Consider the following 114,049-nt stretch of genomic DNA (forward strand, 5'->3'; position numbering starts at 1 on the left):
TTGCCACTGCTTGGCATTTTGACCTATCTCTTACCGACAGATCAGAAATTGAAGGAATGGGAAGCGAAAGCGTAGAATTAAAATCGGTCGATTCGGCCGATTTTTTTGTTAGTTTGAGGAGGTTTTTCGAATGAAGAAGCGATGGAAATATGGTGGAATTGCGCTGCTTGTGCTATTCGCCTTGAATGTGTTCGTTTTTTTCGTCTACAACAGGCCGCCCGATCGGGCTTTGTTTCTAGATCCGATCACACATTTTGAGACGGACGAGAAGGTGGTGGCACTGACCTTCGACGACGGGCCGACCAAAGAGTGGACCCTGCCGCTGTTGGATTTGTTAGCCAAACAGGATGTGAAAGCGACGTTTTTTATGACAGGGGATCAAATTGTGGAGAACAGGGAAGTTGCGCAGCGCTTGGTGGAGGTAGGGCATCAGGCCGGGAACCATACGTTGCACCATGACCGGATGATCTATAAATCGCCACAGTATATCAAAGATGATCTGCGCGAGATGGACGGGTTGTTTAACGAGTTGGGCGTGGAAGATACGAGCCTGTTCCGTCCGCCTTACGGAGACAAAATGGTCGTGCTACCGCTGATCCTAAAGCGTCAGGAGCGCAAGTTGGTCACATGGGATATCGACCCGCAGGAGCAGTATGCGCCAAGTTATAAGGGAGAGTTGATCGTGGAGCAGATCATGGCAGATGCTCATCCAGGCGGAATCATTCTGCTACACGATGGCAGGCGCAGCGATCCGAGTACATTTTTGAAGGTGGTCGATGAGGTGATCACGAAGCTGAAGGAACAGGGCTATCGATTTGTGACCGTGTCGGAAGGTCTGCAGCTCGGGTCGGCTCGCTGAGGGAAGACAGAGGATGCAGGAGTTGCATTGCAGGGGTTGCAGGCTCAAACCGACTGCGGTGTATCTGCCGAAACACACGTCGTGTGCCGACAAGACCGCTTGCTGGAACGAGGCACCGCATCCTTTTCAGATCGGACATACTTTTAAGCGAACGCAGAGAGCGCATTGAATTCGAATTCGTATTAACTGGCGGCGTCCAGATGAAATTTATGAGCTAGGTCAAAAGGTGGAATGAAGATGAGTGAGCAGAAGCAACAGCTACGCGTTATTTTTAATGAATTGGCCAAGGAGTATTTGGTCAACGATCTGGTCACGGAGCAGGCGCAATTTCTATTTTTGTTAGAGAGCCCGCATGTGCAGGAGTTGAAATTCGGCGCGCCTGTGTCCGGTTCGTCAGGCGCTTCGATGACGAAACATCTCTACGGTGATCAGTATGAGAAGTATCCTCTGGGCGTGCTGATCAAAAAGAACCACGATGAGCAGTTGAACCGCCCTTCGCTAAACAAGGTCGGGTTGATGAACGTCTGTCCAATTCCGATGCAGGGAGCGGCTTATCAGAGCGCTGCTGTCCGTGCGCGTTATGGTGAGTTTTTTCAGGTGTTGGAGGGAGTGCGTTCTGGGAACAACAAAGTGGTATACAGCAATCCGGCGTGGAATGCTGTGCAGGAGATCCTGGTCAACAGCCTGCGCAAAAAGCTGGTCAAGCTACAAGAGCGATCTTTGGTCATCGTGCCGTGCGGGCGATTTGCGCAGAAATTTTTCCGGCTTGCTGCTGTGCAAAGCACGATGTGGCAGGTGATCGAAGGCGTGCCGCATCCCTCATATAACGGGTGGAGCAAAAGCGAGTATGCGGGGGCGGTCGATCGCTTAAAGAAAGAATTTTTCAATCGAGAATAGCTTTAATCTTCGCAACGCTTGGTGTGAGGTGTATACTTTCTCTAAAGTGTGACAGCTTGAGAGAGGATGCATGGCATGAATGCGCGGGTAAGAGGGTTTTCGATGGTGTTGATTGGAGCGATGTTGTGGGGCCTGTCTGGGACGGCCGCCCAAAAGCTCTTTGAGGATTATGGCTTTACGACAGGTTATCTGGTCACGATGCGGCTGTTGATCGCAGGTTCGTTGCTGCTTGGCTTCGCTTGGATTCGTGGGAAACGCGTGGCATTGCTCGGGGTGTGGAAGGATCGCCGGGACCGGATCGGGCTGATCGTCTTCGGTCTGCTCGGGTTACTTGGGGCACAGTATACCTATTTTATCGCCATCGAGACGGGAAATGCGGCGACGGCGACCTTGCTTCAATATTTAGCGCCGCTTTTGGTCACGATGTACGTCGCTGTTCAAGCGCGCAAGATGCCGCGGGCGATTGAAATGGGAGCGGTGCTGCTCGCGCTGTTGGGAACTGCGCTCTTGGTGACCAACGGGCGCTGGGACGCCTTGTCGGTGCCTGGCATTGCGGTGTTCTGGGGCGTGATCTCGGCAGTGCCTTTGGCGTTTAACACGCTCTATCCGGGTGGACTTCTCTCGCGCTATGGGGCAGAAGTTATCGTCGGGTGGGGGATGTTGATCGGCGGCTTGGGGCTATTGTTCATCGAACGACCGTGGCTTTCGATCGGCCACGTTTGGACGGGCATGAGCTTGTCGCTTGTACTGTTTGTCATTTTCTTCGGCACTTTGATCGCATTTCTGCTGTATTTGGGCTCGCTGCGGTATAACACGCCGACGGAGACCAGTCTGCTCGCTTGCCTTGAGCCGCTGGTTGCGGTCATCGCATCGGTGGTATGGTTACACGTGCAGTTTGGGATCTATCAAGCGATCGGTGGACTCTGTATCATGGGAACGGTGGCGATATTATCGCTTCCGAAGAAGGAAGACAGATCTAACCGCTAATTTTGACCCATTTTGATTGTTTGGTGAGATTGAGATTGAGAAGAGGCCATGATAAGATAACTCTTGTCACCGCGATACACAAGCGGTTGTCACAAAAACGTGCCGGTGTAGCTCAGATGGTAGAGCAACTGACTTGTAATCAGTGGGTCGAGGGTTCGATTCCTTTCGCCGGCACCACTTTATCAATCGAATACGCGGTCATGGCGGAATTGGCAGACGCGCAAGATTCAGGTTCTTGTGGGGGCAACCCTGTGGAGGTTCAAGTCCTCTTGACCGCACCATCAATTTTTATATCTAGTGATAATGTCGTAGAGGTCACACCTGTTCCCATCCCGAACACAGAAGTTAAGCTCTACAGAGCCAATGGTACTTGGACCGCAGGGTCCTGGGAGAGTAGGACGTCGCTAGGTAATAAGAGAAAGGACCCGATCTTCTTAGATCGGGTCTTTTTTGTTGTTTAACAAGTACATAGAAACAGTGCCACGTTCGAAGCGGAGCGAAGAACCACCGGAGCGAAAGCGGAGGTATGGTACTTGGACCGCAGGGTCCTGGGAGAGTAGGACGTCGCTAGGCGAGTGAAAGACTCAATTCATAGAATTGAGTCTTTTTTTGTGTCGATTATTAGGTTCCTCGAATATACTGAACATGGATTTGAGGTGATTTTATGAAACCAGATTGGCGTCCTTGGCTCGATCCTTTTGTTAACGGCATGCGACAAACGCTCGATCTAGCAGTCGCAGCTTTGTTATTAAGCGGTCAGATCACGGTGCGATCGCTCATATTGTCAACCTCATCAGAATTTCGTCTCAACCTCACTGGCCCCATTTTTGGCGGACCACGCACTATAGCGAAAGGGAAGTCAAAGAGCGGGGCGCTGATCTTGGATGCTGTCGATGTGATGATAGCTTTTTTGCTCATCTTGAATCAGCTCAATGTGTCAGGAGTTTTTTTACAAAGCCAACGTTTCAGTTTGACGGTTAGCGGCCCGGCATTTGGCGGGTCAAGGGAGGGGTAACATGGGGCTGACAGATTTGCCAACGATTAAATTCTCGCCGGAGACGAGGTTTTTTATCGCTGTATTTATCGGTTTTTTCTTGTACTTTTTCACAACAGAAGAAAAGACCCAATCGAAATGATCGGGTCTCTTTTTTACATTCCTATGTATTTGGCGTACAGGCTGCGAGCGACGCTCACATCGTCGGTGCCTTGGACAAGTACACGCCCATCAGCGAAGATGACGAGGCGCAGATCGTCAGTTACATAGAAGCGCACAAGGAATTTGTTATGCTCCACCTTTCCGCTTTGCAAAAGGCGGTCTGCGATCGCCTGCAAATCGACATTCCAAGGCTCTGAAGGGGAAATTTGGATCGAGTTGCGCCCACAGAGCGAGACAACTTCATCGCCTGTGCTGGGATTTAGATACTCAAATACGCGTTGCCCACAGCAGATGCAGTTGGGACGCTTCGCTTTCGAGATGTCGATCGACGAAGTGGACGAGTCCCAGATCCCGATGTTGAGCATGGTGCGGCGTACTTTGTCTTGGGCGCCGACCAACAGTTTCATCGCTTCGACCGCTTGATAGGAAGCGACGATATGAATGATTGGGCCGAGCACACCCGCCGTATCACAGGTTGCAGTCGTGCCCGGTGCGGGTGCCGATTCGAACAGGCAGCGCAGGCAAGGCGTCTCGCCCGGCAGGATCGGCACCGTCATCCCATTGGCGCTGACACCGCCACCGTAAACCCAAGGAATCTCGTGTTGCACACAGACATCATTGACCAAAAAGCGCACCTGAAAATTGTCGCTGCCATCAAGCACCAGATCGACGTCTGTGAGCAACTCTTCCGCATTTTTCCACGTCAGATCGGCGACGATAGGCTCGATCTCAACCTGCGAATTGACTTCGCGAAGCATTTCGGCGGCTGCGATCGCTTTGGGCAGTCCATCGGCCGCATGTCGCTCTGTGTAGAGCATCTGCCGTTGTAAATTAGATGCTTCTACAAAATCGCGGTCGATCAGGCGGACGAATCCGACTCCGGCCCGTACCATGTGATTGGCGAGCACAGTACCGAGCGCCCCCATCCCAACGACCGCCACACGGCTGTTCAGCAACTTGCGCTGACCGTCTTCACCGATTCCGGCAAATAATATCTGTCTCGAATAACGCGTCAGATCCATTCTTCAACCCTCCCTCTCTGTTCCTGCACGTAGCGGGTCCCATGGCCCTTGCTGATGGCCGATCCACTCCGTGCCGTCCTCCCAAATTTCCTTTTTCCATATCGGAACGATCTCTTTCAAGCGTTCAATCGCATAGCGACCTGCCTCATATGAGGCGGCCCGGTGCGGGGTCGCGACGGCGATCACCACCGCAGCATCTTCAATCTCCAGCTTGCCGATCCGATGCGACATCGCGACGAGGGTTCCAGGCCATCTTTCGGCGATCTCGCGGTCGATCTGTTCCATCATTTTCACGGCCATCGGCGCATAGGCTTCATATTCCAAATGCACGGTGCGCTTGCCTTGTGTCAGTTCGCGCACAGTGCCGACAAACAGGTTGATCGCTCCGCAAAGCGGGTTGCGCACTTTGGCAAGCACTGCATCGACCGAGATGGGACGTTCGGTGATTTCAAAGCGCTGCTCGGTCTTTGAAGCGTCCTGCCCGCCTGACACGGGTGGCAAGATGGCGATCTCGTCCGCTTCGCTAAGCTCGGTGTCAGGTGGGGAAAACTGCTGGTTGACCGAAGCGAAGGAGATGCGCAGCACCGGCCCAGCAGCAGGGTGTTGTCTGATCAGTTCTGCAAATAAATCGGCAACGCGCGCGCCATCGGGGAGCTCGCCTTCCCAAACTCGGGAGCCGAGCGCTTCGGCGACACCTGCGAATAGTTGTACCGTCAATTTCATAGAGGGAACTCCTTTATCATCATGGGGTCATCCTATATGATATAATAGTTGTCACGAGTTTTCTAGGAAAGGGGGCATTCCCCATGCTGATCGATCAATTCCAGCGGGTCCACGATTATTTGCGCATTTCGGTCACCGACCGTTGCAATTTGCGCTGTCGCTACTGCATGCCGGAGGAAGGGTTGGCCTTTCTCGAACCGAACCGCTACTTGAGCTTTGAGCAGATTACCGAAGTGGTGACCGTGGCGGCCAAACTAGGTGTGCGCCGTCTGCGCATCACCGGAGGGGAACCTTTGGTAAGACCCCACCTTGAACAACTGATTCAACGTTTGTCGGCTATTCCCGGCATTGATGATATCGCGCTGACCACCAATGGGATCTACTTGGCCCAGCGGGCCCAAGCGCTAAAAGAGGCGGGGATCACTCGCGTCAACATTTCCCTCGATTCGCTCCGCCCGGAGCGTTTTGCCAAGATCACCCGCGGCGGCGACCTGTCGCGAGTGCTGGAGGCAATCGAAACCTCTTATGAAGTTGGCTTTGACCCGGTCAAGCTCAACGTCGTGCTGATGAAAGGGTTCAACGACGATGAAATCGACGACTTCTTGCGCCTGTCAATCGAACGCAATGTGACGGTGCGCTTTATCGAATATATGCCGATCGGCCATGAGGGCGAGGACTGGAAAGCGACATACCTGCCGTTGGAGACCGTCTTGGAGCGCTGTCGGGTCAACGGTTGGGAACCTGTCATGCTCGAGCGTGGCATCAAAGGCAACGGCCCAGCGCAGAACTATCAGCTTCCAGGCGCCAAGGGCGCATTCGGGCTGATCCACCCAGTCAGCGACCATTTTTGTCAGAGTTGCAACCGACTTCGACTGACTGCAGACGGCAATCTCAAGCCCTGTTTGTATTGGGAAGATGAGTTCAACGTGAAACAGGCTCTCGGAGATGAACAAAAGCTGGCCGACCTGTTCCAGCGTGCGCTTGAGGCCAAGCCGGAGACACATGAGATGGCAAAAGCGTTGCACGGTGAAGAAAAATCACACAATCCGACACTGCGGCGCATGTCGCAGATCGGTGGCTGATAAGAAGAGGTGGAACGGTGGACGAGAAAAAGCTGACCCATTTTAATGAGCAAGGCCGTGCGCAGATGGTCGATGTCACGCAAAAAGAGGTCACCAAGCGCACTGCGACCGCTTCTGCCCGCATCGAGATGCAGCCGGAGACGTTGACCCTGATTCGCGAAGGCAAAATGAAAAAGGGCGATGTGCTGGCCGTGGCTCAAGTCGCAGGGATCATGGCGGCGAAAAAGACGTCCGACCTCATTCCGATGTGCCATCCGCTGCCCTTGACCAAAGTGGACATCTCCTTTGCGGAGGATGGCGAGCGCGCCTTGCTCGTTCATGCCACCGTCGCAACGACTTATGTGACCGGGGTGGAGATGGAGGCGTTGACCGCTGTGACCACCGCGGCGCTGACCGTCTATGACATGTGCAAAGCGGTCGATAAAGGGATGCTGATTCAAAATGTCGCCCTCGTTGCCAAGACAGGCGGCAAAAACGGCGATTTTCTTCGAGAGGAGGCGGCGCTATGAAGTGGAAAGTGGGCATTCTCACCTCGAGTGACAAAGGAGCGCGAGGCGAACGCGAAGACTTGAGTGGACAGGTGATCCGCGAGATGATGCTCGACATCGCGGGTGACGTCGTTGTCTATCAGATTGTTCCTGATGAATTTGACATTTTGCGCAATTCTATGGTAACCTACTGTGACGAGTTAAATCTGGATATCCTGATCACCACAGGTGGAACGGGTCTCGCTAAGCGCGATGTGACGCCAGAAGCAACGCTTGCGGTGATCGACAGGGAAGTGCCAGGCATGGCGGAAGCGATGCGCGCCGCCTCGATGGAGAAAACCAAGTTCGCCATGCTTTCCCGCGCCGTGGTCGGCACGCGAGGCACTACCTTGATCATCAACTTGCCGGGCAGTCCGAAAGGCGTCCGTGAGTGTTTAGAAGTGCTTCTGCCCGTTTTGCCGCACGCTTTGGAGATTTTACAGGGGCAGGTCGGCGAACATAAGTAATGATTAGTGACAATCGTAAAAACTTTTTTTCTTGGTGAAACTTTTTCACCTCGAAAATCATCTTACATATATGTAAGACCCACAAGCACGGCTCCGCTCTGTTTGCGAAATGGCTAGCGCAGAAGAGTGCAAGTTCCCCAACAACAGACGTTCTGTTTGTGCAGAATGTGGGGACGGTTCGAGCTTATAGGAAAGAGAGACCCTGATTTCGAGCCAAGGGTCTTTTTTTCTTATCTGCATGTTCGAAACTCCAATTTTCCATTTGAGGGATTATCTGACGGATGCCTGTTCCATACTAGGGGTATCCGTTTTTTTGTGTCCAGAAAGGTGGGCGTTCGAGATGCGGTTTGCGTTGGAGAAAAAGGGAACTGGGGTCAGACTGCACGGTGTCGCGCGCAAAGACCGCAAGACGAAACAACTCGTCAAACGCATACAGCCAAACGAAATTGCGGTGATTCAGCATGTGGACCTCGACGAGGTGGCGGCCGATGCGCTGATCGCTACGAAAGTGCAAGCGGTGATCAACACAGCCCCTTCCATTTCGGGACGCTATCCGAACCTTGGACCTTTAAAACTGGTGCGGGCCGGCGTTTTCCTGCTCGATGAAGCGCCTGCCGAACTGATGCAGAAGCTGACAGACGGACAGATCGTCTCGGTGATCGACAACCTGATCGTCTTGGAAGATGCGGTCGTCGGCAAAGCACAGGTGCTAGATGAAGAACTGATCCTCGCCCGCATGGCAAAGGCGCTGGTCAATGTCAGGAGCGAACTGCGCGCCTTTGTGGAAAATACGCTGACCTATGCGCAGCAGGAAAAAAACTTTTTTCTCGGCGATCTGCCGAAGTTGGATATGAAAACAAAAATGAGCGGGCGGCACGTGCTGGTCGTGGTGCGCGGGCCGACGTATAAAGAAGATTTGCGTGCAATCGCCACTTACATCCGGGATGTCAAACCGGTGCTGATCGGCGTGGATGGCGGTGCGGATGCTCTGGTGGAAGCGGGATTTCGACCCGACTTGATCGTCGGCGACATGGACTCGGTCAGCGACGCGGGCCTGCGTTCAGGGGCGGAGCTGATCGTTCACGCGTATGCGGATGGTCGTGCGCCAGGGCTTGTGCGGATCGAGACGTTGAAACTGCAAGCACATGTCTATCCTGCACCGGGGACGAGCGAAGATGTGGCGATGTTGCTCGCTCACGAATACGGAGCGGAGCTGATCGTGGCGCTGGGCACACATTCGAACATGATCGATTTTTTGGAAAAAGGACGGCGGGGCATGGCGAGTACAGTGTTGACGCGAATGCGCATCGGCAACAAACTGGTCGATGCGAAAGGGGTTTCACAGCTGTATTGCCCGACGATCGACTGGCGGGCGGCCTGCCTGATCGTTGGCGCTGCGAGCGTGCCGCTCGGCGTGGCCGCTTGGTTGAATCCGCTGACCCGCTCCTTTTTGAAGATGGTGTACTTGAACGTGAGGCTGTTTGTGACCTAAGTTTTGCACGTCCTGGGGGTGAACAGGCTGTACGGCATTCGATATCACATCATGACCTTGATCGCAGTCTTCCTCTCGCTAGGGCTGGGACTTTTGCTTGGTGGAACGCTTGGCGATGAGGTGATCGTCAAAGAGCAGGTGCAACTGCTGGAGCAGTTGGAAGAGCGCTATACGCAGACCAAAGCGGACAACGCAAAGTTGAAGAAGCAAAATGGTGAACTGACCCGTGGCCAGTCGCTGTTGGAACAGGTGGTCGCGCAAGTTGGCGGACACTATGTCAAAGACCGCCTCGCAGGCAAAAAAGTGGCCGTGTTGCAACTGGAGACGCTCGATCTTTCCGGTCTGCTCACCGAGTTGCATGCGGCAGGTGCAAATGTGACCAGCACGGTGGCGCTGACTAATGTAGTGCCGTTGCTAGACACGCGTCAGGAACGGTTGGTGCAAGCGCTGGGGATTCAGACGACCGGCGATGTAAAACTGGTGCACACTGCCTTCGCTGAAAATCTGGTGCGGGACTTGTACCTGCAAAAGGGCGGAGCGGCGCTCAACTACCTGCAAGACAGCGATGCACTGACCGCAAGCGGCGACCTCGGGGTGCGCCCCGATGCTGTGATCCTGGTCGGCGGAGCGGGCAATGCGAGCAAATCGCGCCTGCAAGCTGTCGATCTGCCGCTGCTCAAAGCGTTGCAAACGCAGGAATTGAACGCCGCCTGTGTCGAGCGTTCCGATGTGGCCCATTCGGGAGTGAGTCACTACCGCGAGCTTGGGTTCTCCACGGTGGATAACATCGACCAAGTGACCGGGCTGGTCGCACTGATCGACATCTTAGGCGGGGCCAACGGGCATTTTGGAGTGAAAAAGACGGCCGAGGCATTGCTCCCGAAAGTCACAACTGCGAAGGAGGTCAGCGCCCAGTGAAAGTGTGTGTGCTCATCCCAGCTTGGAATGAAGCGGATCGGATCGACCAGACGATTCTTGCTGTGCGGACCTTGGACATCGTTGATGAAATTTGGGTGATCGATGACGGCTCGACCGACGATACGTATCGCGTGTCGATGGAAGCGGGCGCGCGCGTGATCCGACACTCCACCAACTACGGAAAAGGGGCTGCTCTGTACTCGGGCATGTTGGTCGCAGATGCGGACATCGTGGTGTTTCTGGATGCGGATCTGTGTGAGACGGCAGTGGAATGTGAGAAGCTGATCCGACCCTTGCTAGAAGATCGCTGTGACATGACGATCGGACAGTTGCCCAAGCCGTTAAAAGGTGGGTTTGGCCTCGTCAAAAACTTTGCGCGGGGTGGCATTCGCAAACTTGGCGGTATCGAGGTGCAGGCACCGCTCTCTGGGCAGCGGGCGTTAAATCGCCGCGTTCTTGATGCGATCGGCAATCTCGGCAGCGGCTATGGGGTCGAAGTGGGGATGACGATCGATGCGGCGCGCAAAGGGATGAGGTTGTTAGAGGTGGAGGTAAATATGAAAAATCGTGAGTACGGACGCGATCTGCGTGGATTTGTACACCGTGGCAAGCAGTTGATCCAGATCGCGCGCGTGCTGTTGAGTAGGTGGCAGATGAGATGAATCCTTATTGGGCAGGAACGGCTGTAGGGCTGTTAATGGCGTTTTGGGGCGGTTATCTGCTCACGACTTTGATGGTCCCCCCTTTGCAAACCGCATTTCAAAAAGCGGGTCTGATGCGTCCCAACTTTGCAGGGAAGCAGGTGCCAGTCGGGATGGGGAGCGCGTTGTGGCTCGGGATGTTTTTGACGGTGGTCCCGTTTTTTCTGCTGAGCGACCTGTTGCCGATCCCATGGGCGATGGTGCAGGATCTGATCGGATTGCTGATTGTCGGGACAGGTTTTTTTGTGATCGGCCTGCTCGACGATGTAGCGGGCAATCGAGAAGTGACCGGCATTCGTGGGCATTTGAGAAAATTGCTGTGGGGGCGGGAGCTGACCACAGGGTTGATCAAAGCGCTGGCGGGTCTGTTCACTGGCATCGTCGGCGCGTGGATGATCGGAGCAGAAGGGATGGAACTGGCGGTGAACAGTGCGGTGATCGCACTGTCGGCCAATCTGGTCAACCTGCTCGATCTCCGTCCTGGCCGAGCTTGCAAGGGGGTGCTGCTCATCCTGCTACTCGTGGCCGTCTGCTCACTGCGCGCGATCAACTCTCCTGTTTTTTGGTTGGTGCTCGGCGTGGTGCTGGCCTACTTCCCCGGTGATGTGAAAGCGCGGATGATGATGGGCGACGCAGGCTCCAATTTGCTTGGCGGTAGCATCGGGCTGTTGGTCGTCGCGACCTGCTCCCCGACTGTGACGGTCGGTTGGCTCATCGTCCTGCTGATTCTGCATGTATATGCGGAAAAATATTCGCTCTCCGATACGATCGAAAACAACAGATTGTTACGCTGGCTGGATGTGCTGGGGCGGTCCGCATAAGTCATCTGTAGCTCGTAGAGAAGGCCGAGGTGCACACTGTCGCATCGGCCTTTTGGATGGTTGTCAGATAGTACCGCTATCTCTTTCCCGGCGATTCTACTACCCTATAAAGTAGACCGAACGCTACTTATGAAGGTGGGGAATCGTATGAAAAGAAGAGCCATATGGGGCATTGCTGCGGTTCTCGTTCTGTTTTTTGCGGTGCTGGTGTGGGTGTTTCTCAGGACAGAACCCAACACCGAAACCGAGCCAGCACCACAAGGGGCGGTGCCGTCAACGCCGCCGATCGTGGAGCAGCAAGCGCCTGTGCCAGATACGTCGGAGCCCGCTAAGTCGGTGCTCGGCTATTATACGCAATACGCAGCGGAGGACAAGAACTCCTATCGGTCGCTAGCCACGCACAGCGACTATCTTGATCAAGTGACCATGATGACGTTTCATGTGACAGCCACAGGCGATATTGCGGGCACTCCTGCTACGGAGGGCATCGACTTGGCCGCTTCGAAACGAGTGCCGTTATATGCGTCGCTGACCAATGAGTCTGATGCAGGGTTTGATAAAAAATTGGCGCATACGGTGCTGTCCAATCCGGACTTGCGACAGAAGACGGTGAGCCGTGCGCTCGATTTAGTAAAGCAAAATCGATTCGGTGGATTGAATCTCGATTTTGAAAATATGTACCCGACCGATCGAGCTGCGTACACTTCGTTTGTGCAGGAGCTGGCCGAGGCGATGCACAACCACAGTTATCGCTTGATCGTCTCGGCAGCCGCCAAACAAGCGGATGCTCCACAGTCTAACTGGTTTGGCGCTTTCGACTATGCAGCACTCGGGCAGGCGGCCGATCAGGTACAGCTCATGACCTATGATGAAAACGGACCATGGGGCGATCCTGGCTCAGTGGCAGGTTATCCATGGGTGGAGAGCGTCATAAGCTATGCGGTGTCAGTAATCCCGTCCCACAAAATTTTGATCGGTCTGCCTTCTTACGGATATGATTGGAACATGACGGCTGGTACTGGCAAAGCGGTGACCTGGAAAGGCATTCCCAACCTTTTGGCGAAGACGGGTGCGAAGCCGCAATGGGATGTCGGTAAGCGCTCTCCGTATTTTTCCTATACAGCGGAGGACGGCTCAGCGCACATCGTCTGGTATGAAGACGAGCGGTCGATCACAGCCAAAGTGCAGTTGGTACATGGCTATGAGCTTGGAGGCGTCTCCGTCTGGCGCATGGGGCTCGAAGACGAGTCGTTTTGGCAGGCTGTGCAAAGCGGACTTGCTGAATAAAAGAAACCGCCGCTTCTCTTTTCTGGAAGCAGGCGGTTTCTTTTCGAACGAGGCTACGTCATTGCTTGATTCGACGCTCCAACTCCTCTTGGATCAATGTCAGCACGGCGCCATCGAGCACGCCGTTGTTCGCGATGACCTGTTGCTGAATGATGCCGATGACCACATCATAGCCGAGCTCGTTGATCGCTTGTTGCGTGGTCGGGTTTTTCATCACTTCGCCTAAAAATCGGTTGATTTCAGTTTGGCCGACATGGGCCGCATCCATCAATTTTTGCGTGAGCTGCGTATCTTCTTTTAACTGTTTCAGCGTGTCTTGTGCCTGCTGTTTCAGTTCGTTCGCTTTTTCGGTCAGTGTATCTTGGTCCACGGAAATCGAGCATCCGCTGAAGAGCAGGATTGCAGCGAGCGCTGTCAGAGCCCATTTCTTTTTCATCAAGAATGCCTCCTTTGTCTCGAACCGCGTTATTTCGTTTTCCAAGCCGGGGGTTTGACTTTGCCCCTCTTGCGGTCGCGGTAGAAGACCAAGCCGCCGAGAAATGCGATGCCGCCAGTTGTAAGGATGACGCCTAGCACGATCCGCCACCAGATGACCGCATCCGGGTGCGCCATCTTGTCAACGATCGCGATCCGAATCAGATTTAAGCCGTAGCCCGATACGAGAAAGACGCCAACTAAGATCGCCCAGACGATCAATTTTGCTAACATAGAGGTCTCGTCCTTTCAAACTTGCCGATAGATTCATGTCCACTATACCGCACTGAGCAGGTGTTTCACAAGAATGCGAAGCAGTCCTTGCTGGCCACTGTGGGGAGAGCCATGCAGGGTGGCAGGATTTCCTATTGGGATGTCGAAAGCGTTTTGGATGTGCAATTTTTTTCATGCCTGCAATTCTTTGCAAACATTTTTTTGCAGACGATTCGATAGATCAATGAGTGGGGATGGTAGGGTTGATAAAAATCTTAATCGTAGGGGCGGGCCGCGGGGGATCGGCGATGCTTCGCGCCTTTGAAGATTTGGCCAAAGTGCGAGTGGTCGGGATTGTCGATATCGATACGAACGCACCCGGATTAGCGTTGGCGCGTGAGATGGGAATTGCGACCGGCGTGTATTTCGAAGACTTTTTGAATGAAAGCGTCGATGTGGTGATCGAAGCGACAGGAGACCCGCGAGTCAATCGGAAGATCAGTGAACTGAAATCGCCGCAGACGACGCTGGTGCCTGGGGCGATCGCCTCTTTGATGATGCATCTCTTGCTGGAAAAAGAGGAGTTGATTCGCCAGCTCACCGTTTCGCGGCAAGAATTGAACATCGTGTTGAACTCAACGCATGATGCGATGATTGCGATCAATGCGGAAGGTATTCTCACGCTGTACAACACCTCGGCGGAACGACTGACCGGGATTCCTGCCGAGGAGATGATCGGACTGTTGGCAAGCGAGGTGGTGCCCAACTCGCGCCTGCATGTTGTGTTGCAGACGGGGGAGTCGGAACTCAATCAATTGCAACTGTTCGGCAACACGCGGATCATCACCAACCGTGTGCCGGTGCGGGATGAGTCGGGCGATGTGGTCGGCGCGGTCGCGGTGTTTCGGGACATCACAGAAGTGCAGCAACTGGCTGAAGAGGTGACCAACCTCAAAGAGATCCAGGAACTGTTGCAGGCGATCATCAACTCGACGCAAGACGCGATCTCCGTCGTTGATACGGAGGGTCGGGGCATCTTGATCAATCCGGCTTATACGCGTTTGACGGGACTTACGGAAGGGGACATCATCGGCAAACCGGCTGAAGCGGATATCGCAGAAGGGGAATCGATGCATATGAAAGTGCTGACCACGCGCAAACCGGTGCGTGGTGTCGGCTTGAAAGTCGGCCCGGCGAAAAAAGAAGTGCTGGTCAATGTAGCACCGATCGAAGTGGACGGCATTTTAAAAGGTTCGGTCGGCATCATCCACGACATTTCGGAGATCAAAAAGCTGACCGATGAACTAAATCAGGCCAAGCAACTCATAAGAAAGCTGGAAGCGAAATATACCTTTGATGATATCATCGGTACCTCAAACGAGATGGTCGCGGCGATCGAACAAGCTCACAAAGCGGCGCAGACCCCGGCTACCGTGTTGCTGCGCGGCGAATCGGGGACGGGGAAGGAACTGTTTGCCCACGCCATCCACAACGACGGCGAGCGCAAATACAATCAGTTTATCCGCGTCAACTGTGCGGCGATCTCCGAAAGCTTGCTCGAATCGGAGTTGTTTGGCTATGAGGAAGGCGCCTTCACCGGGGCTAAACGCGGCGGCAAAAAGGGCCTGTTTGAAGAGGCGTCGGGCGGCACGATCTTCCTCGATGAGATCGGGGAGCTGTCGATGAGCATGCAGGCCAAAATTTTGCGCGTGCTGCAGGAAAAAGAGATCCTGCGCGTCGGCGGCGCTAAGGCGACGACCGTAAACGTGCGCGTGATTGCGGCGACCAACGTCAATTTAGAGCGGGCGATGCAGCAAGGAGCATTTCGTGAAGATCTGTACTACCGCCTGAACGTCTTGCCGATCATCATTCCGCCACTGCGTTTTCGGAAAGTGGATTTAGCAGCGATCGCCTCGCGTTTGATTCAAAAATACAACCAAGAGTATGGGCGTAGCGTAGAACGAATCGCTTCGGACACGCTGATAAAAATGCAAAACTACGCCTGGCCGGGTAACGTGCGGGAATTGGAGAATTCGATCGGACGGGCTATGATCAACATGAAGTTTACGGAGACGGTGATCGAACCGTATCACCTGATCCTGCCGGGAGAAGTGCCAGAACAAAATGGAGTTGGCGGCACTGCGACAGAACGGGGAGCGGTGTCTGCGGAGGCGGCGAACTCGGTTTCGGGCGAGGTGCGTCCGCTCGACGAGGTGGTCGGTGAGGCCGAGCGCCAGCACATCGAGCGGGCCTTAGAGCAGACCAAAGGCAACAAGACCGAAGCGGCCAAACGATTGGGCATCGCTGTGCGCAGTCTGTATTACAAGTTGGACAAATATGGATTGCAGTAATCCGGAAGCGGCTTTCAGTTGAAATGCGCAAGTTTTTGCAAGCAACAACTTGCGCATTTTCTGCAAAAACTTGCACGACACATGAAGGGCTCTTCCCTTTGAAAATGATTTCGCAGGGGCAAGATGCCCTTTTTGCGCCAACTTTGAAAGCGATTGCGAAAAAGTTGGCACGAACCTTGCATATATATAATTGGCGTGAACGGTTTTCAGACCAATGTGCATTTGGTAAGACTGGACATAGTTAGCGTAATGGTAGCAGATGCTATCCATAACTGCCTTTTGCTACCACTCCAGCCTAGACTTATGGTATTCTGTTTTTTGAGTGTGGGGTACTGTTAAGCTCTTGTATTATCATTCCGAAAAACGATTCACAACAATCAAAGGGGGAACTATCGTGAAAATTTTTGAATATATGGAGAAATACGACTACGAACAGCTGGTGTTCTGTCATGACGAAGCATCCGGACTGAAGGCAATCATCGCGATTCACGATACCACTTTGGGCCCGGCACTCGGCGGCACCCGCATGTGGACCTACGATACCGAAGAAGCTGCGATCGAAGACGCACTGCGCCTCGCTCGCGGCATGACCTATAAGGCAGCAGCAGCCGGCCTCAACCTCGGCGGTGGCAAGACCGTTCTGATCGGCAACCCGAAAACGGACAAATCGGAAGCGCTGTTCCGCGCGCTCGGCCGTTATGTCGAGTCCCTGAACGGCCGTTACATCACTGCAGAGGACGTCGGCACCTCCGAAACGGACATGAACTACATCCATATGGAAACCAAATACGTGACCGGCGTCTCGGTCGAATACGGATCTTCCGGCAACCCGTCTCCGATGACCGCTCTCGGCTGCTTCCGCGGTCTGCAAGCGGCAGCGAAAGCAGCGTTTGGCACGGATGATGTATCCGGCAAGACGGTCGCTGTTCAAGGCGTTGGCAATGTCGGCTACTACCTGTGCAAACAACTGCATGAAGCGGGCGCGAAGCTGATCGTCACCGATATCAACCAAGATTCGCTCGACCGCGTCGTTCGCGAGTTTGGCGCAGAAGTGGTAGCACCCAACGATATTTTCGGCGTGGAATGCGACATCTTCGCACCTTGCGCTTTGGGTGCGATCATCAACGATGAGACGATTCCGAAGTTCAAATGCAAAGTGATCGCAGGCTCTGCGAACAACCAGCTGAGAGAAGAACGTCATGGTGATACGATCCATGAGATGGGCATCTTCTACGCACCGGACTACGTGATCAACTCTGGCGGCCTGATCAACGTGGCTGTCGAGTTGGAAGGCTACAATGAAAACTTGGCGCGCAAAAAGGTTGAGAACATCTACAACATCATTTCGACCATCTTTGACATCTCCAAGCGCGACAACATTCCGACCTACCAAGCGGCAGATCGCATGGCGGAAGACCGCATCAACCAACTGAAAAACACTCGTTCGAACTTCCTGAGCACCGAGCGTTCCCTGCTGTCGAAATAACTCTTCGTCGTAGGACTACTTGAATCAGTGGAAGGAGCCAAGGAAATCAATGTCTGATCAATATGATGTTGTTGTCCTGGGCGGGGGCACGGGCGGCTATGTAGCCGCCATTCGTGCTGCCCAGCTCGGACTGAAAGTGGCTGTAGTAGAAAAAGAGAAGGTCGGCGGTACTTGTCTGCATCGTGGTTGCATGCCCTCCAAGGCGCTGCTCAAAAGCGCTGACATCATGGCGACCTTGCAAAAGTCCAAGGAGTTTGGCGTTGCGGTCGAGGGATCTGTGTCGCTCGATTTTGGCAATGTCATGGCGCGCAAAGAAAAGATCATCAACAACTTGTACAAAGGCGTGCAAGGTTTGCTCAAAAAGAACAACGTCGAGGTCATCGAAGGTCTTGGCCGCGTCATGGGTCCGTCGATCTTCTCCCCGATTGCAGGTGCTGTCTCTGTGGAACGCGCGAACGGCGAAGCGGAAATCATCGCGCCGCGCAACGTGGTCATCGCGACCGGGTCCCGCCCGCGTTCGTTGCCTGGCCTTGAGATCGATGGCAAGTATGTGATCACCTCCGACGAAGCGCTGGAGATGGAAGAGCTGCCTAAGTCGGTGATCATCGTAGGTGCTGGTGTCATCGGTTGCGAGTGGGCCTCGATGCTGTCCGACTTCGGAGTTGAAGTGACGATGATCGAGTACGCGCCGCGCATCTTGCCGCTCGAAGATGAAGATGTGTCGGCAGAACTTGCCAAACTGTTCGGCCGCCGCAAGTCGAAGATCAAGATTCATACGTCTACCGGCGTGCTTGCTGACACCGTCAAGGTGGAAGGGGAACAGGTATCGATCTCAGCGACCGTCAATGTGGGTACTGAGAAAGAAGCGGTGCAAACGTTTACCGCCGACAAGATTCTGGTCTCCGTCGGCCGTGCCGCGAACGTGGAGAACATTGGCCTTGAAGCGACCGAGATCGTCGTGGAGAAAGGCACGATCCAAGTGGATGAGCATTATCGCACGAAAGAAAAGAACATCTTTGCGATCGGTGATGTGATCAACACGCCGCAATTGGCGCACATTGCCGCGCATGAAGGGATTCATGCGATGGAAGTGATCGCAGGCGAGCACCCGCATCCGATCGACTACAAGATGATTCCGCGTTGTACATATACCCGTCCGGAAATCGCTTCCCTCGGCTATACGGAAGCAGAGCTTCGCGCGGAAGGCCGTGAGATCAAAGTGGGCAAATTCCCGTTCCGTGGCATCGGCAAGGCGATGATCAACGGCGAATTTGACGGCTTTGTGAAAATGATCGCGGATGCGAAGACGAACGACCTGCTTGGCGTGCACATCATCGGTCAAAACGCGACCGACATGATCTCGGAAGCAAGTCTGGCGCATCTGCTCGATGCGACTCCGTGGGAGATCGGCACGGCGATTCATCCGCATCCGACCCTTTCGGAAGCGATCGGCGAAGCAGCGCTCGCCGTCGACGGCAAAGCGATTCATTTCTAGGGAGGTTTTCCTTCATGTCCAAGTACGATTACAAAGAACTGGGCCTGTCTGAAGAACAGGTTCTTGATCTCTATTATTTCATGCTGCTCGCCCGCAAGTTGGACGAGCGTTTCTGGTTGCTCAACCGTGCCGGCAAAATTCCGTTCGTCATCTCCTGCCAAGGTCAGGAAGCGGCGCAAGTTGGCGCTGCCTATGCGCTGGACAAAGAGATCGACTATCTCGCTCCGTACTACCGTGACCTCGGCTGTGTGCTCGTGTTTGGTCAAACGCCGACAGAGGTCATGATGTCTGCGTTTGCAAAGCCAGGTGACGTCAACTCCCACGGTCGCCAGATGCCAGGTCACTTCGGCGGGCGCAAATACCGCACTCTGTCCGGTTCCTCACCTGTTACCACCCAATTCCCGCATGCGGTTGGCGCTGCGCTCGCAGCGAAGATGCGCGGCGAGAAGAGCGTTGCCTACACCTCGACAGGTGAAGGCTCCTCTAACCAAGGCGATTTCCATGAGGCGTGCAACTTTGCGGCGGTACATAAGTTGCCGTGCATCTTTTACATTGAGAACAACGGCTATGCGATCTCCGTTCCGCTTTCCAAACAGCTCGGCAATCACAACACGGCGGACCGCGCGATCGGCTATGGCATGCCAGGTTATCAGATCGACGGCAACGATGTACTCGAAGTGTACAAGTATGTGAAGGAAGCGGCAGAACGCGGTCGCAACGGTGAAGGACCAACCATGATTGAAGCGCGTACCTACCGCCTCGTTCCGCACTCCTCGGACGATGATGACAGAGCCTACAGAAGCCGTGAAGAAGTTGAAGCGGCGAAGAAGCAGGACCCGCTGATCACGTTTGCGCAGTATCTCCGCGACAAGGGCGTTCTGACCGAAGAGAAGGAAAAAGAGATGAACGACCGCGTAATGCGTGAAGTCAACGAAGGCACTGAAACGGCAGAAAAAGAGCCGTTCTATGCGCCGGAAGACGCGCTTACGCACGTCTACGAAGAACAATAGGAGGTATTCGCAGACATGGCGATTAAATCATATATCGAAGCAGTAACCGAAGCGCTCGATCAGGAGATGGAGCGCGACTCCTCGATTTTTATTCTCGGTGAGGACGTTGGCGTTCGTGGCGGCGTTTTTCGCGCCACCACAGGATTGATCGAAAAATATGGCGAAGATCGCGTGATCGACTCCCCGCTCTCCGAGTCGGCGATCGTCGGCGTATCGATCGGTGCCGCGATGGTAGGTATGCGCCCGGTGGCGGAGATCCAATTCGCAGACTTCATCTTCCCGGCCTATAACCAAATCGTGTCCGAAGCGGCACGTATCCGCTATCGTACCAAGTCGGACTGGTTTGTTCCGATGACGATCCGCGCACCATATGGCGGTGGCGTTCACGGCGCACTCTACCACTCGCAGTCGGTAGAAGCACTGTTCCACCACGTACCGGGTCTGAAAATCGTCATGCCGTCCACTCCGTATGATGTGAAAGGTCTGTTGACCGCTGCGATCCGCGACAATGACCCGGTGCTGTTCTTCGAGCACAAGCGTTGCTACCGCTTGATCAAGGGTGAAGTGCCGTCCGAACAATACACGATCGAAATCGGCAAGGCGGACGTCAAGCGTGAAGGAGATGACGTCACCGTCATCACGTACGGCCTGATGGTTCACTACGCGCTGGAAGCGGCTGAAACGCTGGCACAAGAGGGCATCTCCACGCATATCCTCGACCTGCGTACGATCAAGCCGATCGATCGTGAAGCGATTTTGGAAGCGACGAAAAAGACGGGCAAAGTCCTGATCGTCCACGAAGACAGCAAATTTGGCGGTGTCGGTGGTGAAATTTCTGCAATCATTGCAGAAGAAGCTTTGTTCGACCTCGACGCGCCGATTCAACGACTTGCAGGTCCGGATGTCCCAGCGATGCCATACTCCCCGCCGCAAGAGAAGTTTTTCATGCTGAGCCCTGCTAAAATTGCAGATGCGATCCGCGAACTGGCCAAATTCTAATTCGTACGAAGGAGGACTTCACCATGGCAACGATCCTCATGCCGCAGCTTGGCGAGTCTGTCACGGAAGGCACAATTGCCAAGTGGCTCAAACAACCTGGCGACACAATCAACAAGTATGACTCGATCGCTGAGGTCATCACCGATAAAGTAAACGCTGAAGTTCCGTCCGAGTTTGTCGGCACTTTGACCGAAATCCTCGTTCCGGAGGGTGCGACCGTCTCGGTGGGCACGCCTATCGCAGTGATCGCAGAAGAAGGTGAAGCTTCGGCTCCGGCAACAGCGCCTAAAGCTGAGGTTGCATCGACTCCGACAGCTCCTGCAGCAGCCGTTTCTGCAACCGCTCAGGTTCCGTCCGCTCCGCAGCGCGGGGAAGGCGGCGCTCGTTTCTCTCCGGCCGTTCTGCGCTTGATCCAAGAGCACAACCTTGATGCAAGCCAAATCAGTGGTACTGGTGCTGGCGGACGCATCACCCGCAAAGACGTGCTGGCCTTTGTCGAAGGCGGTGGTGCAACAGCACCGCAAGCGACCAAGACCGAAGCAGAACTGTCCACTGTGGCAGCTCCGACCAAGCCTGCGACCGGTCTGACCGAAATCGGCGCACAGGGAGCGGCAGCAGCACCTGTGGCGGCACCGGTTTCTACTCCGTCTGTCAAACCGTCGTACCAAGCGGCTGAAGGTGACACGGTGATCGAGGCTTCGGGTGTTCGCAAGACGATCGCCCGCAGAATGCTGGAATCGAAACATAACGCGCCGCACGCTTGGACGATGATGGAGGCGGATGTGACTTCGCTTTCCAAGTTCCGCGACAAGAGCAAAGATGCGTTCAAAGCAAAAGAAGGCGTGTCCTTAACCTTCTTGCCGTTCTTCATCAAAGCGGTTGTCGAGTCGCTCAAAGAGTTCCCGATCATCAACTCGACATGGCAAGATGATAAGATTATTATTAAAAAAGATATCAACATTTCGATTGCAGTGGCGACAGAAGACGCACTGTTCGTTCCGGTCATCAAAAATGCTGACCGTCTGAGCATTCTGGGTCTGTCCCATGCGATCAATGATCTGGCAAAACGCGCACGTGCAGGCAAGTTGACACCGGACGATATGTCTGGCGGCACGTTCACCGTCAACAACACCGGATCGTTCGGCTCGATTCAGTCGATGCCGATCATCAATGCACCGCAAGCGGCAATTCTGTCGATGGAAGCGATCGTCAAGCGCCCGGTCGTGACACCGGATGATTCGTTTGCGATTCGTTCGATGATGAACATGTGCATGTCGCTTGACCACCGAGTTCTCGATGGACTGGTTTGCGGTCGCTTCCTGCAAGCGGTCAAGAAGCGCATCGAGTCCTATGTGGAGCCGAACCTGTACTAAGATTTGAGGAAAGTAGGTGTGTCAGCGTGGAAGAACTGAACGTTCTGAACAATTCCCCGGAGGCAGCAGAGGAGGAGCGTCCGCTGCGTCGGCCGGACTGGCTGAAGATTCAATTGCGCACGGGTCCGAACTTCACGGAACTGAAAGATCTGTTGCGGGGAAATACGCTCCACACCGTCTGTGAAGAAGCTCGTTGCCCGAACATCTACGAATGTTGGGAGAACCGTACAGCGACCTTTATGATTCTCGGAGACATCTGTACCCGTGCTTGTGGATTCTGCGCGGTGAAGACGGGCCTGCCGTCCGAATTGGATTTGCAGGAGCCGGAACGCGTGGCCGATTCGGCTGAGATCATGAAACTGCGGCATGCTGTGGTCACTGCGGTTGCCCGCGATGATTTGAAAGATCACGGTGCTTCCGTGTTTGCGGAGACGGTACGCGCGATTCGCCGCCGAATGCCACTGTGCACGGTCGAGGTATTGCCATCCGATATGGGTGGTCAATACGAAGCGCTGAAGGTGTTGCTCGATGCTGAGCCTGACATCTTTAATCACAACATCGAGACGGTTCGCCGCCTGACGCCGAAAGTGCGCGCCAAGGCGACCTATGACCGGACGCTCGACGTGTTGCGCTTCGCGAAAGAGTACAAGCCGCAGATCCCGACCAAATCATCGCTGATGCTCGGCCACGGGGAAACGTGGGAAGAGATCATTCAGGTGATGGATGACTTGCGGGCTGTCGATGTGGATATCATGACGATGGGACAATACTTGCAACCGACGAAAAAGCATCTTCCAGTCAAGAAGTATTGGACGCCGGAAGAGTTTGCCGCTTTGAAAGAAGAGGGGCTGAAACGCGGTTTCAAGCACGTCGAGTCGGGTCCGCTGGTGCGCAGTTCCTATCATGCGCACGAACAAGCCCAATCGACCGATCAAAAGTTCAGAGAAAACGCATAATGCACAGGGTCACAGCGTCTGCTGTGGCCCTTTTGTAAGGAGGCGTAGCACCATGAAACCGCATTGTCAGATCTATGACCTGGGAAAGATCGAATATGGCCCTGCGTTTGACTTGCAGAAACAAGCGGTGAGGGCGATGCTGGAAGGGAAGTTGGAAAATACGATCCTGCTCTTGGAGCACCCGCCCGTCTTTACCATCGGGCGTTCAGGGGGGGCTGAGAACGTGCTGGTGTCCCCAGAGCAGCGCGAACGGCTAGGGATCACGATATTTGATGTCGATCGCGGCGGGGACATCACCTATCACGGGCCAGGGCAATTGGTCGGCTATCCGATCCTGCAATTAGCTCCTTGGAAAAACGATGTGCGTCACTATGTGCGGATGTTAGAAGAGGTGATTATCCGCGTGCTGGCCGATTTTGGTCTGAGCGGAAGTCGCAAAGAGGGGATGACTGGGGCGTGGGTTGGTGATGAAAAAATTTGCGCGATCGGGGTGAAAGCGAACCGCGATACCGCACACAAAGGATTTATCACCTCACATGGTTTTGCTTTCAACATCCAGCCAGACTTGAGTCATTTCGGCTATATCGTGCCATGTGGCATCACCGACTATGGAGTGACCTCTCTGTACCAACTGCTCGGTCATGCACCGGACATGTTGGAGATGAAGCTCCGCTGGGTCAAAGCATTTCAGGAAGTGTTCGATTGCACCGTCGAGTGGCCCACAGATGACATCATTAAGACTCTGCAAGGTGAAGTGCAACATGACAACCACGCCTTTCGCACAGATCGCATGTATTGATGCGCTCCATATTGAGGAAGAAAAAGCAACTGTGCAAGAGCATGAAAAAAGCAACCGAGCCAAGTGGTCGGTTGCTTTTTTAGTAGGGGCTTGAGCCCAGGTCTTACTTCGTTTTGTCGCCTTCTTCGTCATCGGTGCGGATCAGTTGGCTAGCGAGGCGGTTTGCTTGTTCTTGCAGTGCTTGGTTCGAGTCATTGAGCGAGTAGATCGACTTCAACTGCTCGGTAAAGTTTTGTTGGATCAGTTCGACCGATGCAGCCGTTTGTTCCGACATCGAGGATACCGATTCGACGGTGGAGAGCAGCGATTCCTTGCTTTGTTCAACCACTTGGATCGTCTGGGTAACTTTTTGTACGGAAGAAGCAACCGCTTGTACATTATTGCGGATGTGGTAGAAGCTTTGGATCGTGTCTTCAACCTGCGTGGTTTGTTCACGCAGCGAGTCTTCTGCGATCCGCATTTCTTGACCGGTTGAGACGATGTCGCGAGAGATGTCGCTCAACAGCTCGTCGATCTCCTGTGAAGCTTGTTTGGTGTTCGCAGACAGTTTGCGAATCTCATCGGCAACGACAGAGAAACCACGGCCATGTTCGCCTGCGCGTGCTGCTTCAATCGATGCGTTCAGCGACAGCAAGCCCGTTTGTTCCGCAACGTCCTGAATGCTGGACAGGAGGGAGTTGATGCGGCGCGTACGTTCTTCGAGCGAGTAAATCTTTTGTCCCAAACCGAGGGTGATCGCTTCCGTCTGCGAAGACTTTTGCTTGAGTCCTTCGACGATGTCGATCCCTTGTACCGACTCGTCCACACATTTGGCGATCGAGCTGTGCGCTTCGGAGGTGTGGGTGAGAATTTCTCCGATCTTGGCATTGATGTCCCAGAGCTGGCTGTTGCCGCGCTCCGCTTCGGACGCCAAGTATTCGGTGGTGGTGGAGATTTCTTGCAGGGAGCGCAGAACGTGCTCCGCTTGGCCTTTCGAGTTGTCAGAAACGGCTGCAACTTGCGTAAAGGTGGTTACCAGTTGACCAGTGGCCGATTCGATCTCTTTCATCATATTGCGAATCTTTTTCACCATCTCGTTGAAACCGGTGACAACGACGCCGATCTCATCTTGGCTGTTCACTTTCATTTCCACATTCAGGTTGCCCGATCCGACTTGATCCACAGCGTTGGAAAGTTCTTTGATCGGAGACAGCATGCGCTTGAGGTAGAAGTATTGGACTGCGAAGATGATCAGGAACAGCACAACCAGCGCAACACCTAGACCTTTAACCATACTAATTTGTGATTCATGAATGATGTTTGCGCTCATGTCGATCGAGAACATTGCGACCACGTTGCCGCTCGAATCGAGCACCGGCGTGATGACGGTGAACCAGCTGCCAAATTGGTCTTCATAAATGTTGGTGGTGGCAGGTTCTTTTGTTGCTTTTGCTTTTTCCACGGCTGCTACGTATGCCGGGAAAGGTTCCATTTCAGCACCTGGAACGGCTCCCACTTCGATCAGCGAGGACGGGTTGGAGATCGATTTGAACATGCCGTTGGTGTTCAGTTCACCTTCGAAAAGATAGGCTTGTGCAACGTTGGTGTTATATTTCGAAATCTTGTCCAACTGTGCGACCAGTTCTTTTTGCGAAGCAGCATTGACATCCAGTTCTGATTCAGCCTTTTTGACCAGATTGGGGTCAAAGCTGTTTGCAATCAGGTTGCCCAATCCTTTACCTTGTTGGGAAAGTGTCTCGGTGATGACCTTTCCTTCAAAATAGTAGCTGGCAGCGATCATTGTAATACCAACTAAGAAGGTAAAGATGGCTGAGAGCAAAAGATTTTTCTGAAAAAAGGAAAATCTTTTAAACATGCACATGCACCGCCTTAATATGATAAATATTTCGATTGTACTGAATAGTTCTACGTCAAGAGCATTTTATCCTTCCTTGAAATATTCTTCTAATCATGTAAGTTCAAGATTTTACTAATAGTAGTATATTACCTGATAAATATCAAAACTTCAAAACTTATTTTTAGTTCAAACAAGCAGGAAAAATAGTTTTTAGGTAATAGAATGGTGCGCATTGAGTTTTTGTTCGGTTCAAGTGAACAGTTTATAAAAAAAACCGAAACAACCCGGGAAAAAAACCGGGTGTTTCGGTTACAAATGTTCTGCCTTACACAAACTGCAGCTGTTTTTCCGCTTTTTTTGCGGCTTTGGCTTGCGTGTATGCGGCGGCTTGCTTTTTCGCTTCGAGCGTCTCCAACAGGGCCCAATGCTTGGAAGCTGGCAGATAGCCTATGTTGATCGCGTGTTTGAGAATGGCATAGATCAGCTCGCGATCCGGTTCGGGGCAAACGATGTTCGATCCAGCAAGCAATTTTTTCGTGGCTTTGCAGGAGATCTTCATCACCGGGTCTTCGGTATTCAGCTCGTTAAAGTGAGCGAAGATCAGTTGCAGCGCCTCATGATGTTTGGGAGAATCATTGTCTTGGAACAGCCACCACATGTAATCTTGCGAATCCATGGTCAGGATGCTATAGCCAAGCCCTTGCACGATCGAGATGAATTTCTCCGTTTTGATTTGCTTTGGATTGCATAGATGCAGGGTCTGAGAGATCGTATCCTTACGCATGACCGAATGAACGAGCGCTTTCGAGCAGTAGTTGACAGGAGTCATATCGACATAATTCGGGTCTTCCGGCGTCGTTTCCAGCATCAAGGTCGCTTTCATCCATTGATAGAAAGCGTTGCTTTCGATATTGCGCTGGAAGCGTCCTGTCACCGAATGGCCGACGAGGTTGCCGACGCGGTAAACGGTGCACAGCACCCCTTGCTTGATCGCTTCGCGCACAAGCTTTTCTGCGCGGAATTTGGTCTCGCAGTAGAGGTTGTGGAACGTTTGACCACGGTCAAAGTCGCCTTCGGTCACGACGTACTCTTCCTCGTCCGTTTCGTTTGGACCCATGATGCTCAGCGTCGATACGTAGTGGAAGCGAACGCCTTCACGTCGGCGCGCGATGTCGAGCAACTGCTCGGTCGAGCGGACGTTGACCTGTTGGAAATGCTCTTCATCTCCGTAGTAGCGGACATCGGCGCCACAGTGGATGACAGCATCCGATTGGGAGTAGACGATCTCGCGCTCTTCCTCGGAGAGGCCAAGCCCTTCTTGGGTCAGGTCGCCTGAAAGCGCGGTGACGCGCTCTTTCGCTTCCTCTGCCATCGCATGTCCGAAGTAGTAATCGACCGTTTCGAGCAGACGCTCTTGCGGGGTTACGTCTTTGGAAGGGCGAATCAGGCAGTAGATGTGAGCATCGGTGTCTTTCAGCAGATCGTGCAGGATGTGCGAGCCGAGGTAGCCAGTCGCTCCGGTCAGGAAAACGACGTTTGGCTTTTGCAGCTTCAAGCGGCAGACCGCTTCTTTTTTCCCGGCTGCTGCGCCTTCGGCCGTTTGCACGATAAACTGCTCAAACTGGGTCAGCGCGATTTCGCACGCGGCATCTTGGGCGATGCGAAGTTCAAGTTCGGCGACGGTCGGATGTTTGTAAAAATCTTGAATCGTCAGCGTCGGATAGTAAGGTTTTAATTTTACAAGGCACGGCAGAATGTTCAGCGAGTGGCCACCCATGGCGAAAAAGTTATCATGGATGCCAACTTGCTTCACGCCGAGGATCTCTTGCCAGACTTCTGCAATCAGGCGTTGTACATCATTTTGCGGCGCTACATAAACCTCGTCTCCGCCCGAGTTGACATCTTCGGGAGACGGAAGCGCTCGGTGATCGATCTTTCCGTTGATTGTAACCGGAATCGACGGAATGTTGATCACATAGGCCGGAACCATATAGTCGGATAAAGATTCCGCCAGGAAGGCTTGAATTTCTGCCGGGCGGACAGGTTGTTCGGTCACGACATACGCAACGAGACGCTTTTGTCCAATCGGGTCTACGCTTGCGATGACGATTCCTTCTTTGATCTGCGGATGCTGCAAAAGCGCCGCTTCGATCTCGCCGAGTTCGATGCGGTATCCACGGATTTTGACTTGGTTGTCGATGCGTCCTTGGAACTCGATGTTTCCATCGGGCAACATCCGGCCCAAGTCGCCAGTTTTGTACATCTTTTCACCCGGACGGAAAGGGTTGCTGATGAACTTTTCTGCGGTCAGTTCCGGACGGCGGAAATAGCCGCGCGCTACGCCGGCACCACCGATGTAAAGTTCACCGCATGCTCCGATCGGTACGAGGTTCAAATGGCTATCTAGCAGATAGACTTCGGTATTCTGCAGAGCGCGGCCAATCGGCAATGGATTGGGCAGGCTTTGCTTACCGCGGGAAGACCAGCCGGTGGCACTGACAGTTGTTTCGGTCGGACCGTAGTTGTTGATGTAATGTACGCGCTGGGACCAAAGTTCAGCGAGCGGAACGGGACAAGCGTCACCTCCGGTGACGATCACTTCCAAGTTTGGGCCTGCTTCAAGCGGCAATTGGCTGAGCATCGACGGCGTGGTCACGAAGAATGTGATCGCTTCGCGCTCCAGCAAGTCGGTCAAAGCCTCAGCGTTTTTCAACTCGTGAGAAGGAGCCATGATCAGCGTGGCACCGCGCGTCAAAGTAAAGAAGACCTCCATGACGGACGGGTCGAACGCCAGCGAGATGAACTGCAGTACACGGCTCTTTTCATGAAGTTCAAAAAATTCGCCTTGTGCCACCGCAAGATTGCACAGGCCGCGGTGATGAAGCATCGTCCCTTTCGGCTTACCGGTCGAACCGGATGTGTAGATGACGTACGCCAAATCTTCCGGGGCGGTTTCCGAAGCAACCGCGGTTGTCGGATACGTGCCAACGACCGGCATTTCTGAGTCCAGAGAGAAGACTTCGCCGTTAAAGCCGATCAGCTTATCGAGCAGGAAGTCCTTCGTGATGATGAGCAACGCGTTCGAGTCTTCGAGCAAGTAGTCAATGCGCGCCTGCGGTGCATCGGGGTCGATCGGCAAATAGGCGCCGCCGGCCTTCAGTACACCCAAGACGCTAATGATCATCTCCATCGAGCGGTTGACCATGATCGCGATAATGGAGTCGCGGTCGCAGCCGCACGCACGAAGCGCATGGGCTAACTGGTTTGCCTTCTCGTTCAGCTGGACGTAGGTTAATTCCTCGTCCTGGTAGCGAACGGCGATGTTATCAGGCGTGCGCAGAACTTGTTCTTCGAAGACGTCGATGATCGTTTTGTCAGACGGGAAAAAGGCTTCCGTTTCGTTGAAGGAAGCGAGCAGTTGCATCTCAACTTCGGACAGCATGTGCAGCTCGGAAACCAAAGTTTTTGGCGCTTCGGTGATCGAGTGCAGCAGCGTTTGGAAGTTTTGCAACATCCGTTTGATCGTGCTCGATTCGTACAGCCCGCCATCATAAGTGAAGGACACGCGCAGATCGGTCTTCGTGTTTTTGAGCGTAAGTCCAATCTCGACGCCAACTTGTTTCAAAGCGCGGATATGCCCTTGGCGTTTGCCGTTTTCCATCGCAAAACAAGCAGGAAACGCTGCATGTTGAAATTCGGCGTTCTGTGCCGAATGATCGGCGATCAGTTGCTCCATTTCGCAGGTTTGCGCAACGAGTGCGGCGATGTTGATCTCGGCCAGCACTTCCGAGAAATCGGAGTTTTGCGAAAAATCAAGGCGAAGCGGCAAAAGGAAATTCCGTGCTTCACTCGTCTCCGTCAAGGCGGAGTTGTGCACGCCGATCATCATTTCGTCGGCACGGCTGTAGCGGTGCAAAAGCACTGAAAACGCAGCTAGCACGACAGAGGAGAGCGAGGTTTGCGTCGAGTTGCTCAGGTTGCGAAGCTTCTCCGTCAATTCTGCAGACAAGGTGATTTCGCTTTCACGCAGTTCTGTCGCTTTCTTTTGAGCGCGAGAGAAATCGGTCGACATTTCCAAGACCGGCAGTGGAGACTGCCAGTGATTGGCAAAGAAGTTTTTCAAGCTGTCAGATGCTTGCGTCGGCCCCGTAGACGCAAGTGAGTTATCGGCGGTCTCTTTCCCAGAGAGACCTTTGCCTTGATCATCATTTAGCATAACTACACCCATCCCCCAATGGTTATTTTATCTTCAATCCCCATTAAAATTATACTTCTCTATCATTCCGTCGTCAACTTAATAGACCGTTAATTTTAATGCCCTTTTATCTTCTAGTATAATCAGTGAACCAGAAATGAACTTCAAAGGCAAAATTTAGGAAATTTTATGCGGTTTTTTCTGTATCCAACTTATGCTAAAATGCAGAGTAGAAGAGTAAGAGAGGGGCCGTTTGGTTTGAAAAGAGTTTTTTCAGGTGTACAACCGTCAGGCAATCTGACGATCGGTAACTATTTAGGTGCACTCAAGCAGTTTGTAGAGTTGCAAAACGAGTCGGAAGCCCTCTATTGCGTCGTCGATTTGCACGCGATCACCGTTCCACAAGACCCGGATGATCTGCGCAGACGCTCGCGGGAGATCGCCAAGCTGTATTTGGCGTGCGGTGTGGACCCGAATAAAGCGACCGTGTTCATTCAATCTCATGTCAAGGAGCACGCAGAACTGGGGTGGCTTTTGCAATGCTCATCCTACATGGGAGAGTTGAACCGCATGACGCAGTTCAAAGATAAGTCGGAAGGGAAGCAGTCGGTGCAGGTCGGTCTGTATACATACCCGGTGCTGATGGCGGCCGACATCCTGCTTTACGACGCTACGCATGTGCCGGTCGGCGACGACCAGAAACAGCACATCGAGCTGACCCGTGACATCGCTGCACGCTTCAACGGGCGTTTTGGCGAGACGTTTGTCATTCCGGAACCGCAAATTCAGGAATTTGGCGCCCGCATCATGGCGCTGGATGAACCGACGAAAAAAATGTCCAAATCGGCGGAGAACGAAGGGGCGCGCATCGCGATTCTCGAAGATCCGTCCGTGTTCAAGAAAAAGATCATGCGCGCTGTGACCGACACCGAGAATGAAATTCGTTTTGACGAAGAGAACAAGCCGGGCGTATCGAACTTGCTGACGATCTACTCCCTGTTTGCAGGCGAGTCGGTGGACACGTTGGTCGCTCGCTACCAAGGGCAAGGTTATGGCAACCTCAAAAAGGATCTCGTCGAAGTGATGACCGACAAGCTCGGAGCGATTCAACAGCGGTATAACGAACTGAGCGACACAGACGAGCTCGACAAAATTTTGGCGGCCAGCGCCGAGCGAGCGCGCACAATCGCTGAGCGGACGGTCAATCGCGTGAAAGACGCGATGGGTCTGGTTCGTTTGTAAAGCATCGCGATTGTAAAGGGTACAAAGTTGGAGTGTTTGTAAAACTTCCTAATAAAACTGACAGGTTTCCGCTAGGGATTTGTCAGTTTTTTCCATGTGGAATAGAGGATTCATTCACTGATTTACCCTTTATGAAAGCGGTTGTGTGGTATAATAAGCCGTATGTGCCATTCTTTTTACTCGTGGTGACAGCATATATCCAACACATAGAAGCACTTGGGTAGGAGGTTTTTGATTCATGTCAGACTTCAAGACAAAACTGCAAGACTGGCTGGCAAAGGCAGATAAAGCAGCAGCCCGTTTTCCAGAGCGTCGCGAAACGTTCACTACGTCTTCAGACACCCTCGAGGTAAAGCGTCTCTACACGCCAGAAGACGCGCAGGGCGACTATCTCGAGAAACTAGGCTTCCCAGGTGAATATCCGTATACCCGCGGGGTCCAGCCGACGATGTACCGCTCTCGTTTTTGGACGATGCGTCAATACTCTGGCTTCGGTTCCGCAGAGGAGACGAACCTGCGATTTAAATATTTGCTCGAAAACGGTCAGACCGGTCTGTCCACCGCGTTCGACCTGCCGACGCAGATCGGCTACGATTCTGATGATATGATGGCCAAAGGTGAGGTGGGGAAGGTCGGTGTTGCGATCGCCTCGCTCAAAGACATGGAGACGTTGCTTAGCGGCATCGCACTGGACAAGGTCTCGACGTCGATGACGATCAACGCGCCAGCTTCCGTGTTGCTTGCGATGTATATCGCAGTCGCTGAAAAGCAAGGTGTTGCTTCCACTGAAGTATCGGGCACGATCCAAAATGACATTTTGAAAGAGTATGTCGCTCGCGGCACGTACATCTACCCGCCGGAAGCGTCGATGCGCTTGATCACCGATATTTTCGGCTACTGTGCTGAGCATGTGCCGAACTGGAACACCATCTCCATCTCCGGGTATCACATCCGTGAAGCAGGCTCCACCGCAGTGCAGGAAGTGGCGTTCACTTTATCGAACGCGATCGCCTATGTCGAAGCGGCGGTGAAAGCAGGTCTGGACGTGGACCGCTTTGCCCCACGCCTGTCATTCTTTTTCAACGCACATAACAACTTTCTTGAAGAGATCGCCAAATTCCGTGCGGCTCGCCGAATCTGGTCGCGCATCATGAAGGAGCGCTTTGCTGCGAAAGATCCGAAATCGTGGCAACTTCGTTTCCATACGCAGACGGGCGGCTCGACACTGACCGCTCAGCAGCCGGATAACAACATCGTTCGCGTGACCATGCAAGCCCTGTCTGCCGTGCTCGGCGGCACCCAATCTTTACATACTAACTCCAAGGACGAAGCGTTGGCACTTCCGACCGAAGAATCGGCGCGCATCGCGCTGCGCACGCAGCAGATCATCGCCTATGAAAGCGGTGTCGCTGACACGGTCGATCCGCTCGCAGGTTCGTTTTATATCGAGTCTCTGACCGATGAGATCGAATCCCAAGCGCTCGAGTATATTGCGAAGATCGACGAGATGGGCGGCGCGGTCAAAGCGATCGAGCAAGGATACATGCAGCGCGAGATCCAAAACGCTGCCTACCAATCGCAAATGGATATTGAAAGCGGCTCCGCGGTCGTCGTTGGCGTCAACAAGTTCCGTCTGGAGAACGAGCCGAAGCCGGATTTGCAAAAGATCAACCCAGAGCTTGAACGCATTCAGAACGAGAGCCTTGCCGAACTGCGTAAGACTCGTGACAATGAGTTGGTGCAAGCGAAACTGGCCGCTTTGCGTCAAGCGGCACAAGGCACCGACAACCTGATGCCGTTCATCGTGGACGCGGTCAAGGCGTACGCAACGCTTGGCGAAATCTGCAACGTCATGCGCGACGTGTTTGGCGAATACCAGCCAGCACAGTGGTAAGAGGAGGAACACATCATGTCTGAAACAAAAATCCGTGTACTTGTTGCCAAGCCCGGTCTCGACGGTCATGACCGCGGGGCGCTTGTCGTCGCCAAAGCGCTGCGCGATGCGGGGATGGAAGTGATCTACACCGGCCTGCGTCAGACCCCGCAGCAGATCGTAGCTTCGGCGATCCAAGAGGACGTCGATGTGATCGGCCTCTCCTCACTGTCCGGAGCGCACATGCATCTGTTCCCGGAGGTGGTGCGCCTGATGAAGGAACAAGGTTCGGACGACGTGCTGATCATCGGTGGAGGTGTCATTCCGGATGAGGACATCCCGGCGCTGAAAGCAGCGGGCATCTCCGAAGTGTTCACGCCGGGCACTCCGCTGACCGCTATGTCCGATTACATCCATGCCAACGTCAAAGACCGGGGGTAAGCATGATGACGTTTGTTCCTTACAAAATTGATCATCTGGGTTTGGCTGTCTCTTCCATCGAAGAGACGCTCCCCTTGTATGCGAACGTGATCGGTCTAAAGGTGATTCATGAGGAGATCATCGACGACCAGATGGTGCGTGCGGTCTTCTTGGAGGTTGGAGAGAGTTGTGTGGAACTACTCGAACCGACTTCCCCCGAGTCGCCGATCGCCAAATACATCGAGAAAAAAGGACCGGGGATTCACCATGTCGCCTATGCGGTCGAGGATGTGCAAGCCGCGCTCGACCATGCGCAAGCGCAAGGGTTACGCCTGATCGACAAACAGCCGCGGCGGGGTGGCCACGGCAAATTGATCGGTTTCGTGCACCCGAAAGATACGCACGGTGTTTTGACCGAGTTCTGCCAGAAGATCGAGGAGACGGAGGAGAAGTAAGTGGAGAAGAAGTTGATGGAACTGCATGATCGCCGCCGCAAGATTGAATTGGGCGGAGGTGACAAGCGGATTGCGGCCCAGCACGACAAGGGCAAGCTGACCGCCCGCGAGCGTTTGGAGATTCTGCTTGATGAAGGATCGTTTCGCGAACTGAATCCTTTTATCGAACACCGTGCCACCCACTTTGGCATGGCTGATGCGGAAGGTCCGGGCGAAGGTGTCGTCACCGGTTGGGGCAAGATCAATGGCCGGATCGTCTATGTTTTTGCGCAAGACTTTACCGTTTTTGGCGGTGCGCTCGGTGAGATGCATGCGCTGAAAATTGCCAAGGTCATGGATCTGGCAGCCAAAAATGGTGCTCCGGTGATCGGCTTGAACGATTCGGGCGGCGCACGAATTCAAGAAGGTGTCGCCTCGCTCGATGGGTATGGACATATCTTCTACCGCAACTCGATCTACTCCGGTGTCATCCCGCAGATCTCCGTGATCATGGGGCCGTGCGCAGGCGGCGCCGTCTATTCGCCTGCGATCACCGACTTCATTTTCATGGTCGAAGGCACCTCGCAGATGTTCATCACTGGGCCGAAAGTCATCGAGACGGTGACTGGTGAAAACATCTCCGCAGATAACCTCGGCGGCGCGCGCGTGCAGTCCAGCGTCTCTGGTGTCGCACATTTTACAGCCAAGACGGAAGAGGAAGTGTTGAACGAAGTTCGCCGCCTCTTGTCCTTCCTGCCGCAGAACAACATGGAAGAGCCGCCGCGAATCTTCTCCAAGCCGGATGACGGCTACTGCGAAGAACTGCTGGAAGTGGTTCCGGTCGAAGCGACGAAAGCGTACGATGTGCGCGACGTGATCACCCGCATCGTTGACGACGGCGACTTCCTGGAAGTGCAGCCGAACTTTGCGAAAAACGCGGTGATCGGCCTGGCGCGCATCGAGGGCCATCCAGTCGGACTGATCGCCAACCAGCCCAAGTATATGGCGGGCGGTCTGGATATCGATTCGTCAGACAAAATCTCCCGCTTCATCCGTTTCTGCGACTGTTTCAACATCCCGCTGATCACGTTTGAAGATGTGACCGGCTTCATCCCAGGTGTCATGCAGGAGCACCGCGGCATCATTCGCCACGGCGCGAAGATCCTCTATGCGTATTCGGAGGCGACTGTGCCAAAGATCACCATCATCTTGCGCAAAGCGTTTGGCGGTGCGTATGTGGCACTCAATTCCAAAGCGATCGGGGCAGACCTCGTCTACTCGTGGCCGACCGGAGAAGTAGCCGTCATGGGTGCAGAAGGTGCGGCGAACATCGTGTTTGCCAAGGAGATCGCAGACAGCGAGAACCCGACCGAAACGCGTGCCCAAAAGATCGCAGAGTACAAAGACAAGTTCTCCAACCCCTATGTGGCAGCTTCTCTTGGCATGGTTGACGATGTGATCGACCCGCGCGAGACCCGTCAGAAGCTGAAAGAGGCGCTGGAAATCTTGCGCAACAAGCGTGAGACTCGCCCGCCGAAGAAGCATGGGAACATCCCGCTCTAAGGAGGATGTCATGTCACAGGACCAATTTGAAGTGACCTTCATCCGTGGACCGCGCGACGTTTCACCTTGGAAGCGCGCCGCCCGTGAGCTGGCGATGGCAACTGAGCGCTTGCAAACCGCAGAGACAGCGCTGCAGGCTCGCAACAGGTACGTGGAGAAGCGTCACGAGATCGCATGTGAGAAATATCCGAATGCCATTTATACGCTGAAAGGCAGGAACACAAAATGATCCAAGTAAATCGGGAACGACTGATCCAAGAGTTTATGGAACTGGTACAAATCGACTCCCTGTCTCGCGATGAGCGGAACATGGCCGATGCTGTCATCGCGAAGCTGAAAGCGCACGGCGTCGAAGTGGTAGAGGACAACGCGGGGGAAAAGATTGACGGCAACACAGGCAACCTGATCTGCACGATCAAAGGCGACCCGTCGAAAAAGACGATCCTGTTCACCTGCCACCTCGATACGGTTGCTCCAGGCAGAGGCATCAAGCCCCAACTGCTCGATGACCGCATCACCTCGGACGGCACTACCATTTTGGGAGCGGATGACAAAGCGGGTATCGCCGGGATTTTGGAAATGGTGCGCGTACTCAAGGAGCAAAACTTGAACCACGGCAACATCGTGCTCTTCCTGACCGTCTCCGAAGAGACCGGACTGCTCGGTTCCCGTCATGCCGACTGGAGCAAACTGCCACATGTTGATATGGGCTTCGCGTTCGACTCCAACGGCCCGATCGGCAAAGTGGTCACCAAATCTCCGTCTCAGGCGCGTCTTGACATCATGATCAACGGCCGACTGGCACATGCGGGTGTTAATCCAGAAGCGGGCATCTCGGCGATCAAAGTGGCTTCTGCTGCGATCTCTCGCATGAAGCTCGGTCGCATCAACGAAAACACGACAGCGAACATCGGCTCGTTCCACGGCGGCGAAGCGACCAACATCGTTTGCGACCGTGTTGAAATCAAAGCGGAAGCGCGTTCGTTAGACCCGGCTGAATTGGACGTGCAGATTGCACACATGAAGGAAACGTTCGAGGCGACTGCAAGGGACTTTGATACCACAGCGGAAGTCACTGTGAACAAGCTGTATCACAATCTGCGTCATGAAGAAAGCGCAGAAGTGGTGCAAACGGCGTTCAAGGCGATCAAATTGCTGGGCATCGAGCCGAGCACGATGTCGTCGGGCGGCGGCTCTGATGCAAACGTTTTGAACGGTCAAAACATCCCGACTGTCAACCTGGCGATTGGCTATCAAAAAATTCACACTGTTGAAGAGTTCATCATGCTAGACGACCTGGAAACGGCTGCTAAGCTGTTCATTGCCGTGACCCAAGCGGTCTAACGAACTTACATGCAATCGGCACCGCCTCTCTGCTTTTAAGAGGCGGTGTTTTTTTTGTGAATTAAACAGGTAAACTGTCATTCTTCGTCAAAGTATTACAAACGAACATCAGTGTGAAAGGGATGGAAGCCTTTGAAATTGAGAACGAAGACATTTGGCATGCTGCTTTGCATGGCACTGATTCCGATGATTATTATGGGCAGCGTCAATAACTTCGTCTCCTCGCAGGCACTGAACTCGCTCCAAGAGTCGGCAGTGTTGGCGGCGGAAGAGACGACGATCGAATTGATCGAGTCGCAAAAACGCATGGCGGTGATCGTGGCTGAGCAAGCTTCGATGAACCAACAGCTGCTCGGTGCGGTGATGTCTGGCGATCGTGGGCAGATTGCCAAGGAGATGGATACGCTGTTTCAAACATTGAAACAGAAGGGGCTCACGGTGTTAGAAGCTGGTAATGCGATGGGCAACGTGCTCTATCGTGGGCACAACCCAGAAAAATATGGAGATAACAAATATGCCGATCCGATCGTCTCACTTGCGCTTACCAGAGGACAGGTTGTGGCCTCCGCTGAGGAAGGAGAGTCTGGAATTGCGATGCGCGGTGTTGCTCCACTCAAACAGGGCAATACCATCCAAGGCACGATCCTAACCGGATTTAGCACCGATCTCGATTTTGCCGAACAACTGAAGAAGATGGTTGACGGTGAAGTGGGGATTTATAGCGCCGAGAAGCAAGCGATGCTCGTTTCCACGATTCAAGGCGAGCAAGACAATATGACCGATCAAACATTGATCGACACAGTGCTCAATCATCAGCAGATGTACCGCACGCAAGGGGAAGTAAACGGAGTGCCTTACGATTTTTTATACGTGCCGTTGACCGATTATGATCAATTTAAAACGCTCGGAGTGCTGCGCATCGCCAAGTCACGGGAAGCGATCGTCGCGGTACAACTGGAAAACCAACTTTACAGCATCGGACTCGCACTGGTCGTGATCCTGCTCGCTGTGTTGATCGCATCGTTTAGCACCAACTCGATCGTTCGACCAATGACGGTGGTGATGAACGGGTTGCGACGTGCGTCGGATGGTCATCTAACGTTGGCCGAACCGGTCAGGGCAACTGGCGAACTGTCTCAGTTGCGCGAACATTACAACTTGATGATAAAAAATATTGGTGATCTGCTTACGATAGCTAAAGGTACGGCCTCGCGGGTTGCTGGACTAACCGAATCGCTGTCACAAGGCACCGAGGAGGCATCGGCTGCGGCCGATCAGGTCACACAGTCGGTCGATGCGGTGGCGATGGGGAGCGATTCACAAAATGATGCCTTGCAACGCGCCAACCAACGTCTGGGCACGGCCCTACATTCGCTAGAGGAAATCCAAAAGCGCTCAGCCGAATTAAGCCAGCATGCTAAAGATGTGGACGCAGCGACCCTGCTTGGACGACGTACGATGAGCCAAACTCGAACCGAGATGAATTCGATTCACACGCAGGTGGAACAAACGGCGGAGACGATGAATCGTTTGGGGGAACGGTCGCAACAAATCGGCCACATCGTCGATCTGATCGGTGGGATCGCCGCCCAGACCAATCTCTTGGCACTGAACGCGGCCATCGAAGCGGCACGCGCTGGTGAGCAAGGCAAAGGGTTTGCTGTCGTTGCTGACGAAGTGCGCAAACTTGCCGAGCAATCGGGGAAAGCGGCCGAAGAAATCGGCCTGTTAATCGGGGAGATACGCAAACAGGTCGAAGTGAGCATCGCTGATATGCAGCAAGGTCTGACTGTTGTTGCAGCAGGCAACCGCGCAGTCGAGGAGTCGGAACAGGCGTTTGAAATTGTTAGCAAGGGGCTGACCGAGGTGACCCGGGAAATTGCGAACGTTCACCGCCTGACCGACGATGCGACAACAGAAACAAGCGGTGTCGAAGCGGAATTTCGTTCGATTGCGGCTGTCTCGGAACAGACGGCAGCTTCAAGCGAAGAGGTCGCGGCCGCCATTGAGGAGCAGGGGGCTTCGATGACCACGCTCGCCGAATCGATGCACGAACTCGCACAGTTGGCGGAAGAGTTGAACCGTGCCGTCAACAGATTTAAATTTGAATAAGCGCATGCAAAAAGCACCTGTCGAAAGACGGGTGCTTTTGGTTTGGATCAATTGCTTTGTGACGTTTGTAGACTGGCAAGGATCTTATGAAGGAGCTGTTCGGCAGAAATTGCTTCGATCAACACGCCATCGATGAGGGCGACGTAACAGAGGAAACAACCGGCGCAGCGGTTCAGACAGGCATAGGCGACAATGTCTGCATCGTGAAAAGTGATGCGCAACTGATTGATCAGCTTGGCAGTCTCATTGGTCTCACAAATCTCAATGACCATCCGTTCGATCGCCTCCTCCCGAGCCTATTTTCGCGCATCCTGATCTTGTCCGTCAACGCTGACCATGCCTGAACCCTGACAAAAAGACGGGATGCTTAGGTCAGCACCCCGTCTGCATTTATACTTTAAAATTGTCTGGTTCGAGCTCAGTAAAAACTGGATGGTCGATGACGGCACCGTTCAGCTCATAGACGAGCACCGTATCGGCCGCAGGTACAGTTTCTTCTACATAGTGCTGGTTTGGGCAGAGCCGATAGCGGCTGCCAAATCCCGTTTCGGACGGTGCTGTCAGCAGTTTGTCACTGCAATAGGGACAGCGGCCGGTCAGCGGTTTCCAAAACCTTTGCCAAGCGTTCATCTTTATCACCATATCCCTATCTTTATACTTGGTATTATAAAGGGTGGTCTCCCGGCTGACAAGTGAAAGTGCAAGCGTACAGACAATTTCCACTTGTGCTACACTACATGTAAGAGTTGCGGTTTAGTAAGGAGATTCCAGATTGACCGATGTGGATGTGACAGTATACGTGCTGATCGGCTTGATCGGTTCCTTTTCTCGGGCATCGGAGGGATGATCGGCAAGATCAGCTCTGGGAGCCTGCACGACGGATTCGCCTGGCTGTTCGTGGTTGCCTCCAGACTCGGTTCGGTACTCGGCCTGCGCAACGGACAAAAGATAAATGTGCGCTTGCTACGCTAATTTTTGAGCGGGGTGAATCTTTTCTTTGCGCTAAATAGCTGGGGCGAATTGATCTGGAATGGGTGGAAGTGGTGAAAAGATGGAGGAAGAAAACATGGCAACGTTTGACGATTTTCAAAAATTGGATCTGCGCATCGGTACGGTGATTCGAGCGGAACCGTTTCCGGAGGCGCGGGTGCCGGCGATCAAGATGGAGATCGATTTTGGCACAGAGATCGGAATCAAGCGCTCCAGCGCGCAGATTACCGTTCATTATTCGCCAGAGCAGATGGTCGGTCGGCAGGTGACAGCCGTCGTCAATTTCCCGCCGCGGCGCATCGCTGGCTATGTTTCGGAAGTGTTGGTGTTAGGCGCTGTGCTGCCCGAAGGTGACGTTGTGCTGATGAACCTGGACCATCAGGTGCCAAACGGCACGAAGATCGGTTGAGATGCAGAAGCTATTTGGAGCGGTTTGCCTCGCTGCCGCAGCTGCGATCTGGGGCGGTACATACGTCGTTTCAAAATATGTGTTGGCCTATGTGCCAGCACTGACCTTGGTGGTCGTGCGCTTTGCGATCGCCGCGATCGTTTTGGGGCTGGTCCTGCGTCTTTTAGGCGGTGACAAGGTACATAGAGGGGATTGGGGCAAACTGGCTCGCTACGGTTTGGTCGGTTACACGATCTCAATCTCCACCCAATTTATTGGCACTCATCTCTCCACCGCCCACATGGGCGCAGTGATCACTTCAGCTTCTCCGGTCTGCATCGCCCTGTTCGCATGGCTGTTGCTCAAAGAGCGACTGAGCGGGAAAAAAATCGGTGCGCTGCTCGTCGCGACGCTTGGTGTGCTGATCGTCATCGGCTACGATCATGGGTCGGGAGATGGCAGCAATCTGCTCGGCAACCTTTTTCTCGTCATCGCGGCGGTGACGTGGGGGCTCTATTCGGTGCTTGGCAAAGCGCTGACGGAGCGCTATACGCCGCTTACCGTCACGTTCTGGGCGACCGTATTTGGGGTGTTGTTCACCTTGCCATTGTCACTGTGGGAGATTTCGGTGGAAGGCTTTACCTTGCCGCTAGATGATCCGTTGATCGTCTGGGGGATTTTGTTCCTCGCCATCATCTCAACTGCCGTCGCGTTTTTCCTCTGGGCGAAAGGTTTTGAGCTGCTGGATGCGGGCACGGCCGCCCTGTTTTTCTTTGTACAGCCGATCTTTGGCTCCTTTCTTGGCTGGTTGATGCTCGGGGAGCAGTTGACTGCTTCGTTCATCATTGGCAGTGTCTTGATTTTCGTCTCTGTAGGAATTTCCATGTTGGGTGACGAAAAGAAGAAGGAGGCGGTTGCGACCTGACACTTGGGGTATGTGCAATCGCAATCGTTGGGCAGACTGAAGGAATGATCGAAAGGAAGGTGTTTGATCGACATGACAATGAACGTACTCAAGGTATTCACTCAAAATATTGAGGTCTTCTCCGACCTGTACCATTTACTTGAGAACTTGTCCCTTACCGAAGGCCAAGAGACCGAAGTCGAAGGTGTAAAGGTAAGTGGCGGTGGTCAGGTGGATGAAGAATATTTGGATACGATGCGCGTCAAATTGGACGTTGCGGTGCTGAAAGTGAAGCCTGGCAACGTTACGATCCTCCAGCACAGCGGTATGTTCGAAGTGCTGTTCCCGGAGTAACTTGATCTACGTTATAGAAAAACAACTCGAGAGCTGCTCGAGTTGTTTTTCTTTTTGTCCTATTCTTCTGAGTTGCGCAGTGATTCTAAGATGACCTGCACCTCGTAGCCTGCTTGGAAGTCGTACAGTTGCGCAGACTCGCCTTGCAGCGCGCGCACCAGATTGTGCACGACATTTGTAGAGTCTATATCGTCCGTTTGGAGTGGGAGGATCGGCTCGCCCAATTTGCCGCCCTCAAGTGTTTGCCAATCGGTCAGGCGCAGGGTGCCTGCCGATCCGTATGCGGTGAAGGAGACGCGTTCCGAACCGGCCAGTTGCGCGAGTCCGTCGTAGAGAACCGGCGTTCCGTCTTCCAGTTCTAACTGGGCGAGGATGCCCGTTTCGGAGCGGGTCGAGTCGGCTGGGAACTCTAGCGTTTTGGAGAGTACGTTGAGCGGCCCGAACACAGTTTGGAGCAAGTGGACAAAGTGCGCGCCCGTTTCCATCACGAACCCGCCTTGTTCACGACCGCCGACCCAATCGTTTTGTTGCCAAGCACGAGGCCACTGTGGAAAATGGGTGTGCACCTCCAAGCGGCGCAGCGTACCGAGGTAGCCCTCTGCGAGCAAGGTGCGAAATTTGTTGCATCCTTGCGTGTAAGGCAAGGGGAAATTGATGGCATGTAACACGCCTGCCGTCGTTGCCGCTTCCATCATCTCCTTGGCTTCTTGCAACGAGTTGGCCAGCGGTTTTTCACAGAACAGATTTTTGTTGGCAGCCAGAACATCGAGGGCGATGCGGTGGTGGTACTTCGGAGGGACGGCCAGGTAGACGAGATCCAACTCCGCTTCTTGCAACATCGCTTTGTGATCGGTAAACCACGGGATGCCGCCCAGTTCATTCGATTTTTGCATGGCGAGGTCTGCCAGCACGTCGGTGACCGCCACCACCGTGGTTGCAGGGTGCATGGTGAAGCTTTTGATCAAGCGTTCACCGATCGCGCCAAGTCCGATAATGCCAACTCGAAAAGGTGTAGTGCTCATGAGCTATTCCCCCACTCGATATGAAATCTGTTGCTTTTGTTCAATACTACCATTTTTCGAAGATCCCGATAAGCGTGGTCACTTGTCTTTGCGGCTGAGCCGCTTATCCCTGTCAAATTCAGGTCATACTAGGTGCTGAAAGGGGGGCTTTGCATGCAATTGAATCAACAGCAGGTGGTCGATCGCTTTTTAGAACTCGTCAAAATCGACACACCATCGCATGAGGAGCGGCTGATGGCCGATTATTTGCTGAAGGCGCTAAAGGAATTGGGTCTTGAGGTGCATGAGGATAGCGCTGGTGCATTAGCCAGTCATGGAGTGGGGAACGGGACGCTCGAGAGTCTCGGGAAACGGACGCAGACGGGCAACCTGATCGCCAGTTTGAAAGGCGATCTGGAGGGCGTTCCGCCGCTGATGTTCACCGCCCACATGGACACGGTCGTTTCCAATCGAGGGATCAAGACGGAGATCGACAATGGGGTGATCCACACGGATGGCAAAACGATCCTTGGGGCGGACGACCGGGCGGGGATTTGTGCGATTTTGGAAGCGATTCGTTTTTTGAAAGACAATGATGTGAAGCATGGAGATTTGCAGTTTGTGTTTACGATTGCAGAGGAGACCGGGCTGTATGGGTCGCTCTATTTGGAAGAAAAGGAGATCAAATCGCAATACGCTTTTGTGATGGATTCGGGCGGTCCACCCGATACGATCATCACGATGGCACCGACCGAAGTTGATTTTACAGTGCGCATCTATGGAAAAGCGGCGCACAGCGGTGTCAATCCGGAGGACGGTTTAAACGCGATTTCCGTCGCAGCCGATGCGATCTCCAAGTTAAAGTTGGGGCGAATCGATGACGAGACCACGATCAACATCGGCATCATCCAAGGCGGTGAACGCACGAACATCGTCTGTGATCGCTGTGAAATACAAGGGGAGGTCAGAAGCCGAGATGACCAAAAGCTGAGCGAACAGTTGGCAAAGGTGCGGACCGCCTTTGACTTGGCCGTTCAGAAGTGGGGGGCGAGGATGGATTTTGAAGAGCAGAAAATTTACCTCGGCTTCAATCTGACAGAAGAGGACGAAGTGGTTCGCCTCGCCATGGAAGGCGTGCGCAGCGCGGGGCTCGAACCGAAATTGGCACCGCGCGGGGGTGGAAGTGATACCAACAATTTTAACGCCAAAGGCATTCCGGCCGTCAACTTGGGCGTTGGTGCGAATAAGGACCACACGGTCGAGGAAAATCTCAAGGTGCAAGACTTGATCGACGCGACCCGCCTGGTGATCGGCATCATCCAGACGGCTGCAGAGCGGACGGAGGTAAAATCCTCATGAAGCGAAGATTCGAGCGAGGCACTGTCAGGGCGGTGATCGGCGAAATGGGAGGTGGCCGGGAATTGCTCGTGGACCTCAACGGCAAGAGCGAGCGTGCCTTTGAAGAACAGGACGTGTGTGTGCGGGCTGAAGTTGGCGATACCGTTTTGCTCAACACGACAGGTGTCCGGCTTGGTCTTGGCACAGGAGGAGTGCATTTTGTCGTCAGCGCATGGGAAAAAGCGGGCTTGGGCAACCACGATGCAACCGAGTTGCCCGGCCACATCATGAAACTGCGCTATACACCATTGCAGCGGGCGGTGCATGCGGTCGAGGAGCAGGATCATCCACTGCATGAACACATTGTTGCGCACGAGTCGCTGGATCATGTCCCTGTAGTGATTTGCGAACTGCACTCGATGGTACCGGCAGTCGCCATGTCGCTGCAATATGAGTTGAAGCAGAGCGGTCAGGCGCCATGCAGGATCGCGTATGTGATGACAGACGGAGCGGCGTTGCCGATCGCTTTTTCCAAGACGGTGCGCGCCTTGAAAGAACTCGGGTTGCTCAGCGGCACCGTCACCGTAGGACATGCATATGGCGGCGATCTGGAAGCGGTCAACCTCTACTCAGGACTGCTGGCAGCGAAACACGCGATGGAAGCGGACGTGATCATCGTCGCGATGGGGCCGGGCATCGTCGGCACCGCCACCAAATACGGTCACACCGGGATCGAAGTCGGGCAGGTGGTCAATGCGGTGCATACGCTCGGGGGTGATCCGATCGTCGTGCCGCGCCTTTCGTTTGCCGATCCGCGACCACGCCATCAAGGTATCTCACACCACACCCTGACCGCGTTAGGACAGGTCGCGCTCGCCAAAGCCACCGTTCCGCTCCCCAATCTGACAGACGAAGAGACGGCTCAGATCTTCAAGCAGATCAGGAGCGCCAATCTGCATGACAAGCACCAACTTGTCGGGGTCAGCGGAAGGTCGATACTGGACGCGGCCAACCATTTTCAAGTACCATTGAGGACGATGGGGCGCACGCTGCAAGAAGATCCTGCCTTTTTCTTTGCGGCGGGGGCAGCGGGCGAATGGACGTCCCGCCTCATCAAAAAACCGCTCCGGCATCATGCCGTGCGGTCTTCTGCAGGTGCGTTGTTGGCCGATAAAAACTGACTGAGCGTCGCGTTGCTGTTGCTTGCGATCGTGCGGAGGACAGCGCGAATCTCCCATGCTCTGCCAACCAGACGCAACCTGTTTTCTGTCATGTACGTTTTGACCATAAGGGTTGTCCCTCCCGAACTGACTATGATGTTCTCAGTCTATTCCGGGAGTAGAAGCGATATACCAAGCGGAGGAGGAGAAAAGTTGTCTCACGATCATTTGATAGAAAAGACGCTGTCTTCGAAGACGATTTACGAAGGCAAGGTCATCGATCTCACCGTGCAGACGGTGCAGTTGCCAAACGGAAAAGAAGCGCTGCGCGAAGTGGTGCTGCATCCGGGCGCGGTGACGGTGCTGGCGATTACCGACGAGGACAAAATTCTGCTGGTCAGCCAATTTCGCAAACCGACAGAGCGCGTGCTGATCGAAACTCCAGCCGGGAAACTGGAGCGCGGCGAGAATCCGCTGGAGTCGGCGAAGCGTGAATTGGAAGAAGAGACGGGGTATGTTGCGAAGGAATGGAAACATCTCGCCTCTTTTTACACGTCGCCAGGTTTTGCCGATGAACTGATGCACGCCTATGTGGCGACCGGTCTTACGCTGACGAAGCAAAACCTCGATGATGACGAATTTTTAGACGTGCTCGCAGTGACGGCAGATGAGGTCCAGCAGATGATCGCTGACGGGCAGATCTACGACGCCAAAACGCTGGCTTGTGTCTACTGGTGGCTTCGTGAGCGGGCGTTGCAGGGGAAAGCGTAAGCGATGACCACGGAGCTTCGCGAATACTTCTTAGACCTACATATCCACATCGGGCGCACGAAAGACGGGCGTCCTGTGAAAATAACAGCGGGGAAAGACCTGACTTTTTTTGAAATCATCCGCGAGGCGGCCGACCGCAAAGGTGTAGGGATCATCGGGATCATCGACGCGGTATCGCCGCCCGTATTAGATGAGATCGAAGCGTTTGTTCGCGAGGGGATCATGACGGAGTTGCCGGGAGGTGGCTACGACTATCAGGGTCGGACGACGCTGTTGCTCGGTGCGGAAGTGGAGACATCGGGACCGCATGGTGGGGCCGCACATTTCGGGATCTGGATGCGGGACATCACCGCGATGCGCGAGTTTTCTGACTGGTTGGGCGAGCGGGTCACCAATCGAGTGCTGTCCTCACAGCGCGCGCGCTGTACCTCGTTCGAACTGCAAGCAAAGTGCACGGAGCTAGGTGGCCTGTTTATCATCAACCATGCCTTCACGCCGCACAAAAGCGTACTCGGCAACTGCGTACCTCGCCTGTCGGAGATGGTGGAACTGGAACAGGTGACCGCTTTGGAACTTGGACTTTCAGCCGACTCTGCGATGGCCGACCTGTTTTCGGAGCTGTCAGACATCACGTTCGTCTCCAACTCCGATGCGCATTCCCTGGCCAAGATTGGGCGAGAGTACAACAAAGTCAGACTGGCCGCCCCTACTTTTTCAGAAGTGAAAAAAGCGCTCTTGCGGCAGGAGGGGCGCGAGGTGGTCGCCAACTATGGACTCGATCCGCTACTCGGCAAATACCATCGCACGTACTGCCTCGCCTGTGACGAGCTGCTCGATACGGCGACGATCCAAAACTTGTCCTGCCCGGCATGTGGTGGAACGAAAATTGTGCGCGGAGTGCTCGACCGCATCCGCTCCATTGCGAACCGCACAGAGCCGATGCACCCGCCGCACCGCCCACCTTACTTCTATCAAATTCCGCTCGATTTCATCCCGAAGGTCGGCAAAAAGACGATCGACAAGCTACTCGACCATTTTGGCACCGAGATGAACGTCCTGCATCGAGCGACCGAAGAGCAGTTGCATGAGGTGGTAGGACCCAAGATCGCGCGGGACATCGTGCTCGCGCGCGCTGGACAACTTGCGATCGCCACGGGCGGTGGCGGAATCTACGGAAAAATCCTCTCCTGAAAGCAGAGTCGATCAGATTCATAGTCTTGCATCCTCCGACATAGACTGTAGCATCGGACAAGTCGGAGGAGGAGGGGCTAGCTATGTTTGGCGACTGGAAACAAGCATCGTCCTTATACATGCGGGATCACCTAAGTTTGTTTGTCTTCACATCGGTGCTTTTTATGATCGGGGTGCTGTTTGGCGCCATCGTCGTCGGTGCTTTGGCTGAGGACCAGGTGACCTCGCTCAATGAATCATTAAAAGGTTTTTTCAATGCGATTTCTCTTGATCAGACAGGCACCACCGCGTCGGAGATCACCTGGCATTCGGCAGCATCTTTCCTGAAGACGGTCGGTCTACTCTGGATCTTGGGAATGTCGATCATCGGACTGCCTGTCATCGTCATCTATATTTTTATCAAAGGATTTGTCGTCGGCTTTTCGGTCGGCGTGATCGTGTCGCAGTTCAAAGGGCAGGGCCTGCTGTTTGCACTGGCTGCGATCTTGCCACAAAATTTAATCTACGTTCCGGCGCTGATCTTGTGCGGTGTGGCGGGGATCTCCTTTTCCTTGATGCTGGTCCGCAGCAGATTTACCCATCAGCAGCGCGGCGGTGCCGGAACGTTGCTCTATCGAAATTTTCTCTCGTACACCGGGCTGATCGCGGCGGTCGCCGTCGTGATGGTCGTGGCGGCCTTCGTAGAAGGCTATCTCTCGCCGTCGTTGATGCGATTGATCGTGCCGCAGGTGTAGAAGGCAAGGAGCGTTACTGACTGATGAGCCGTATGTTTACTGTGATCAATGAAGAATTTGAGTGCTTGAACTGCAAAACGCAGGTCAAACCATTAGCGCAAGGATCTTGCCGCAACCACTGCCCCAACTGTTTTCACTCGTTGCACCTCGACATCAATCCGGGGGATCGGGCGGCCAATTGCGGCGGCATGCTTGTGCCGATCGGCTTTGAAGAGCATAAGAAAAAGGGGCACATGGTCATCCACCGCTGCCAAGCGTGCGGACATGTCGGTCGCAACAAACTCGCATTCGACGACCCGGTGCAACCAGATTCGTTCGACGAGATGGTAAAATTGATCCAAAAATTCTCCTATCAGCAATTCTAAACGGTACAGAAAATTGGAAAATGCTAACTGCTCCCATTCTGAGAAGTCGAACCTAGACTTACGAAGAAGCGGGAGCGATTTTTTTGGAGGCATAAGTAAAAGCTGACCGAACGAGGCCAGCACATCGTGTACCTTGCTGTGGTTGACATCGCAAACGCTCTGCCGTCCGACTCGCATTACGAGGTGTAGAGGCGGTCCAAAAAACGGTAAAAAACCTGCTCAAGCGGTTAGCGTAGGAGGGACAGTTTCGACGGCTGGCAAAAGTTTGACACGTCTAAAACGGTTGAATATAATAAGGAAGGATTTAGACAATTGGATGTTAACAAAACCGCTAAGGGGGGCAGGAGATGCAAGAGAGACTCGAACAGATCAAAAAACAACTCCACTCGGAGCAGTTTAAGCTGACCCCTCAGCGCGAGGCGACTCTTCGTGTGCTTTTGGAAAATGAAGAGAGCCATCTGAGTGCGGAAGAGATTTTCATGCTGGTCAAGCAAAAGTCGCCCGACATCGGCCTTGCAACTGTCTACCGAACTCTCGACCTGCTTTGCGATTTGAAGATCATCGAGAAGCTAAACTTCGGTGACGGTGTGGCACGCTACGAATTCCGCACCGACGACCATCCGCACCACCATCATCATTTGATCTGCCTAAAGTGCGGCTCATTGTCGGAGATCGAAGACATGCTCGACGATCTTGAGGAACGGGTCGAGCGCGATCACAAGTTTAAAATTGTCGATCATCGTGTCAGCTTTCTTGGCTATTGCGAAAATTGCCAGAGTGAAGCGGAGTAACCCTGCAAAAAGTTGCCTGCAATTTTTGTAGACTGTGCTAAAATTTGCAGAGCGATTGCAGGCTCCGTATCCTCTTTTCTGCTTGATGTCAGACTAAATCGGTACTTAGTTGGACAAGTTTCCAAGTTGAATCAACTTGGCATATTTATTGCATAATGAATCAGTGTGAATGGACGAGCAATGCTCGCAACTAAGGGGGCCTACATAATTATGAACGTTGGAATTCCGAAGGAAATTAAGAACAATGAGAACCGTGTCGCCATCACGCCGGCTGGTGTAGAAGCACTGCGCATCAACGGTCACAACGTATTTATCGAAACGAGCGCTGGTATTGGTAGCGGTTTCACGAACGAAGACTACCAAAACGCAGGTGCGGTGATCCTCGAAACTGCGGCGGAAGTGTGGAGCACCGCCGATATGATCATGAAGGTAAAAGAACCGATCGCGCCTGAGTACGGCTTTTTCCGCGAAGGGCTGATCCTGTTTACCTACCTGCATCTCGCGCCGGAGCCGGAATTGACCAAAGCGCTGATCGAGAACGGTGTGATCGCAATCGCTTATGAGACGATCCAATTGCCGGACCGCTCCTTGCCGCTGCTCATTCCGATGTCCGAAGTGGCAGGCCGCATGTCCGTGCAAATCGGCGCGCAATTCCTTGAAAAGCCGTGGGGAGGTAAAGGCGTCCTGCTCGGCGGTGTACCGGGCGTTCTGCCGGGCAATGTCGTGATCATCGGCGGCGGTATTGTCGGTACCAACGCGGCGAAAATGGCACTGGGCCTTGGCGCGAACGTTACGATCATCGACAATAACTCGACTCGTCTGCGCCAACTGGATGATATCTTCGATGGCCGCGTGCGCACCTTGATGTCCAACTCCTACAACATCGAGTCGATGGTTCGCCAAGCGGATCTCCTCATCGGTTCGGTCTTGATCCCGGGCGCGCGCGCTCCGAAACTGGTCAAAGAATACATGGTCAAACAAATGGCTCCGGGCTCTGTGATCGTGGACGTTGCGATCGACCAAGGCGGTTCCATCGAGACGAGCGACCGCGTGACCACTCACTCCGAGCCGACCTATTTGAAGCATGGCGTCGTGCACTACGCAGTGGCGAACATGCCGGGCGCAGTCGCTCGCACTTCGACGCTGGCGCTCACCAACGTGACGCTGAACTACGCACTGGCGCTGGCTAACAAAGGTTGGGCGCAAGCGGCGAAAGACGACGCGGCATTGGCGAAAGGCGTCAACGTTGTCAACGGTAAAGTAACGTATGAAGCGGTTGCAACCGCACTGGGTTACGACTACACCGAACTGGCTTCGGTAATCGCATAACGAATGCATCACGAAGAAGGGCAGAAATGCCTCTTCTTTTTTTTCGTCCCTGTCCATACAGTGTTTGTAACGGGCAATCAGGTCTTTTTGTGAGGAGGGGACAAGAGGTGATCATATCGCTCCGCCAATTGTCGCGCTTTTTGCGCTTGATCATCTTTACGATTATTTTCAGCTTCATCTGCTTCAAAGTGCTAATGATCGTGCAGGCGATGATCGAACCTGCCAATAAATACAAAGAACCGATCGGCGGGGATGCGGTAAAGGTCGATGCGCGTTATGAGCCAGTAACGCCGGATCACTCGTATGACGAAATCCTGTATCGGCTCAACCTTTTTTTTGAAATTGGGGAATAGTTTTCTTTACATAACTTTTGTAGAACGGAAGGATTTTGACCGACTTTGCCGAATTTTAATGGGGTCAAGCATGGGCAAAAGGGGTCGTTACATGGACAGGCTGATCGAGCGATTTATTCATTACCTAGCAGTTGAACGAGGACTCGCGCTGAATACACTCGAGTCGTATCAGCGTGACCTGATCGGGTATGTGGGCTTTTTAGACCGAAGCGGCATCCAAGATCTCAACCAGACGCGTCGCGCCAATATCATCGCGTATCTGGCCGAACTGCAGCGTAAGGGTCGTGCAACTTCGACCATTTCACGCAATCTGGCTTCCCTGCGTGCGTTTTATAGCTTTTTGTTGCGCGATGGATTGATCGACGGTGATCCGACGGCCAATCTGGAGTCGCCAAAGATCGAGAAGCGACTGCCCAAGGTGCTTTCGGTCGCTGAGGTCGAAGCGCTGCTCGAAGGGCCAGATACAGGCACGATTGCTGGCATCCGCGACAAAGCGATGCTCGAACTGCTCTACGCAACTGGAATCCGCGTCTCCGAGCTGGTGTCCTTGAACATTTCTGATGTCAACATCAACATGGGTTTTCTCAAATGTTACGGCAAAGGCTCAAAAGAGCGCATTATCCCGCTAGGTTCGGTCGCATTGACCACGGTGGGCGACTACCTGCTCAAGAGCCGGGGCAAGATGCTCCGCGACCAGATGGAAGAGTCTCTGTTTGTCAACCATCACGGACAGCGCTTGTCTCGTCAAGGCTTTTGGAAAATCATCAAGAAATATGCGCACTCTGCGAGGATTGATAAAGAGATCACTCCGCACACTTTACGACACTCATTCGCCACTCATCTGTTGGAAAACGGTGCGGACCTGCGTGCGGTGCAGGAGATGCTCGGTCATGCCGACATCTCGACCACCCAGATCTACACGCATTTGACCAAATCACGCTTAAAAGAAGTGTACGCCAAAGCACATCCACGTGCTTAGCATAACCCTCACCAATCGGATGGGGGTTCTTTCTTTGAACTAATAGTTGTCAGACATCCGTCCTTTGAGGTACATTAATGGACAAGACAGGAAAGACATACCCTAATTGTGAGTATCCAGCAAAAAGCGGAGGAGATTTAACATGGCGTTTAACCGCATTGTTTTTATCGTATTGGATAGCTGCGGCATTGGTGAGATGTATGATGCTGCTGAATATGGCGATCAAGGATCGAACACCATTGGTAATATTGCAAAAGCTGTAGGTGGGCTGAACGTTCCGAACTTGGAGCGACTGGGACTTGGCAAGATTCATCCGATTGAAGGCGTGCGCGCCGATCTGGAAGCGACTGGCGCATACGGCAAAATGTCGGAGCTGTCGGCGGGCAAAGACACGACCAACGGACATTGGGAGATGATGGGCATCAAGCTTGACAAGCCGCTCCCCACCTATCCGGAGGGCTTCCCGCGCGATCTGATGGAAAAATTTGAAGAGCGCATCGGCCGCAAAACGATCGGCAACTATCCGGCTTCTGGCACGGAGATCATCAAAGACCTTGGGGAAGAGCATATGAAGACCGGCTCTCCGATCATTTACACCTCGGGCGACTCGGTGTTCCAGATCGCCGCACACGAAGAGATCATCTCACTTGATGAACTGTATTCGATGTGCAAAATTGCCCGCGAACTGCTTGTTGATGAACATGCGGTCGGGCGTGTCATCGCTCGTCCGTTTGTAGGCGAACCGGGCAATTTCACCCGCACTGCCAATCGCCACGACTATTCGCGCGACTTTGGCCGCACCGTTTTGAACGAAATGGATGAAGCAGGTCTGGCAGTTCTCGGCGTTGGCAAAATCTACGACATCTATGGCGGCTCTGGCGTAAATGACAAAGTTTCGACCAATGGCAACATGGATGGCGTGGACAAGACGCTGGAATCGATGAAACGGGTGGAAAAAGGCTTGGTCTTCACCAACCTTGTCGATTTTGACGCATTGTACGGGCATCGTAACGATCCGGAAGGGTTTGCAAAATCGATTTTGGATTTCGATGCGCGCCTGCCGGAAATCTTGGCGGCGATGAACGATGACGACCTGTTGGTGCTGACGGCCGACCACGGTTGCGATCCGACCACACCGGGCACCGACCACAGCCGCGAGTACGTGCCGCTGCTCGTCTACAGCAAAAATGGCCAAGCGAATGTCGATCTGGGTACCCGCAGCACGTTTGCCGATCTCGGCGCGACGATTGCGGAGAACTACGGCGTGCAAAGCACCGGTCTCGGGGAAAGTTTCCTGAAGCAAATCGTGAAAGGTTAAGGGAGATACACCATGAGAATGTATGACATTATTCATAAAAAACGGGATGGCGGTCAGCTGAACAAGCAGGAGATCGCCTATATCGTCAAAGGGTTTACCGACGGTAGCATCCCCGATTACCAAATGTCGGCACTTTCGATGGCGATCTATTTCCAAGGCATGAGCGCCGAGGAGACGGCCGAACTGACGCTGTCGATGGCGCAATCGGGCGATATGATCGATCTGTCGGGCATCAATGGGAACAAAGTTGATAAACACTCCACTGGCGGTGTCGGTGATACGACGACGCTGGTGCTTTTGCCATTGGTGGCATCTGTCGGCGTGCCGGTCGCCAAACTGTCAGGACGCGGTTTGGGGCATACGGGCGGTACGATCGACAAGTTGGAAGCGATTCCGGGCTTTTCGATCGACATGCCACAAGACCAATTTGTGGCGAACGTCAACAAATATGGCTGCGCACTGATCGGGCAGACCGGTTCGGTCGCGCCGGCGGACAAGAAGTTGTATGCATTGCGCGACGTGACGGCGACGGTCGATACGATTCCATTGATCGCCTCCTCGATCATGTCGAAAAAAATCGCCTCCGGTGCCGACTCCATCGTCCTCGATGTGAAGACGGGCGACGGCGCCTTTATGAAAACGCTAGACGGCTCTTTTGAGCTGGCCAAAGCGATGGTTGACATCGGCAACAACGTCGGGCGAAATACGATCGGCGTGATCTCCGGCATGGAGCAACCACTCGGGTATGCGATCGGCAATGCGCTGGAGGTACAGGAAGCGATCGATACGCTGCGTGGAGTAGGTCCGGACGATCTGGCCGAGCTGTGCTTGGTACTGGGTTCCTACATGTTGGTCGCGACCGACCATGCGGCGAATGCGGAGGAAGCGCGGCAGATGTTGGTCGATTCGCTGCAAAGTGGCAAGGCGTTGGAAACGTTCCGCAGTTTCATCGAAGCGCAAGGCGGCAACCCGGCTGTCATCGACGACCGGACTTTGCTCCCGCAAGCGAAGCGTCAAGTTGCGGTCACGTTAGGCCGTGCGGGCTATGTGGCGGAAATCCACGCAGAAGAAGCGGGTACTTGCGCGATGTTGCTCGGAGCGGGACGCGAGACGAAAGATTCGGAGGTCGATCTGGCGGTCGGCATCGTTCTGCACAAAAAAGTGGGCGATGCGGTTGCCGCGAACGAGGCGATCGCAACGCTGTATGTAAATGACGAGAGCAGGCTGACTGAGGTGATCTCGCGCCTCCAGGCCGCCTATGTGTTGACCGATGAACGGCAGCCGGTGCAGCCATTGATTTATGGCGTCGTGACCAAATCGGGCATCGAGCGTTTCGTCTAGGTCGATACATCCGGTATACGGGGCATTTTTGCTGGCAACAATAAACTCCATAGGGGGTGAATGGAATGCCAGCAGGAGTGAAATGCCAAGTAGAAGAGTGTACGTACAATAAAGAGACTGCGTGTAGCGCAGAGAAGATCGAAGTTTCCTCGAACGGAAACGATGTGGTGGGCACCAACAAAGGAACGTTGTGTGCCACGTTCGAATACAGCGACCATTATCGGGCCAAATCTGGTCTCAGCAAAGAAGAATATCGGGAGCGTTTCGACGCGCAACACTAAACAGAACCCCTCAATCGAGGGGTTTTTTCATTTTTTTGTAATAAAAAAGCGAAAATGGAAGCATGCTACAACTGCTGACTTGAACTTGAAACGATCCAGGGAGGGTAAGATATGTCTCTCAAAAGACGATTGGGCCGCACGTGTACTTCGTTGCTGTGTGCGACGGCACTCATGATGGCATCTTTTACAGGCTCGGCATCGGCAGCCGAGAAAAAAGATAACAAGGCGGCGCAAGTAGACCTTGCCAAGCAATCGGTATCGGCCGTGCTGATGGATCAGGCCACCGGAACTGTGCTGTTCGAGAAAAATGGCAATGCCAAACTTCCTCCAGCCTCCGTGACAAAAGTGATGACGATGCTGTTGATCATGGAGGCGGTGGAGAACGGCAAAGTGAAGTGGAGCGATAAGATCCGCACCAGCGAGAACGCAGCCAGCATGGGCGGCTCCCAGATCTTTTTGGAACCGGGCGAAGAGATGACGCTCGAAGAGATGTTCAAAGGGATCGCTGTCGCTTCAGGCAACGATGCAGCCGTGGCGGTGGCCGAGCATCTGGCCGGATCGGAAGAAGGGTTTGTGCAGTTGATGAACGAGCGCGCCGAGCAACTTGGTTGCAAGGCGACCCACTTTAGCAATGTCAATGGTCTTCCAGTGGACAACCATTACACATCTGCACACGATATCGCCCTGATGTCGCGGGAACTGTTGAAACATGACGCGGTGACCAAGTATACAGGCATCTACCAAGACTACCTGCGCAAAACGAGTGAAAAGCCATTCTGGCTGGTTAACACCAACAAACTGGTGCGCTTTTACAGCGGCATGGACGGACTGAAGACGGGCTTCACCGCCGAAGCGAAATACTGCCTGTCTGCCACTGCACAACGCGGCGGGTTTCGCGTGATCGCCGTAGTGATGGGTGCACCGACATCGCCTGTGCGCAATGCTGAAATCTCGCAGATGATGGACTTCGCGTTTGCCAACTACAAATCGGAAGTCCTGTACAAATCGGGACAAGTTGTACAACAGGTGGCGATCGACAAAGGCGATGTCCGAAACTTACCGATCGTCACCAATGACACGGTCGGGGTGCTGATGAAAAAGGGCGACAAGAAAACGGCCTACCAGCAAGAAGTCGTTTTAAATGAAGTGAAAGCTCCGATCAAAAAAGGTCAGGTGCTCGGCTCCGTCGTCATCAAAAAAGAAGGGCAAGAAATTACCAAAGCGGATCTCGTCGCCAGCATAGATGTGAGCAAGGCTGGCATGTGGACGCTGTTTAAGCGGACCGTGGAGAGTTGGCTGACTTTTGGAACGTAGCTGAAAACGAGCATCGGCGGCAAAGTCACAGCGGTGGCTTTGCCGCCTTTTTGTTCTGCAATTGATCGGGCAAGCGGTGAGGTACAATCGTGACCGCTCTTGCGAACACAGACTCAACAGGCGAGGGGAGAGCTGGTGAACCTGCCGGGAAGTCTCGTTTCCTTTTGGCAGGAGTGGTGGTAGGATAGAGGGGAAAGTGAGGCGTTGCCCGTGTTTGAACAAGCATTGCACCTGCTCAAGAAATATTATGGATACGATTCCTTCCGCAAAGGGCAGGAACGGATCATCGCTAGCATCTTGAGCGGACACGATGTGCTTGGGATTATGCCGACTGGCGGAGGTAAATCGATTTGCTATCAGATTCCAGCCCTCCTACTACCTGGTGTGACCCTAGTGATTTCACCTCTGATCTCCCTGATGAAAGACCAAGTTGACACGCTGACAAGCCTCGACATCCCCGCTACCTTTATCAATTCATCGCTCACGCAGTCCGAAGCGGAAGAGCGCATGGAGGCTGCTCGGCATGGAGCGTACAAGTTGATCTATGTCGCACCGGAGCGACTCGACTCCGAACGTTTTCGCTCCCAGATTCAGGAGCTCCCGATCTCGATGATCGCCATCGATGAAGCGCATTGTATCTCCCAGTGGGGGCACGATTTCCGCCCCAGCTATCTCGCCGTTCCCAAGGTGCTTGACCTGCTGCCTGTGCGTCCGCTCGTAACCGCGTTCACTGCGACGGCAACCACCGAGGTCACGCGCGATATTGTCGAGCTTCTTGGCATCGACCCGACCTATACGTTTGTCACCGGGTTTAATCGCGAGAACCTGACGTTCAAAGTCCTGCGCGGAGAGAACAAACGCGATTTTGTCCTGCACTATTTGCATCAGTTTCGTGAGCAGGCTGGCATCATTTATGCGGCGACACGCAAAGAGGTCGATACGTTCCATGCTGAACTGCTGGTGCGCGGATTTGCTGTGGGGAAATATCATGCTGGGCTGAGCGATGCGGAGAAGTCAACGTACCAAGAGCAGTTTTTATATGATGACATCCGCATCATGGTCGCGACCAACGCGTTCGGCATGGGGATCGATAAATCAAATGTGCGGTTTGTACTACATGTCAACCTGCCTAAAAATATGGAGTCGTACTATCAGGAAGCTGGCCGCGCCGGACGCGATGGCGAGCCGAGCGAGTGCATTCTGCTCTATCATCCGCAGGATGTGCAGTTGCAAAAGTTTCTGATCGAGCAGTCGGTGATGGCACAAGAACGCAAAGGCAGCGAGTACAAGAAATTGCAGTCGATGGTGGACTTTGCGCACACCACCCGCTGTCTGCGCAACTACATCCTCGAATATTTCGATGATGAAGCGGTCGAACCGTGTGGAGTCTGCTCGAACTGCAAAGATGACAGCGAAGAGAAAGACATCACCGTTGAGGCGCAAAAAATCTTCTCCTGCATCTATCGAATGAAGGAGCGCTTCGGTGCATCGCTCGTCGCTCAAGTCTTAAAAGGATCGTCGAACAAAAAGGTGTTGCAGTTCGGCTTCGACAAATTGCCGACATATGGCTTGATGAAAACCTACAAAGAAAAAGAGATCACCGACCTGATCCACGTCTTGATCGCCGAAGGGTACCTTGGGCTCACCGACGGTCAATATCCGGTGGTGCGGCTTGAGAGTAAAGCTGGCGCGGTGCTAAAAGGACAAGCCCAGATTCTGCAAAAAATTCGCTTGCGCCCGACACAGGCACCAAGCGGAGACAGCAAGCTGTTCGAGCAGTTGCGCGAACTGCGCAAAGAGATTTCTCAGCGCGAAAAAGTGCCGCCGTACATCATCTTCTCCGACAGCACGCTGCGTGAGATGAGCGATTACTGCCCGACCGATGAAGCTGGCCTGCTGACGATAAAAGGTGTAGGCGAAGGCAAACTGGTCCGGTATGGAAAACCGTTTCTGGAACTGTTGCAAGCGTATGCGAAGGAGCACGGAGCAAGCGCTGCGCCCCGCAAGCATCTGCCTGACGCACCAGTAGCAAACGATGAGGAGACACCGAGCCATCTCAAGTCCTATCAGCTCTTCCAGGCTGGGCTGTCTTTAGCAGAAGTGGCGCAGGAGCGCCAACTCAAGTCGATCACCGTACAGGATCATATCATCCGTGCCATTTCTGAAGGGCAGCCGGTACAATGGGAACGGATTATCCCGCCCGAGCAGGAAGAGTTGATTCAACGTGTGATCGATGAACTTGGCGCCGAAACGCTCAAGCCGATCAAGGAGGCATTGCCCCAAGAAGTTGACTATTTTGCGATCAAAGGTCTGCTCTGCAAGCGTTCCTTGCAGCATGTATAAAGAAGGAGGGTGTCGCCTGTGGTGAAGAAAAAAGTGGCGCGAGGCGACCTGATCAAAGAGACGGAGCGATTGTTGCTCGAAAAGGGCTACGAGGGAGTTAATTTTTCGGTTCTATCCGAGCGGTTGGGAGTCGGGCGGAGCACCCTGTATGACCATTTTTCCTCCAAAGATGAACTGATCGCCGTCTACATGACCGATGTGATGGATGCCATCTTGGCCCAGTGCGACGGTCTGATGGAACAGGAGGATGCCCTGCTACAGATCAAAGAGATGATCCGTATTTTCCACACCTACTCGCAGATTCACAAGATCGTCCAACTGATGCCCGCTTTGTGCGCCACAGGAACTGCTTCAGAAAAAGTCACCTCGGCGTTGTCCACCCTACAAGCGGGTCATCATCGCTTGATGAATCTCGTCACAACGGCGATCGAAAAGGCGAAAGCGCAAAAGCGCATCCGAAACGAGCTGCCGACTCCATTGATCGCTTCGCTAGTCTTTCATTCGATCCTGCTACCCAAAACGGAAGGCCACCCGCCTGAAGCGTGGAGCGAATTGATTTTTGATCTGCTGTTCCACGGCTTGCAGACACAAACTTGAGTTCTTGACGACACGGTCAGGCTGTGCCATAATCAATCCGACACTAGTGTCGGATTCGAGGACCGTAGAAGAGGTGAGCATCGATGTATGAGTGGCTGTTCTTTTTGCACTTGACCAGTCTTGCTTTGTGGCTGGGCGGTTTGGTGATGGTAAGTGTCTTATTGTTGATGATCAATCGAAGTGCTGGCGAAGCTGTCAAAGCACAGATTTCGGTTTACTTGAAACTGACCAATCGTCTGTTGCATCCGAGCGCGCTGGTCGTATTGCTCTCTGGTGGTGTCATGATTCAACAGATGGGGATTGAACGCAGCATGAAGCCGTTCTGGCTTTTGTTTATGGAGCAATGGGGCGGTATGGTCGTCCTGCTTTCGACCATCGTGCTCGGCTTGGTCGGGCGGCGTTTGAAAAAGCGGCTGTTGGCTGCCAGTGGCGGGGATGCCGCTGTGCGAGCGACCCTCCCGTTCCGTGCGGTGATGCTGGTGACGGTGTGCGGAATTTTGACTGTCCTGGGCGTCGTCTCGCTGAAGATCACGTAGAAAGAAGGACCAGAAGATGAACTTGTTGTTGTGGAGCTTTGCGACGTTGCTCGCCGGATATTTTGCGATTCAGATCTTTAGAGAATGGATCGAAAAGCGGAAAATGGCGCAACTCGCTTGGCTGATTGGCTTTTTCCTCTATACGTTCAGTGCGTTTGGTAGCGCGTGGGCCTATCTGTCCGGCTGGGATGAAACGATCTACCGACTGTGGTACGTGTCGGCCGCTTCGCTCGTCGCATTTCTTGGAGCCGGTCAATTGTACTTTACGGTCAAGCCGAAAGTGGCACATCTCTTTCTGCTGTTGATCATCGCGATCACAGCGGTGATGATGTTCAAAGCGCTGACCGTTCCGGTCGATCTGACGGTGCTGCAAGAAGCACAAGGCGAAATCGGTGGTGCGGCGTTACCGAGTGAAGTACGCGTGTTTTCACCGATCTTGACGATCCCAGGCAGTATTGCCTTGATTGGCGGCGCTCTCTTTACGGCGCTCGCTCGCAAGTCGAAATCGGGCTTGTGGATCGGCATCGGCTCGCTGATCATCGCGATGGGCGGGACGTTTACACGACTCGACTTGCCAGAAGCTCTGCCGATCGCCAATTCGATCGGGATCGGACTGATCTATTACGGCTACGCGCTGACCCAGCGTCGATCCGTGCAAAAGGCAAACGCCTAAATTGTGAACCGGGGATTAATTCTCCGGTTTTTTGTTATGGAAATGATGTGAAAAAACGCTATAATTAGGATAGAGTGATTTATAGCGTAGGGGTGGAAACGTGACAAATGAAAAAAGACTGCAAGAGATAGCGTTTCAACATGATTTTTATCTGAAATCTATCAATCTGGCACGCATGGGTTTGATGATGGGCCTTGGACTGTCGCTCATCTTCGCCGCGTTTGACGCGTGGCTGGTTCCAGAAGTGAAAAATCAATTTTGGTTGATCCGCTTTGGTTTGATACTTCCGTTTACGGTGCTTGCGCTCGTGCTCTCGTATACAAAATACTTTGAGCGCTGGATGCAGCCGTTGCTGATGTTGTTCCCGACCCTTTCCGGTTTTGGTGTGGTGTACATGATCTATCTGGCACCACAGGCATCGTTCCTTTACTATGGGTTGATGATGTTGTTCATTTTTATCTTTGCGATGTCGCGCCTGCGTTTTCGGTACGCCGCCATCATTGGTTGGGCGATCTTTGCCGCTTGGCTTGGCGTGGCCATTGTAACATCCACATCGACGATACAATTGGTCACCGATGTGTTCTTCCTGTTCTCGATCAACTTTGCCGGCATGTTCACCTGCTACTTACAGGAAGGCGAACTGCGCAAAGAATTTACCCAACGCGGTTTGCTGAAAGCGGAACGCGACAAGACCGAAGAGTTGATCGCAGATATTTCGGTTCGCAATGATGAGCTGTCGGTGGCGACCGAAACGATGCGCACGCTGTCTAAAAAATTGCAACGCACCGCAGAAGAGGTGCTCCAGGAAGCAAAAACGGTGGCCACTTCTTCAAACCATGCTTCGGCCGCTCTGCAGGAGACTGCGGTCGGTATTCAAAACGTGGCGGGCCTCGCACAGCAGGTCAGCGCGTACTCGACCTCGCTGTCCGATAAGAACACAGAAGTGAAACGGTCGGTCGATACGGGCACCGACCGGGTACGGGAGATTTTGGATGTGACCAGCGATGCATTGATCACCGCACACGATAATGCGGAAAAGGTCAAAAACCTGCAAGCAGAAACGAAAAACATCGCTCAGATTATTGAAATTATCGTCAATATCTCGCAACAGACCAATCTGCTCGCGTTGAACGCAGCGATCGAGTCGGCACGCGCCGGGGAAGCGGGGCGCGGGTTCGCTGTGGTCACAGGGGAGATTCGCTCGCTGGCCGATGAAACGGCGGCGGCGACGTCGAAGATCGCCCAGATCCTCGATAAGATTCGCGACGAATCGGATGCGGTCGCAGAAAAGTCCAATCTGATCAAAGATACGACCGAAAAGATCCGCATCAAAGGCGAGCAAGTTTCTGAAGAGTTTGGAATGATCTCGACGAGCGTTTCCTCGATGAGCGAAATCGTGCGCATCGTCGAAGAAGCGGCATCCGAACAGTCCGCGGCAGCAGCAGAGATGTCGGTAGAGACGGACAAGGCGATCTCCGCATCTGAAGAGGTTGTGCTAGTCGCAGAAGAATTGGAGAAGATTTCTCTGACGCTCGATGCGATGATGGAACAGTTTAAAGCGTAAACAGCAACACCCAGATAAGAAGAGCCATGGAGGAATTGACCTCTCTGGCTCTTTTTCATCTGTAAAAGATGGATCGGTCTGGGGATACTTTTCGTATCCATTTCTTTGGGGACGTGTTGACACTTTTTTCTGTTCGGCGTATCATACATACTATAGGGGGGTATGGTTCGAGAGGTTGAATTTTGAAAGGATGAAGGAGGGAGCACGATGAGTGAACAAAAAGTAACCTTGCAGGTAACCGGGATGACCTGTGCCGCATGTTCTGCCCGAATTGAGAAAGTGGTCAGCAAGATGGACGGCGTCGAAACGGCGAACGTCAATCTGACGATGGCGCGGGCGACGGTCACTTTTGATGAAAATAAATTGCAGGCTGGGGACATCATCCAACGTATCGTAAGACTCGGCTTTGGCGCAAGCGAGCTGGCAGAGGAGGGAACGGACAATGCGAGCGAGAAGTTGTGGAGGCGGCAAGTTGCACTCTTTATCTTTTCTGCGGTGCTGTCACTCCCATTTTTGATCGGTATGTTCGAAATGTTTGGGGCGACCCTGTTGCCAGATTTTCTGATGAACCCGTGGGTGATGCTCGCGATGGCCACACCAGTTCAGTTTGTCGCAGGCTACAGCTTCTATGTCGGTGGTTACAAGGCCCTGCGCAACAAAAGCGCGAATATGGACGTACTGGTGGCATTAGGCACTTCTGCCGCCTATTTTTACTCGCTTTGGTTGATCTTGCGCGGTGAAGAGCATGTCTATTTCGAGACTAGTATGATCATCATCACGTTGATTCTGTTGGGCAAGATCTTTGAGCAACTGGCAAAAACGCGAACTTCCGATGCGATAAAAAAGCTGATGCACATGCAGGCTAAGACGGCGCGAGTCGTCCGTGGTGGTGTGGAGCTGGAAGTGAAGATCGAAGAGGTGGTGCTCGGTGATGTCGTCGTGGTGCGCCCGGGCGAAAAAATCCCCGTCGATGGTTCGGTGCTGGACGGTCAATCCTCGATCGACGAGTCGATGTTGACTGGCGAATCGATTCCGATCGACAAGAAGCCGGGCGACCCGGTATACGGAGCTACACTGAACAAAAACGGTGCGTTGTCCTTCAGGGCTGAAAAAGTTGGTCAAGACACGGCGCTCGCACAGATCATTCGCGTCGTTGAAGAGGCTCAGGGCTCCAAGGCACCGATCCAACGGATGTCTGACGTGATCTCCGGTATCTTTGTGCCGATTGTTGTCGGCATCGCAGTGCTGACCTTTGTGGTCTGGTACTTCTTGGTAGACGGTGGACTTCAAGATGCCCTGACGATCGCGCTGATGAACGCGACGGCAGTGCTGGTGATCGCTTGTCCGTGCGCCTTGGGTCTGGCTACCCCGACCTCGATTATGGTCGGAACGGGTAAGGGTGCGGAAAATGGTATTCTGTTTAAAGGCGGCGAGCATCTGGAAAACTTACAAAAAGTAAGTGTGATCCTGCTCGATAAAACGGGAACGATCACCAAAGGTCAGCCGACCGTCACCGATGTGGTGCTGCTCAGCGACCAGTTCCATTCCGAACAGGATTTGCTCTTGCTGGCCGCGTCTGCTGAGAAGCGTTCTGAACATCCACTCGCAACCGCGATTGTCAAAGCGGGAGCATCATTGGGAGAAGTGCAAGACCCCGAGGAGTTCGAAGCGATCACTGGGCGCGGTGTGCGCGCCGTTGCACAAGGCCGCAAGCTCTTGATCGGCACGCGACGCCTGATGCAGGAAGCGGGGATCGACTATGCGGCCGCAACGGAAGGGCTGGCGCGTCTGGAAAGTGACGGGAAGACGGTGATGATCCTCTCGGTGGACGGACAGGTCAGCGGTCTGCTCGCAGTGGCAGACACGGTGAAAGAGTCGTCGCAGGCAGCGATTGCCGAACTGAAGGGGATGGGTCTGAAAGTGGTGATGATCACCGGCGATAATCACAAGACGGCGCAGGCGATCGCAGCACAGGTCGGAGTGGATGAAGTGTTAGCAGAAGTGTTGCCCGAGGAAAAGGCGGACGCCGTCAAGCGCTACAAAAGCGCGGGCCAGCGTGTCGCGATGGTTGGGGACGGAATCAATGATGCTCCCGCTCTGGCGATGGCCGATGTCGGGATCGCGGTCGGCACCGGAGCGGACGTTGCGATTGAAGCGGCAGACGTCACGCTGATGGGGGCCGAATTGGAAGGTGTGGCACGAGCCGTTCGCCTGTCGAAAGCGACGATCCGCAACATCAGACAAAATCTATTCTGGGCACTGGCTTACAACGTGGTCGGCATCCCGATCGCGGCGGCAGGTCTGCTCTCGCCGTGGGTAGCCGGCGCAGCGATGGCGTTCAGTTCCGTGTCGGTCGTCATCAACGCTTTGCGGCTGAAACGCGTCAACATCGACGCGTAAAGCATAGAGTCAACACCAATATATTTAGAGCGATGGAGGAGAGAAACGATGACATCATTTACGTTTGATGTACAAGGCATGTCTTGTGGTCATTGCAAAAGCGCGGTGGAAAGCGCACTGAAAGAGGCAGGTGCAACCGCCGTTGACGTCGATTTGGAGGCAGGGCGCGTCGCGGTCACCTACGATGCAGACAAGTACGATCTGAACAAGATGCGTGATGCGATTGAAGACGCCGGGTACGATGTTGCCTAAACATAGCGATCAAGAGAAACCTCATCCGCACTGCGGATGAGGTTTCTTCATCAGTATGAAAACAGAAGTGTGGACAAGATAGAGAATGATAATTGGGATCGGTGTAAAGAATTTGTCTGTTTTTTGCTGAATTTGGAGATTGAATCTGGATGGGGCACATGTTATATTAGCTCATGTCGCCGCTGTGCGAAACTATACACACAATACTTTACTGCATGGAGAGATGTCCGAGTTTGGTCGAAGGAGCACGATTGGAAATCGTGTAGGCGCCTAAAACGTCTCGGGGGTTCGAATCCCCCTCTCTCCGCCACTTCTTACGGCGGCGTAGCTCAGCTGGCTAGAGCATTCGGTTCATACCCGGGGGGTCGGGGGTTCAAATCCCTCCGCCGCTACCACCCTTTTTCATATGGAGAGATACCAAAGTGGCCAACTGGGGCGGACTGTAAATCCGTTGCGAAAGCTTCGAAGGTTCGAATCCTTCTCTCTCCACCATTTTCTGCCGAAGTGATGGAATTGGCATACGTGCACGACTCAAAATCGTGATTTTGTGGGTTCGAGTCCCACCTTCGGCACCACTCAATGGGGGTATAGCTCAGTTGGTAGAGCACCTGCCTTGCAAGCAGGGGGTCAGCGGTTCGAATCCGCTTATCTCCACCATTGTTCCCCGATAGCTCAGTTGGTAGAGCGCCCGACTGTTAATCGGATGGTCACAGGTTCGAGTCCTGTTCGGGGAGCCAGATACGCCTTTTTAGCTCAGTAGGTAGAGCGCATCCATGGTAAGGATGAGGTCATCGGTTCGATTCCGGTAAAAGGCACCATTTGCGGAAGTGGCTCAGGGGTAGAGCATCGCCTTGCCAAGGCGAGGGTCGCGGGTTCGAATCCCGTCTTCCGCTCCACAAGCATACGAAAGCATCTCGCAGACGTTGCGGGATGCTCTTTTTATCTTATAAATAGTCAGATTTTTTCAAGTAATTGGATTTGCGAGATTTAACTTAAGCGAGATACAATGGTAAGAGGGAGGTAGGAGCATGAAACGCTTTTGGAAGAAGCTCGCGTTGCTTGGTGTCGGGATCTTGGTCTTATTTGCAAATAAAGTCGGTGTGGAGGGCCAAGGGAATTTTCCGAACCAAGACCTCCAAGGCGGTGTGATCTCTCTGAAAGCGGTTACCTACAACATCCAGATCGGGAAAAATTCGCATGGGGATTTGAATTTAGAAGGGACGATTGCAGAGCTGAAGGCGCTGGAAGCCGATCTGATTGGCTTGCAGGAGGTAGAGCGCTATTCACCTCGCTCTGGGTTGAGCGATCAGGCTAAAGCGATCGGAGAGGCGCTAGACATGGAGTATCGTTATGCAGCGGCGCTTAAAATTGGCCCCTTCGAATATGGCAACCTGCTGCTCTCGCGATATCCGATCGAAGCGGTAAAACGAATTCCGTTGCCATCTGATAAAGAGAACCGAGTTGCCCTGCTGGCCACATTAAACGTTCATGGGCGAGATGTGCGCGTCATGGTTACTCATTTAGGTCTCAATCGCGAGGAGCGCATCGCGCATGTCAACTTGCTCGAGCGGGAATTGCAACAAGTTGAACTGCCGCTCATCGTCATCGGGGACTTTAACACGGAGCCGGATGGAGAGGAGCTAGTTCCTTGGACTCAGCACTTAAGTCATGTTTCGAAAGTTCCGTTGGTCACATTGCCCGGTGCAGGCAAGCAGATCGATTCCATTCTCGTTTCGAAGGAATTTTCAATCGGAAATGTGTTTACGGTGCAGAGTGAGGCGTCCGATCATTATCCGCTCACAGCTCATCTCGAATTGCCTTAATAAACTGACTTTGTTCGATGTGACATAAAAGAACCCCTGTCGCTCATAAGAGTACAGGGGTTCAACATTTTCAAATGGAACTACATAATCAATACACGTTCGCGTAGGTTCGATTCGACGATGCTCTGCATTTTTTGCAGGGACTCGGTCGCGGCCAGGAAGTCACCACGGGATTTGTAGATCTCGCCGAGCAGGGCGTAGGTCTTCGTGATTTGACCAATCATATCAAACTGCTGGAACAGTTCAATCGCTTTTTCGGAGAATTCGATTGCCGAATCGAACTCTTCCAGACCCAGTTCAACCTCAGCTAAGGTGCGGAAGATGAATGCGGTCTCGCGAATGCCCGGTTCAAGTAACTCGAGCGCTTGCTTACAGTGTGCTTCTGCATCTTTAAAACGGCGTTCTTTCAGGAGCAGGCGGGCAATTTCACTGTTCACATTGGCATTGTCGAAGTCGCTTCCGTACTTGGAGAAGCCTTCCATGCATTCTTCGAGCAAGGACAGTGCCTCTTCGACCTTGCCTTCGTCGCCTTTGATCATCGCGAGGTTGACTTTGCAGTCATAAGACGCTTTAATCATGTTCAACGATTTGAAGATTGCAATTGCATCTTGTGTATGTTCAACAGCTCTTTTGTAGTTCTTCAATTCTTTATTTGCGTGTCCCAAACCGTTGTAAGTTTCACCAATTAATTTTAGGTAATTTGTCCCTTGCAGAAGGTGGTAGGATTCGGTGTAATATTTAAGTGCGTCATTATATTCACCGAGTTTCAAGTTAACCATGCCGAGGTTCGTAATGACGAACGCCTTTGTCGATACGTCGATTCCTTCGGAGCGGGCCAGAACTTGATATGCCTTTTTCCAATGGAACTGTGCGAGCAACAGGTTTTCCTTGCGTAGCTGGATCACACCGAGCTTATTGAGCGCAAGAACTGCAATATTGTGTTCACCGGCACGGATCGCGCTGTCCAACACGTCTTCAAACAGCTCAGTAGCACGTTCAAACTGCTCCACATGCAGGTAGCAGTTTGCCAAGTCGAACGAAATATTGGTCAGTTGCAAATGCGGAGCCGGGTTGTCGAGCAGCTCTTCCAAAAGCGAGATTGCTTTGTCGTATTCACTGGTTTCCATATATGCTTTGGCCAGTTTGTAAGTGCTCGTTTGTTCGAGCTTGGTTTGCATGTCAGACAAAAAGTAATCCACCGATGTTTCGAGTTTTTCTGCGATCGCGCAGAGTAATTTATGAGATGGATTTGCTTTGTCCGCTTCGATCTGTGAAATCATACTCGGAGTGACCATGCCGGAGCCCAGGTCACTTTGTGTGAGACCCTTCATGATTCGAAGTTCTTTGATTTTTTGTCCTAAAGAAGTAGGCATTTGGGTTCCCTCCCACCCTAAAGCTAATTTAATCTGTATACTCTTCATTGTACAACAGCGTCCAAAAGAAAGGAATACTGCATAAGTCAATTCATGAAAGAAAATCATGACTTAAATGTTCTATAGCTTATACATATTTCCTGAACAATATACCATCTGCAACATTAACTGTCCAGTCAAGAGTGGCCGATTCACTGCATAAACTATGAATAGAATGTGTAACGACGAACCGATCAGCCCGGAAAGGGGGGCTTCTGGTGTACGAACGTTGGCATCCTATTTCTTACCAAGTTTCGACAACTTCCACCACTCGCATTGTGGGCTCAGATCCGGTCAGCGCGGCGATTGGAATTGCTCAGACCGTGTTTCCTGCGCGGCGACCGAACGCCGTCATATTAACACGCCCCGATTTTTTTCCTGTTGTGCTCGCCGCTGCTCGTCTGTTGCATCGTCCATTTGATGCGGTGATGCTTTATACAGATGGTGAACAATTAGAAGACAGCGTTTCCCGCGAACTGATCCGCCTATCTCCACAAGGTAACGGGTTGCCTGGCCAGGTGATCGTGATCGGGACGGTGCACGCCAATGTGCTGCACGACCTGACGCAGCTTGGCTTCTCGGTCTGCCATCTACTCGGTCATGATCTGTGGGACACGGTGGGCAGGATCGCCGATTGTGAACCGAGCGCAGACAGCGAGTATGCGTTGCTCGTCTCGGCCGATCCACAAGGGGGCGGGATTGCGGCGGGCAGCTTCGCCGCTTCGACCGGATCGCCGATCCTCTTTGCTTCCGAGCGCGGTTTGTCCGACATGGCGACGCGCTATCTGCACAAACATCCTCGCAAAAAGTTGATCGTCGCAGCCCCCGAGTCCTATCTACCCGCAACGCTTGGTAGCGAGGTGCGCAAGGCTGGTTCGAAGATTGAAGCGTGGGTCGGCGGGCGTGATGTCTTTGAGACAGCTGTGGAACTGGCACAATTGCGCAAGGGCAAGGTCAAATTCGCTTTTGGCAAAAAGGAGCGCAAAGGCGGGGGACTGGCGCTCGTGCCTGTCGAGCAGTGGGCCTTTGGAGCGGCTTCGGCCGCTCTGTCGAATGTCGGTCGCTCGATCCCACTGTTGCTGACCCGGCACGATCGCTTGCCGTCTGTGGTCGAAGAGTTTCTGTATGATCTGCAAGCAAGATCACAAGAAGTTCGGTTGCATGGCTTTGTCATCGGCAGTTTTGATGTGATCAACCAGCCGGTGCAGATCATGTTGCATCGGGCGATCGCCCCCGACGGGTTCTGAATGAGCGTGCGTTTTCTCCTAGTGTTTGGGCATCCTGATCCAGAGAAGCATGGAAAGGGGACGGATGCTGATGATACAGGGTTGGAAGCGCACGCTGTTTCTTTTTGGCTCACTGGCCGTTGTGCTGCTCATTACCTGTTTGCTGATGGTAGGCACCCACGAGGCGCAAGCTGACACCGGGATCAAAGCAGGGCAGATCGCTCCCGACTTTGAACTGCTCGATCACCAAGGCAACAAGCATAAGCTGAGCGATTATCGCGGGAAACCGGTGCTGCTCAATTTCTGGGCCTCATGGTGTACCTCATGCCGGATGGAGATGCAGGATTTGGTCGATTCGGCCATATTGTACGACAACAAAGTGCAGTTTGTGGGTGTCAATCTGGCAGATCAAGATTCGCCGACCGTGTCGCAGGCGTTTTTAAAAAAATTTAGGGTCGAGTTTCCAAACGTGTTGGATGAGCAGGGCAAGGTTGCCGATCAGTATCAAGTACTGGTCGTCCCCACCTCTTTCCTGATCGATCGGGAGGGAAAGATCGTACAGATGGTGCAAGGTCCGCTATATAATGAGGAGATCGACAAGCTGTTTCAAAAGGTGCTCAACTAATTCTGTTGAATAACAGACGGTCCAACGTTTATCTCATGTCCTCTTTGGTTACAATGGTAATTCGTAATGCCATTGCAGGGAGCGTGATGACGATGGACCGTTTTGTGATTATCGGCGGAGATGCTGCCGGGATGAGTGCTGCTATGCAAATCAGACGTGCCCACCCGGATGCCTCGCTCACTATTTTTGAAAAAGGCACGACTTACTCGTATGCGCAGTGCGGGCTGCCTTACTATATTGGCGGCTCCATCAGGTCGGCCGACAAGTTGATCGCCCGCACGCGCGAGGCGTTTCAAGAAACATACAACATGAATGCGACGATTTTGCACGAAGTCACCGCGATTCACCCCGAGCGGCAAGTGGTGACCGTTCGCAACTTGCAAGCCGACACGGAGACGGAACACCCGTTTGACAAATTGCTGATCGCCACCGGAGGACGAGCCGTACTTCCCGATTGGGAGGGCGCGCAACTGGAAGGTGTCTTTGTGCTGAAAACGCTGGCCGACGCATTGCGGATCGAAGCGTATACCAAACAAGCGGATATCAGGCAGGTGGTCGTCATCGGCGGTGGCTACATTGGACTGGAAATGGCCGAAGCGTTTCATGCGCTGGGCAAGCAAGTACGCATTGTAAACCGTGGCGACCAGGTGGCTGGCCCATGGGACAAAGAGATGGCCGATCTGTTGACCGCAGAATTGGAGCGGCATGGCGTCGCTGTCCATCTGGGCGAAGAAATAATCAGTCTGTCAGGGATGAACGGGAAGGTCAAAACGGTGGACACAAAAACGGCCTCCTACCCGGCCGACCTCGTGCTGGTGGCGGTCGGGATCATCCCCAACTCGGAGATCGCCAAGCGTGCAGGTCTGTCGCTATCAGTTCGCGATGCCATCTCGGTCAACGCCAAAATGGAAACGAGTCACGCCAACATCTGGGCGGCAGGTGATGTCGCGAGCCAATTTCACCGTCTGAAAAATCGAGAGGACTATATTCCGCTCGGCACGCATGCCAACAAGATGGGGCGCATCGCTGGCAAACAGATGGCGCTCGGTCAAGGCGAATTCCAAGGAGTGCTCGGCACGGCGATCTTAAAAGTGTTCGATCTGACGGCAGCCCGCACCGGATTGTCGGAGGGGGAGGCGCACAAGGAAAAGATTCCGCATCGGACGGTGTCGCTATCGACGTTGCAACATGCAGGATACTACCCGAACGCTCAGCCTTTGCACATCAAATTGATCGTGCGCGAAGGGGCGGACAAGCGCATTGATGTGTTGGCGACCGCCATTTGGCAAGGGATGACGGCCGAACAGCTGCTCGATCTCGATCTGGCGTACGCGCCGCCGCACAACGCGGTGTGGGACCCGGTGCAACAGGCGGCCAGACGGCTGTAATCGCGGTGTTCTCTGCGGATTTTGGCAGCTTTCCGCGAGAAAACAGACGTTTTGTCGAGGGGCAGGAATCTTTTTGGGCCTAGTAGAAATAGGGGGCAAGACAGCAATTTTTTCCTCAAGGAGGCAGGGACAAGATGTTGCAAATCTCCACAGACGTTTGCGGCGACACGCTGATCGTGCGGCTCTCGGGTGAACTTGATCATCATACAGCGGAAATGGTGCGCAGCCAGGTTGAAGCGGAGCTAGACCGCGGCCTGACCGCACACCTCGTTATGAATTTGGAAAACTTGAGCTTTATGGATTCTTCCGGTCTAGGCGTAATTCTTGGCCGTTATAAACGTGTGACCCAATCTGGCGGGCGCATGGCTTTATGCGCGGTCAATGATCAACTCAAAAAGCTGTTCGAACTTTCGGGGATGCTGAAGATTTTGCGAATCTATCCGAACGAATCTCAGGCGCTGGCTGAGACGGGGGTGGCGTAAATGGAGAATTTCATGGAATTGAAATTTGCCGCGCGCTCCCAGAATGAATCGTTCGCACGCGTGGCGGTCGCTGCGTTCATCTCACAGCTCGATCCGACGCTTGAAGAGCTGACCGAAATCAAGACGGTCGTCTCCGAAGCGGTGACCAATGCAATCATCCATGGTTATGACGGCCAGGACGGTCTGGTGCTGATCACCTGCGCGATCATCGACGGCACGATCGAAATGGTGATTGAAGACAATGGCCGTGGGATTGATGATGTCGAAGAGGCGCGCCAGCCCCTGTTTACTTCCAAGCCAGAGTTGGAGCGCTCCGGCATGGGCTTTACCATCATGGAGAATTTTATGGATTCGATCGAAGTGACGAGCAGACCCGAATTGGGCACCCGCGTGCGGCTGGTCAAACGTCTGAAAAGTCCTTCTGTCGCGAATCACTAGGGGGATGCAGGATGGCAATTGAAAAAACTGCCCCGCATCAGAAGTATTCGGACGAGCAGGTCAAACATTTGATTGCCGCTTCACAAGGAGGGGATGATGGTGCTCGCGAGGCGCTGATCGTCTCCAATCAGCGACTGGTCTGGTCGGTCGTCCAGCGTTTTCTCAACCGCGGTTACGAAGCGGATGATCTCTTTCAGATCGGCTGCATCGGTCTGATGAAGGCGATCGACAAGTTCGATCTTTCGTATGATGTGCGCTTCTCTACCTATGCGGTCCCGATGATCATCGGTGAAATCCAGCGCTTCTTGCGCGATGACTCCACTGTCAAAGTCTCCCGCTCACTCAAGGAGACGGCACGGCAAGTGCGCCGCACCCGCGATGAATTGGCCAAAAAGCTCAACCGCCAGCCGCACATCAACGAAGTGGCGCAGGCGATGGGGATGGAGCCGACCGAGGTGGTCTTTGCTTTAGAGTCGATGCGCCAGCCCGCGTCGATCCACGAGACCGTTTTTGAAAATGATGGAGATCCGATCTACCTGATGGATCAGATCTCCGACGAGACGCAAAACAAGTGGTTTGATAAACTGGCGTTGCACGACGCTTTGGCGCGGTTGCCCGAACGGGAGCGCTTGATCGTCTTCATGCGCTTCTTCCGCGACAAAACGCAGGCCGAAGTGGCCGAAGTGCTGGGCATCTCGCAGGTGCAGGTGTCGCGGCTGGAGAAAAAGATTTTACAGATAATTCGCGATCAGCTCGGTTAAGTTCTGCACTTCTGCCCCATACTACCGAAAGAAGCATGTGCGAGGTGATGGTGGATGGAGGAGAAAGTGAAAACGACCAAGCGCCGCGTGGTCTGGCTGGCTGTTCTGCTAGCCCTTCTCGCCGTCAGCGCGGGAGGGTATGTCTGGTGGGATCAAACGGCTGTCAAATATGATCGGATCACCAACGCGACGCGAGTTTAAGATCGATCGAAAAGCAGGTACCTTTTCCAAAAAGTGCCTGCTTTTTTCTTTCATAGCACAGGCACTCCCTTGGCAAGCTAGGATTACGACAGGTCAAGGCAAGAGGAGGTACTTCCCATGAAGCAAGGACCCAAGGCGAAGGCAGACTATAAAAAGCTTACTGACAAGCACGTTCCGAAACGTCCTGTATTCGCCAATGTAATTCGAGCGTTTTTAGTCGGTGGATTGATCTGTTTGCTCGGGCAGTTTGTGCAGAAGTTTTTCATGACGTACTTTGATTTCGACCAAAAGACGGCAGGGAACCCGACGGTGGCGGTGATGGTTTTTCTGGCGGTTCTGCTTACAGGTCTTGGCGTCTATGATCGGATCGGGCAGTGGGCAGGAGCGGGGTCGGCCGTTCCGGTCACTGGATTTGCCAACGCGATGTCTTCGGCGGCGATCGAGCATAAAAGCGAGGGGTTGGTGCTCGGTGTCGGCGGTCAGATGTTTAAAGTCGCAGGTCCGGTGATCGTGTTCGGTGTGGTCGCAGCATTTGTGATCGCAGTGATCAAGCATCTTATCAAGATGGTGATGTGATTACAGTTTGATGGAAGGTGAGTCAAGGCATGGGATTAATCGGGAAGCAGACATGGGAATTTTCAACCAAACCGGTGTTGATCGCCACTGGAGCGGTCGTCGGTCCTAAAGAGGGCGAAGGGCCGCTTGGGCAAGAGTTTGACACGGTGCATCAAGATCCGTATAACGGGCAGGATTCGTGGGAAAAGGCGGAACGCCGCTTTTTTGAAGAAGCTTGTCAGACGGCGCTGAAAAAAGCCAACTTGGCGAACGATGTGATCGACGTGCTGTATGCGGGAGATTTGCTGAATCAAATCGTCACGGCCAATTTTGGGGCGCGGACACTGGCCGTTCCGTTTTTGGGAGTGTTTGGTGCCTGCTCGACCTCGATGGAATCGCTGGCATTGGCGGCGATGACCGTCGATGCTGGCTATGCGAACCATGCGATGGCGGCCACCGCTTCGCACAACTCGACGGCAGAACGGCAGTTCCGCTACCCGACCGAATACGGCGGACAAAAACCGCCGACCGCACAGTGCACGGTGACCGGCTCGGGTGCGGCGATCGTCGGGCGCACAGGAAACGGGCCGCGCATCACCCATGCGACGATCGGCAAAGTTGTCGATCTCGGTGTAAAATCGCCGTTTGAAATGGGGCCAGCGATGGCACCTGCCGCGGTCGATACGATTGCGAGACATTTTAAAGACACGGGTCGCACGCCAGAGGATTACGATCTGATCGTGACGGGCGACTTGGCGCGGGTCGGGCATAAGATCGCCGAAGAGCTACTCGGCAAAGAGGAAGGCTTGTTTTTCGGAGATCGCTTTAAAGACTGTGGAATCTTGATCTTTGATCCAGACCAGTCGGAAGTATTTTCGGGTGGGAGCGGCTGTGCCTGCTGTGCGGTCGTCACCTATGGTCATCTGCTCAAGCGAATGGAACGCGGAGAACTGAACCGCATCCTAGTCTGCGCAACAGGCGCGTTGCTGTCTCCGCTCTCCTCGCAGCAAGGCGAATCGATTCCCTGTGTCGCGCATGCGGTGGTCATCGAGAGGGGAGAGTGGGTGTAGCATGGAACTCGATCTGACGTTTTTGTACGCGTTTTTAGTCGGCGGACTGATCTGCGTAATCGGTCAGTTGTTGATGGATTTGACCAATTTGACGCCCGCGCATGTGATGACGCTGTTGGTCGTGTTTGGGGCGGTGCTCGACGGGTTCGGACTGTACGAGCCGTTGATCAAATTGGCTGGGGCTGGAGCGACGATTCCGATCACCTCGTTTGGTAACGCGCTGGTGCACGGGGCGATGGCCGAAGCAGAGCAACACGGACTGGTCGGCATCATCACCGGGATCTTCGAGGTAACATCGGCGGGCGTTTCGGCGGCGATCGTCTTTTCTTTTTTTGCGGCGCTGCTGTTCAGACCCAAAGGGTAAGGTAGGACTGCTCAGACAATCTGACCGAAGGGGTGACGGAATCATGGGGAAGCGCAAAGTCATTTTGATCACAGATGGGGATCAGGTCGCGAGAAAAGCGGTCGAAAAAGTGGCAGCCGAAGTTGGTTGCCGCGTCATCTCTCGTTCATCTGGCAACCCGACTCCGCTCAGCGGTCAGCAATTGATTCGGCTGATCGAACATGCCAAACATGATCCGGTGTTGGTCATGTTCGATGACAACGGGAACGGTGACTATGGCTACGGCGAACGGGCGCTGGAATATGTGGTCAACCACCCGAACATCGAAGTGCTCGGCGCCATCGCTGTGGCTTCCAATACGCCGATGGTGGACGGCGTGCATGTCGATTTTTCGATCGATCAGAACTGCCAGTTGATTGATGATGCGGTCGATAAAGACGGTCACCCTTCGCATAGCGTTGAGCATGTGGTCTACGGTGACACGGTAGACATCCTATCAAGCTGCGAGATCCCGATGATCGTAGGTGTTGGTGATATCGGCAAGATGCAGGGTAAAGACCATTTTTTAAAAGGGGCGCCGATCACCAAGGCTGCGATCATAGAAATTCTGAAACGGAGTGGATATGACCATGTCGCGGATCATTAAGAACACGGATATCCCGCCAGCCGATCAAGATCTTCACTTAGAAAAACAGCTTTCAAAAAATCTGACGTTTTTTGAACGAGCGCTTGGGATCGGGGAAAGCTATGACATGATCAAGCGCCCGATGACATTTGCCGGACATGATTTTTGTTTGCTCTATATCAATGGCTTTATTAAAGATGCGATCATCGATGATATTTTGCGCATGCTGGCTCAAGTGAAGAAGGAACAGTTAGCATTCGATACGTTCGAAAAGTTGCTAAATACGTATTTGTCGCACACGCAGGTTGAGAAAGAGGAGCAAACTAATAAGATCATTACCGCGATCCTGTCCGGGCAGACGGTGATTCTGATCGACGGATTTGCGCAGGCTTTTATCATCGATGCGCGCAGTTACCCAGCTCGAACCCCGCAGGAGCCAGAATTGGAACGGGTCGTGCGCGGCTCGCGTGACGGATTTGTGGAGACGCTCGTCCAAAACACGGTGCTCACCCGGAGGAGAATCCGTGACCCGAGGCTTCGCATGGAGACGATGCAGATTGGCAAGCGATCCAAAACGGACGTTTGTGTCGCGTACCTGCAGGACGTGGCTGACGATTCACTGGTCGAAGAGATCAAAGGACGTTTGCAGAAAATCGACGTAGACGGTTTGCCGATGGCCGAAAAATCGGTCGAGGAGTGGCTGACGAAGCGCAACAACTGGAACCCCTACCCGGTCGTGCGCTATACAGAGCGGCCAGATGTTGCCGCCATGCATATCCTTGAAGGGCATGTCCTCATCTATGTGGACACGTCGCCAAGCGTGATGATCACGCCGACGACCGTCTTTCACCACGTCCAGCACGCGGAGGAGTTTCGAGAAAATCCGGCGGTGGGCGCCTATATCCGTTGGGTGCGGTTTTTGGGCATCGTCGCCTCTCTGTTTTTAATACCGCTGTGGATTTTGTTCACGTTGATTCATCGCGAATGGTTGCCAGAGCCGCTGTCCTTTTTAGGACCGGACACGGTAGGTGCGATTCCGATCATCTTGCAGTTTCTGTTAGCCGATATCGGCATCGATATGATGCGGATGGCAGCCATTCATACGCCATCCCCTCTGGCGACAGCGATGGGGTTGATTGCGGCTGTGTTGATCGGTGACATTGCCGTCAAAGTCGGTCTGTTCTCACCGGAGTCGATCTTGTATCTGTCGGTGGCGGCGATCGGAATGTTCGCAACACCAAGCTACGAATTGTCGATGGCCAATCGGCTTTCGCGGATGTTTTTCATTCTGGCGGTCGCATTTTTCGACTGGTACGGATTGGTGGCGGCGGTGGCACTGTGGTTTATCTTGCTGGCGCGCACCAAGTCGATCAATCGGCCCTACCTCTGGCCGCTGCTGCCCTTTAACTTTAAGGCGCTGTGGGAGATCATGGTTCGCACGCCGATGCAGTACAAGAACCAGCGGCCGTCCCTGCTGAATCCGAAAGACAAAGATAGGCAGCCGAACTAGGGACGACTAACCTTGCAGGGCTCGAACAATATTGCTATAATCGAATATAATTAAATACGACAACACCTCATTCGTACGAGTGGGGTAGAGGCGCGGGTAATATGAGTATCGATTAGGAAGTGCTGGCACACTGATGAGCAATCGAGAAAGGATGACCGCCGAAGTGGAGAACTTGCCAAACGTTTTCTGCTGGGTCGACATTGAATAAGTGTCGAACTGTCACCGCCGAATCTGAAGTGATTCTGTAGGTGAAGCGCTACTTCATGAGTTGAGGGGATCAGATCTGTTTTGGATCATTCTGCTCTATATTGACACAACATCCCAAAACGGTTGGCGCACTCCCTTTGACGCCAGCCGTTTTTTTGTTGTCTTAACTGGGTAATTATGGGTTTGAGGGTCTGGAGAGGAGATAAAATACAGATGTATCTGCACGGAACGAGTCGCATCAACGAACAGGGTCATTTGGAGATTGGCGGCGTGGACACGACAGAACTTGTGAAGAGTTTTGGAACACCGCTGTACGTGTACGATGAGGCGATGATGCGTGAGACGATTCGCGCGTACAAGGCTGCTTTTGCCACATCCGGATTGCGCTATGAAGTTGCATATGCGTCGAAAGCGTTTTGTACGCTGGCGATGTGCCGGATTATCGACGAAGAAGGGTTGGCGCTCGATGTGGTGTCGAGCGGCGAACTCTACACGGCGTTACAGGCTGGATTCCCGGCGGAGCGCATTCACTTTCACGGCAACAACAAGACGCCTGACGAGATCGATTTGGCCTTGCAGGCCGGTATTGGTGAATTTGTCGTCGATAACTTTCATGAGCTGAAACTGCTCGGAGCGCTCGCGACGCAAAAAGGTGTGATCGCCGACATTCTGTTGCGCTTGGCACCAGGCGTGGAAGCGCACACGCACGAGTACATCTCGACCGGGCAGGAGGATTCGAAATTTGGCTTCGACATGAAAGGCGACATGGCGCGTCGGGCGGTCGAAACGGCTCTGTCCACTCCGGGCGTTCGGCTGATCGGTCTTCATTCGCACATCGGATCACAAATTTTCGAGACGGAAGGATTTTCGGAAGCTGTTGGCATCGTCTCCAGTTTCTTCGGTGAATGTGTGCGTGAACTGGGAGCAAAAGATCTGCATAAACTTAACGTCGGTGGTGGGTTTGGCATTCGCTATACGGAAGAGGACACGCCGCTTCAAGCCGATCAGTACATCACAGCGATTGGCCAAGCGATTCAAGCTGCGTTTGATCAACTCGACTTGTCCTATCCCATGATCGTCATCGAACCGGGCCGCTCCATCGTCGGCGCTGCTGGCACCACGCTGTACACGGTCGGCTCGACGAAAGACATCCCAGGTGTGCGCAAATACGTTTCGGTCGATGGGGGATGTCGGACAATCCGCGTCCCGCGCTGTATCAGGCTGTTTACGAAGCGATGCTCGCCAATCGGGCGACTGAGGCCAATGCGGAACTCGTTTCGATCGCAGGCAAAGCGTGCGAGTCGGGCGACATGCTGATCTGGGATGTCAATCTGCCGACCGTGCAGGCAGGCGATGTTCTGGCTGTGTCCTGTACAGGTGCGTATTGCTATTCGATGGCGAGCAACTACAACCGCATCGCCCGTCCAGCCGTCGTCTTCGTGCAAAACGGGCAGGCGGATCTGGTGGTGCAGCGGGAGAGCCATGTCGATTTGATTTCGCACGATCTGATTCCGGCTCGGCTGACCGGAAAGGTGCTGGCGAACCAATAGCAATTCGTTAAAGTAGACCATGGCGGAAGGCAAGTCCCTTTTTGTCCGCATAGGATAAGTAGTGAAAGGAGGGATTCAGCTTGGCTTTGATGTTCTCTTTTCTGCCGAGAATTGTACAGTTTTTCGGGATCTTCCAGAATGTAGTCGGGTTCATTCAACCGATTTGGCCTATGATCTCGACCTTCTTCACCCGTCGGGCTGCTGCGTAAGCAGCACCGACGTTTTTTTGTTGAGCGGACAGAATGGGCTTGGCTACGTATGTGTCTACGGTGACCGAATCGGGCGACAGGCAATATCCTGAACGTATCTGATAAAGATTGAGGGTGAGGATATGCCGTTACGCAGAGTGAAGGCAACAAACGCACATCTTCGATTGTTGGCGCAACTGATGCAGGCCGAGGCGCGCGGGGAAGGTCGGCGCGGGCAGGAGCTGGTGGGGAGTGTGTTGATCAATCGAGTCGTCGCGGACTGCAAACCTGACTTTCATAACCTTCGCACGATCCCGCAGGCGATCTACGGGAAATTCGGCCCGTCGCGATCGCCGTTCGAACCTGTACAAAATGGCGAAATCTATAAGATGCGTCCGACATCACAAGACCTTCGTCGCGCACGCGAGTTGGCCAATGGGCGGATCGATTCGCTGACCAGAAGATCGCTATGGTTTTACAACCCTTCTCCGGGTCGAGCGTACCGAGCACCCTGTACTGGGCAAATGCCGCGCGCACCGAAAACGCAGTATCAGTTCTCCTTCAAAAACCACTGTTTCTATACGGGAACACCAGGTTATTGCCCGGAGTTCCTCTAAACAAAAAGATCGCCCTCCAGGAGAAGGCGATCTTTTTTACGTTATTGTTTCGGGTTCGGTGTAGTCACAATCCAGTCGTCCATCGTGTCGGTATCGAGCGTCGGGGACTTGCGAGACAGGACTTGTCCGTTATTGGTGTAGAGCGACCAGTTGGTCACGTAGTTGTTCCATGCGACATTGTCAACCGTCACACCGGAAGCGTTTTTCAAGAGCAGGTTGTCGCCGGTGTTGGTCAGCGTCAAATTCATGCCGGAAACGTCGAGGCCAAAACCTTTGTAAGCGGAGAAGCCCACGCTGTCTTTGCCGACCATCAGATAGGAGTGTGCTGGGATTACGGTGCCAGCCGGCAAGGTGAAGTTGCCCGATTTGTTGGATAGCTTGTACCCGGTCAGGTCGTAAGCGACGTTGTTCGGGTTGAACAATTCGACATATTCGCGGGTTGCGTCAAAGCCGCCCGTCAGATACATCACTTCGTTGATCTGGATGTGTGCTGTGCCTTTTGGTTCTTCTGGGTTCCACGATTGCGCGCCGCCTGTCCAGTCATGCCAGAACAGCGCCTCATAGTAAGCGGCGACTTCGGTGTTTTCGACGAGCACACCTGCTTCGCGGTTGTTGGTCGGAGAGTTAGATGACCAGTTGATCGAGGAGACCAACGTTTTGTTGCTGTCGGCGATCATGCCTTTGTTGTGAATCTTCTCAATGCCGACAGCTGGGAGATTGACCAATTTCGCTTGCATGTCAAGAGACTCGGTGGCAGCGATGCTGTTGATGTACTGGACGGTGTACTGGTTGTCGCGCGGATCGCTCGAATCGAGGAAGGCGGAATCGAGCAGCACGCGGACTTTCACGCCGCGTCGAGCCGCTGCGATCACTTCTTCCAAATAGACATCGGGCGTCGTCGTCACGCTACCAGTAGCGGTCGGACCCCAGTGTTTGTGGATATAGAGCTGTTCGACCAACAGCGTATTTTGTGCTTGACGCGCCAAACCGATGATCGAGTTTTGCTGCAGGTAGGTGCTGTCCGGTGCAAGGATTGGCGTTACGCGGAATTCGCCGTTGATCGGTTTGCTCTTGAAGCCGCCCTTGTAGGTGCCGGTCGGCGGAGTGCTGGTGTCAGGTGTGAAACCGACCGCAGGTGCGCCGTACTTGGCGTGACTCTCCGTGAACGCGAAGGAATCCTTGGACGCAGTGTTCCAGTCGGTGTTGAACACGCCGCTGAAGAACTGGGCAGTCTGCGTGTCATTGACGATGATGCCCCAGCCGCGATTGCCGTAGTTTTGGTTGTACGGCACGCCGGTCGATTTCCAGTTCTCCGACTGGGTGAAGATGCTCTTGCTGTCAATGATCGCGTATTTTGCATGGTCGAAGCGGTAGCGCTTGTAGGCTCCGATGGTGGAGTCGGAGATGATGTAGCGAACTTGGCCGCCTGCGTTTACGATCTGCTGGGATACATATTTGCTGTCGTTGAGCAATCCGCCGACAGGGCCCCCTTCCAAGAAGACGCGGACTTGTACACCGCGGGCAAGGGCGTTTTTGATCACATCAAGCAGTTGGACCGATTGGAATTCGTAGAGGTTCAGGTCGATGCTGGTCGTGGCCGAGTTCATCAGAGCTGCCAGCGTCGCGAAGCTGTTGTCAGGCGAGGAATAGGGTTGGATCGTGCCCGCGTACGAATAGGTCGGAGCGTTAAAGCGAGATTGACCTGCTTGATAGACGCGGAGGTGTTCCCAGTCCGCTTTGGAGTCGGTATCTGGGAATTGTCCGGACATCTCGTCTTTTTCACGCACGAAGTACGTGCCTTCCGAAACGTTCGGAACGGATGGGCCTGTCCAGCCTGTGGTCGCGGTTCCCGAGCCGTATGCAAACGCGTCGATGTTCACACCGCTCGCGTTGTACAGATAGACAGCGCTGCCTGCGTTTGCGAGGCTCGGCACGGAGCCCGTGACCGTCAACTGCGGCACGGTGGTGTCCGAGTCGCTCCCATATTCAAAGTCGGCTTGGAACAACATTTCAGATTTAAAAGTGGTTGCCGTCTTGGTCACATACAGCGTTTGCCCGGCTGTAAGCGTGGTGCCAGACGGAAACGCCAGCTTGGATGAGCCCGAGCCGATTTTCAGGTACCATCCGCCGATGGAAAGCGCGGACGAGGTCGGGTTGGTGATTGCGATGAATTCTTCCGGTTCATACGAAACATTAGTATCTGCGTACACTTCAGTGATCAGCGGATACGTCACCGCCGCAGCACTAGACTCGCTTGCAGGCATCATGCCTGCGATCAGTCCTGCCGACAGCAGTGCGGAGAGCAGCACAGAGGTAAATTTCTTGTTCTGTGGCTTCATGGATACACCATCCTCATCAAGAATTGTGGAAGAAATGAGATAAGTAACAAAAATACGAACATTACAAATCGATTGTACATGATTATTCGGGAAAATACAATAAAGCTTCTGTAAGGCTTAATGTAAATTGTGAAGTTGACTAGAAAACACGTTTAATTGAGAGCAAACGAAAAATGCCTTATTGGAATAAATCCGATAAGGCGGTCAGATGGAACGGGACTTCCTAAATTTCACAATTCTTTTCGACAGAAAGAGCAGGACTGTGACCAATGTGAAGAGAAGCAGGAACTTGTTCTCGATGACAGCAACCGCCTCATTGATCGGCCAAGCGGCTACATCGTTGTCAGCAAGCAGATCGACAGAGACGATGATCTGCCCGTCGGTCACGTAGTCGATCGAGCCGACGACATCGCCTTTGCGAAACGGCGCTTGTGGCACATTGATGTGCGGAATCGAAGTGAATGAAGGTGAAGGTGTGCTTTCAAGCGGCAGGGTGCGGTAAACGTCTTCGGCCAAAGTTGCTCGGACTGGTGTGGCATTCAGTGCGAACGATTGAATGACATCGCCTTTGGATGCCAATTTCGTTGTGACAAACTGATCAAAGCCATAATCGAGCAGAACGGTTGCCTCTTCACGAATTTTCGGGCGGTTTTCCACACCCATCAACACGGCGATCAGTTCGCGGTCCCCGCGCTTGGCGGAGACGGTGATCGTTTGCTGGGCCTGATCGGTGAATCCGGTCTTGATGCCCGTTGTACCTTCGTAGTTGTAGAGCATCTGATTCAGATTGATCAAGGTGCTTTCCCAGACTTGACCTTTCCAAGGCAAGCTCTCAGTCGCGACGATTTTACGAAACGTTTGATTGTTCATTGCGTAGGAAGAGATAAGTGCCATGTCGCGGGCGGTCGTGGTATGTAAGTCATCGTGCAAACCGCTTGGCGTCACAAAATGGGTGTGAGTCGCCCCGAGCGCTTTCGCTTTTTGATTCATCATGTCGGCAAATTGCTCGACGGAGCCGCCGATATGTTCGGCAATGGCTACGGCTGCGTCATTGCCGGAGTTGAGCATCAGGCCATACAGCAGATTTTCGAGCGTTTGCTCTTCATCATACTCAAGGTAGATGCGGTTGCCTTCCTGTTCACGAGCTAGTTTGGACGTTTTCACCTTGGCGCTCAGGTCCCCTTTTTCCAAAGCGAGAATGGCGGTGAGCACTTTGGTGATCGAAGCAGGATAGAGCGGTTGGTCCGGATTTTGTTCAAACAGAAACTGGCCGGACTGCCGATCGTACAAGATGGCGCCTTGGGCCGATAACCCGGTTGGCTTTTTCTCCTCATGAGCGGCCAAAACATCGGCCATACTAGTTAGAGTCAGAAAGTAGACAAGCAGACAGAAAGTTGTGAGTATTTGACCTAGTTGTCGCATTATTTGTTCACCCACCAATTATTGTAGTCTACCTACTCATCTTTATGCAAAGTTAGTAATTTACAGTGATCGGACTTGCAGTCGTGATGGTGATCCGTTATATTCAAATCTATTGTGAAAATATCGAGGGGATTTTATGCCAAAAAAACGTTCATGGCAGTTAAAAAGCTGGCAAAAATTTTTATCGCCGGCACGCTTTTTGATGATCGGTTTCGCAGTTTTGGCGATCGTGGGAGCGATTCTGCTCAGCTTGCCCGTTGCGACGGAAAATGGAGAAGGGCTGCCTTTTGTTGATGCTTTGTTTATGGCGACATCTGCCATCTGTGTGACGGGGCTGGTGGTCGTCGATACGGGGAGCACCTTATCAATGTTTGGGGAAGTGGTCCTTCTGACGCTCGTCCAGATCGGTGGGCTAGGTATTATGACGGTGGCGACCTTTGTGACGATCTGGACGGGGAAAAAAATCGGCCTGACAGAACGTCTGCACCTGCAGCAATCGCTAAATGTCTCCTCGCTTGAAGGGCTGATCCGGTTATCGCGCAACGTGGTGTTGATGACGTTAGCGATCGAATTTGTGTTTGCGTTGATCCTCGCTTACCGTTTTTCGGGTCATATGCCGCTTGGAAAAGCGCTGTATTATGGAATCTTCCACTCGATTGCCGCATTTTGTAATGCCGGATTTGACTTATTTGGCGATTATAAGAGCTTGGCCGATTATGCGGGAGATCCGGTAGTCAACATCTCGGTGATGACGCTGGTGTCGGTCGGAGGCTTAGGCATGGCAGTGATGGCCGACTTGCTGCGCAAACTGGTCAATCGCAAGGAACGGCTGATGTTCCATTCTAAGTTGGTGCTGATCGCAAGCGTCGTGTTGTTCGTGGTCGGTACTCTCGGTTATTATGCGCTGGAGCATGGGAATCAGGGCACACTGGCCGAGAAGAGCGAAGGGGAGCAACTACTTGCCGCCGGGTTTGCGTCGGTTACAGCCCGTTCCTCAGGTTTTGCGACGATCAATTATGAAGAGATGTCACAAAGTGGTCAGTTCTGGACGATGATGCTGATGTTTATCGGAGCGTCGCCCGGTTCGGCCGGCGGCGGGATTCGCACGACGACGGCGCTCGTTATCTTGCTGTTCGTCTGGACGGTCGTGACCAATCGGGGGCAGACGGTCATCTTCAAGCGGGCAATCTCACCGCGGGTGATCAATAAGTCACTGACCATCGCCGTGATGTCGATGACGCTGATCGTGGTGACGACGATGATTTTGACGATCACGGAAAATCGGGAGTTTAACAGGGTGCTGTTTGAAGCCGTTTCGGCAGTTTCGACCGTCGGGCTCTCGACCAACCTGACGCCCGAACTTTCTCCAGCCGGAAAAGTCGTGGTGCTGATCGTGATGTACATCGGACGTCTCGGGCCATTGACCCTAGCGCTTGCATTGGCTGCCCGTCATCAAGGGAAGCCATCCAATGTGCGCTATCCGGAAGGCAACGTGTACGTCGGGTGATGCTGTGCGTTTGTAAGGTCAATCACGGCCACGGAGGATTGTTCCAGTTTTCACTTTACAGCGGAAATCGAGAAAGCTATACTGGTTCTTACAATGATATAGTTCCTTCAGGGTGAGGTGAGACAGCATCAAGCTGTCAATTCCTAATCGGCGGTGATGATCTTTTTCGAAAGAGCTAAGTCCGCGAGCCTTCACAGGCAGGAACTGGTGCGAATCCAGTACCGACGGTATAGTCCGGATGGGAGAAGGAATGATGTGAACGGATGGCAGGATACGCATGCCCTTTTTTGGGGAGCTTTCTTTCGGTGCGTATGTATTGCTTGTGATCCGTATGCGCGCGAAACCTGCCCTGAAGTCGATGTGACTTCAGGGCTTTTTTCTGCGCAGTGAACAGAACAGGAGGTGGATTCGTGTGAACGATCAACATTATATGAACCTCGCATTGCAACTGGCAGCGATGGCAAAAGGCAAAACGAACCCGAATCCCCTGGTAGGAGCTGTCATTGTGAAAGAAGGCCGCGTCATCGGGCAAGGAGCGCATCTGCGCGCTGGAGAGCCGCACGCTGAGGTCCATGCGTTTCGCATGGCAGGTGAAGCGGCAAAGGGGGCGACGCTGTATGTGACGCTGGAACCTTGCAGTCATCATGGGCGAACGCCGCCCTGCGCAGATCTGGTGATCTCCTCGCAGGTTGGGCGCGTGGTCGTTGCGATGCTCGACCCGAACCCGCTGGTGGCCGGACGCGGTGTCACGCGCATACGGGAAGCAGGCATTGAAGTGGAAGTTGGCGTCTTGGAACAGGAGGCGCGTCGGTTGAACGAGCGTTTTGTGCACAACATGCTGACCAAGCAGCCGTTTGTGACGGTGAAAACGGCGATGACGCTCGATGGCAAGATCGCAGCGCACAGCGGGGACAGCCGTTGGATTACCGGGGAGGAATCACGCGCCTTCGTGCACCGTCTGCGCGATGCGGCGGACGCGATTCTTGTCGGTATCGGTACCGTCCTCGCCGATGATCCGGAACTGACGACCCGCTTGCCTGAGGGTGGTGGGAAGCATCCGGTGCGGATCGTGCTCGACAGACAGCTTCGCACGCCCGAGACGGCGCGAGTGGTCAGCACAGAACAGGCGAAAACGTGGATTTTCACCGGGCCAGATGTTGATGAAGATAAAGCGGCACGCCTGCGCGAGCTTGGGGTTGATGTGATCCAAGTGCCGCTGAGCGATGGCGGGCTTGACCTGCGCGCCGTGTTGGACTTGCTATATCAGCTTGGCATCACCGATCTGCTCGTCGAAGGAGGGGCCTCGGTCAACGGCGCGTTTTTGAAACAAGGTCTGATCAACAAAGTCGTCTCGTTCATCGCGCCGAAGCTGATCGGTGGAGCGACCGCTCCGACGCCTTACGCGGGTGACGGGTTTGATAAGATGGCAGACGCGGTAGATCTGTTAGACCTGACCGTCGAGCGGTATGGCGCAGATCTTTGTCTGATCGGCTACCCGAAACGGGCGGAGGTGTAGGGCATGTTTACCGGTTTGGTCGAAGAGGTCGGGACGATTCAGGAGATTCGCACGTCCGGCAAAGCGATCCATTTGAAGATGCGAGCAGCTTCCATTTTGGGAGATGTCGCGCTGGGTGATTCGATCTCTGTCAACGGGATCTGTCTGACGGTGACTCACTTTGACGGGGGTTCATTTACGGTCGATGTCGTGCCAGAAACGATGCGCCGCACCGCACTGCACGAGTTGTCCGTCGGTTCGCCAGTCAATCTGGAGCGGGCGATGGCGATGGGCCAGCGTTTCGGCGGACATATCGTTTCCGGACATATTGACGGGATCGGCCAGATCACCGAGATCGTGGATGAGGACATAGCGAAAGTGGTGCGGATCAAAGCGATGCCTGACGTCTTGCGCTATCTGGTCGAGAAGGGGTCGATCACGATCGACGGGGTGTCGCTGACGGTGATGGATGTGGCGAGCGACTCGTTTCGAGTTTCTGTCATTCCGCACACCTGGCAGGTGACCGTGTTGCGTCATCGTCGCATCGGTTCTGTCGTCAATTTGGAATGTGACATCATCGGCAAGTATGTGGAACGCCTGTTATTGCCATATGCACCCGGAGAAGTAAAGGGCAAGCAGAACATCACCTTAGAATATTTGCAACAAAACGGGTTTGCGTAAGAGAGGGGGCGGATCGGATGTTTCATGGGATCGAAGTAGCAGTGGAAGATCTGAAGCAAGGCAAAGTGGTGATCGTGGTCGATGATGAGGACCGCGAGAATGAGGGAGATTTTATCGCACTTGCCGATAAAGTGTCGGCCGCCACGATCAATTTTATGATCACACATGGCCGCGGACTGGTCTGCGTGCCGATCACGGAGGAACGGGCTACAGCGCTCAACCTGCGCCCAATGGTCTCACACAACACCGATCAACACGGCACTGCGTTTACCGTATCGATCGATGCTAAAGTTGGCACAACAACGGGGATTTCCGCTTATGAGCGCGCTGTGACCATCGAAAGAATGATCGAAGACGGCGCGTCCGGTGATGATTTTAAAAAGCCAGGCCACATCTTCCCACTGGTTGCACGCGACGGCGGGGTGTTGCGCCGCGCCGGACATACGGAGGCGGCGATCGACTTGGCGTTGCTAGCCGGTTCCTATCCGGCTGGTGTGATCTGTGAAATTTTGAACGCAGATGGCACGATGGCCCGTGTGCCCGACCTGAAGAAGATCGCCGAAGAGCATGACATCAAGATGATCACGATCGCCGATCTGATCGCATACCGGAAGGATCGCGAAAAGCTGGTCGAGCGCGTGGCCCAAATGGAGTTGCCGACCGACTTCGGCACGTTCCAGCTATACGTTTACAAAAACATTCTCGATGGCACCGAGCATGCCGCTTTGGTCAAAGGTGCGATCGATCCCGATGTGAACACATTGGTCCGTGTGCGCAATGAATGCACGCTAGGCGACATTTTCGGCTCACACAAATGCAACTGTGGCACGCAACTGCACGCCGCACTTCGGGAGATTGATCAGAATGGTAGCGGTGTGTTGCTACACCTGCGTCAAGCGATGGACGGCGCCAATTCGTTGCTGGCCAAAGTGAAAGCGTATGAAGGCGACAGCACACACATGCAAACGGACAAAGGGCAAACGATCGACTATGGCATTGGCGCTCAGATTTTGCGCGATCTTGGCGTGACCAAAATGCGCTTGCTCTCCAACAACCCGCGCAAGTTTGTTGGGTTGGAAGGATATGGATTGGCGATCACTGAGACCCTTCCCCTTCGCGTGCGCGAGGAAGACCGTCGCGCGGTGAAATTACCTTTGTAAGCGATTTTGGCACCATTACGTTTGGAGTTACAATTGAGAGGAGATATTTTGGATGGCGAAGTTTTTTGAAGGCAATCTGATTGGCACCGGTTTAAAAGTAGGGGTAGTCGTCGGACGTTTTAACGAGTTTATCGGAAGCAAATTGCTCAGCGGAGCGCTCGACGCATTCAAACGTCATGGTCTTGAAGAGGACGACGTGGAAGTAGCGTGGGTGCCGGGTGCGTTTGAAATCCCGCTCGTCGCACAAAAGATGGCGCAGTCCGGCCGCTATGATGCGGTGATCACGATCGGTGCTGTCATTCGTGGGTCTACCCCGCACTTTGATTTTGTTTGCAACGAGGCTGCGAAAGGCGTTTCCAAAGTCGCGCTCGAAACAGGCGTCCCGACCATTTTCGGCGTCCTGACCGTCGATACGATCGAGCAAGCGATTGAGCGTGCCGGCACGAAAGCGGGCAACAAAGGCTGGGAAGCGGCAGTCACCGCCATTGAGATGGCGAACCTGACCAAACAATTCAACTAAGAAAGACGAGGCGGTGCACAAGATGTGCACCGCTTTTTTTGTCTTGAATTTTCGTACTATCCTGTATACAGTGAAGGAAAGTGGAAGGGGGATGGGCTGTAATGACCACTCAAGAAATGCTCGATCATGAATTTAATTTTAGTGAAGTAACGCTGTCGTTCTTAGACCCTGGAAATACAGGGCGCGGTAAATCGACCGATGAGATAACGCCGCCGTATCCGAGCAGCCCGACTCCAGGTAATGGACCGAATCTCACGCTGGACGAAATCACACCACCATTTCCAATCAGTCCAGTCGAAGAGGATGAACCTGATGCATAACGGACGCTTCCGTTCTTATACTAGAACGGAGGCGTCTGCCTCTTTTTTTCTAGCGATTCTATCTGTTACAATAGAGAGTGATCAAATCGTACATAAATAAATATTTTGTAACTCGTGACAAAGGAGGGGAGCCTGTGGCAAAAACGAATCGCACCGCCGTCGTGGTTGCGGTGATGATGGCAAACTTTCTGGCTGCGATCGACGTATCGATCGTCGGAACGGCGATGCCTACGATCATTGGAACACTCGGCGGTCTGCCACTGATGTCGTGGGTGTTCTCCGCATTCCTGCTCGCTTCGACGGTGACGGTACCGATCTATGGCAAGCTATCCGATCTGTACGGTCGCAAGATCATTTTTATGTTCAGTTCGGTGGTGCTCATCATCGGGTCCGTTCTTTGCGGGATCGCAGAATCGATGGTGCAACTGATTATCTACCGCACGATTCAGGGCTTGGGTGCCGGGGGAATCATGGCGGTCGCCCAGACGATTTTAGGGGATATTTTTTCTGCGGAAGAGCGCGGGAAAATTCAAGGCTGGTTCAGCGGTGTCTGGGGCGTTTCGGCGGTGGTCGGGCCACTGCTCGGGGGCCTGATGGTCAGTTATTTGGACTGGCCGTGGGTGTTTTACATTAATGTGCCGATCGCGCTGGCGGCGATCTTGATCCTTGCGTTTGCGCTGCATGAGGATCTGGAGCGCAAGAAGCACAAGATCGATTATGTTGGCTCGATCACGCTGACCGTGTCGATGACTGCGTTGCTGTTTGCGTTGCTCACTGGCGGTAATCAATATGAATGGTTCTCACCACAGATTCTCGGGCTGATTGTGGTCGCTGTGCTGGTGTTCGTCTGGTTCCTGTTCAACGAGCGCAGAGTGACAGAACCGATGCTACCTCTTGATCTCTTCCGTTCGCCGTTGATCGCGGTGGCCTCGATCGCCAACTTCCTGCTCGGTGCGGTGCTTGTGGGCATTACGTCGTACATGCCGTCTTATGCGCAAGGCGTGCTCGGTGGCACGGCGACGGCAGCGGGACTGCTGATCACACCGATCTCGATCGGTTGGCCGATCGCCTCGATCATCGGTGGACCGCGAATGATCAAATGGGGATACCGACGAACCGCGATGATCGGAGGAGCGCTGGTCGGGATCTCCTCACTGCTTTTGATCTTTGTCACGCCTGCCGTTGGCTACTGGTATGTGATGCCGGTGTTGCTCGTGCTCGGGATGGGCATGGGACTGACGACGCTCGCGTTCCTCGTTTCGGTGCAAGCGACGGTGCCGTGGAACCGCAGGGGGATTGCGACCGCTTCGTTGCAGTTTATCCGCTCGCTGGGCTCGTCGGTTGGCGTCGCGGTGATGGGCGCTGTCATGAACGCTCGCATACTCGACTTGCTGCGTGGCGATCCGGACATTCAGGCGCCGCTGGAAGCGACCAACAACTTGCTCGACCCAGAGAAGCGAGCGCTGCTTGAGCCGAGCATCGTGGACCGATTGAGCGAAGCGTTTGCCAGCGGCTTGCACTACGCGTTCTTGCTGGTCGCCGTATTTGGGATCGGAGCACTCGTCGTGACGTTGTACTATCCGCGCGACAAGACAAGCGCTCTCAAATCGTAAACATCTAGTGAAAAGAGCACCTGCTGTGAAGTCGGCAGGTGCTCTTTCGCGGCCATTTATGATATGATAGGCTAGAACTTTTTTGCTCGAAGGAGGGCACCTATGCTATTTAGCGGACTCAATATGGATGACCTGTTGTTTCGGGTCATCGCGTTTTTGATCGCCATCACTGTACATGAACTCGGGCATGCGTATGTCGCGTACCGTCTGGGTGATCCAACGCCCAAGCGTGAAGGGCGCATCACGTTAAATCCGATTGCACACATGGATTTACTCGGGACGCTGATGATTTTGTTCGGCCCCTTTGGGTGGGCAAAACCGGTGTCGTTTAACCCTCATAATTTCCGCGGCAACAAGCGTGTTGGCAAAATTTTGACCACCATCGCCGGGCCGCTCGCCAACTTCATCACTGCGATCGTCTTCTGTTTCCTGCTGGTGTTTTTCTACAATCTCGGCATTGAAGATTCGGCGTGGAACACCTTTGTGCTGCGTCTGGTGGAAGCGGTCGTGTCGTTGAACCTCATTCTCGGTCTGTTCAACCTGTTGCCGATCCCGCCGCTTGACGGCTATTGGATCGTGCGCGACATTCTGCCGCAAAGATTCGCGCACAAGCTGACCCCGGTTGAGAAGTACGGTCCGTTCGTGTTGTTGCTTGTCGTCTTTTTCGGAATCACCTCGTATTTGATCTTGCCGATCTACTATGCGCTCGGCGATCTCCTGCTCGGGATGGTCAAGGGGCTGCTGTAGATGGAACCTATCCAAACAGACGTTTTAAAACTCAAGTTGGAGACATTTGAAGGGCCGCTCGACCTTTTGTTGCATCTGATCGACAAGGCGGAGCTTGAGATCACCGACATTCCAATCTCGCAGATCACCGATCAGTATCTGTCCTATCTGCAAACGATGCACGAGCTGAACCTGGAGATCGCTTCCGAATTTTTGGTGATGGCATCGCAGTTGCTTGCGATGAAATCAGGGCTGCTGTTACCGCGTCCGATCGAACTTGACGTTCCGCTGATCGATTATGACGAGGAGATGATCGATCCGAGGCAGGCGCTGATGGAACGATTGATCGAGTATAAGAAATACAAGCATCTTGCCGAGGACCTGAAAGACCGCGAAGAACTGCGCAATCAGGTGTTTACGCGCCGACCAGAGAACCTCAAACAGTATGCGCCGGAAGTGGAGCCGAACCCCGTGCAAGGCGTTTCCTTGTTCGACTTGCTCGACGCCTTTCGCAAAGCTCTGCAAAAAGCGCAACCAGACGAGTATGTGGCCGACATTCATCGCGAGGAGATGTCGCTAGAAGGCAGGATGCAGGAGATCATGGGCCTCCTCGCCTTTAAAAGCGGCCGAATCTCGTTTTCCGAATTGCTTGGCGGATATCAGCGCAGATCGGAACTGATCGTTTCGTTCCTCGCTTTATTAGAACTGATGAAGGGGAAACAAGTGCGCTGTCTGCAACGCGGCTTGTTTGATGAAATCATCATTGAAATGTACGACATTCTGTAACAAGCAAGGTGGTTCACTTGGATGCAAAGGAAATCAAATCTGTAATTGAAGGTCTGTTGTTCGTGTCGGGCAGTGATGGAATTGAAGCCAAGCAGTTGGCCGACATTTTGGAGCTTGACCGCGAGGAGGCGCGGGACTATTTATACGACCTCCAGACCGATTTTATCCGTGAGGGGCGGGGCATTCGGATCGTGGAAGTAGCGGGGATGTTCCAGTTGACCACACGTCCTGAACATGCAATCTTTTTTGAACGCTTAGCCCATCAGCCCCAACAGGCGACGCTGTCGCAAGCGGCAATCGAGACGCTGGCCATCATCGCCTATAAGCAGCCGATCACCCGCAGCGGTATCGAAGATGTGCGCGGTGTAAAATCGGAGCGGGCGGTCAACACGCTGCTCAGCAAACAGTTGATCAAAGAAGTCGGACGTGCGGAAGGACCAGGTCGTCCGATCCTCTTTGGCACAACCCGCGAGTTTTTGGAGTATTTCGGGCTACGCGATCTCAAGGAGCTTCCGCCGCCGCCAGCGCTTGTGCCGATGAACGACTTGCAAGACGAAGAGGAGCATCTGCTGTTTCAGATGCCCGACATGTTTCCAGAAGCGGGCGATGAATAAAAAGAGCTTGGGAGAAATCCCAAGCTTTTTTGTGTGGTCTTTTTTGTATGAAAAGGAAGAGACTGGACAAGATAATCGGGAATCTGGAAGATGTGGAGGAGGACCGCATGAAATCGCTTTGGGGACTCCTGCTGGCGTTTGCAATTTTGCTGGCGGCGCTCTTTGCCGCGCTGTTCAAGGTGATGGCTTGGTATGGGATTGTGCTGTTGGCGCTTACGCTCTTCCTGATGCTTGCGCTCGTGCTCCCTGTGAGGATCGAAGTGCATTACAAAAGGGATGGCCGAGATGACCGACTTCATTTGGGTGTGCGAGTGCTGTTCGGGTTGATCAAATTCGGCTATGATGTTCCGACCGTAGCGTTTATGGAGCGAGCTGGGATGATCGGTATCAAAAAAGAGCCGGCCAAAGGGATGCCAAAAAGAAAGCAGGGCTGGGTCACCATCACGGTGGAAAAGCTTCAAAAGATACAGCGGCAGATCAATCAATTTCGTCGACGGATCGGCAAATACAAGCGGGCGATGCGCAAGTTTACCAAAACGTTTCATATTGAGTCGTTCAAGTGGCGAACGATGTTTGGAACGGGCGATGCCGCCCAGACTGGCTATACGACAGGACTCGCTTGGGGCATAAAAGGTATGCTTTCAAGTTTCATCTACCGTTATTTATCAGTTTCAACTCGGTTGTGCTACGATGTGAAACCTCATTTTCAGGCCAAAGGATTTCGCACGGAACTATCCTGCATAATCCGTTTCCGGCCGGGTAAAGCTATCTTTGCAGGACTTACATTGGTATTTCTATGGTTGAGGGAGGGCGCAAAATGGCGGAACATCCGATCCAAGGCTTGATGCAAACGGCCATGGAAAACATTAAAGAAATGGTCGATGTGAACACGATTGTCGGTGACCCGGTCGCGACGCCTGATGGCAGTGTGATTTTGCCGATTTCAAAAGTGGGATTTGGATTTGCGGCGGGCGGTTCGGAATTTGACATGGAAGCAGATACGAACAAAGGCAAAAGCGGCGAGCAGACCAATGTGGAGCTGCCGTTTGGCGGCGGTGCGGGCGGCGGGGTGTCAATCACGCCGATCGGGTTCTTGGTCGTCGGCAACGGCCAGGTGAAAATGCTTTCGACCGAAGGACCGAACCAGCTTTACGATAAGCTGATCGACCTCGCCCCGCAAATGTTCGATAAGGTCAATCAGATGATCAAAAAGAACAAGAACGGACAGGGTGGACAACAAGCTCAGGGCCAAGGGCAAAACGGCAATTCCGGCTCGCGCAAACAGCAAGGTCAAAATCAAAATTCGCAACATGATGCTGATTACTGATGTTCGCAGGACGTCCCGATATGGGGCGTCTTTTTCTTTGTGGGATAAGCCCCGGGCTTGTGCATATACATAGGACAGACAGAACCTATGTGTGAGGAGTGGAGGACCAGAGATGAAACGGAAATCGCTCGCGGCAGCACTTGCATTTGCTCTCTTGTTTTTGACGGTGCACCCAGCAGCCGCTACTCATGATCCCAAAAGCAACGCATTTCTGGAAGCGATCCCTGCTTCCCACAGCTTGTACGCCGAAGAAGTTTCGGTCAGCGCCCATTCTGCTGCCGTGATTGACGTGCAGACCGGGCGCGTTCTTTATGAAAAGAACGGTGACGACAAAATGCTGATCGCATCGCTCACCAAGATCATCACGGCGATTGTGGCGATCGAATCGGGCGTTGATCTGAACAGCGAGGTCACCGTCTCCAGCCGTGCGTCAGGGAAAGAAGGCTCCTCGATCTACTTAAAAGTCGGGGAAAAGCAAAAGCTGATCGATCTGCTCTATGCGGTGATGCTCCGCTCCGGAAACGATGCGGCGACGGCGGTGGCTGAGCATGTGGGCAAGACGGAACAAGGCTTCGTTGAGATGATGAACAAAAAAGTGGAGGATCTGGGTCTGAAAGGCACTCATTTTGCGAACCCGCATGGATTGGATGCCAAAGAGCACTTTTCAAGCGCACACGACATGGCGGTGCTGACCGCCTATGCGCTTCGCAATCCCATTTTTGCAGAAATCGTCAAGACGAAGGTCAAATCGATCCCGATGCCAGGCGAAGCTTGGGAGCGTAAAATGCATAACAAAAATAAGATGCTCGTGCGCTATGAAGGTGCGGATGGCGTGAAGACAGGCTATACCAAGGCGGCCGGCCGGTGCTTGGCCTCTTCCGCGACACGCGACGGCAGACAGATCGTCGTGTTGACCCTTGATGCTTCCAGCGACTGGGATGACCATGCCAGACTGCTCGATCACGGTTTTTTGAAGTATCAATTTATGCCGGTCGTCAAAGAACACGATGTCCTGCAGACGGTGCCCGTGGAAGATGGTCTGAAACAGGAAGTCGATGTGGTCGTCGGACATGAGTTCCATTATCCACTGCGGGAAGATGAAAAGGACAAGATCGTCCAGAAGATCGAACTTGAAGACGAACTGCACGCACCGCTGACTGCCGGGCAGATCGTGGGAGAGATGAAGATTTACTTTGAAGACCGCCTCGTCGGTCAAGTGCCGATTCTCGCTGGGCATGATGTGCAGGAAAAGACGTTTTGGGGCAAGTTTAAGAGTCTGTTTTCGAACATGATCAGCCGCTGATAGAAAGGAGTGTGACGGAATGATCAACGCGATCTGGGTGTTTATGATTTTCGCGGGCGTTGTCGTCGCAGCTCTAAACGGGCGGATGGAACTGGTCACCAACGCGGTCTTGAACGGGGCTAAACAAGGTGTGGTCGTCTGTTTGGGCCTGCTTTCGATCATGGTGTTTTGGCTTGGGTTGATGAAGATTGCCGAGGCGGCGGGGTTGGTGCAATCGTTTGCTAAAGTGCTGTATCCGCTGGCTCGCTTCCTCTACCCGTCCGTACCGAAAGATCATCCTGCGATGGGGTCGATCGTTGCCAACATGAGCGCCAACATGCTCGGCCTCGGCAACGCGGCCACACCGCTCGGCTTAAAAGCGATGCGCGAACTGCAAGATTTAAATCCGGACAAAGAGAAGGCGTCAGATGCGATGTGCACCTTGCTTGCGATCAACACTTCGGGACTCACGATCATCCCAGCCACGGTCATCGGGTTGCGTTTGCAGTATGGATCGACCAATCCGACGGAGATCGTGGTCTCGACGTTGATGGCTACGCTGCTGGCCACGACGACCGCAGTGCTGCTCGATCGCTATTACCGCAGTCGTGAACGGAAGAGATGGGGTGGTGGGCCATGATGGGACTGGTTCAGGTCATCGCCGCGTGGACATTGCCTGTGATCATTGCCTTTATTCCGACCTATGCCTATTTCTTTCGCAAAATTCCTGTTTATGAAACGTTTATCGACGGTGCCAAAGGCGGCCTTCCGACGGTGATCAAGCTGATGCCGCATCTGGTCGGCATGCTCGTCGCCGTCAGCGTGTTTCGTGAATCGGGCGCGCTCGATCTGCTGATCTCTGCGCTCAACCCGCTTTTGGTACCGCTTGGGGTACCGCCCGAATTTCTACCGATGGCGCTGTTGCGCTCGATTTCAGGGTCCGGTTCGATGGCGATCATGACCGACATTTTTCAGGCGCACGGCCCCGACTCGTTTCTGGGAAAGCTGGCCTCGACGATGCAAGGCGCTTCAGACACCACACTGTATGTGCTGACCGTCTATTTTGGCTCGGTCGGCATCCGCAATGCCCGTTATGCCGTCAAAGTCGGACTGCTGGCCGACCTCGCTTCTGTCATCGCCTCGCTTGCCGTTGTGCATCTCATTTTTCATTAAATGTCTTCAAAAAAGTTGATCACTTTGGCCAGCCTCCCGTGCATATGATGCTGTTACTACAACGCTATCGTTTCACGACGAATCCAAAAGGGGCGGGGTGTCAGGTTTGGGAGAATTTGCAGGAATTGTATTGCACGATTCTGCCTGTCCCGCACGGACTCGGGGAGGGTTTGATTTTTATATCTGCAGGGATGGCACGGTGGTGACGTCACAGGATTTTCTTGATGACGACCATGTACATGTTTGTGTGGAAGGGGATTTTTCGGCCCCGCTTGAAAACTCCGAGCTGGTGCGGGAGCAGATCTTTGTGCTGGTCAAACTGGTGATTCGGCTAGCCTCTGCGTTCAAATTTGATCCGGAGAAAATGATGGCCCACGGAGATTTGTGCCCTGGCGTTGAATTTCCCTGGCATGAACTAAAAATAAGAATCGACCGTCCCCCGCACTGACCCGTTGCGGGGGATTTGATTTTAACGGGGAGGTTGATTAGAATGAGTGAGCATAGGAAACGCGTGGGAGAGTGACAAAATCATGGAACAGATGGAACGGCTGCAAAAAGTGCTGGCCCAAGCGGGAGTGGCATCCCGACGCAAGTGTGAAGAGATCATCACAGCAGGTCAGGTACAAGTGAATGGCGTCGTCGTCACGGAGCTTGGCACCAAAGTGAATCCGCACCAAGACCGCATCGAAGTAAACGGCGTGCCAATCACGTCCGAAGAAAAAGTATACATCATGCTCAACAAGCCGATCGGCGTCGTATCGACCGCTTCTGACCCGCAAGGCCGCAAGACGGTCGTCGATGTGGTCGGCGCCGATCAGCGCGTGTACCCGGTCGGCCGCCTCGATCTCGACACGTCAGGATTGCTTTTGATGACCAACGACGGGGAACTGGCCAACGGGATGATGCACCCCCGGCATGAGATCGATAAAACGTACCGCGCTTGGGTGCGCGGCAACGTGAACAGCGAAGCGGCCAAACAGTTGGCCAGCGGAGTAGAGTTGGAAGACGGACCGACCGCCCCGGCCAAAGTGAAGATCGTCCAGGTCGGAAATGGCGAAACGCAGATTGAGATCACCATTCACGAGGGGCGTAACCGGCAAGTCCGTCGGATGTGTGAAGCGATCGGTCATCCAGTCAAATCGCTACACCGCGTTCAGGTTGCTTTTTTGAAACTTGGCCGTCTGCGTTATGGAGAGATGCGTTCGCTGACTCCGGCAGAAGTGGACAGGTTGTATGCGGTCACTGGAATCAAACGGTAAGAACGGGGCATTCTATGGGCAGAGAATCTGCTCCTTAGGAGGCTCCTCATGGAAACATTGGCTCGAAATGCGACCTATTTGTTGCTCGTAACAGCGCTTGCGGCGACAGTTGTCGGATGCAATCGGCTGGCCGATCCGACTCCGCTGCCTGCGCGCGAGACGCAAGATACCCGCGCAGACAAAGGCATGCAATCGTACGGCGGGTACCGCTCGCCGACGGAAGACCGCATGATCTCCACAGATCATAGTGCTTCGGCGATGAACGCACACAGCCGCAAACCTTTTTCCGCACGCGGGATGGCCTATGAACTGGAAGCGTTGGAATCGATCCGAGAGGCCGCGGTGATCATCACAGGCACCAAGGCATATGTCGGCATCCAAGCTGCAGACGGCCATCTCCCGCCCGAACTACCGCAGACGATCGTCAGCAAAATTCGTCAGATGCACACATTGGTCGATCAGGTTCACCTCACCGAAGACGCGCAAGCTTTTGATGTGCTCAAAGGCTATTCCCAAGCGCTGGAACAAGGGCAGCCATTGAGCCGTTATGAAAGCCAATTTCGCAATGTGGTGCAAAGCGGTTCATGGATGACAGGTTCCTGAAGATGGTAGCCGAAAAAGAAGCCTTTCCACTCGGGACAGGCTTCTTTATTCATAAAGTTGTCACGATCTATTTCACAGCATTTCGAGACGTTCCTGTATAATAAGCGTTGGGTGAGTGTGCAGATTCAAGTCTCTATCTGGTATTGAGGTGTTAGCATAATGTCCAGTCAATCGAACCGAACAAAAGTTATTACCATCGTGGTCCTGTTCATCGCGGCGCTCGGGATCTTGGCTGCTGTGGTCAACTTTAATCAAAATGACGGCGCGGTCTCTTTAGAGATGGGCCATACTGCGCCAGACTTTACGCTTGAGACGCTGGATGGCAAAGAAGTCTCGCTGTCCGACTATCGGGGCAAAGTGGTCATGATCAACGTATGGGCTTCGTGGTGCGAACCATGCCGCAATGAGATGCCTGCCATCGAAAAAGCATATGAGACCTATCAAGACCAAGGGCTGGTCGTTCTCGGTGTCAATCTGAAAGAAAAGCGAGTTCCGATCCAAGGATTTGCGGATACTTACGACTTGACCTTTCCGATTTTGTTAGATGTAGAGGGTCATGTGGGCATGGATCTGTACAAGGTAAAGCCGATCCCCACCACATTTTTTGTAGACCGTGACGGCGTATTGCGTCACCGCGCGGAACTGCCGATGTCCTTTTCCTACATTGAAAGCATCGCGAAACCGCTCCTTGAAGCTAGGAGATGAAACTGGTGCAAGCTGAGACAAAGAAGCAGAAGAAGCAAAAGAGCCTCTTTGATTACGTCTGGGACTTCTTCGCTTCCGTCAAAGTCGCGATCATCATCATCGTCGCGCTCGCTTTGACGGCGATCCTCGGGACGATCTACCCGCAGGAAAATGCGATTCCAAGCCCCAACCCGCAGTATTACTACATGGACACCTATGGAAAAATGGGTGATCTCTACTATCGCTTAGGCTTATCCGATATGTACAACTCCTGGTGGTTCTTAACGCTTGTGCTGATGCTTGCGATCTCGCTGATCATCTGCTCGATCGAGCGCGTGGTACCCCTGTACAAATCATTGAAAAACCAGCCGATTGCCCGCAAGGTGATCGCGATACGCTCCGACCGCTTGTACGCTGTGAAGGAAGCGGCTGGGGAGGCGGACATCGACACGCTGGCCGCCGCTCTCAAAAAGAAACGTTATAAAGTCAGCCGTGAAGCGGGAGCCCTGCTCGCCGAAAAAGGCCGCCTCCCACGATTTGGTGCCTATATCATCCACATCGGACTTTTGATCATCATCGCAGGCGTCTTCGTTCGTCTGATTCCGGGTGCGTATTTCTCGGATATGGTCTGGTTGAAACAGGGAGAGCGCCAGTACATCGAAGAGGTCGGTTTCAGCCTGCAAAACAACGGTTTTGACTTGGAGTTTTACGATTCTGATCAGACGCGAGTGAAAAAATATGAGACGGATGTCGCGGTCTACGTTGGCGATGAAGAGAAAGTGAAAAAGCATCTGATCGTCAATGAGCCGCTCAAATTTAATCACACGCTGATTTATCAAAACTCGTATGATCCCAATCCGATGTTCAAACGGGGGGCTGTCGAACTGTTTGAAAAGGCGTCGGGCAAGTCGCTCGGCACGTTCGAGATCAACTTTGATGATCCGCAGCAGGAGTACAAAGTCGGGGAGTACACGCTGACGATGATCAACTACTACCCGGATATCAAAGTCGATCCGGAAAAGGGTGGCGTGTTCACCAACTCGCGTGACGCGTATAACCCGGGGTTGCAGTTGAAGATCGCCAAACCAGGTGGAGAAGCGCAAACGCAGTGGATGATGCCTTTGGCACCGTTTGTTGAGGAGATGCTCGGCAAGGATTACCAGTATAAATTGCAACTGGTGCAAGTCGAACTGTTCAACATGACCGGTCTGCGCTTGCAAAAAGACCTAGGAATTCCGGTTGTCTATTCCGGTTGTGCGGTCGTCTTGTGGGGTCTCGTACTCTGTTTCTACTTCCAACATCGCCGGATTTGGGCTAGACTTGAAGACGGAGTGTTGCACATCGGTGCCAACACCAGCAAAAACTGGTTGGGCATGAACAAGGAGTTCAACAAGGCGACGGCTGGAATTGGCATTGAGCCTGTCGTTGTCAAGTCGAAGTCCAAAGCGAAACCAATCCAAACAGCAACATCACAATCTGATGCGAATCAAGGGAAGGAGGGAACTGAGCAATGATGACAGCTTCGAGCATTCTCTTTGGCTCGACCCTTGTTGCTTACTTTTTATCGGCGATCCTTTATGTAGTCGGCGTAACAGGAAGTAAGATGAAGGGCAGCGCAGGGAAAGCGAACGTATGGACGAAATGGGGTTACATCGCCGCGATTGCAGGGGTGTTGTTCCAGCTTACTGCGATGATCACCCGCGGTGTTGCGGCCGGCTTCACGCCCGTTTCCAATATGTTTGAGTATATGAGTTTTTGGGCCTTTACGATCATGTTGGCCTTTGTCGTTATCAACTTTTTCTATAAAGTTCCGGGGCTAGGCGCTTTTGTCGTGCCGGTCGGCCTCACGATTCTCGCCTACGCGTCGGTGTTTCCACGCGAAGTCAAGCCGCTGATTCCGGCTTTGCAGTCATACTGGCTCAGCATCCATGTGACCACAGCTGCACTTGGTGAAGGGATTTTGACGATTTCCTTTGCAGCCGGGCTGATGTACTTGCTCGTCGTCACCGACGTGAGCAAGAAGTCGCTCTCTGCTAAGTTTTTAGAGTTTGTCGTCTACCTGTTTCTTGCCATGGTTTCGTTTATCGCGGTATCGCTCAGCTTCCGGATCGGCGGTTACGAATTGATCGCCCAGGTGGCAGATTCGGCGTTTTTGTACAAAATGCCGCCGTTTGTCGGACCGTCTGGAACGGAACTTGGCTCTTTGACCACGTTCCTCGGCATTGCTTTGCCGCTGTTTAATGCACCATCGTGGATGGAAGGTGCGAACGCTTCCGTCCAGTTCAATACCATCATCTGGACGATTGCAGGCTCTCTGGTGCTTTACGGCCTGTTGCGTCTGATCGCAAGAAAGCCGCTCGTCATCACGATCTCCCGCTGGGTGCGCGGACTTGATGCAGACATGCTTGACGAAATGTCCTACCGCGCTGTGGCGATCGGCTATCCGGTGTTCACGCTCGGCGCTTTGGTCTTCGCGATGATCTGGGCCCAAGAAGCGTGGGGTACGTACTGGAGTTGGGACCCGAAAGAGACATGGGCCTTGATCACCTGGTTGTACTACACCGCCTATCTCCATCTGCGCTTGCGCCAAGGTTGGGATGGCGCTCGTACCGCATGGATGGCGGTCGCGGGCTTCGTGGTCATCCTGTTCCTGCTCGTCGGGGTCAACTTGCTGATCCAAGGCCTGCACGCCTATGCATAAGTAAACAGAACAACAGGACAAGTCACCGAGAAACTTTTGGTGGCTTGTCGTTCTATAAGGGAGAGTGAATGAGATGGAGCAAATGAAGAACCCCAAGATTTTGGTGGTCGATGATGAGGAGCGCATCCGTCGTCTGGTGCGCATGTACTTAGAGCGCAACGCATTTGAAGTCGAAGAGGCGGAAGATGGTCAGGAGGCGTTGGACAAGGCGCTGGAAAACCAATACTCCCTGATCGTGCTCGACTTGATGCTTCCGGGCATGGACGGTCGTGATGTCTGTGCCGCTTTGCGCCAGCAGAACAACGAGACTCCGATCATCATGCTGACCGCAGCAGGTGATGAGATGAGTCGCATCCACGGGTTTGAACTGGGGGCGGATGACTATGTGGTCAAACCGTTCTCGCCGCGCGAACTGGTGATGCGCGTCAAATCCTTGCTCAAACGCGCCATGCAAGCGACCGACAAAGAAGCGCCGGCATCTGTCTCTTCCGTTTTGACATTCAAAAGCTTGACGATCAACTTGGATTCGCGTCGCGTGCTCTGCGATGGGGAAGAAGTGTCTTTGACTCCAAAAGAATACGAACTGCTCTGTTACTTAGCACAGCGTCCGGAGAAAGTGTTCTCGCGTGAAGAACTGCTGCGCGATGTCTGGAACTACCAGTTCTACGGGGATCAGCGCACCGTCGATACGCATATCAAGCGCTTGCGTGAAAAACTGGGCAAGGCGTCGGAGCAGGCGGCCACGATGATCGTCACCGTCTGGGGTGTCGGATATAAATTTGAGGTGGCCGAGTGATTCGCAACAGCGTTACAGGTAAGCTTTGGCTGACGATTATCGGACTCTTTACCGTCGTATTGCTGTTGCTCTCGATCTTCTTAGAACAATTGTTTGACTCTTACTTTTTCCAGACGGAACAAGATCGCTTGCAGATCCGCACACATCATATGGCCGATGTGATCGTCAACTACTCACAGGATGTGGCAATGGTAGTCTTGCAGGAGTTGGCCTTGGAGGAGAGCGCGCTGGTCAGGTTGGTGCAACCGCCAGATAGCGATTATCTGATCGCTAAGCTCTCAATCAAGCAACTTGAGCAATTGCGCACGGGAAACACGGTGATCGAACGCGGTTATTCACCGACCTGGGACCCGGACGCAAGCCAGAAAGATCTTAGCTTCTGGGTGCTTCAGCCGCTGATCAATCGTGGTCAGATCGGCGGTCTACTCTATGTCGTGCAGCCGATCTCAGCCTCGACCGCGATGGAGAAAGTGCAGGATCTGTTGTTCTTCTCGGCTGGGATTGCCATCGTGCTCGCGACCGGGCTCGCGTTTGTCGTTTCGCGCAACTTGTCCATTCCGATCGTACAGATGAACAAGATTGCAGAGCGCATGATGCAGGGAGATTTTAGCGGGAAAGTACAAGTCCTCACCGGAGACGAGGTGGGTCGGCTCGGACTGACGGTGAACACGCTCGCCCACAAGCTTGAAGAGAACATCGACGATCTGGAGCGAGAAAAAGAACAGCTCGCCTCGATCATCACGTCGATGAGTGATGGAGTGATTTCAGCCGATCTCAACGGTGCGATCACATTGGCCAACCCCCCGGCCCGCCGCTACATCCGCGCACAGCAGATGGCCGAAATCGGTCATCCCTCCGATAAGCAATTGCCAAAAGATTTGTACGCCTGTGAGCAACAGGTGATGCAGAGCGGTCAAACGCTTATCGATGAGCTGAACTGGCAAGGCCGGGTGTTGATCGTCACGATGGCGCCGCTCTATGAAAAAGATGGAGATTCGCTACGGGGTGTCGTCGCTGTCTTGCGCGACGTGACCGACGAGCGGGCGCTCGACAAGATGCGCCGCGACTTTATCGCCAACGTCTCCCATGAGTTGCGCACCCCGCTTGCCATGATGCAAGGTTACTCGGAAGCGTTGCTCGATGAATTTGGCGACGATCCTGAGCAGCGCGAGGAGTTGACGAACATCATCCTTGATGAAACGCACCGCATGCGTCGCCTCGTCAACGACCTGCTCGATCTGGCACAGTTGGAGTCAGGCCAGTTCCAGATGCACGAAGTTCAGGTCGATATGGGGGTCTTGATCCGTCGCGTGGGGCGCAAATTCTCTACGGTCGCCCATGAACGCAATGTCACGTTGCACGTCAACGTGCTTCAGAACTCCGACCCGGCGACCGTGCTGGGGGACGCCGACCGTTTGGAACAGGTGTTCACCAACTTGCTCGACAATGCGTTCCGCCACACTCCAAAAGGCGGAATGATCACGCTGTCTTTGGCCCGAGAGGATTCATTCTTGCGCATCGGCGTACAGGATACGGGCGAGGGGATTCCGCCTGATGACCTGCCCTATATCTGGGATCGTTTCTACAAAGTGGACAAAGCCAGAACGCGGAGCAAAGGCGGCACTGGCATTGGCCTCGCCATCACCTATAACATTGTGAAAAGCCATCATGGCGACATCGTCGTGGACAGTGTGATCGGGCAAGGAACTGCCTTTAATGTGCTCTTGCCACGCGATACAGGCGGTAACGTATAAAAAAGTGGTGTTCCTGCAAAGGAACACCACTTTTTTACATTTCCGGGATCAGGCGAGAGACGATGTCAGCAATTTCATTTGAGATCGCGGTCATCGGTTTTCCGTGTTGTATGTCGCGGATCAAAGTGCGTGCCCGCGTGACGGTGTCGAGGTCGGCCGATACCAGGGCACGATAGCCGTCGCCGTTACGTTCTACCGCTTCTTTGGCCGAAAATTTGATCGAGTCGATCTGTGACCCGGTGATGCTGGGATGCAGATCGAGACCAACCAATGCCATTTTGCCGGCGATCAATACGGAGGCATGCTCTACGCCAGGAATTCGGGTCATGATATTCGCTAACGAGTCAGCCTGCTGTTCTGCGCTTTCTTGACCTTGGTTGCCGGCCACTTGGACCTGTGGGGCGCGCACCGTGTAGTTCGGTTTGTTCGTTTCGCTCACTTGCTTGGGGTTAGGTTTGCGTTCGGCAGGCGTTGTTTTGATCTCCACTTGGTCGCCTTGTTGCTGTGGCTGCGGTTGTTGTTTAGCAGGGGCAGCTCCTTGGTTGCCGCAGCCGACGAGCGCTAGTGCGGTTAGAATCATGAGCCAACCTTTGCTTCGAGTGTAAACGTTCATGTTAAACTCCCTCCTTACAGGGTAGTCTTCCCATTGGAGAATCAGGCTTTTCCTTGAAAATTATAGGGGGAGTGGGGAATACTGTTAGGGCAAACAGCTGGCAAAGGAGAACAGGGACGACATGACATGGGTGTATTATGGCAAATTATTCGACAGTAAATTTCAAGCGGGGTGTCTGGCGGCGCGATTTCGTGAAGACTGGTGGTCGAACGAATACAAGAGCCCAGAACATGTAGGAATTTACAGAACGAGCAAGGGCCGATACGGCGTGAAATACATTAAGTAAATATTGTTTTCACGTGAAACAATTCAAAATATTATACAATATTGTTGAATTATGTCGGATGAACTTGCGATGAATCGACCGAATGCGAGGAGAGAGTCTGATGTTTCAAAACCCCACCGATCAGCAACTTGTTGATCTGCTCCAAAACAGCAAAACGATCGCCGTGGTCGGCTTGTCGGGCGACCCCGAGAAAGCCAGCTATCAAGTGGCCGCTTATGAACAGTCGCAAGGTTATGAAGTAGTGCCGATCAACCCGACAGTCGAATCTGTGTTGGGTCGAAAAGCTCAGCACATCTTGACCGAAGTCGAAGGGCCGATCGATATTGTCAACGTTTTTCGCCGCAGCGGTGAAGTGGCAACCATCGTCGATCAGGCGATCGAAATTGGTGCGAAGGCGGTCTGGACACAGCTTGATATCGTCGATGAAACAGCGGCGAAAAAAGCGCAGGATGCTGGACTGGTCGTCGTGATGGACAAGTGTTTAAAAGTCGAGCATCGTAGACTGCTCGGCAAAGAAAACAACGATTCGAAGTAAGAATGGGTAAATCGCTCTGGACAAAACGGAAGCCTTCAGTAAAATTGAAAGGTGGAGGTGTGACCTATGAAGCGATTTGCATTCATTCTTTGTTGTATCGGCGTTATTGGCGTGATGTTTCTGGGCGCATACCAAAAACCGGTCAAAGTGGATATTTCGACCGTAGCCGCTATCGCCCACTAGTCCTGTTCATAGGAGGCGCTTATGGCTAACGAGCAAAACGATCAGCAAGACAAGGAACAGGAAGCGCAGCCTGCATTCCCAACCATCCCTATGGCGATGGAACATCGGCTTTCGATGAAGTGGCTGACCATGGAGGCACTCTCAAAGCTGATCAAACGCTTTGGAATCGATGGCACCATGCCGCGCGTGGTGTTGCTCACCGCGTTTGGCAAGCTGGAAGGTACGCTTTGTGAGATCAAGCCAACCTATGCGGAAAGCTATTCGGAAGAAGAAACTGGGGAACTGCGACCGGACGTGGCCTCGATGGTGACCCATGTCAGAAGTGATCTGCTCGCTTTGATGGAGCAGGAGGAGCAAGGACTCCAACTGGTCGATACCGCGCCGATACTTTCTCTGCGCGATGTGGCACTCTACAATCACGGGCAGAAGCAACATCTGCCGCAATTGACCTTGTTTGCCGATCAGGTGATCGGATTTAGTTTGACCGAGTTGCCCCGTCTGCACTAGTGCAAACAAACTTGTCAGTCGAGGGTACGAATGGTATCATGAAAAGCGTGTAATCCCCTAGGGGTGCTTCCATCATAGCGGAGGCTGAGAGAAGGCACTTTTTCCTTCAACCCTTGGAACCTGACTCGACTGGGTAATGCCAGCGTAGGGAAGCGGGATGGCCGACACGCATATGTACACGTGTGATGGAGCCGTCTCTGTTTTTTCGGAGGCGGCTTTTTTATTTTTTGAGCAAGGTGGAGGTGTTGGCGATGGATTCAAGATTGTATGTGGTCACCGGTCACCAGTTTCTAAAAGGTCGTTCCTTGGAAAGCGTGATCCGCGCTGCGATTCATGGCGGTGCCGACTGTATTCAGCTGCGAGAAAAAGAGTACACAGGGCGCCAACTGCTCGAAGCAGGTCTATTGCTACGCCGCATTACAAAAGAGATGGGTGCTACGTTGATCGTCAATGATCGCATCGATGTAGCTCGCGCGGTAGACGCTGACGGTGTGCATCTGGGACAGAGTGATCTGCCGATTCAAGTGGCTCGCGAGATGTTGGCAGTTGGCAAGATTGTTGGGATTTCCACGCACAATGTGGCAGAAGCGGTGGCAGCGGAACGTTCAGGCGCCGACTACATCGGATTTGGTCCGATCAAACAGACGGCGACCAAACAGGACACCGAGCCTGTGGTCGGCGCAGCTGGATTGCAAGAGGTGCGCAGGCATGTGTCGCTTCCGATCGTCGCGATCGGCGGGATCAAGGCGGAAGATGTTGCCGAGATCATCCGAAATGGAGCCAACGGCGTGGCGGTAGTGTCGGCGGTGATCGGCAGCGATGATGTGCAAGCGGCAGCGCAGAACATCCGTCAGATCGTCGATCTGGAAAGGGGGGCACGCGGATGACTTTGCTCATCAACGGACAACAGCGCGAAGTGGAAGCGGTGCAAACGCTGGCCGACGTGGTCAATCATTTTGGGCTCAACGAGCGGATCATCATCATTGAGCACAACCTGAACATCGTGCCTCGCGATCAATACGCTGGGACTCAGGTGCATGATGGCGATAAGATTGAGATCGTCCATTTTGTAGGCGGTGGCTATTAATATGAAAGAGGTGCGGAACATGGCAGACACTTTGAAAATCGGTAGTTATGAGTTTTCCTCTCGCCTGTTGCTTGGGACAGGTAAATTCTCCGATCTTGACATCCAACAACAGGCGGTAGACGCATCGGAAACAGAAATTTTGACCTTTGCGATCCGTCGATTAAATATTGACAACCCGAACAATCCGAATTTTTTGGAGCGTCTCGACTTGAAAAAGTATACGTTGCTGCCAAACACCGCAGGTGCACAAACGGCAGAAGAAGCGGTGCGCATCGCACGCCTTGCTAAGGCATCCGGTCTGTGTGACATGATCAAAGTGGAAGTGATCGGCGACATGCGCACCTTGCTACCCGATCCGATCGGCACGCTGAAAGCGACCGAGCAATTGGTCAACGAAGGCTTCACCGTATTGCCGTACACGTCCGATGATCCGATGTTGGCGCGCCATCTGGTCGAAGTGGGCGCACATGCGATCATGCCAGGCGCTTCGCCGATCGGTTCCGGCCTTGGTCTGCTCAATCCGCACTACCTGTCATTTATCATCGAAGAGTGCGCTGGCAAAGTGCCGGTGATCATCGATGCGGGGGTTGGCTCTGCGGCCGATGTGGCGGCTGCGATGGAACTTGGCGCGGACGCTGTGCTGTTAAACACCGCCGTGGCTGGTGCGAAAGATCCGGTCTTGATGGCTGAAGCGATGAAATTAGCGATCCTTGCCGGACGCAAAGGCTACGCAGCTGGACGCATTCCGAAGAAGCGTTATGCTAACGCCTCTTCGCCGATGGAGATGATGATCGAGTAACACTTTTCTGATAAAATAGGTGTCATCTAGCAGAATGGGGTGACGCGAGTGAGAACCGATTATCATGTCCATACGGAACGCGGACCGTATTCCGTAGAGTGGCTGGAGCAGTTTATTGAGACTGCGCGGCGTCGCGGGGTCGGAGAGCTTGGCATTTCGGAGCACGGATATCGTTTCAAACAGACCCGTTCGCTTTTTGCTAATGAATGGACGGACAAAAAGCGGACGGAAGACCTTGATCAGTACATGCAGATGGTGCTGGATGCGCGCAAGGCGGGTCATGCGGTCAAGTTCGGCATTGAGCTTGATTACATCCCCGGTTGCGAGGAGGCGGTGCGTGAGTTCCTTGCCTCCTACCCGTTCGACTATGTGATCGGCTCGGTGCATTGGCTGGGCGATTTTGGGTTTGACCTGCTGGAATATCGCACCGTTTGGGAGGAACGAGACATCAAGGAAGTGTACAACGAATACTTTGAAACTTTGATGAAGCTGGCCGAATCGAGACTGTTTCAGATTATCGGGCACCCCGATGTGATCAAAGTGTTCGGACATGTTCCTGATGATGCCGACTTCCTGCAAGGCTGGTATAGCAAGTTGGCCGCCCATTTCAAGCGATATGACCAGTGTATCGAAGTCTCAACGGCCGGTCTGCGCAAACCGGTGCAGAAGATGTACCCGGCACCAGACTTCTTGAGCGCCTGCTATGCTGCGGGCGTGCCGATTGCACTCTCCTCAGATGCACACCGCCCCGAAGATGTCGGAGCCGATTATGACACGGCCATCGCCTATATTCGGTCGGCAGGATACGCTCATCTTTGCACATTTGAAAATCGAGTGCGTACGGAGGTACCGCTCACGTAACAAAAAAGGAGATTCCACGAGTGGGAATCTCCTTTTTTATGCAATTATTCTGGAGGACAAAGTTCAGGGTGCAGGACCAACTGTCCGCTCTTGCATTTGGTCCAGATTGGCGGATCATCCGCAAAGAACGTTTTGTCATATAGGTAAAGTCCGATCAAAAGAGCGGACCCAATCACAACAACCAAAGCGACCTTCTTCATATTTCTCTGCTCCTCTACGATTTTTTAAGCAGTTTTCGGTAATGCTGATTTGCCAGACGCACATAGGAGACAGCCAGCCGTTCCCTCCCTTTTTCGATGTAATAATCCCCCAACTTCTCCGCAGCTTCGGCCAATTCGGTGGAAAACTCCAGTTTTTCAAACGCTTCGATCGCTTGTTTGTAAAAGTGAACAAATTCTTCTTCTTGATTTTGCATCAGGGAAAGGTCACCCAAATGACGCTTGGTGACAGCCAATTGCAGGGGATTATTCATCTGTTCGGCACGTCTTAGGCAATCTTGGAGGATGTTTCGCGCCTCTTCAAGGTTGCCGTTTTTCATTTCGACTTTGGCTAGGGCATGCAAAGTGTTCTGAATACTGGGGGTGTCGTTCGATTGCCGTTTCAACTTGAGTGAGCGCAAAAAATACTTGCGTGCTTTTTCATGACTGCCGACCTTGATCTCTACTTCTCCGAGATTGTGATAGCAGCGAGCCAAGGATCGGACATCGGTGGTCTGGCTCAGGATGCGAATGGAGCGTTCGATGTGTCGCCTGGCGATGTTGACACGGCCTTGATTTTTATACGCAGTTCCCATCATCATCAAGGTTCGTCCGATCTTGATGATTTCGTCGAGATGTTCGTACTGCGCGAGGGCTTGTTCTGAATACCAGATGCAGCCTTCCCAGTTTTGCAGCATTTGCTTGATCAGCGCCATGCTGAAATAGAGATTGCCCGCTTCGGTCGTTGCGGATGGATCTTCTACAAGATGTTCCGCTTCCCGGAGCAAGTCGAAAGCTTCCCACATCTTGCCGACCATATAGGAGTTGCGGCTTAACGTGATGTAGGTGTTGAGTACACGATCCAGATGCGGCTCGGGGTCGAAAACGCGCAACGCTTCTCGTCCCCAGTCTGTCGATGTGCTGTATTTGGCAGTTGAGTGGTAAAGGAGGCAAAGCATGTAGGAACTTTCCTGTAAATAGAGCATGTTGTTCTTCGAAAGCGCTTCCGTATAGAGCTTATGCAGGACTTCTATCGCCTCTGCCGATTGATTAATCTCGCGAAGGCGGCGTGCCGTTTGAAGAAGCTCGTCCAACCACTCTTCTTGGAGGTCGTGCATTTGCATCAGGTCTTGTACGCTGCAACTCAAGCGCGAGGCAAAGACCTCCAAGATTTCCGGCGTGACATGTAATTTGCCTCGCTCGATCAAGGAGATCGACTGTACAGAAAAGAGACCTGCAGCCAGATGTGACTGGGTCAATCCAATCGCCTTACGACGATCACGAATATTCTGACCAATTTGAATGGATTGCCGTTTCTTCCAAGCCTGATTCATATCCAACCTCCAACGATTCAAATGGCTGTACTTGTATTTTACCAAAGTCGTTTGAGAAACACCATAGAAGAGACATTTTAAAGTAATATTTTGTCGAACATTGTCGATGTAGGTTTAATTAAAGCGAATACGTACATTGTTCGAAAAATTATGTTATAAAATAAGTAAATATCAATCATTATTGCTCACCTTGGGTAGGGGAAAGACAATAATGGAAAAAATGGGGAGTCAGATAAGATGAGTGATTTGACAATCGGGATGCAACTAAAAAAGATCAGAAAACAAACGGGTTTGTCGGTAAAAGAACTGGCTGATCGTGCAGGAGTTTCACAATCATACATCTATGCGATTGAGTCGGGAAACCGTGGCGCAAACGCTACCAAGCTGTCGAGCATCGCCCACGCGTTGGGAATTCCGGTTGCCGACCTGTATGATGTGTGGAGTCTCTAACTTTAATAAATGAGGCTAAATCAACAAAGGAAAAGGACATGTCTGGGTGGACATGTCCTTTTCCTTTGCCATATGGTATAACAAAAGTAGAAAGAGTTGCCTAGAGGAGGGAATGCGAATGAACATCAAAATACATACGTTTGTGCTAGGGATGTTTCAGGAAAATTGCTATCTGCTGGTCGATGAAGCAACCAATCAGGCGGTGATCGTTGACCCAGGGCAGGACCCTGACGAAGTGATCGCAGCGATCAAAGGGTTGGATGTGGTTGGCATTTGGATCACGCATGCGCATCTGGATCACATCGCGGGACTGCGCGAAGTCAAGGCGGCGGCACCGAATGCAAAGGTGATGATCCATGAAGTGGAGAAGGACTGGCTGACCGATCCGCTGTTGAACGGTTCGGCGCGCTATCCGGACTATATCGACCCGATCGATGGGCCGGGCGCAGACGTGCTGCTAAAACACGGTGATTCGGTGACCCTCGGTGAGCACAAAATGGAAGTCCGTTTCGCACCAGGGCATTCTCCGGGCCATGTCGTCTTCGTCGGCGATGGATTCGTGCTGGCTGGCGATACCCTGTTTAACAACGGGATTGGTCGCACCGATCTGCCCGGCGGTGATACCGCGCAGTTGATCCAAAGCATCCGTGAGCAGCTTTATACGCTTCCAGAAGACACCACCGTCTACTCCGGCCATGGTCCTACCACCACGATCGGCCGCGAACGCCAATCGAACTGGGCGGTCAATGACAAAAGCGACCTGCTCTCCGGCGGGCCGAATGTACAATGGACGTAACATGAAAAAAACCCAGCCGCCGTGGCTGGGTTTTTTTGATCGCTCAGAAATCGACAACCAGAAAGACTCCGTTGGAGAGGGAGATCACTTCACCGCGCAACGCTTGGGCGAGCTCGGCGGATAACGATTGACAGGCTTCCTTGGAGTCGGCGAGGAAGGCTTGCGCTTTGCCACCGGCAAGTTGATCCTTGTCGAGTGCGATCACAGCAAGAATGTCACGGGAACGTTTTTCCAATCCTTCATTCTCCTTTTTTGGTGGGTAACAGTTGTGGATTGCGCAGCCGCGTACTTTTTTTCGTCGATTCAAGCAGTGGTACTTGCGCGACAAGTTGCAACAGCGCGCCTGCATCGCGGCGAATCGGAATCAGCGCAAAGCAGATGCGCCCCGTGTCAAAATCGCGACGCATGCAATGATAGCGTTTCAATCCCAATGTGCGCGCCGCTTCATGGACGATCGCCTGACGCTGCCCGTAGTTGGCAAGGATGATCTGCCCATCCGCATCGTGCGGTGTGATCATCACCGCCAGACCCTCTTTTTCAAAACGTTCGCGTGCCTCAGGCAGGCCGACATTTTGTACGGGGATGTCGTCCACAAAGAGCTTGTCCTGTTCAAAGGAAATGGTGGCGATGCGGATGTCCGCGATGTCGCCGACCGCTTTGCCTTTCGTATAGCGGCGCAGGAGCCAGAGTGTCGCGAAACCGACCGCAACTCCGGCTGGTAGATCGAGCAGGGGACGATGGCCGGGAACGAGCAACATCGTCAGCACGCAAAGAAAGGCGCTGAGTAAAGACAGGTAGTTGCGCGCCTCAAACGTTTTGGCAATCCCGTCGATGTACGCAGTCCCACGGGCGGTAAACTCCGATGTTTCGAGCTCGTGCAAGGATGCTTTTTCCATCCTGCGCACGTCGCGGAACTGCTGTATGGCCAGCGCTAAAAAGGAAACACCGACAAAGTTTTGCGTGAGCAGCGACGGAAGCGCCACCGCACCGATAGCAGCAGCCACCGCTCCCGTCACAAGATGGAGCACAAATCCGTTCGGATAGCTGGGATACTGCCGATAATCTTCTTTCAGAGTCAACAGCCGAGCCAAGGTGCCGACGACAAAGCCGGTCGAGATCATCGTCAAATGCTCCGCAGATAACAGGCCCTGTGCCAACCTTTCACCTCCGTCAGCTTTCGTTGTGGGTAGTATGCGATTTCAGGTCATACTGTTATGCAAAGGAGGAATCGACATGGAAACGATGTGGAAACGGTGGGCGGAACTTTCTGTGCGTCCGACGGCGATCACTGGAGCGGGCATTTCCGTCCCCAGCGGACTGCCGACGGCGGGCAAAAGATGGCGTAACTGGACGTTGAAGGAGATGTTTACCCTTGAGATGTATCGCAGTGATCCATTGACCTTCTATGACTGTTACCGCGACATGCTCCTGCAATGGCGGGAAGCCAAGCCGAATCCCGCACATGTTGCGTTAGCCGAAGCGAACGTGCGGATCATCACTCAAAATTTGGACGGGCTGCATCTGAAAGCAGACAGTGCAGAAGTGTTGGAGATTCATGGCAACCTGCGCGAGTTGATCTGTGAAATTTGTTTCGCACTCTATCCATCCCATGTTGCTGAACACAATCGGATGCCGAAATGCCCGACCTGTGCCAAACCGCTCAAACCCAACATCGTCTTGTCCGGAGAGGACGTCCGCCACATCGCGGAGGCGGCCGATTGGGTGGGTCAAGCCGATCTGTTGTTGATCGTCGGAACGAAGCTTGAGATGGAGCCGATCTGCTCCTTGCCGAGGATTGCCAAGTCAAACGGGGTGCCGATCATCCACTGCAACAAAAAAGCGGAAGTGTTGTTGCCGGAAGTATGCAGATTGCTGAAAACATGAAGAAACCCCTGTGGAAATCCACAGGGGCCATGTTAGGTGTATATACTAGATATACGAGCGAATTGTTAGCTACCAGCGTGCTTCCGGACCTGCAGTGATGAATGCGATCGCCAAGAATGCACCAGCAAAACCGACGAGGATCGTAGCAAATGCAGCAGCATTTACCGACAACAACAGACCGAATACTGCCATGACCAAACACATAAGTGCAATACCCATATAATAACGGTACACAGGAGTCCCTCCCAACGCTCTGAATTTCTATTAGTCATGATACCACTATTTTTCAAAGCTATGCAACAGATTTCACCTACTGGATGGTGTCTTTCACAAACTCGTAAGATTTGGCAGA

General features: G+C 53.3%; 118 protein-coding genes, 10 tRNA genes, 1 rRNA gene, 1 pseudogene and 3 riboswitches (1 of these 133 only partly in view). Of the genes and pseudogenes, 112 read left to right on the forward strand and 18 right to left on the reverse strand.

Annotated features, from left to right (window positions below; translation table 11 throughout):
• From CIG75_RS08300 to CIG75_RS08335, 8 genes are all read left to right on the forward strand, one after another.
• On the forward strand, window positions 1-75 hold the 3' end of the coding sequence (locus tag CIG75_RS08300; RefSeq protein ID WP_094236238.1) for an MFS transporter. It extends 1,152 nt beyond the left edge of the window; only the last 75 of its 1,227 coding nucleotides appear in the window; its start codon lies off the left edge, out of view; its stop codon occupies window positions 73-75.
• A 55-nt stretch (window positions 76-130) separates the two neighbouring features.
• A complete protein-coding gene (locus CIG75_RS08305) occupies window positions 131-859 on the forward strand; it encodes a polysaccharide deacetylase family protein (protein ID WP_094236239.1) in 729 nt (242 codons plus the stop codon).
• Between the two features lie 237 nt (window positions 860-1,096).
• A complete protein-coding gene (locus CIG75_RS08310) occupies window positions 1,097-1,756 on the forward strand; it encodes a hypothetical protein (protein ID WP_094236240.1) in 660 nt (219 codons plus the stop codon).
• Between the two features lie 102 nt (window positions 1,757-1,858).
• Complete coding sequence (locus CIG75_RS08315) at window positions 1,859-2,743, forward strand: DMT family transporter (RefSeq protein WP_265415070.1); 885 nt, start codon at window positions 1,859-1,861, stop codon at window positions 2,741-2,743.
• A 101-nt stretch (window positions 2,744-2,844) separates the two neighbouring features.
• Window positions 2,845-2,920, forward strand: a tRNA-Thr gene (locus CIG75_RS08320).
• Window positions 2,921-2,937: 17 nt separating this feature from the next.
• A tRNA-Leu gene (locus CIG75_RS08325) sits at window positions 2,938-3,024 on the forward strand.
• A 12-nt stretch (window positions 3,025-3,036) separates the two neighbouring features.
• A 5S ribosomal RNA gene (gene rrf / locus CIG75_RS08330) occupies window positions 3,037-3,153 on the forward strand.
• Window positions 3,154-3,407: 254 nt separating this feature from the next.
• Window positions 3,408-3,758, forward strand: coding sequence for a hypothetical protein (locus tag CIG75_RS08335; protein WP_094236242.1), 351 nt, complete (start codon window positions 3,408-3,410; stop codon window positions 3,756-3,758).
• Window positions 3,759-3,892: 134 nt separating this feature from the next.
• Here CIG75_RS08335 and CIG75_RS08340 read toward each other — a convergent pair whose 3' ends face one another.
• The gene (locus tag CIG75_RS08340; protein WP_094236243.1) at window positions 3,893-4,921 is read right to left on the reverse strand and encodes a ThiF family adenylyltransferase; all 1,029 of its coding nucleotides are present in this window, start codon (window positions 4,919-4,921) and stop codon (window positions 3,893-3,895) included.
• Between the two features lie 3 nt (window positions 4,922-4,924).
• Window positions 4,925-5,644, reverse strand: coding sequence for a molybdenum cofactor biosynthesis protein (locus CIG75_RS08345; RefSeq protein ID WP_094236244.1), 720 nt, complete (start codon window positions 5,642-5,644; stop codon window positions 4,925-4,927).
• An 83-nt stretch (window positions 5,645-5,727) separates the two neighbouring features.
• Here CIG75_RS08345 and moaA point away from each other — a divergent pair, with 83 nt between their 5' ends.
• The 8 genes from moaA to CIG75_RS08385 all read left to right on the forward strand — a co-directional run bounded on the left by moaA (window position 5,728) and on the right by CIG75_RS08385 (window position 12,939).
• On the forward strand, window positions 5,728-6,726 hold the full coding sequence (gene moaA / locus CIG75_RS08350) for a GTP 3',8-cyclase MoaA (protein ID WP_094236245.1): 999 nt from the start codon (window positions 5,728-5,730) through the stop codon (window positions 6,724-6,726).
• 17 nt (window positions 6,727-6,743) lie between these two features.
• Window positions 6,744-7,235, forward strand: a complete 492-nt coding sequence (gene moaC, locus CIG75_RS08355; RefSeq protein ID WP_094236246.1) for a cyclic pyranopterin monophosphate synthase MoaC — start codon at window positions 6,744-6,746, stop codon at window positions 7,233-7,235.
• Window positions 7,232-7,720: a MogA/MoaB family molybdenum cofactor biosynthesis protein gene (locus tag CIG75_RS08360; protein WP_094236247.1), complete on the forward strand. Its 489-nt coding sequence runs from the start codon at window positions 7,232-7,234 to the stop codon at window positions 7,718-7,720. Before moaC ends, CIG75_RS08360 begins: the two co-directional genes overlap by 4 nt.
• A gap of 340 nt (window positions 7,721-8,060) precedes the next feature.
• Window positions 8,061-9,212: a putative cytokinetic ring protein SteA gene (gene steA / locus CIG75_RS08365; RefSeq protein WP_094236248.1), complete on the forward strand. Its 1,152-nt coding sequence runs from the start codon at window positions 8,061-8,063 to the stop codon at window positions 9,210-9,212.
• 18 nt (window positions 9,213-9,230) lie between these two features.
• Window positions 9,231-10,130: a copper transporter gene (locus tag CIG75_RS08370; protein WP_157729454.1), complete on the forward strand. Its 900-nt coding sequence runs from the start codon at window positions 9,231-9,233 to the stop codon at window positions 10,128-10,130.
• Window positions 10,127-10,792, forward strand: a complete 666-nt coding sequence (locus tag CIG75_RS08375) for a glycosyltransferase family 2 protein (RefSeq protein ID WP_172844431.1) — start codon at window positions 10,127-10,129, stop codon at window positions 10,790-10,792. The genes CIG75_RS08370 and CIG75_RS08375 overlap by 4 nt, the downstream gene beginning before the upstream one ends.
• Window positions 10,789-11,652, forward strand: a complete 864-nt coding sequence (locus CIG75_RS08380) for a hypothetical protein (RefSeq protein WP_094236251.1) — start codon at window positions 10,789-10,791, stop codon at window positions 11,650-11,652. The genes CIG75_RS08375 and CIG75_RS08380 overlap by 4 nt, the downstream gene beginning before the upstream one ends.
• 147 nt (window positions 11,653-11,799) lie before the next feature.
• Window positions 11,800-12,939, forward strand: a complete 1,140-nt coding sequence (locus CIG75_RS08385) for a glycosyl hydrolase family 18 protein (RefSeq protein ID WP_157729455.1) — start codon at window positions 11,800-11,802, stop codon at window positions 12,937-12,939.
• Between the two features lie 58 nt (window positions 12,940-12,997).
• On the opposite strand, the gene CIG75_RS08390 is transcribed toward CIG75_RS08385, so the two are convergent.
• Together CIG75_RS08390 and CIG75_RS08395 are read right to left on the reverse strand one after the other, a co-directional pair.
• On the reverse strand, window positions 12,998-13,375 hold the full coding sequence (locus tag CIG75_RS08390; RefSeq protein ID WP_094236253.1) for a hypothetical protein: 378 nt from the start codon (window positions 13,373-13,375) through the stop codon (window positions 12,998-13,000).
• Between the two features lie 29 nt (window positions 13,376-13,404).
• A complete protein-coding gene (locus CIG75_RS08395; protein ID WP_094236254.1) occupies window positions 13,405-13,647 on the reverse strand; it encodes a DUF2627 family protein in 243 nt (80 codons plus the stop codon).
• Between the two features lie 242 nt (window positions 13,648-13,889).
• On the opposite strand from CIG75_RS08395, the gene CIG75_RS08400 reads away from it, so the two are divergent.
• The 8 genes from CIG75_RS08400 to lipB all read left to right on the forward strand — a co-directional run bounded on the left by CIG75_RS08400 (window position 13,890) and on the right by lipB (window position 24,095).
• Window positions 13,890-15,977: a sigma 54-interacting transcriptional regulator gene (locus CIG75_RS08400; RefSeq protein WP_094236255.1), complete on the forward strand. Its 2,088-nt coding sequence runs from the start codon at window positions 13,890-13,892 to the stop codon at window positions 15,975-15,977.
• Window positions 15,978-16,389: 412 nt separating this feature from the next.
• The gene (locus tag CIG75_RS08405) at window positions 16,390-17,463 is read left to right on the forward strand and encodes a Leu/Phe/Val dehydrogenase (RefSeq protein WP_094238375.1); all 1,074 of its coding nucleotides are present in this window, start codon (window positions 16,390-16,392) and stop codon (window positions 17,461-17,463) included.
• A gap of 49 nt (window positions 17,464-17,512) precedes the next feature.
• The gene (gene lpdA, locus CIG75_RS08410) at window positions 17,513-18,958 is read left to right on the forward strand and encodes a dihydrolipoyl dehydrogenase (protein ID WP_094236256.1); all 1,446 of its coding nucleotides are present in this window, start codon (window positions 17,513-17,515) and stop codon (window positions 18,956-18,958) included.
• Window positions 18,959-18,972: 14 nt separating this feature from the next.
• Window positions 18,973-19,968, forward strand: a complete 996-nt coding sequence (locus tag CIG75_RS08415; RefSeq protein WP_094236257.1) for a thiamine pyrophosphate-dependent dehydrogenase E1 component subunit alpha — start codon at window positions 18,973-18,975, stop codon at window positions 19,966-19,968.
• Between the two features lie 15 nt (window positions 19,969-19,983).
• Window positions 19,984-20,967, forward strand: a complete 984-nt coding sequence (locus CIG75_RS08420) for an alpha-ketoacid dehydrogenase subunit beta (protein WP_094236258.1) — start codon at window positions 19,984-19,986, stop codon at window positions 20,965-20,967.
• Between the two features lie 23 nt (window positions 20,968-20,990).
• Window positions 20,991-22,340, forward strand: a complete 1,350-nt coding sequence (locus CIG75_RS08425; RefSeq protein WP_094236259.1) for a dihydrolipoamide acetyltransferase family protein — start codon at window positions 20,991-20,993, stop codon at window positions 22,338-22,340.
• 35 nt (window positions 22,341-22,375) lie between these two features.
• On the forward strand, window positions 22,376-23,296 hold the full coding sequence (gene lipA / locus CIG75_RS08430) for a lipoyl synthase (RefSeq protein WP_407701286.1): 921 nt from the start codon (window positions 22,376-22,378) through the stop codon (window positions 23,294-23,296).
• Between the two features lie 52 nt (window positions 23,297-23,348).
• Window positions 23,349-24,095 (forward strand): lipoyl(octanoyl) transferase LipB, encoded by a 747-nt coding sequence (gene lipB / locus CIG75_RS08435; RefSeq protein ID WP_094236261.1) that lies wholly within the window; start codon window positions 23,349-23,351, stop codon window positions 24,093-24,095.
• 103 nt (window positions 24,096-24,198) lie between these two features.
• Here lipB and CIG75_RS08440 read toward each other — a convergent pair whose 3' ends face one another.
• Together CIG75_RS08440 and CIG75_RS08445 are read right to left on the reverse strand one after the other, a co-directional pair.
• The gene (locus tag CIG75_RS08440) at window positions 24,199-25,950 is read right to left on the reverse strand and encodes a methyl-accepting chemotaxis protein (protein ID WP_172844432.1); all 1,752 of its coding nucleotides are present in this window, start codon (window positions 25,948-25,950) and stop codon (window positions 24,199-24,201) included.
• Between the two features lie 307 nt (window positions 25,951-26,257).
• Complete coding sequence (locus CIG75_RS08445; protein ID WP_172844433.1) at window positions 26,258-30,148, reverse strand: non-ribosomal peptide synthetase family protein; 3,891 nt, start codon at window positions 30,146-30,148, stop codon at window positions 26,258-26,260.
• Window positions 30,149-30,385: 237 nt separating this feature from the next.
• Between CIG75_RS08445 and trpS the strand changes: the two genes are divergently transcribed.
• The 8 genes from trpS (at window position 30,386) to CIG75_RS08485 (ending at window position 39,115) form a co-directional block, all read left to right on the forward strand.
• Complete coding sequence (gene trpS, locus CIG75_RS08450; protein WP_094236264.1) at window positions 30,386-31,369, forward strand: tryptophan--tRNA ligase; 984 nt, start codon at window positions 30,386-30,388, stop codon at window positions 31,367-31,369.
• Window positions 31,370-31,607: 238 nt separating this feature from the next.
• The gene (locus tag CIG75_RS08455; RefSeq protein ID WP_094236265.1) at window positions 31,608-33,263 is read left to right on the forward strand and encodes an acyl-CoA mutase large subunit family protein; all 1,656 of its coding nucleotides are present in this window, start codon (window positions 31,608-31,610) and stop codon (window positions 33,261-33,263) included.
• Window positions 33,264-33,278: 15 nt separating this feature from the next.
• Window positions 33,279-33,683 (forward strand): cobalamin B12-binding domain-containing protein, encoded by a 405-nt coding sequence (locus CIG75_RS08460; RefSeq protein WP_094236266.1) that lies wholly within the window; start codon window positions 33,279-33,281, stop codon window positions 33,681-33,683.
• A 2-nt stretch (window positions 33,684-33,685) separates the two neighbouring features.
• Window positions 33,686-34,117: a methylmalonyl-CoA epimerase gene (mce, locus tag CIG75_RS08465; protein WP_227874385.1), complete on the forward strand. Its 432-nt coding sequence runs from the start codon at window positions 33,686-33,688 to the stop codon at window positions 34,115-34,117.
• A gap of 15 nt (window positions 34,118-34,132) precedes the next feature.
• The gene (locus CIG75_RS08470; RefSeq protein WP_094238377.1) at window positions 34,133-35,659 is read left to right on the forward strand and encodes an acyl-CoA carboxylase subunit beta; all 1,527 of its coding nucleotides are present in this window, start codon (window positions 34,133-34,135) and stop codon (window positions 35,657-35,659) included.
• A 10-nt stretch (window positions 35,660-35,669) separates the two neighbouring features.
• Window positions 35,670-35,888: a hypothetical protein gene (locus tag CIG75_RS08475; RefSeq protein WP_094236267.1), complete on the forward strand. Its 219-nt coding sequence runs from the start codon at window positions 35,670-35,672 to the stop codon at window positions 35,886-35,888.
• Window positions 35,885-37,003, forward strand: coding sequence for a M20/M25/M40 family metallo-hydrolase (locus tag CIG75_RS08480; protein WP_094236268.1), 1,119 nt, complete (start codon window positions 35,885-35,887; stop codon window positions 37,001-37,003). Before CIG75_RS08475 ends, CIG75_RS08480 begins: the two co-directional genes overlap by 4 nt.
• Window positions 37,004-37,135: 132 nt before the next feature.
• Window positions 37,136-39,115, forward strand: coding sequence for a methyl-accepting chemotaxis protein (locus CIG75_RS08485; RefSeq protein ID WP_094236269.1), 1,980 nt, complete (start codon window positions 37,136-37,138; stop codon window positions 39,113-39,115).
• Between the two features lie 47 nt (window positions 39,116-39,162).
• Here the strand turns inward: CIG75_RS08485 and CIG75_RS08490 are convergent, their stop codons facing one another.
• On the reverse strand, window positions 39,163-39,387 hold the full coding sequence (locus CIG75_RS08490; RefSeq protein WP_094236270.1) for a DUF1450 domain-containing protein: 225 nt from the start codon (window positions 39,385-39,387) through the stop codon (window positions 39,163-39,165).
• A 118-nt stretch (window positions 39,388-39,505) separates the two neighbouring features.
• Window positions 39,506-39,745, reverse strand: coding sequence for a hypothetical protein (locus tag CIG75_RS08495; RefSeq protein WP_094236271.1), 240 nt, complete (start codon window positions 39,743-39,745; stop codon window positions 39,506-39,508).
• 213 nt (window positions 39,746-39,958) lie between these two features.
• Between CIG75_RS08495 and CIG75_RS21415 the strand changes: the two genes are divergently transcribed.
• The 4 genes from CIG75_RS21415 to CIG75_RS08510 all read left to right on the forward strand — a co-directional run bounded on the left by CIG75_RS21415 (window position 39,959) and on the right by CIG75_RS08510 (window position 41,751).
• The gene (locus tag CIG75_RS21415; protein WP_265415071.1) at window positions 39,959-40,087 is read left to right on the forward strand and encodes a hypothetical protein; all 129 of its coding nucleotides are present in this window, start codon (window positions 39,959-39,961) and stop codon (window positions 40,085-40,087) included.
• Between the two features lie 94 nt (window positions 40,088-40,181).
• Window positions 40,182-40,514: a chaperone CsaA gene (csaA, locus tag CIG75_RS08500; protein WP_094238378.1), complete on the forward strand. Its 333-nt coding sequence runs from the start codon at window positions 40,182-40,184 to the stop codon at window positions 40,512-40,514.
• A 1-nt stretch (window position 40,515) separates the two neighbouring features.
• Window positions 40,516-41,418: a DMT family transporter gene (locus tag CIG75_RS08505; RefSeq protein WP_094236272.1), complete on the forward strand. Its 903-nt coding sequence runs from the start codon at window positions 40,516-40,518 to the stop codon at window positions 41,416-41,418.
• A gap of 72 nt (window positions 41,419-41,490) precedes the next feature.
• Window positions 41,491-41,751 carry a hypothetical protein gene (locus tag CIG75_RS08510; protein WP_094236273.1) on the forward strand — a complete coding sequence of 87 codons (261 nt, stop codon included), beginning with the start codon at window positions 41,491-41,493 and terminating at the stop codon, window positions 41,749-41,751.
• Between the two features lie 59 nt (window positions 41,752-41,810).
• Here the strand turns inward: CIG75_RS08510 and CIG75_RS08515 are convergent, their stop codons facing one another.
• Window positions 41,811-42,773 (reverse strand): Gfo/Idh/MocA family protein, encoded by a 963-nt coding sequence (locus CIG75_RS08515; protein ID WP_094236274.1) that lies wholly within the window; start codon window positions 42,771-42,773, stop codon window positions 41,811-41,813.
• Window positions 42,774-42,926: 153 nt separating this feature from the next.
• On the opposite strand from CIG75_RS08515, the gene CIG75_RS08520 reads away from it, so the two are divergent.
• Together CIG75_RS08520 and CIG75_RS08525 are read left to right on the forward strand one after the other, a co-directional pair.
• On the forward strand, window positions 42,927-44,111 hold the full coding sequence (locus tag CIG75_RS08520; RefSeq protein WP_094236275.1) for a M20/M25/M40 family metallo-hydrolase: 1,185 nt from the start codon (window positions 42,927-42,929) through the stop codon (window positions 44,109-44,111).
• The gene (locus tag CIG75_RS08525; RefSeq protein WP_227874386.1) at window positions 44,108-45,271 is read left to right on the forward strand and encodes a DUF3866 family protein; all 1,164 of its coding nucleotides are present in this window, start codon (window positions 44,108-44,110) and stop codon (window positions 45,269-45,271) included. Before CIG75_RS08520 ends, CIG75_RS08525 begins: the two co-directional genes overlap by 4 nt.
• On the opposite strand, the gene mciZ is transcribed toward CIG75_RS08525, so the two are convergent.
• Window positions 45,223-45,378, reverse strand: coding sequence for a Z-ring formation inhibitor MciZ (gene mciZ / locus CIG75_RS08530; protein WP_094236276.1), 156 nt, complete (start codon window positions 45,376-45,378; stop codon window positions 45,223-45,225). The genes CIG75_RS08525 and mciZ overlap by 49 nt on opposite strands.
• Before the next feature lie 85 nt (window positions 45,379-45,463).
• Here mciZ and CIG75_RS08535 point away from each other — a divergent pair, with 85 nt between their 5' ends.
• From CIG75_RS08535 to CIG75_RS08670, 28 genes are all read left to right on the forward strand, one after another.
• The gene (locus CIG75_RS08535; protein ID WP_227874387.1) at window positions 45,464-46,021 is read left to right on the forward strand and encodes an NUDIX hydrolase; all 558 of its coding nucleotides are present in this window, start codon (window positions 45,464-45,466) and stop codon (window positions 46,019-46,021) included.
• Between the two features lie 3 nt (window positions 46,022-46,024).
• Window positions 46,025-47,212, forward strand: a complete 1,188-nt coding sequence (locus CIG75_RS08540) for an endonuclease Q family protein (RefSeq protein ID WP_094236277.1) — start codon at window positions 46,025-46,027, stop codon at window positions 47,210-47,212.
• Between the two features lie 83 nt (window positions 47,213-47,295).
• Window positions 47,296-47,946, forward strand: coding sequence for a stage II sporulation protein M (gene spoIIM / locus CIG75_RS08545; protein WP_094236278.1), 651 nt, complete (start codon window positions 47,296-47,298; stop codon window positions 47,944-47,946).
• A gap of 23 nt (window positions 47,947-47,969) precedes the next feature.
• Window positions 47,970-48,311, forward strand: coding sequence for an RNHCP domain-containing protein (locus CIG75_RS08550; protein ID WP_094236279.1), 342 nt, complete (start codon window positions 47,970-47,972; stop codon window positions 48,309-48,311).
• A 347-nt stretch (window positions 48,312-48,658) separates the two neighbouring features.
• Complete coding sequence (gene fur, locus CIG75_RS08555) at window positions 48,659-49,102, forward strand: ferric iron uptake transcriptional regulator (protein WP_094236280.1); 444 nt, start codon at window positions 48,659-48,661, stop codon at window positions 49,100-49,102.
• 210 nt (window positions 49,103-49,312) lie between these two features.
• Window positions 49,313-50,431: an alanine dehydrogenase gene (gene ald / locus CIG75_RS08560; protein WP_094236281.1), complete on the forward strand. Its 1,119-nt coding sequence runs from the start codon at window positions 49,313-49,315 to the stop codon at window positions 50,429-50,431.
• Window positions 50,432-50,538: 107 nt separating this feature from the next.
• Entirely contained in the window at window positions 50,539-50,784 is a 246-nt protein-coding gene (locus CIG75_RS08565; protein WP_157729456.1) for a DUF4227 family protein, read from the forward strand.
• Window positions 50,785-50,875: 91 nt separating this feature from the next.
• Entirely contained in the window at window positions 50,876-51,763 is an 888-nt protein-coding gene (gene xerD, locus CIG75_RS08570) for a site-specific tyrosine recombinase XerD (RefSeq protein WP_094236283.1), read from the forward strand.
• Between the two features lie 142 nt (window positions 51,764-51,905).
• A complete protein-coding gene (locus CIG75_RS08575; RefSeq protein ID WP_094236284.1) occupies window positions 51,906-53,081 on the forward strand; it encodes a phosphopentomutase in 1,176 nt (391 codons plus the stop codon).
• A gap of 12 nt (window positions 53,082-53,093) precedes the next feature.
• Complete coding sequence (locus CIG75_RS08580; RefSeq protein WP_157729457.1) at window positions 53,094-54,422, forward strand: pyrimidine-nucleoside phosphorylase; 1,329 nt, start codon at window positions 53,094-53,096, stop codon at window positions 54,420-54,422.
• 65 nt (window positions 54,423-54,487) lie between these two features.
• Complete coding sequence (locus tag CIG75_RS08585; RefSeq protein ID WP_094236286.1) at window positions 54,488-54,703, forward strand: DUF1540 domain-containing protein; 216 nt, start codon at window positions 54,488-54,490, stop codon at window positions 54,701-54,703.
• A gap of 111 nt (window positions 54,704-54,814) precedes the next feature.
• Window positions 54,815-56,017: a D-alanyl-D-alanine carboxypeptidase family protein gene (locus CIG75_RS08590; RefSeq protein ID WP_322348609.1), complete on the forward strand. Its 1,203-nt coding sequence runs from the start codon at window positions 54,815-54,817 to the stop codon at window positions 56,015-56,017.
• Window positions 56,018-56,227: 210 nt separating this feature from the next.
• Entirely contained in the window at window positions 56,228-58,360 is a 2,133-nt protein-coding gene (gene recQ, locus CIG75_RS08595) for a DNA helicase RecQ (protein WP_094238382.1), read from the forward strand.
• Between the two features lie 18 nt (window positions 58,361-58,378).
• The gene (locus CIG75_RS08600) at window positions 58,379-58,957 is read left to right on the forward strand and encodes a TetR/AcrR family transcriptional regulator (protein WP_157729458.1); all 579 of its coding nucleotides are present in this window, start codon (window positions 58,379-58,381) and stop codon (window positions 58,955-58,957) included.
• A gap of 83 nt (window positions 58,958-59,040) precedes the next feature.
• Entirely contained in the window at window positions 59,041-59,493 is a 453-nt protein-coding gene (locus CIG75_RS08605) for a hypothetical protein (RefSeq protein ID WP_094236288.1), read from the forward strand.
• A gap of 16 nt (window positions 59,494-59,509) precedes the next feature.
• Window positions 59,510-60,166 (forward strand): hypothetical protein, encoded by a 657-nt coding sequence (locus tag CIG75_RS08610; RefSeq protein WP_094236289.1) that lies wholly within the window; start codon window positions 59,510-59,512, stop codon window positions 60,164-60,166.
• 100 nt (window positions 60,167-60,266) lie between these two features.
• Entirely contained in the window at window positions 60,267-61,730 is a 1,464-nt protein-coding gene (locus tag CIG75_RS08615) for a methyl-accepting chemotaxis protein (RefSeq protein ID WP_094236290.1), read from the forward strand.
• A 207-nt stretch (window positions 61,731-61,937) separates the two neighbouring features.
• A complete protein-coding gene (locus CIG75_RS08620; protein ID WP_094236291.1) occupies window positions 61,938-64,130 on the forward strand; it encodes a heavy metal translocating P-type ATPase in 2,193 nt (730 codons plus the stop codon).
• 48 nt (window positions 64,131-64,178) lie between these two features.
• Window positions 64,179-64,382: a copper ion binding protein gene (locus CIG75_RS08625; RefSeq protein WP_094236292.1), complete on the forward strand. Its 204-nt coding sequence runs from the start codon at window positions 64,179-64,181 to the stop codon at window positions 64,380-64,382.
• Window positions 64,383-64,599: 217 nt separating this feature from the next.
• Window positions 64,600-64,692 (forward strand) — tRNA-Ser (locus CIG75_RS08630).
• Between the two features lie 8 nt (window positions 64,693-64,700).
• Window positions 64,701-64,777: transfer RNA gene (locus CIG75_RS08635), tRNA-Met, on the forward strand.
• 13 nt (window positions 64,778-64,790) lie between these two features.
• Window positions 64,791-64,874 (forward strand) — tRNA-Tyr (locus CIG75_RS08640).
• Between the two features lie 6 nt (window positions 64,875-64,880).
• Window positions 64,881-64,957, forward strand: a tRNA-Leu gene (locus CIG75_RS08645).
• A 6-nt stretch (window positions 64,958-64,963) separates the two neighbouring features.
• Window positions 64,964-65,039 (forward strand) — tRNA-Ala (locus CIG75_RS08650).
• A gap of 4 nt (window positions 65,040-65,043) precedes the next feature.
• Window positions 65,044-65,119, forward strand: a tRNA-Asn gene (locus CIG75_RS08655).
• Between the two features lie 5 nt (window positions 65,120-65,124).
• Window positions 65,125-65,200: transfer RNA gene (locus CIG75_RS08660), tRNA-Thr, on the forward strand.
• A gap of 3 nt (window positions 65,201-65,203) precedes the next feature.
• Window positions 65,204-65,278 (forward strand) — tRNA-Gly (locus tag CIG75_RS08665).
• Between the two features lie 132 nt (window positions 65,279-65,410).
• The gene (locus CIG75_RS08670) at window positions 65,411-66,205 is read left to right on the forward strand and encodes an endonuclease/exonuclease/phosphatase family protein (protein ID WP_094236293.1); all 795 of its coding nucleotides are present in this window, start codon (window positions 65,411-65,413) and stop codon (window positions 66,203-66,205) included.
• An 80-nt stretch (window positions 66,206-66,285) separates the two neighbouring features.
• Here the strand turns inward: CIG75_RS08670 and CIG75_RS08675 are convergent, their stop codons facing one another.
• The gene (locus CIG75_RS08675) at window positions 66,286-67,578 is read right to left on the reverse strand and encodes a helix-turn-helix domain-containing protein (protein ID WP_172844434.1); all 1,293 of its coding nucleotides are present in this window, start codon (window positions 67,576-67,578) and stop codon (window positions 66,286-66,288) included.
• A gap of 257 nt (window positions 67,579-67,835) precedes the next feature.
• Between CIG75_RS08675 and CIG75_RS08680 the strand changes: the two genes are divergently transcribed.
• The 14 genes and pseudogenes from CIG75_RS08680 (at window position 67,836) to CIG75_RS08740 (ending at window position 79,403) form a co-directional block, all read left to right on the forward strand.
• A complete protein-coding gene (locus CIG75_RS08680; RefSeq protein WP_094236295.1) occupies window positions 67,836-68,864 on the forward strand; it encodes a hypothetical protein in 1,029 nt (342 codons plus the stop codon).
• 70 nt (window positions 68,865-68,934) lie between these two features.
• Window positions 68,935-69,468 (forward strand): TlpA family protein disulfide reductase, encoded by a 534-nt coding sequence (locus CIG75_RS08685; RefSeq protein WP_157729459.1) that lies wholly within the window; start codon window positions 68,935-68,937, stop codon window positions 69,466-69,468.
• Between the two features lie 92 nt (window positions 69,469-69,560).
• On the forward strand, window positions 69,561-70,856 hold the full coding sequence (locus tag CIG75_RS08690; RefSeq protein ID WP_094236297.1) for an FAD-dependent oxidoreductase: 1,296 nt from the start codon (window positions 69,561-69,563) through the stop codon (window positions 70,854-70,856).
• A 134-nt stretch (window positions 70,857-70,990) separates the two neighbouring features.
• Window positions 70,991-71,338: an anti-sigma F factor antagonist gene (gene spoIIAA, locus CIG75_RS08695; protein WP_094236298.1), complete on the forward strand. Its 348-nt coding sequence runs from the start codon at window positions 70,991-70,993 to the stop codon at window positions 71,336-71,338.
• A complete protein-coding gene (gene spoIIAB, locus CIG75_RS08700; protein WP_094236299.1) occupies window positions 71,339-71,776 on the forward strand; it encodes an anti-sigma F factor in 438 nt (145 codons plus the stop codon).
• A gap of 11 nt (window positions 71,777-71,787) precedes the next feature.
• Entirely contained in the window at window positions 71,788-72,537 is a 750-nt protein-coding gene (gene sigF / locus CIG75_RS08705) for an RNA polymerase sporulation sigma factor SigF (RefSeq protein ID WP_094236300.1), read from the forward strand.
• Between the two features lie 54 nt (window positions 72,538-72,591).
• Entirely contained in the window at window positions 72,592-72,738 is a 147-nt protein-coding gene (locus CIG75_RS20675) for a hypothetical protein (RefSeq protein ID WP_157729460.1), read from the forward strand.
• A 117-nt stretch (window positions 72,739-72,855) separates the two neighbouring features.
• On the forward strand, window positions 72,856-73,314 hold the full coding sequence (gene spoVAC, locus CIG75_RS08710; protein ID WP_094236301.1) for a stage V sporulation protein AC: 459 nt from the start codon (window positions 72,856-72,858) through the stop codon (window positions 73,312-73,314).
• 29 nt (window positions 73,315-73,343) lie between these two features.
• Window positions 73,344-74,363, forward strand: a complete 1,020-nt coding sequence (gene spoVAD, locus CIG75_RS08715; RefSeq protein ID WP_094236302.1) for a stage V sporulation protein AD — start codon at window positions 73,344-73,346, stop codon at window positions 74,361-74,363.
• 13 nt (window positions 74,364-74,376) lie between these two features.
• Window positions 74,377-74,727, forward strand: coding sequence for a stage V sporulation protein AE (gene spoVAE, locus CIG75_RS08720; protein ID WP_094238383.1), 351 nt, complete (start codon window positions 74,377-74,379; stop codon window positions 74,725-74,727).
• Between the two features lie 43 nt (window positions 74,728-74,770).
• Window positions 74,771-75,352, forward strand: a complete 582-nt coding sequence (locus CIG75_RS08725) for a stage V sporulation protein SpoVABEA (protein ID WP_094236303.1) — start codon at window positions 74,771-74,773, stop codon at window positions 75,350-75,352.
• Window positions 75,336-76,841, forward strand: a complete 1,506-nt coding sequence (locus CIG75_RS08730) for a spore germination protein (RefSeq protein ID WP_094236304.1) — start codon at window positions 75,336-75,338, stop codon at window positions 76,839-76,841. Before CIG75_RS08725 ends, CIG75_RS08730 begins: the two co-directional genes overlap by 17 nt.
• Window positions 76,842-76,918: 77 nt before the next feature.
• A riboswitch (Lysine riboswitch) is annotated at window positions 76,919-77,108 on the forward strand.
• A gap of 153 nt (window positions 77,109-77,261) precedes the next feature.
• A pseudogene (lysA, locus tag CIG75_RS08735) lies at window positions 77,262-78,598 on the forward strand (diaminopimelate decarboxylase).
• Between the two features lie 331 nt (window positions 78,599-78,929).
• Window positions 78,930-79,403 carry a cell wall hydrolase gene (locus CIG75_RS08740; RefSeq protein WP_094236305.1) on the forward strand — a complete coding sequence of 158 codons (474 nt, stop codon included), beginning with the start codon at window positions 78,930-78,932 and terminating at the stop codon, window positions 79,401-79,403.
• 41 nt (window positions 79,404-79,444) lie between these two features.
• Here CIG75_RS08740 and CIG75_RS08745 read toward each other — a convergent pair whose 3' ends face one another.
• Window positions 79,445-81,742, reverse strand: coding sequence for a lamin tail domain-containing protein (locus tag CIG75_RS08745; protein ID WP_094236306.1), 2,298 nt, complete (start codon window positions 81,740-81,742; stop codon window positions 79,445-79,447).
• Window positions 81,743-81,946: 204 nt separating this feature from the next.
• Window positions 81,947-83,164 carry a D-alanyl-D-alanine carboxypeptidase family protein gene (locus tag CIG75_RS08750; RefSeq protein ID WP_094236307.1) on the reverse strand — a complete coding sequence of 406 codons (1,218 nt, stop codon included), beginning with the start codon at window positions 83,162-83,164 and terminating at the stop codon, window positions 81,947-81,949.
• A gap of 136 nt (window positions 83,165-83,300) precedes the next feature.
• Here CIG75_RS08750 and CIG75_RS08755 point away from each other — a divergent pair, with 136 nt between their 5' ends.
• From CIG75_RS08755 to CIG75_RS08865, 23 genes are all read left to right on the forward strand, one after another.
• Window positions 83,301-84,671 carry a TrkH family potassium uptake protein gene (locus CIG75_RS08755; protein WP_094236308.1) on the forward strand — a complete coding sequence of 457 codons (1,371 nt, stop codon included), beginning with the start codon at window positions 83,301-83,303 and terminating at the stop codon, window positions 84,669-84,671.
• Between the two features lie 99 nt (window positions 84,672-84,770).
• Window positions 84,771-84,925, forward strand: a riboswitch (FMN riboswitch).
• Between the two features lie 158 nt (window positions 84,926-85,083).
• On the forward strand, window positions 85,084-86,187 hold the full coding sequence (ribD, locus tag CIG75_RS08760; protein WP_407701277.1) for a bifunctional diaminohydroxyphosphoribosylaminopyrimidine deaminase/5-amino-6-(5-phosphoribosylamino)uracil reductase RibD: 1,104 nt from the start codon (window positions 85,084-85,086) through the stop codon (window positions 86,185-86,187).
• Window positions 86,188-86,190: 3 nt separating this feature from the next.
• Window positions 86,191-86,847: a riboflavin synthase gene (locus tag CIG75_RS08765; protein WP_094236309.1), complete on the forward strand. Its 657-nt coding sequence runs from the start codon at window positions 86,191-86,193 to the stop codon at window positions 86,845-86,847.
• 17 nt (window positions 86,848-86,864) lie between these two features.
• Window positions 86,865-88,007 (forward strand): 3,4-dihydroxy-2-butanone-4-phosphate synthase, encoded by a 1,143-nt coding sequence (gene ribB / locus CIG75_RS08770; RefSeq protein ID WP_094236310.1) that lies wholly within the window; start codon window positions 86,865-86,867, stop codon window positions 88,005-88,007.
• Window positions 88,008-88,059: 52 nt separating this feature from the next.
• On the forward strand, window positions 88,060-88,527 hold the full coding sequence (ribH, locus tag CIG75_RS08775) for a 6,7-dimethyl-8-ribityllumazine synthase (protein ID WP_094236311.1): 468 nt from the start codon (window positions 88,060-88,062) through the stop codon (window positions 88,525-88,527).
• Between the two features lie 101 nt (window positions 88,528-88,628).
• Entirely contained in the window at window positions 88,629-88,847 is a 219-nt protein-coding gene (locus tag CIG75_RS08780; protein ID WP_094236312.1) for a hypothetical protein, read from the forward strand.
• Between the two features lie 134 nt (window positions 88,848-88,981).
• Entirely contained in the window at window positions 88,982-90,460 is a 1,479-nt protein-coding gene (locus CIG75_RS08785) for an MDR family MFS transporter (protein WP_094236313.1), read from the forward strand.
• Between the two features lie 102 nt (window positions 90,461-90,562).
• On the forward strand, window positions 90,563-91,207 hold the full coding sequence (locus tag CIG75_RS08790; RefSeq protein ID WP_094236314.1) for a site-2 protease family protein: 645 nt from the start codon (window positions 90,563-90,565) through the stop codon (window positions 91,205-91,207).
• A complete protein-coding gene (locus tag CIG75_RS08795; RefSeq protein WP_094236315.1) occupies window positions 91,208-91,972 on the forward strand; it encodes a segregation and condensation protein A in 765 nt (254 codons plus the stop codon).
• 17 nt (window positions 91,973-91,989) lie between these two features.
• A complete protein-coding gene (gene scpB / locus CIG75_RS08800) occupies window positions 91,990-92,586 on the forward strand; it encodes an SMC-Scp complex subunit ScpB (RefSeq protein ID WP_094236316.1) in 597 nt (198 codons plus the stop codon).
• A 107-nt stretch (window positions 92,587-92,693) separates the two neighbouring features.
• Window positions 92,694-93,431 carry a DUF2953 domain-containing protein gene (locus tag CIG75_RS08805; RefSeq protein ID WP_157729461.1) on the forward strand — a complete coding sequence of 246 codons (738 nt, stop codon included), beginning with the start codon at window positions 92,694-92,696 and terminating at the stop codon, window positions 93,429-93,431.
• Complete coding sequence (gene ytfJ / locus CIG75_RS08810) at window positions 93,404-93,913, forward strand: GerW family sporulation protein (RefSeq protein ID WP_094236318.1); 510 nt, start codon at window positions 93,404-93,406, stop codon at window positions 93,911-93,913. Before CIG75_RS08805 ends, ytfJ begins: the two co-directional genes overlap by 28 nt.
• 112 nt (window positions 93,914-94,025) lie before the next feature.
• Window positions 94,026-95,216, forward strand: a complete 1,191-nt coding sequence (locus CIG75_RS08815; protein ID WP_094236319.1) for a D-alanyl-D-alanine carboxypeptidase family protein — start codon at window positions 94,026-94,028, stop codon at window positions 95,214-95,216.
• A 19-nt stretch (window positions 95,217-95,235) separates the two neighbouring features.
• Window positions 95,236-95,835 (forward strand): nucleoside recognition domain-containing protein, encoded by a 600-nt coding sequence (locus tag CIG75_RS08820; protein ID WP_094236320.1) that lies wholly within the window; start codon window positions 95,236-95,238, stop codon window positions 95,833-95,835.
• Window positions 95,832-96,368, forward strand: coding sequence for a spore maturation protein (locus tag CIG75_RS08825; RefSeq protein ID WP_094236321.1), 537 nt, complete (start codon window positions 95,832-95,834; stop codon window positions 96,366-96,368). The genes CIG75_RS08820 and CIG75_RS08825 overlap by 4 nt, the downstream gene beginning before the upstream one ends.
• A 106-nt stretch (window positions 96,369-96,474) precedes the next feature.
• Complete coding sequence (locus CIG75_RS08830) at window positions 96,475-96,816, forward strand: hypothetical protein (RefSeq protein ID WP_157729462.1); 342 nt, start codon at window positions 96,475-96,477, stop codon at window positions 96,814-96,816.
• Window positions 96,817-96,907: 91 nt separating this feature from the next.
• The gene (locus CIG75_RS08835; RefSeq protein ID WP_094238385.1) at window positions 96,908-97,627 is read left to right on the forward strand and encodes a pseudouridine synthase; all 720 of its coding nucleotides are present in this window, start codon (window positions 96,908-96,910) and stop codon (window positions 97,625-97,627) included.
• A 48-nt stretch (window positions 97,628-97,675) separates the two neighbouring features.
• Entirely contained in the window at window positions 97,676-98,230 is a 555-nt protein-coding gene (locus CIG75_RS08840; RefSeq protein WP_094236323.1) for a YhcN/YlaJ family sporulation lipoprotein, read from the forward strand.
• A 159-nt stretch (window positions 98,231-98,389) separates the two neighbouring features.
• Window positions 98,390-98,935, forward strand: a complete 546-nt coding sequence (locus CIG75_RS08845; RefSeq protein ID WP_094236324.1) for a redoxin domain-containing protein — start codon at window positions 98,390-98,392, stop codon at window positions 98,933-98,935.
• A gap of 5 nt (window positions 98,936-98,940) precedes the next feature.
• Window positions 98,941-100,428, forward strand: coding sequence for a cytochrome c biogenesis protein ResB (resB, locus tag CIG75_RS08850; protein WP_157729463.1), 1,488 nt, complete (start codon window positions 98,941-98,943; stop codon window positions 100,426-100,428).
• Window positions 100,425-101,615, forward strand: a complete 1,191-nt coding sequence (gene ccsB / locus CIG75_RS08855) for a c-type cytochrome biogenesis protein CcsB (protein WP_172844435.1) — start codon at window positions 100,425-100,427, stop codon at window positions 101,613-101,615. Before resB ends, ccsB begins: the two co-directional genes overlap by 4 nt.
• 82 nt (window positions 101,616-101,697) lie before the next feature.
• Window positions 101,698-102,411 (forward strand): response regulator transcription factor, encoded by a 714-nt coding sequence (locus CIG75_RS08860; protein ID WP_094238387.1) that lies wholly within the window; start codon window positions 101,698-101,700, stop codon window positions 102,409-102,411.
• A complete protein-coding gene (locus CIG75_RS08865; protein ID WP_094236326.1) occupies window positions 102,408-104,165 on the forward strand; it encodes an ATP-binding protein in 1,758 nt (585 codons plus the stop codon). The genes CIG75_RS08860 and CIG75_RS08865 overlap by 4 nt, the downstream gene beginning before the upstream one ends.
• 34 nt (window positions 104,166-104,199) lie before the next feature.
• On the opposite strand, the gene CIG75_RS08870 is transcribed toward CIG75_RS08865, so the two are convergent.
• The gene (locus tag CIG75_RS08870; RefSeq protein ID WP_094236327.1) at window positions 104,200-104,778 is read right to left on the reverse strand and encodes a YhcN/YlaJ family sporulation lipoprotein; all 579 of its coding nucleotides are present in this window, start codon (window positions 104,776-104,778) and stop codon (window positions 104,200-104,202) included.
• Between the two features lie 386 nt (window positions 104,779-105,164).
• Here CIG75_RS08870 and CIG75_RS08875 point away from each other — a divergent pair, with 386 nt between their 5' ends.
• From CIG75_RS08875 to CIG75_RS08900, 6 genes are all read left to right on the forward strand, one after another.
• Complete coding sequence (locus CIG75_RS08875; RefSeq protein WP_094236328.1) at window positions 105,165-105,599, forward strand: CoA-binding protein; 435 nt, start codon at window positions 105,165-105,167, stop codon at window positions 105,597-105,599.
• Between the two features lie 204 nt (window positions 105,600-105,803).
• On the forward strand, window positions 105,804-106,289 hold the full coding sequence (locus tag CIG75_RS08880) for a hypothetical protein (protein WP_094236329.1): 486 nt from the start codon (window positions 105,804-105,806) through the stop codon (window positions 106,287-106,289).
• A gap of 49 nt (window positions 106,290-106,338) precedes the next feature.
• A riboswitch (TPP riboswitch) is annotated at window positions 106,339-106,457 on the forward strand.
• Window positions 106,458-106,540: 83 nt separating this feature from the next.
• On the forward strand, window positions 106,541-107,176 hold the full coding sequence (gene thiE / locus CIG75_RS08885; RefSeq protein ID WP_172844437.1) for a thiamine phosphate synthase: 636 nt from the start codon (window positions 106,541-106,543) through the stop codon (window positions 107,174-107,176).
• Window positions 107,173-107,376: a sulfur carrier protein ThiS gene (thiS, locus tag CIG75_RS08890; RefSeq protein WP_094236330.1), complete on the forward strand. Its 204-nt coding sequence runs from the start codon at window positions 107,173-107,175 to the stop codon at window positions 107,374-107,376. The genes thiE and thiS overlap by 4 nt, the downstream gene beginning before the upstream one ends.
• Window positions 107,377-107,395: 19 nt before the next feature.
• Window positions 107,396-108,175, forward strand: a complete 780-nt coding sequence (locus CIG75_RS08895; protein ID WP_094238389.1) for a thiazole synthase — start codon at window positions 107,396-107,398, stop codon at window positions 108,173-108,175.
• 48 nt (window positions 108,176-108,223) lie between these two features.
• Window positions 108,224-109,036, forward strand: coding sequence for a histidinol-phosphatase (locus CIG75_RS08900; protein ID WP_094236331.1), 813 nt, complete (start codon window positions 108,224-108,226; stop codon window positions 109,034-109,036).
• A gap of 214 nt (window positions 109,037-109,250) precedes the next feature.
• On the opposite strand, the gene CIG75_RS08905 is transcribed toward CIG75_RS08900, so the two are convergent.
• The gene (locus CIG75_RS08905) at window positions 109,251-110,567 is read right to left on the reverse strand and encodes a helix-turn-helix domain-containing protein (protein WP_094236332.1); all 1,317 of its coding nucleotides are present in this window, start codon (window positions 110,565-110,567) and stop codon (window positions 109,251-109,253) included.
• A gap of 237 nt (window positions 110,568-110,804) precedes the next feature.
• Between CIG75_RS08905 and CIG75_RS08910 the strand changes: the two genes are divergently transcribed.
• The gene (locus CIG75_RS08910; RefSeq protein WP_094236333.1) at window positions 110,805-111,017 is read left to right on the forward strand and encodes a helix-turn-helix domain-containing protein; all 213 of its coding nucleotides are present in this window, start codon (window positions 110,805-110,807) and stop codon (window positions 111,015-111,017) included.
• A 118-nt stretch (window positions 111,018-111,135) separates the two neighbouring features.
• Window positions 111,136-111,813, forward strand: a complete 678-nt coding sequence (locus tag CIG75_RS08915) for an MBL fold metallo-hydrolase (protein WP_227874388.1) — start codon at window positions 111,136-111,138, stop codon at window positions 111,811-111,813.
• Window positions 111,814-111,856: 43 nt separating this feature from the next.
• Here the strand turns inward: CIG75_RS08915 and CIG75_RS08920 are convergent, their stop codons facing one another.
• Window positions 111,857-112,048, reverse strand: coding sequence for a capping complex subunit for YIEGIA (locus CIG75_RS08920; protein WP_094236334.1), 192 nt, complete (start codon window positions 112,046-112,048; stop codon window positions 111,857-111,859).
• A 4-nt stretch (window positions 112,049-112,052) separates the two neighbouring features.
• Window positions 112,053-112,970, reverse strand: coding sequence for a YIEGIA domain-containing protein (locus CIG75_RS08925; protein ID WP_094236335.1), 918 nt, complete (start codon window positions 112,968-112,970; stop codon window positions 112,053-112,055).
• 76 nt (window positions 112,971-113,046) lie between these two features.
• Between CIG75_RS08925 and CIG75_RS08930 the strand changes: the two genes are divergently transcribed.
• A complete protein-coding gene (locus tag CIG75_RS08930; protein WP_157729464.1) occupies window positions 113,047-113,697 on the forward strand; it encodes an SIR2 family NAD-dependent protein deacylase in 651 nt (216 codons plus the stop codon).
• Window positions 113,698-113,766: 69 nt separating this feature from the next.
• Here the strand turns inward: CIG75_RS08930 and CIG75_RS21420 are convergent, their stop codons facing one another.
• Complete coding sequence (locus CIG75_RS21420; protein WP_265415072.1) at window positions 113,767-113,889, reverse strand: hypothetical protein; 123 nt, start codon at window positions 113,887-113,889, stop codon at window positions 113,767-113,769.
• Window positions 113,890-114,049 lie beyond the last annotated feature (160 nt).

The sequence above is a fragment of the Tumebacillus algifaecis genome (genome assembly GCF_002243515.1).
GTDB classification, from domain to species: Bacteria; Bacillota; Bacilli; order Tumebacillales; family Tumebacillaceae; genus Tumebacillus_A; species Tumebacillus_A algifaecis.

Bases quoted from the DNA above. Each gene is read 5' to 3' on its own strand.
- CIG75_RS08305 (WP_094236239.1), top strand. From the start codon at position 131: ATGAAGAAGCGATGGAAATATGGTGGAATTGCGCTGCTTGTGCTATTC.
- CIG75_RS08310 (WP_094236240.1), top strand. From the start codon at position 1,097: ATGAGTGAGCAGAAGCAACAGCTACGCGTTATTTTTAATGAATTGGCC.
- CIG75_RS08315 (WP_265415070.1), top strand. From the start codon at position 1,859: ATGGTGTTGATTGGAGCGATGTTGTGGGGCCTGTCTGGGACGGCCGCC.
- CIG75_RS08335 (WP_094236242.1), top strand. From the start codon at position 3,408: ATGAAACCAGATTGGCGTCCTTGGCTCGATCCTTTTGTTAACGGCATG.
- CIG75_RS08340 (WP_094236243.1), bottom strand. From the start codon at position 4,921: ATGGATCTGACGCGTTATTCGAGACAGATATTATTTGCCGGAATCGGT.
- CIG75_RS08345 (WP_094236244.1), bottom strand. From the start codon at position 5,644: ATGAAATTGACGGTACAACTATTCGCAGGTGTCGCCGAAGCGCTCGGC.
- moaA (WP_094236245.1), top strand. From the start codon at position 5,728: ATGCTGATCGATCAATTCCAGCGGGTCCACGATTATTTGCGCATTTCG.
- CIG75_RS08360 (WP_094236247.1), top strand. From the start codon at position 7,232: ATGAAGTGGAAAGTGGGCATTCTCACCTCGAGTGACAAAGGAGCGCGA.
- steA (WP_094236248.1), top strand. From the start codon at position 8,061: ATGCGGTTTGCGTTGGAGAAAAAGGGAACTGGGGTCAGACTGCACGGT.
- CIG75_RS08380 (WP_094236251.1), top strand. From the start codon at position 10,789: ATGAATCCTTATTGGGCAGGAACGGCTGTAGGGCTGTTAATGGCGTTT.
- CIG75_RS08385 (WP_157729455.1), top strand. From the start codon at position 11,800: ATGAAAAGAAGAGCCATATGGGGCATTGCTGCGGTTCTCGTTCTGTTT.
- CIG75_RS08390 (WP_094236253.1), bottom strand. From the start codon at position 13,375: ATGAAAAAGAAATGGGCTCTGACAGCGCTCGCTGCAATCCTGCTCTTC.
- CIG75_RS08395 (WP_094236254.1), bottom strand. From the start codon at position 13,647: ATGTTAGCAAAATTGATCGTCTGGGCGATCTTAGTTGGCGTCTTTCTC.
- CIG75_RS08405 (WP_094238375.1), top strand. From the start codon at position 16,390: ATGGAGAAATACGACTACGAACAGCTGGTGTTCTGTCATGACGAAGCA.
- lpdA (WP_094236256.1), top strand. From the start codon at position 17,513: ATGTCTGATCAATATGATGTTGTTGTCCTGGGCGGGGGCACGGGCGGC.
- CIG75_RS08415 (WP_094236257.1), top strand. From the start codon at position 18,973: ATGTCCAAGTACGATTACAAAGAACTGGGCCTGTCTGAAGAACAGGTT.
- CIG75_RS08420 (WP_094236258.1), top strand. From the start codon at position 19,984: ATGGCGATTAAATCATATATCGAAGCAGTAACCGAAGCGCTCGATCAG.
- CIG75_RS08425 (WP_094236259.1), top strand. From the start codon at position 20,991: ATGGCAACGATCCTCATGCCGCAGCTTGGCGAGTCTGTCACGGAAGGC.
- lipB (WP_094236261.1), top strand. From the start codon at position 23,349: ATGAAACCGCATTGTCAGATCTATGACCTGGGAAAGATCGAATATGGC.
- CIG75_RS08440 (WP_172844432.1), bottom strand. From the start codon at position 25,950: ATGTTTAAAAGATTTTCCTTTTTTCAGAAAAATCTTTTGCTCTCAGCC.
- CIG75_RS08445 (WP_172844433.1), bottom strand. From the start codon at position 30,148: ATGCTAAATGATGATCAAGGCAAAGGTCTCTCTGGGAAAGAGACCGCC.
- CIG75_RS08455 (WP_094236265.1), top strand. From the start codon at position 31,608: ATGTCAGACTTCAAGACAAAACTGCAAGACTGGCTGGCAAAGGCAGAT.
- CIG75_RS08460 (WP_094236266.1), top strand. From the start codon at position 33,279: ATGTCTGAAACAAAAATCCGTGTACTTGTTGCCAAGCCCGGTCTCGAC.
- mce (WP_227874385.1), top strand. From the start codon at position 33,686: ATGATGACGTTTGTTCCTTACAAAATTGATCATCTGGGTTTGGCTGTC.
- CIG75_RS08470 (WP_094238377.1), top strand. From the start codon at position 34,133: ATGGAACTGCATGATCGCCGCCGCAAGATTGAATTGGGCGGAGGTGAC.
- CIG75_RS08475 (WP_094236267.1), top strand. From the start codon at position 35,670: ATGTCACAGGACCAATTTGAAGTGACCTTCATCCGTGGACCGCGCGAC.
- CIG75_RS08480 (WP_094236268.1), top strand. From the start codon at position 35,885: ATGATCCAAGTAAATCGGGAACGACTGATCCAAGAGTTTATGGAACTG.
- CIG75_RS08490 (WP_094236270.1), bottom strand. From the start codon at position 39,387: ATGGTCATTGAGATTTGTGAGACCAATGAGACTGCCAAGCTGATCAAT.
- CIG75_RS08495 (WP_094236271.1), bottom strand. From the start codon at position 39,745: ATGAACGCTTGGCAAAGGTTTTGGAAACCGCTGACCGGCCGCTGTCCC.
- CIG75_RS21415 (WP_265415071.1), top strand. From the start codon at position 39,959: ATGATCGGCAAGATCAGCTCTGGGAGCCTGCACGACGGATTCGCCTGG.
- csaA (WP_094238378.1), top strand. From the start codon at position 40,182: ATGGCAACGTTTGACGATTTTCAAAAATTGGATCTGCGCATCGGTACG.
- CIG75_RS08505 (WP_094236272.1), top strand. From the start codon at position 40,516: ATGCAGAAGCTATTTGGAGCGGTTTGCCTCGCTGCCGCAGCTGCGATC.
- CIG75_RS08510 (WP_094236273.1), top strand. From the start codon at position 41,491: ATGACAATGAACGTACTCAAGGTATTCACTCAAAATATTGAGGTCTTC.
- CIG75_RS08515 (WP_094236274.1), bottom strand. From the start codon at position 42,773: ATGAGCACTACACCTTTTCGAGTTGGCATTATCGGACTTGGCGCGATC.
- CIG75_RS08520 (WP_094236275.1), top strand. From the start codon at position 42,927: ATGCAATTGAATCAACAGCAGGTGGTCGATCGCTTTTTAGAACTCGTC.
- CIG75_RS08525 (WP_227874386.1), top strand. From the start codon at position 44,108: ATGAAGCGAAGATTCGAGCGAGGCACTGTCAGGGCGGTGATCGGCGAA.
- mciZ (WP_094236276.1), bottom strand. From the start codon at position 45,378: ATGGTCAAAACGTACATGACAGAAAACAGGTTGCGTCTGGTTGGCAGA.
- CIG75_RS08540 (WP_094236277.1), top strand. From the start codon at position 46,025: ATGACCACGGAGCTTCGCGAATACTTCTTAGACCTACATATCCACATC.
- spoIIM (WP_094236278.1), top strand. From the start codon at position 47,296: ATGTTTGGCGACTGGAAACAAGCATCGTCCTTATACATGCGGGATCAC.
- CIG75_RS08550 (WP_094236279.1), top strand. From the start codon at position 47,970: ATGAGCCGTATGTTTACTGTGATCAATGAAGAATTTGAGTGCTTGAAC.
- fur (WP_094236280.1), top strand. From the start codon at position 48,659: ATGCAAGAGAGACTCGAACAGATCAAAAAACAACTCCACTCGGAGCAG.
- ald (WP_094236281.1), top strand. From the start codon at position 49,313: ATGAACGTTGGAATTCCGAAGGAAATTAAGAACAATGAGAACCGTGTC.
- xerD (WP_094236283.1), top strand. From the start codon at position 50,876: ATGGACAGGCTGATCGAGCGATTTATTCATTACCTAGCAGTTGAACGA.
- CIG75_RS08575 (WP_094236284.1), top strand. From the start codon at position 51,906: ATGGCGTTTAACCGCATTGTTTTTATCGTATTGGATAGCTGCGGCATT.
- CIG75_RS08580 (WP_157729457.1), top strand. From the start codon at position 53,094: ATGAGAATGTATGACATTATTCATAAAAAACGGGATGGCGGTCAGCTG.
- CIG75_RS08585 (WP_094236286.1), top strand. From the start codon at position 54,488: ATGCCAGCAGGAGTGAAATGCCAAGTAGAAGAGTGTACGTACAATAAA.
- CIG75_RS08590 (WP_322348609.1), top strand. From the start codon at position 54,815: ATGTCTCTCAAAAGACGATTGGGCCGCACGTGTACTTCGTTGCTGTGT.
- CIG75_RS08605 (WP_094236288.1), top strand. From the start codon at position 59,041: ATGTATGAGTGGCTGTTCTTTTTGCACTTGACCAGTCTTGCTTTGTGG.
- CIG75_RS08610 (WP_094236289.1), top strand. From the start codon at position 59,510: ATGAACTTGTTGTTGTGGAGCTTTGCGACGTTGCTCGCCGGATATTTT.
- CIG75_RS08620 (WP_094236291.1), top strand. From the start codon at position 61,938: ATGAGTGAACAAAAAGTAACCTTGCAGGTAACCGGGATGACCTGTGCC.
- CIG75_RS08625 (WP_094236292.1), top strand. From the start codon at position 64,179: ATGACATCATTTACGTTTGATGTACAAGGCATGTCTTGTGGTCATTGC.
- CIG75_RS08670 (WP_094236293.1), top strand. From the start codon at position 65,411: ATGAAACGCTTTTGGAAGAAGCTCGCGTTGCTTGGTGTCGGGATCTTG.
- CIG75_RS08675 (WP_172844434.1), bottom strand. From the start codon at position 67,578: ATGCCTACTTCTTTAGGACAAAAAATCAAAGAACTTCGAATCATGAAG.
- CIG75_RS08685 (WP_157729459.1), top strand. From the start codon at position 68,935: ATGATACAGGGTTGGAAGCGCACGCTGTTTCTTTTTGGCTCACTGGCC.
- CIG75_RS08690 (WP_094236297.1), top strand. From the start codon at position 69,561: ATGGACCGTTTTGTGATTATCGGCGGAGATGCTGCCGGGATGAGTGCT.
- spoIIAA (WP_094236298.1), top strand. From the start codon at position 70,991: ATGTTGCAAATCTCCACAGACGTTTGCGGCGACACGCTGATCGTGCGG.
- spoIIAB (WP_094236299.1), top strand. From the start codon at position 71,339: ATGGAGAATTTCATGGAATTGAAATTTGCCGCGCGCTCCCAGAATGAA.
- sigF (WP_094236300.1), top strand. From the start codon at position 71,788: ATGGCAATTGAAAAAACTGCCCCGCATCAGAAGTATTCGGACGAGCAG.
- CIG75_RS20675 (WP_157729460.1), top strand. From the start codon at position 72,592: ATGGAGGAGAAAGTGAAAACGACCAAGCGCCGCGTGGTCTGGCTGGCT.
- spoVAC (WP_094236301.1), top strand. From the start codon at position 72,856: ATGAAGCAAGGACCCAAGGCGAAGGCAGACTATAAAAAGCTTACTGAC.
- spoVAD (WP_094236302.1), top strand. From the start codon at position 73,344: ATGGGATTAATCGGGAAGCAGACATGGGAATTTTCAACCAAACCGGTG.
- CIG75_RS08725 (WP_094236303.1), top strand. From the start codon at position 74,771: ATGGGGAAGCGCAAAGTCATTTTGATCACAGATGGGGATCAGGTCGCG.
- CIG75_RS08730 (WP_094236304.1), top strand. From the start codon at position 75,336: ATGTCGCGGATCATTAAGAACACGGATATCCCGCCAGCCGATCAAGAT.
- CIG75_RS08740 (WP_094236305.1), top strand. From the start codon at position 78,930: ATGCCGTTACGCAGAGTGAAGGCAACAAACGCACATCTTCGATTGTTG.
- CIG75_RS08745 (WP_094236306.1), bottom strand. From the start codon at position 81,742: ATGAAGCCACAGAACAAGAAATTTACCTCTGTGCTGCTCTCCGCACTG.
- CIG75_RS08750 (WP_094236307.1), bottom strand. From the start codon at position 83,164: ATGCGACAACTAGGTCAAATACTCACAACTTTCTGTCTGCTTGTCTAC.
- CIG75_RS08755 (WP_094236308.1), top strand. From the start codon at position 83,301: ATGCCAAAAAAACGTTCATGGCAGTTAAAAAGCTGGCAAAAATTTTTA.
- CIG75_RS08765 (WP_094236309.1), top strand. From the start codon at position 86,191: ATGTTTACCGGTTTGGTCGAAGAGGTCGGGACGATTCAGGAGATTCGC.
- ribB (WP_094236310.1), top strand. From the start codon at position 86,865: ATGTTTCATGGGATCGAAGTAGCAGTGGAAGATCTGAAGCAAGGCAAA.
- ribH (WP_094236311.1), top strand. From the start codon at position 88,060: ATGGCGAAGTTTTTTGAAGGCAATCTGATTGGCACCGGTTTAAAAGTA.
- CIG75_RS08780 (WP_094236312.1), top strand. From the start codon at position 88,629: ATGACCACTCAAGAAATGCTCGATCATGAATTTAATTTTAGTGAAGTA.
- CIG75_RS08790 (WP_094236314.1), top strand. From the start codon at position 90,563: ATGCTATTTAGCGGACTCAATATGGATGACCTGTTGTTTCGGGTCATC.
- CIG75_RS08795 (WP_094236315.1), top strand. From the start codon at position 91,208: ATGGAACCTATCCAAACAGACGTTTTAAAACTCAAGTTGGAGACATTT.
- CIG75_RS08805 (WP_157729461.1), top strand. From the start codon at position 92,694: ATGAAATCGCTTTGGGGACTCCTGCTGGCGTTTGCAATTTTGCTGGCG.
- ytfJ (WP_094236318.1), top strand. From the start codon at position 93,404: ATGGCGGAACATCCGATCCAAGGCTTGATGCAAACGGCCATGGAAAAC.
- CIG75_RS08815 (WP_094236319.1), top strand. From the start codon at position 94,026: ATGAAACGGAAATCGCTCGCGGCAGCACTTGCATTTGCTCTCTTGTTT.
- CIG75_RS08820 (WP_094236320.1), top strand. From the start codon at position 95,236: ATGATCAACGCGATCTGGGTGTTTATGATTTTCGCGGGCGTTGTCGTC.
- CIG75_RS08825 (WP_094236321.1), top strand. From the start codon at position 95,832: ATGATGGGACTGGTTCAGGTCATCGCCGCGTGGACATTGCCTGTGATC.
- CIG75_RS08835 (WP_094238385.1), top strand. From the start codon at position 96,908: ATGGAACGGCTGCAAAAAGTGCTGGCCCAAGCGGGAGTGGCATCCCGA.
- CIG75_RS08840 (WP_094236323.1), top strand. From the start codon at position 97,676: ATGGAAACATTGGCTCGAAATGCGACCTATTTGTTGCTCGTAACAGCG.
- CIG75_RS08845 (WP_094236324.1), top strand. From the start codon at position 98,390: ATGTCCAGTCAATCGAACCGAACAAAAGTTATTACCATCGTGGTCCTG.
- ccsB (WP_172844435.1), top strand. From the start codon at position 100,425: ATGATGACAGCTTCGAGCATTCTCTTTGGCTCGACCCTTGTTGCTTAC.
- CIG75_RS08860 (WP_094238387.1), top strand. From the start codon at position 101,698: ATGAAGAACCCCAAGATTTTGGTGGTCGATGATGAGGAGCGCATCCGT.
- CIG75_RS08870 (WP_094236327.1), bottom strand. From the start codon at position 104,778: ATGAACGTTTACACTCGAAGCAAAGGTTGGCTCATGATTCTAACCGCA.
- CIG75_RS08875 (WP_094236328.1), top strand. From the start codon at position 105,165: ATGTTTCAAAACCCCACCGATCAGCAACTTGTTGATCTGCTCCAAAAC.
- CIG75_RS08880 (WP_094236329.1), top strand. From the start codon at position 105,804: ATGGCTAACGAGCAAAACGATCAGCAAGACAAGGAACAGGAAGCGCAG.
- thiE (WP_172844437.1), top strand. From the start codon at position 106,541: ATGGATTCAAGATTGTATGTGGTCACCGGTCACCAGTTTCTAAAAGGT.
- thiS (WP_094236330.1), top strand. From the start codon at position 107,173: ATGACTTTGCTCATCAACGGACAACAGCGCGAAGTGGAAGCGGTGCAA.
- CIG75_RS08895 (WP_094238389.1), top strand. From the start codon at position 107,396: ATGGCAGACACTTTGAAAATCGGTAGTTATGAGTTTTCCTCTCGCCTG.
- CIG75_RS08905 (WP_094236332.1), bottom strand. From the start codon at position 110,567: ATGAATCAGGCTTGGAAGAAACGGCAATCCATTCAAATTGGTCAGAAT.
- CIG75_RS08910 (WP_094236333.1), top strand. From the start codon at position 110,805: ATGAGTGATTTGACAATCGGGATGCAACTAAAAAAGATCAGAAAACAA.
- CIG75_RS08915 (WP_227874388.1), top strand. From the start codon at position 111,136: ATGAACATCAAAATACATACGTTTGTGCTAGGGATGTTTCAGGAAAAT.
- CIG75_RS08930 (WP_157729464.1), top strand. From the start codon at position 113,047: ATGGAAACGATGTGGAAACGGTGGGCGGAACTTTCTGTGCGTCCGACG.
- CIG75_RS21420 (WP_265415072.1), bottom strand. From the start codon at position 113,889: ATGGCAGTATTCGGTCTGTTGTTGTCGGTAAATGCTGCTGCATTTGCT.